Genomic DNA, 107,420 nt, shown 5'->3' with positions numbered 1-107,420 from the left:
TTTCTCGACTTCGCTCGAAACGAACGGGGCTTATGTGTAGATCTGGTCAGAACCAGAAACGCACGCCCATCACCAGACTCGTGGCTGATGCGCCTTCCCCCGCCGCGCGCGCATAACGGGCGGTATCGCCGAGCTTGCGTTCCCAGTGGACGCCGACATAGGGCGCAAATTCGCGGGCGAATTCGTAGCGCAGGCGCAGGCCCAGTTCGATGTCTGACACGCCAGAGCCAATGCCGAGTGATGGCACGTCCTGCGCGGCGATATTCATTTCGGCGGCGGGTTGCAGGATCAGACGCTGCGTGATGCGCTGGTCGTAGCTGCCCTCCAGCCGGAGGTGGGCGTCGCCCTTGGTGGACAGGAACGCCTGCGCGCCAACCTCGAACCAGTAAGGGGCGAGGCCTTCGATGCCCACGACCGCATAAGTGCGTTGCGGGCTTGGGCGGAAATCCTGCCGCACGCCTGCCTCGACATTGAACCAGGGGTTCAGCGCCCGGCTGTAGAGCGCCTGTAGTTCGGCGCTTTCCAATGCGCCGCCGACTTCGCCCTCGCCTTCCGTCTTGAACGCGAAACGATTGATGTCGCCGCCGAACCAGCCTTCGCCTTCCCAGGCGTAACCGTTCGCGCCCTTGTGCGCCCGATATTCGAGGCGGTCGAGCATGATCTGCGAGAAGCTCATGCCGCCGCTTTCCTTGATCATGGCGGCGCGGGCGCGGGCCATGGTCGCGGCGGGATAGAAGGCTTCGGCGGCATGATCGGTCGGGATTGGCGGGGCGGTGCCTTGTGGCACGCTGTCATCGGTCGCTGGCATGGTGTGACCGGCATGGGGGTCGGCGGACGCGGGCGGCGTCTGATGCGCGCTATGGTCTATCTGGCTATGGTCCATCTGGGCCAATGCGGGCGTAGCGGTGCTGGCCAACAACAGGGCCGCGATCAGGCGCGTCATGCCGCGTCCTCCCCGTGGCGGACGGTGACGACGCGCATCATCCCCGCGTGCATGTGCATCAGCATATGACAATGGAACGCCCAGTCGCCCAGCGCGTCGGCGGTCAGATCGAAACTGATCTTGCCGCCGGGCAACACGTTGACCGTATGCTTGCGCGGGTTGTGCGCCGCATCCTCCCCGGTCAGCAGCTGGAAGAAGTGGCCGTGGATATGGATGGGGTGTGGCATCATCGTGTCGTTGATGAGGGTGACGCGCACCCGTTCCATATGACGGAAGGCGATGGGGTCCGCGCCATCCGACAGCTTCACCCCGTCGAAGGACCACATATAGCGTTCCATATTGGCTGTCAGATGAATGTCGATCGACCGGGTTGGCGTGCGGGTGTCTTCATTGGGTTCGAGCGCGCGCAGGTCGGCATAGGTCAGCACGCGATGATCGACGTCCTCCAGCCCCGTGGGCCGGTCGGCGGTGCGATCGGCGGGCATGGAGGAGAGGGTCGCCACCCCCGGCCCCATCGGCACATTGGGCGCGACCGAAGGGTCGAGCATCTTCATGCTATGGCCGGACATGCTGTCATTGGCGGGTTGGGACAGGTCGATCACCCCCCCCTGCCCCATGTCCATGCCGGACATATCCATGCCCATATCCTTCATGGTCAGCAGCGGCCGGGCGCGCAGCGTCGGGATGGCCGCGACCATACCGATCTGCGGCGCGAGCGTCGCGCGGACCAGGCCGGAGCGGTCGATGGCTTCGGCGATCAGGGCATAGGCGGTGGCATCCGTCGGCTGGACGATCACGTCATAGGTTTCGGCGATGCCGATCTGGAATTCGTCGGTCTCGACCGGCTGGACATGCTGGCCATCGCACTGCACGACGGTCATCGCCAGGCCGGGCAGGCGCACGTTGAAGTTGGTCATGGCCGACGCATTGATGATGCGCAGCCGCACCCGCTCGCCCGGCGTGAACAGGCCAGTCCAGTTTTCCGCTATGCCATGGCCGTTGACGAGAAAACTGTAGGTGGAGCCGGTGACGTCCGAAATATCGGTGGGGTCCATCCGCATCTTGCCCCAGTCGATCCGGTCGTTGAGCGGCTGGTCCTTGCCCTTGAGCAATCCGGCGAGCGTCTGGCGCTGCATGTTATAATAGCCGCCCGATTGTTTCAGGCGCTTCAATTGCACATGGGGATGGACCGGCGACCAGTCGGACAGGACGATCACATGCTCGCGCGTCGCCTGCACCGGATCGGTCCCGGCGGGGTCGATGACGATCGGACCATAATGGCCCATCGCCTCCTGCATCCCCGAATGGCTGTGATACCAATAGGTGCCCGACTGGCGGATGGGGAATTCATAATGGAAGGTTTCGCCCGGTGCGATGCCGGGGAAGCTGATGCCCGGCACGCCGTCCATCTGGAAGGGGACGATCAGGCCGTGCCAGTGGATCGACGTATCTTCTTTCAGTTTGTTAGTGACGGACAGGCGGACATTCTGCCCTTCGCGCAGCCGGATCAGCGGCGCGGGGACGGTGCCGTTAATCGTGATAGCATGGGCGGAGCGGCCCCCGGTCGCGAAATGGCTGTCGGCGACGGTCAGCGCGATGGTATCGCCCGACAGGACGCCCGGCGCGGGATGCACGCCGTGGGTGCCGCTTTGCGCCCAGGCGGGAAAGGCGTTGGCGAAGCTGAGGGCAGCCGCGCCTTTGAACAGGGTGCGGCGGTCAAGAGTCAGGTTGGTCATGCCCCTTCATACGCGGGGCGCAGCGTCATCCCTCAAATATTCCGACAATTTTGCGCGCGCACGATAAAGGCGGGTTTCGATCGCTTTTTCGGTGAGACCCAGCGCGGCCGCAGTGTCCGCCTGGCTCATCGCCTCGATCGTGCGGAGCAGCAGCACATCTTTCAGCGCAACGGGCAGTGCGGCGATGGCAGCGTTGATGCGCACGAGTGCCGCCTGCGATTGCAGCGCCTGTTCCGGGTCTGGCGCAGCGTCGGCAATATCGCCCGCTTCGTCGATCGGGCGCGCAAAGGCGAAGAAACGCCGTACCGCACGGCGACGGCCCCAATCGCGGCATTTGTTGAGCGTGATCCGCGCGATCCAGCTGCGAAAGGGGCGCGCACCATCATAGCGGGCGAGTGCGGCGAAGGCGGCGACGAACACTTCCTGCGTGATGTCGAGCGCTTCGTCGCCATCGCCGACATGGGCGCGGGCCAGTCGCCACACCGCATCGCGATGCCGCCGCATCAGCGCGGCATAGGCGTCCTGATGCCCGGCCAGCGCGCGCGCAGCCAGCACCCTGTCGTCGGGTTCGGCTCCGTTCACCGGGGGGCGGGCTGGGTCAGTGCCTTGACGACGGCCGCGTCAAACTGGGCCGCCTGATCGGGACGCAGCACCGCGCGCATCGCGAAAATATGCTGGAGCGTCTCCTTTTGCAGCGCGCCCATGACATGATGGGTGCGGTCCACGGCCTGGGCCACTTGCGGGCCATAGCCATGTTCCGCCGCAATCGCCTGCGCCAGCCGCGCATTGTCGGCGCGCATTTCCGCCTCCAGCGCTTCGCGGCGAATGGCAAAGGCGGCTTCAAGCTGATGGATGCGCTGTTCCTGCGCGGCGTCGAGCGTCAGCTTTTCATGCAGCAGCGCATGGACTTCGCTTTCGACGCGGGGCGGCGGCGCGATCCAGACGCGCGCGACCAGCACCGCCGCCAGCGCCGCGGCGAAGGCGACCAGCGCAACGAGCAGATAGCGTTTCAGGCTCATTGGCCAAGAAGGCGGGATGGCGCATAGTCCGACATGCCGATCGGCGCAGCTTGCGCGGGCGCTGACGGCACGATGCTGCCCACCCAGCCGATACCCAGCGCCAGCAATCCGGCCAGCATCATACTGCGCCGCGCCATGCCCTGTTCCCGGCGGCGGGCAACGCCCTGCATCACCACGCCGTCCATCTGCTCCAGCCGGGCGTCGACCGGCATCGCCCGCATCTGCCCCAGCAACTGATCGAGATCACTCATCTGCACATACTCCATCCTCATCGCGGCATACGCGCGGTGCGGGCTTATCCCTCACCACAAGGCCCAAGAAAAAATCATGCACCTGTGATGAGGGGTCGAGCAAGTCCATGCGTAATATCCCCTAACCACCATCATGGAGAAGCCCCGATGTCCCGTTTCCTGACCGCCGCCATCGCCCTGTCGATCGCCATCCTGCCCGGTGCGGCGTTGGCGCATAGCAAACTGTTGTCGTCCAACCCCGCCGCCAATGCGACGGTGGCCAAGCCGACCAAGCTGACGCTGACTTTTTCCGAGACATTTCTGGGGCCGCTTTCCGGCGTCGATCTGGTCATGACCGGGATGCCGGGCATGAGCGACCATGCGCCGATGCCGATCAAGGGCTTCAAGACCGTGGTTGCACCCGATGGCAAGACGATGATCGTCACCCTGCCCCGCGCCCTGCCCGCCGGCAGCTACGACCTGAAATGGCATATTGTCGGCGCTGACCAGCACAAGATGGAAGGCGGTTACGCCTTCACCGTCAAGTAAGCCGTCATGGACGGGGGGATGCTGCTGCTGGCGCGCCTTGGCCTGATGGCCGACCTTGCCCTGCTCATGGGCCTGCCACTGTTCTGGTGGGCGATGGGCGTGGCGGGGCAGCGCGCGCTGCTGGTGGCGCTCGCACTGGGCGGCATGGCGCTGTCGGCGCTGTGGCTGATGGCGAGTGCGGCGAGCATGGCCGGCACCCCGTTGCTGCCGCCCGACTGGGCGACGGCAGAGATTTTGCTGACGATGACGCCGATCGGCCCGGTGCTGGCGGTGCGCGGCATAGCTTTGCTCGCCGCGCTGGCGCTGGCTGTGGCCGGACGGGATCGGTGGGTGCTGATCCCGGCCGCCATTGCTGCCGCGACGATCGCCTGGACCGGCCATGCGGGTGCGACCGAAAATGTCGCCGGGAGCGTTCACCGCGCCGCCGATGTCGCGCATATCTGGGCGGCCAGCGGGTGGATCGGCGCGCTGGCGGCGTTGCTGCACGCGGTGACGGTGCGCCGTCCGAATGTCGATCGAATCGCGGTGATGCTGGCGAAATTTTCGCTGCTGGGGACCGTGTTCGTCGCCACGCTGGTCGTGACCGGGCTGGTCAACAGCCTGATGATCGTCGGGATGGCCGATCTGCCGGCGATGACGGGCAGCCGCTATGGCTGGCTGCTGGGCGCGAAGATCGCCCTGTTCGGCGGGATGCTGGGGCTGGCGGCGCTCAACCGCTGGCGGCTGACCCCGGCGCTGGAGCGGGGCGAAAGCGCAATCGCCGCGCTGCGTCTCTCATTGATGCTGGAGACGGGCGCGGCGATAGGGGTTTTAATGCTGGTGGCCTGGCTGGGGACGCTCGATCCGATGGCCTGAGCCATCAGGCCGGGCGGTAGATGGCATACACCTTCTTGACGTGGACCTGGCTGTCCCAGCTGCACGATGCGCCCTGTTCGACCAGAAAGATGTCGCCCTTGCCGAACGTCCCTTCCGCGCCAGCGCCATCGACGAAGGTGACGCTGCCATCGAGCAGATACATCAGCTCATAATGACGATAGGCCATGGAGCGGCGATGATAGGGGGTGGAATCCCAGGTGCCGCAGACAAATTCGCCATCGGCAGAACGATAATCGGTGAAATTGCGGCAGGACGGGGTCGGGCCGACCAGCAGTTCAGCCAGCGGCGCGCCAGACGGTTCGAGCGCGGCATTGGTGTCGATCGGGATGATCGCGCCGTTGGCGGCGGACCCGCCGGTGCGGCGCACGAACAGGAGGCGCGCATCGGCGGTGCTGGTCCAGCTAAAGCTGGCGCCTTCGCACAGGACGACGCTGTCGCCTTCGTTCAGCGTACGCTCGTCAATCTGCACGCTGCCGGATTCGACGATGATGAATTCATCGGCGTGCATCGCCGCGACCGATCCGCTGCCCTGCGGCAAAGCGATCAGGCCAATCGACACCGGGCCTTCGGGCTGGGGCAATAGAGCGCGGGCGGACAGGAAGGCGTCGCCCTCCCCTGCCCCGACCGTCACCCCCGCCGCCCAGGCGCGCAGATCGACAAAGGAACGGGTGGCGGTCTGGGTGGTGGTCATGCTGGCTTCCCTCAAAAAATTTGGGGCAAGCTAGCGCGATGCGGGCGGCAGGTTGCACCAAGCGCGCAGCAGGGAAACGCGCCCGGTGCCGTTTGCGTCCGCCGGGACGTTCAAAGCTGCCGCAGGGCGCTGGCCGGACGGACCGATAGCAACGGGATCGACCCGGCCAGACCAATGCCCAGCGTCAGCAAAGCGCCACCGCCCAGCGTCGCCAGCACGACCAGCCAGTCGGGCGACCAGCTAAATTCGAAAATCTGGACGATAACGAACCAGGCCGCGCCGGACCCCAGCGCCAGCGCGACCAGCGCCAGCATGGTGGCGAGCAGGCCATATTCCAGCGCCTGTCCGCCCAGCAATTGCGCGCGGGTCGCGCCCAGCGTTTTCATGATCACGCTGTCATAGCTGCGCGCCTGTCGCGATGCGGCGATGGCACCGACCAGCACGGCGATGCCCGCCAGGATCGCGACCGAGGCAGCGGCGACAATCGCAGCGGACATTTGCGTCATGATCGCGCCAACCTGCGCGATCACTTCGCCAACCGCGATCACCGACACGCCGGGGAAGGCGGCGAGCAGATCGCGGGTGACGGCGCTGTCGTGGCGCGTGTCCATGGTGATGGTCGCGGCCAGGCTGTGCGGCGCGGCGGAGACGATGCCGGGGGAAAAGACCAGGATATAGTTGAAGCCCATCGTCTCCCAGTTGATCGTGCGCAGGGAGGCAATGCGCGCGGTGATTTCGCGCCCTAGCAGGCTGACGGTCAATGTGTCGCCGACACCGATATTGAGGATTTTCGCAGCCTCCGCGTCGAAGGAAACGAGCGGCGGCCCGGCATAATCGGCCGGCCACCACTGCCCCGCGACCAGTTCGCTGCCCTGCGGCAGGGTCGCGCTATAGGTGACGCCGCGCTCGCCGCGCAGGAACCATGCACCTTCGGGTGGCTCCTTCAGATCGGCGACGCGCTGATTGCCATAGGCGACGATCGTGCCGCGCAGGGCGGGAACAATATTGAACTGCGCGTCGGGGGCCTGTTTGCGCACGATGGTGCGGAAACGATCCGCTTGCTCCGAAGGGATATCCAGCACGAACTGGGCCGGGGCGGTCTTTGGCACGACATTGCGGATTTCGCTGTCGAGGCTGGTCTGGATGCCCGCCAGCGTCACGAACAGGGTGAGCGCCAGGCCAAGCGCGACAATCAGCGCGGCGGTCTGCGCGCCGGGGCGGTGTAGATTGGCCAGCGCCAGACGCAGCAAGGGCCGTCGCGGACGCGGCGCGCGCAGGGCGATCTGACGCACGCCCCAACCGATGCCGAGCAGGAGCAGCAGGACCGCCGCGGTCGCGCCGAGCACGGCGGCGGAGAAGAGCGGCTCGCGCGCGGTGCCGAGCGCCAGCGCTACCAGCAGCGCGCCCGCAGCCGCCATGGCGAAAATCGTGCGTCGGTCGATGCCGTGGCGCGGATCGACCACGCCGCGAAAGATGAGCGCGGCGGGCTGGGTCCGGGCGCGGGCCAGCGGCGGCAAGGTGAAGAGGAAGGCAATCAGCAGGCCATAGGCGGCGCTGGTGACGAGCGGCAAAGGATGCAGCCGGAAGCCGGGGCTGACCGGCAGGACATCGCCCGCCAGCGCAACGATGGCAGGCGGCAATAGCGCGCCAACCGCCAGTCCGCAGGCGATACCCAGCAGCGCAACGCAGCCAATCTGGAGCAGGTAGATGCGGGCAATGTCGCTGGACGTCGCGCCCAGCACCTTGAAGGTCGCGATGCCGGGGCGTTTCAAAGCGAGATAGGAGGCGACGCCATTGCTGACGCCGATCCCCGCGATCACCAGTGCGGCGAGGCCGATGAGCGAGAGAAACTGCCCCATGCGCACGATGAAGCGGCTGGCACCGGGAGCGGCCCGATCGCGATCCTTAAATTCCCAACCGGCCGACGGATATTGCTTTTCCAGATTCTCCCTCACCGCCTGTGCGTCCGCGCCATCGGGCAAGCGCAGGCGATATTTGCTGTCATAGAGGCTGCCGGGCTGGATCAGCCCGGTGCGGCGCAGTCCGTCGAGCGAGACGATCGCGACCGGGCCAAGGGTGAAGCCCTCGCCCAGCCGGTCTGGCTCGTCGGCAATGATCGCGGCAATGGTGAAGGTCGCGGTGCCATAGACCAGCCGGTCGCCGGGTTTGACGCTCAGCCGGTCGGCCAACGCAGGGCCGATCAGGATACGATCGGGCGCTAGTGGCGCGCGATAGGTTCCACCTTGCAGGGCGAGTGTGCCATAGAGCGGATAGGCATTATCCACGCCCTTGAGTTCGGTCAGCACGGCCGGTCCGTCGGCTCGTTCGCCCCGCGCCATGGCGCGCAGGCGGATGGTTTCGCTTAATGTGCCAAGGCGACGGAAGGCCGCCTTGTCCTCCCCCCCCGCTTCGCGCTGGGTCATGGCGATTTCGACGTCACCGCCCAGCAACCCCTGCCCGCGTTCGCTCAGTTCCTGCGTGATCGCCGACGTCAGGCTGCCAATCGCGGCCAGCGTCGCGACACCCAGGAACAGGCAGAGGAACAGCAGCCGCAATCCCCGGAAACGGCCAAGCAGATCGCGCCGGGCGATGCGCCAGCTTGTCGCCCAATCAAGCGCGCTCACGCCGCGCGGTCCGAAACGATCCGCCCGTCGCGCATTTCGACAATCCGGCCGCAGCGATCGGCCAGTGCCGGATCATGGGTGATGATGACCAAAGTTGCGCCCGCCGCCCGCTGCCGGTCGAACAGCAGGTCCATGATGGTGACGCCAGTCGTCGCGTCGAGATTGCCGGTCGGTTCGTCGGCGAACAATATGGTCGGTCGCGGCGCGACGGCGCGGGCGATGGCGACGCGCTGCTGTTCACCACCCGACAATTGGGCGGGATAATGGTCGAGCCGGTGGCCAAGTCCGACGGCGCGCAATTCGTCCGCCGCGCGGGCGAAGGCATCGGCTTCCCCCGCCAGTTCCAGCGGCACGGCAACATTCTCCAGCGCGGTCATGGTGGGGAGCAAATGGAAACTTTGCAGCACGATGCCGATGCGACCGCGCCGGGCGCGGGCCAGCGCATCCTCGTCCAGCGCGCCAAAATCGACCCCGCCAATATGCACGTCCCCGCCGCTGGCCCGCTCCAGCCCGCACAGCACCGCCATCAGCGAGCTTTTGCCCGAACCTGAAGCGCCCAATATGGCGATGCTTTCGCCGCGCAGCAGGGTGAGATCGACGCCCTTCAAAATCTCGACGGGCGCATCGCTTGTACCCAGCGAGAGGGTGACATTGTGCGCGCGGATCGCGATAGTGGCCGGATCGATGGGCATGTGCATGAAGAAGGAGCGCTCCTTGGCGGGCAGATTTTTGCAATATGGGGCGCTGGCGCTGTTTGTCCAACTGGCGTCGGGATGTTCGGACAAGGCCCCTCCCCCGCCCCCCGTTGCCAACAGTGCGCAAGCGACGCCAGCCGTCGCGCCGGCGGCCGATGCCAAGCTGGTCGTGGCGTTCGGCGACAGCCTCTATGCCGGTTATAATCTGGATCAGGGCAAGGGGCTGGCCCCAGTGCTGGAACAGGCTCTGGCCGAGCGTGGGGTGAAGGCGCAGGTGGTCAATGCCGGGGTGTCGGGCGATACCAGCGCCGCCGGGCTGGCGCGGCTTGCTTTCACGCTGGACGGGCTGGCGCGCAAGCCTGACCTGATGCTGGTCGGGCTAGGCGGCAACGACATGCTGCGCGGCTTAAGCCCGGAGGCGACGCAGAACAATCTGGATGCGATCCTGGCTGAACTCAAGAAGCGCGGCATCCCCGTGCTGCTGACGGGCATGTTGGCGTCGCCCAATATGGGGCCGGACTACGCCGCCGCCTTCAACCCGATCTTCCCGGCGCTGGCGAAGAAATATGACGCGACACTCTATCCCTTCATGCTGGACGGGGTGATCGGTAACCGGGCGCTGCAACTGCCCGATGGCATCCACCCCAATGACAAGGGGGTCATGGTAATCGTGGGCAAGCTGGCCCCGATGGTCGAGGAGGCATTGCGTGCCTGATATGATCCGCGTCGGACTGGTGGGCTATGGTCCGGCGGGCCGCATCTTCCATGCGCCGTTGCTGCGTGCGGTTCCAGCGATGGCGCTGACCAGCATCAGCACCAGCAAAGCCGATGAAGTCGCGGCGCTCGACCCCACCATCCGCTGTGCCGGGTCAGCGGCGGAGATTTTCGCCGATTCCGCGATTGATCTGGTGGTGATCGCGACGCCCAGCGCGACCCATGCACCGCTGGCTGCGCAGGCGCTGCGGGCGGGCAAGCATGTCGTCGTGGACAAGCCGTTCGCGCTGACGCTGGTCGAAGCGCAGGATCTGGCGGCGCTGGCGGCCCAATGTGGCAAACAGCTTGCGGTGTTCCACAACCGGCGGTTCGACAGCGATTTTCGCAGCGTCCGCGCGGCGATTGAGGAGGGCGTGGTCGGGCGCGTCACCCATTTCGAATCGCATTTCGACCGGTTCCGGCCGGAAATACGCGATCGCTGGCGCGAGGATGGGTCGCCGGGATCGGGCCTGTGGCTAGATCTGGGGCCGCATCTGGTGGATCAGGCGATGGCGCTGTTCGGACGGCCTGACGCGGTCAGCGCCGATTTTGCCGCACTGCGCGACGGCGCGGTATCGGACGACTGGGCGCATGTCGTGCTGCGCTACGCCCGAATGCGCGTCGTGCTGCACGCCAGCCTGACCGTGCCGGGGGCCGAGGCAGGGGGCAGCCCGCGCTTCATCGTCCATGGCACCGGTGGGACTTTGATCAAGCGGCGGCTCGATCCGCAGGAAACGCAACTGGTCGCAGGATTGCGACCGGGCGATAGCGGCTGGGGCGTCGATCCCGATCCGCTGGAAATCTATGATGGGCAGGGCAGGATGACGACGCGCCCGGCGCTGCTAGGGTGTCAGGAACGCTTTTACGCGCAGATTGCCGCCGCGATCCAGTCCGGCGGACCGCTACCCACGCCGGTGAAGGACGCGCTGGCCGTGCAGGCAGTCATCGAAACGGCGCAACGCTCCGCCAGCGAAGGCCGCTGCCTGCCGCTGCCTGGATAAAATCGCCCCCGCGCCAAACCGGTGCGAAGCTGGCCAAGGGCGCGGTATCGGTTTACGGACCAAGGCTGGATCAAGGAAAGGAATGGCGTGGCGACAGCCGATGACGATGCACCGCTGCACCGGCGGCATCTGGCCGCCAAGGCGACCGAGCAGTTGCGCGACATCATATTGGCGCAGCCGCCCCAGGCCCAGATTGGCGCGCTGCCCGACATCGCCAAATTATTGGGCGTGGGCATCGCCACGGTGCAGCAGGTCGCGCGCGTTCTGGAGCATGAAGGGCTGCTGGAAGTGCGCCGGGGTCCGGGTGGGGGCTATTTCGGCACAAGGCCCGATGTCGCCGCGCTCGAACGGTCGGTCGCGGCCTATTTGCGGGTGCGCGGATCGGATGCCTATGAAGCGCTGGAAATGATGACGCTGCTCGATTGCGAGCTGATGCCTGCCGCCGCCACATGCGATGACGCTGCGCTGCATGAGGCGCTGGCCACGCTGGCGAAGCGGGTGGAGCAATGCGCGGATGGCGGCGCGCGGCTGTTGTTCGAAGATGACCTGCACGATATCCTGTTCCGCATGGTCGACCGGCCGCTGATCGAGTTGCTCGCGCGCGTCAGTATGCGCTATTATCGCAGCGCGCCAATTGCGCCGATTTTCGACGGCGCAGAGGGGTTTGCGGCATGGCGGCAATGGCGCAGCGGCATCATCGACGCCATCGTCCGCCGCGATCCCGAACTCGCCCGGTTTGAGGCGGAACGTCACCGGCGCAGCCTGTTGCAACGGCTGCGCCAGGCGATGGTGGCGGGCTGATTCACGCCATCAGGGCTGATACCGGCTTGTTGGTTTCCATGCTGTCCGTGCCCCAAGTGTCGACCGGCACGCCCATCAACTGCTGCAACGTCAGGCCGACGCGGCTGACCGGTGTGCCTTCGCCGGTGATGTGCAGCCCGGTTTTCACCCGCCCGCCTGCCGACCCGGCGGTCATCATCGGGATATTGTCGATGGTGTGGAATTTGGCGAATTCGGTTTCGCTATGGGCAAAGACCAATGTGTTATCGAGCAGGGTCCGGTCCCCTTCCTGCACCGCGTCCAGCGCCTTGATGAAATAGGTCCAGGCTTCCATGCATTTATTGACGTAGAAGGTGACCTCCGGCTGATAGCCAAGGCGATTGTCCATCACCTCCTCATGGGTCAGCTGATGGTGGGTTATGGTGCTGCCAATGCGGGTCAGCGACGACGCGCCATTGTTGAAATTCATGTTGAACACCCGGACATTGTCGCACGCCAGCGCCATGACCAGCAGGTCGGTCATCACCTGATGATTGGCCATGACATTTTCGATTTCCGCATTGACCGGTCGGTCGGCGACGGATTGCGGCACAACACAGCTTTGCATCGGTTCGGGCTTGGTCAGCTGCACGTCGAGCTGCTTTTCCAGCTGGCGCACGGACGTGAAATATTGGTCGAGTTTCTGCCGATCCGCCGCGCCCAGCCGCGCGTTGAGCGCCTGCCGCTGGTCCGCGACGCCCGACAACACGCTGCGTCGGGCCAGCAGCGCTGGATCGGGTGTGAAGGTCGCGCTATTGGGATCGCGGAAATCCTGGCCAAAGATACGGGTATAGAGCGCGGCGGGGGAGACTTCCGCCGGGTTGAGATTGCCATTGCCGCGCCCCGACAGCGAATTGCGCGGGTCGCCCGTCGCCGACAGTTCGAGCGAACGGAAGCGGGTGCGGGTGCCGATGACGTCGCCAATCGCCACGTCGAAGGAGGGCGCGGGCAGTCCGCGGTCGGACGCGATCGCCATGCCGGTGCGGATGCCAATGCCGCCGCTGATATGCGGCAGGTTGGGCCTGCCATCCAGCGGCAGGCTGAAATCGCCAAGAATGTTGACCTTGTGCTTGAGCGGCGCAATCGCGGCCAGTTCTTCCTTCAGATCATAGTCCGCGCCGATCTTGTTGGGATACCAGCGGGGCGGATTGACCCCCAGACCCCAGAACCAGGTGCCAAAACGCACCGGCACCGGCGCGCCGGTCGCGGCCATCGCCGCGCCATTGCCGTCCAGAAATGCGTCAAGCAGCGGCAGGCCGACCGCGACCGCCATGCCATTGACCATGCCGCGCAACGCGGTGCGGCGGTTCAGGGTGAAGCTCATGGATGGACTCCCTTGCTTGTGGTCATAGCGATTTCGGGTGCAGCGAGCGGCGTAGCGGCGATGCGATAGGCCTGCGGCATGGTGGCGACGCGCAGGAACAGCGACGCGATGCGATAGCCATCCCTGGCAAAATCCTGCTCGATCCCGCCCGCCAGCGCGCCGTCATCCTCCGGCACGCGACCGGTGGCATATTGGAAGGCGCGGCCTGCGACACATTCGGTGGTGGACTTGCTCGCGGCGAGTGCCTTGCCCAGGCCGATATTGCCCTGGAACGCGACCCCCTCGAACAGGCCCGCCGTGTCGATCGGCGCACCATTTTCTTGGCGACGGAAGGCACCGATGCCATCGAATTTTTCGAGCGGCAGGCCCAGCGGATCGGTGATCCTGTGACAGGCGGCGCAGACCGGGTCGCTGTTATGGGCGGTCAGGCGCATCTTGGCGGTCGGCATGGCGGTGCTGGTCACGTCCTGCACCGCGGTGAAATTGACGTTGCCGGGCGGGTTGGGGACGGGTTGGCACAGCAGCAATTCACGGATCGCCCGGCCACGCAGGGTCGGCGAGCTGCGCCCCGAATGGGCGTAGAGCGCAAGGAACCCCGCCTGCCCCAACAGACCCGCGCGGTCATCACCCGGCGCGAACTCATACGGCACCCAGCCCTGCGTCGATGTGACCTTGGCCTGATAGAGCGGCCCCAGCGCGCGGTTGATGAAGGTGCGGCGGGTGGTGAACAGGTCGCGATAATCGCCCTTCTGCGTCACCAGCTGATCGACGATCATCCGCAGCATCTGTTCGGACAAAGCCGACGCGACATCGGGGTTGAAACGGGGATAGACGATCTGGTCCTTGGCCATTTCGTCGAACTTCTCGAACAACAGCATGTCGGCGAAGAAGGCGCGCACGCCATCCTCCAACCGGGGGGATCGGACCATCCGCCCGGCGATGGCCGCCAATTGCGCCGGGTCGGTCAGCTGGCCCTGCTCCGCCGCCTTCAGCAGCGCTTCATTGGGCGTCGTGTTCCACAGCAGGAAGCTCAGGCGAGACGCCCGCGCCAGATTGTCGAGCCGCAGGCCACCGGGGCTTTCGGGGTCGGGTTCCGCGCTTTCCACGACATAGAGGAAATGCGGCGACACCAGCATGGCGGCCAGAGCCAGTTCCAGCCCTTTATGGAAAGAACCACTCGATTGCGCCGCCTTGCCTGCCATCATGACATAGGCCGCGACCTCCTCCTGCGTCATGGGGCGGCGGAAGAGATAGCGGCCCACCGGCACCAGCACGCGCGCGGCGCAATCGTGATCGGGAGCCGCCGCGTCGCGCGGGGTGCAGGCCATGAACTGGGCGCGGCGGTCGGCATCGAATATTTGCGCGGCGATCGCGCGGGCCATGGCGTCGAATTGCTCAAGGCCCGCTGGCGAGATGGTGGAGGATGCCGCGCCGGTGGCGATCAGCTCATGCACCGGGCGGACGATCGGCTCGAACCGGCCCGCGACGCGAATGTCAGGGCCGAATATGTCGGCGATGCTGTTGCGATATTGCGCTTCGGTCAGGCGGCGCATCGCCACGATTTGACCCTGCGGCTCCTTGAGAGGGGCGAAGGAAGGCTCCGCCGATGCACTATGCGGAGCCTTCTCTGCCGAGCAGGCGGTCAGACCCAGCGCGACAATAAGGGGGAGCGCGCGAATCATTGTTGCGCCACCTTGGTCGCGGGCGGGGTATCGTTGACGAAGGCGGAAATGGCCACCGCCTCCATCGCGCTGGAAATGCGACGGCACTGGCCGGTCGCCGGATCGCGCTCGCCATCGGCCAGCTTCTTGAGCGCCGCATACATGGCAGCGCAGTCATAGCCCGCCGTCGTGGCCGCCCCTTCCCCGCCAATCGAGGCGCTGGCCATGATATCCCAGATTGGCTGGTAACCACCGACCAGTCCTTTCAGCGACCCGTCCGGCTGGAAGGCCAGGCGCAGCCGCGCCTTGGTCATGTCATATTCGGTGCGCTTGCCGCGAATGTCGCGTTCGGACCCCTGCCCCCAGGTCTGGCGCAGGCGGATATGGGCCGGATCGGTCATCAACACGCCGCCGACGATGCGGCCTTTCAGCACATTGCGATGCTGCGCATTGGCAACGACAGTGTAGCTGGCGTCAGGCATGAAATTCTGTTTGGAATCGACGACAGCGCGATCCTCGCTATTGGCGTAGATGATGGTCACGTCGGGATCGTCCTGCAAACTGTCCACGCCGGTCAGCAGAAGCACCTGAGTATGTTCACCACTGACCAGAAACTGGGTCAGCCCGCGCACAATGTCGCCGCCGGTGCCATCGACCCCGCGCCACGTCCGCACACAGCCCATGGCGCGCCATGTCTGGTTGTCCACCCCGGTCTGGCCCGTGGGGCTGGTGAAGGGTTCATGGCCGCAACCTTCCGCGTCCGCGCCGTCATCCAGATCCAGCCCCTGCGCGACCTTTCCCTGCACAATGCGCTGGGGCGGGCGATCGAACAACGCCGGGTGGGTGCAGATATTGGTCCCCTGCGGCCCGAAGGCGTATCCGGTCCATCGCTGGGTCAACTCCGCTTCGTTCGACTTTTCCAGCAGGCGCAGCCGTTCTGCGGGTGCCTGGGTCTGGAGATAATTCTCACGCAGCGTGGCGGCGAGGCCGTCCGGGCAGTCCTGGGCGCCCTGATGGATGGCGGGCGCAAAATGGGTGAAAACAAAGCCTAGCTCGCCATTGGCGGGCGGCGCGGGCAAGGTCTGCGCCTGCGCGATCGGGGCGAAGAAGCTTGCCGCGCATAGGGCTGCGATCCTGTAAACGATCATGACGCTCTCCTTCATCACGGGGTCAATGCCACACCGTCGGCGGGCACGGGCTGGCGCTGGTCGGCACGATAAACGGGCTTGCCGCGATAGACCCATTGCGCGGATTCGGCGGTCTGGCGGACGCTCCATTGCCCCACGCTCCGCCGCGCCATGCCGGTGGACAGCGGACGCCAGCCGCAGGGGTCGGCGCAGTCTGCGGATTTCGGACTGAACAGCCAGTTACCCTGCGAATCGGCCAGCACATAAGCGCCATCGGCCAACCGCGCGGTGACATCAGGCGGCGCGACCAGTTTGGGCGGCGGCGGCAGATATTTGAGGCTATTCCACAAATAGCCGTCCGCGCCGTCATGCTCGGTCGATCCGGGGCGGGCATCTTTTCGCGTGAACACCAGATGGACCTTCTTATAGACCCATTGCGGCCCGGCAGGTCCTTCCATCACCGTCCAGTCGGGGTTGTCCGACGCTGGTTTTGTCGCCGCCACTTCCTGACGCGGGCCACCAAAGGCGCGCGGGACAGGGGAGATCGGCGCGCCGCGTGGGGCCAACAATGGCTCCCATTGGATCAGGCAATCGCCGCTGCAATAAAGGGCGGGCTGTCCGGTGCGTGCCGTAGCCGCGCGCATATCCATGCCATAGAGGGTCAAGCCGCGCCGGTCGGTATAGACGCGCGCCTTGACCGAAATGCCGCGCGGAAAATGATCGGCTGCTGCGACCGGAATGTCGAGGTCAGCCGCCTGCGCCCAGAGCGGTGCGGGGGAGAAAGCCAGCAGGATGAGCGCGCGGCGCATCAGCGCTTATCCTCGACCCGGAAGCCGCGGTGGCAGGTCGCGCAACTGCCGCCCAGCGCCTTGGCCGCAACCCGCATTTTCGCCACGTCGCCGCTGCCTGCGACCCCGGCAAACGCATTGGCCTGTGCCACGAAGCCGTCCTGCGCCTTTTTGAAGGCGGGTGCCTGACTCCAGATTTCAGCCTTGGCCGCTGTCTTGACGCCGGGGCGCGGGCCGCTGCCCGCCGGGAACCAGCCGACATGCTGACGCGCATAATCGCGAATCTGGCGCGCGGAAATCTGCACCACATAAAGCTGCGGACTGCCCGATTTCAGTTCGTCATTGATATTCTTGAACGCCGCGCCGACTTCGCGGAAGCCCGCGATCCGGGTGGCGACGATATCGCCGGGCGCGGCGATCAGCGGCGATGTGAGCAGGGCCGCAAATCCGGCTGCGATCAGCAATATCCGCATGGTCTATCCTTTCTTGGGTTCAAAGCGCCGAGTCAGCAAACAGCAACCAGGCGAGTGCCGCCGACAGCGACAGCGCGACGAGCAATGCCAATGGTCCGGCCCGGCGCATCGTGATTGGGGCCTTGGCGGCGGTGCTGCCTGTCACCATCGGTCCGATCAGGTTTCGCCTTCGCACCACGAGGTAGAACAGGACCGCCAGCACATGCAGCACGATCAGCGCTTGCAGCAGGGTGAAGCAGATCCCGTGGATGGCGGAGGCCAACCGCCCCTGATCGAAGTCGACAAGGTTGGAAAGCGGCCCGGACTCAATGCCGTCTATATCGACCGCAAACAGACCGCTCACCACCTGCGTACCCAATATCGCCAGCATCGCGACCACGCTCCAGCCGCCCAGCGGATTATGGCCGACACTGGCGGGTGCCTGTCTATCGGCCAGATAAGCGCGGATGGCCCGCGGGCCTTTCAGGAAATAGGCAAAACGCGCCGTGTCGGAGCCGACTAGGCCCCACATCAGGCGGAAGGCGATGAGGAATAGCACCGCCTGACCCGACAGCCGATGCCAGTCCATGAGGTAGTTTTCCGCGCTCCACCAGGAAAAGCCGATCAGCACGACCAGCGCCCAATGGAACAGGCGGACGGGCAAGTCCCAGACGAACTGGCGGGTCGCGTGCGTCATCGCGATCAGCCCTTCTTCGCCCAGCTGTCACATACGCCATTGGCAGGGACAATGCCGCCGCTCAGCAATGCACATGGCCCGCAATCAGCACCCTTGCCGGTGAAGAAGGCGCAGGTCGCGCAATGTTTGGCGGGATCAGGCGCGGGGGATTTGAAGCCGAGCGACTTGCGCATACTCTTCTGCGCAGCAGAGAGAGTGGCAGGATCGGCACAGGACGCCGCATGGGCCTGAGCGGCGATCGCCAACGGCGCAATTGCGACCAGCCCCAACATGGTCCGGCGTGTCAGCATCCCATCGCTATCCGGCATAACCCTGTCTCCTGCATCGGGCCGGTCGAGCGGCCTCTATCCGCAAGGCTTTAGCAGATGGGGTTCCAACTAATTTGTCTGCGTTGACACAGAGGAGCGAAAAGGCGGGCGTCACTGTCCCTGCGATGGCTGTCACGCCACAATTGAATCGCCACCGGAAAAGACCGACAAGAGGAGCCAAGAGAGGAAAGCCGCCATGTCGGACGCCGAAGCCCCCGCCCGCCCACGGCTGCTGATCGTCGATGATGATCCGGCGCTACGCACGCTGATCCGCGATTTCCTGATGGCGCAGGGCTATGATGTGGATGAGGCGGAGGATGGGCGCTCCATGCGCACGGCGCTGGCGCGACAGGCCGCTGATATCATCATCCTCGACGTGATGATGCCGGGAGAGGACGGGCTGTCGCTGGCCCGCACCCTGTCCGTCACAGCCGACATTGGCATCATCATGGTGTCGGCGCTGGGGACGGAAACGGATCGGATCATAGGCCTTGAGGGCGGCGCCGACGATTATCTGCCCAAGCCCGTGTCGCCGCGCGAACTGCTTGCCCGCATCCGCGCGCTGGAACGGCGTCGGCGGCCGGTTGCGGGCGGGACCGCCGACGCGACCGCCCATTACCAGTTTGACGGCTGGCGGCTGGACCCGGTGCGCCGGGTCTTGCGCGATCCGGGCGGGATCATCATCGGCCTGTCGGAGGGGGAATTTGGCCTGCTGCTGACCTTCATCGAAAAGCCGCAGCAAATATTGAACCGCGACCAGCTGCTGGAACTGGCACGCGGCGAAGATAGTGATGCCTTCGACCGCGCGATCGACACGCAGGTCAGCCGGTTGCGGCGAAAACTGGGCACCCGCGCCCATGGCGAAATCATCCGCACGATACGCAGTGAAGGCTATATTTTCCTGCCGATGGTCACACGCGCATGATGATGCGTCTGCGCCAATGGGCCAACTCGATCCACGCCCATATGCTGGCAATGGCATTTGGCGTCATCGCCACGTTGACGCTGTTCAGCCTGTCGATTCTGTTCCTGATCCACCCATCCGAAAAAACGCCCGTATCTATTTATGAAATTTCCCGCCTGATGCGCGACCAGCCGATTTTGCGCGACGCGCCCGTGCTGCACATTCGCACGCAGGCAAGCGCTCCCCGCGCGATGACCGACCCCGGCGAAAGACTGCTCGCCAGGATGTTAGCGGATAGGCTGCGGCTCCCGCCCGCCAATGTCCGGCTATATCTAAACCATGGCGATCAGAAACGATATGACCAGTTCAGCCGCGAAATCGCACTTTACGGACGCGATGGACAGGTCGATCCGTTCATCGTCGGCACCTTCACCGCTGCGGCCCGGCAGCCATCGGGCCAATGGCGCGTCGTGACGCGGGAAGCGCGCGCGCCCGGCACGATCTGGAACCTGACCGGGCAGGATACGCTGTTGTTCGGGCTGCTCTTCATCATCCCACTCAGCATGTGGTTCAGCGCGCGGCTGACCCGACCGATCCGCAGCTTCGCCGCGGCGGCCGAGCGGCTGGGGGCCGGCAATGAGGCAGCGCCGGTCCCGGTGGAGGGACCGACCGAAATCCGCATGGCCGCCCGATCGATCAACGATATGCAGGCGCGCATCGCGCGGTTCGTGCAGGAGCGGACATCGGTGGTCGGCGCGATCGCCCATGACTTGCGGACACCCCTGTCCCGCCTTCACTTCCACCTTGCCGCAGCGCCAGACCCGATCCGCACCGCCGCGCAGGAGGAAATTCGTCAGATGGAACAGCTGATCAGTACCACGCTGGACTTTGTCGACAATGAAAGCCGCCCCCGCGTGATGGAGTCGCTCGACCTTGGCCTGCTGGTCGAGGGGCTGGTCGATGATTTTGCCGATATGGGCAAGCCGGTCACCATCGCCGAAGTCGCGCCCATCACCATCCAGGGCGACATGATCCTGCTGCGGCGGCTGTTCACCAACCTGATCGACAATGCCGTCAAATATGGCGACGCCGCCCACGTCACGGTGCGAACGCAAGGCATGATGGCAGTGGTCGAGGTGGCCGATAATGGCCCCGGCATGAGCCAGGACCATCTGGCCCGCGCATTCGAACCGTTTTTCCGCGGCGAACCCTCCCGCAACCGGCGCACCGGCGGGGTGGGCCTCGGCCTCTCGATCGTCCAGTCGGCAGCGCAGGCGCATGGTGGCCATGTCATACTGGCAAGCCAGGCCAACGGCGGCCTGCGCGCCAGCGTCTATTTGCCGCTACCGGGTTAAGCGGGCTTTTTCGGCAACTCCACTGCGCCCTTGGCCGTTGCCAGCGTCACCCCGGTCTGGTTCATCAACCGGCATTCCACCTGTACCATGTGGCGGCCTTCCTCATCGACAAACTTGTCGAGGATAGTCCCGGTCGTCACCGTGATGTCGCCTGTCAGCGCCGGGCCGCGATAATTGCAGGCGGAATGGCGGACCATGCCCCATTCGCCCGCCCAGCCCGCAAAATAGTCCGTGATCCACGCCCCCATCGACGCGCCATAGCCATAGCCGCGCGGCATCCCGATGAAGCGCGCCCAGCGCGGGAACAGATGCCCGCGTGACGGGCCGATATAGGCACCGTCAGTGAATTCAGGATTGATCGCCTCCATAACCGGGTCATTTTCATGCCCCGCCATTTCCTTGACGAAGCCCAGCGCTTCCATGTCGAGGTCGGTGCGGCGATGGGTGCCACCCCATTGGGTGAACATATAGGCGCGCCATTCGGTGGTGAAGGACACGATCGAATGGGGACCGATCACCCGCTGCGGCAAGGCCGCGCCAACAACGACATCATCCCACCAGCGCCGGTCATGGCCCAGATCGTGCAGCATCTGGATCCATTCCATCTTGCGCGCTTCCAGCGTTCCCAGATCATAGTCGGTCCAGACCGGATCGTCAAAGCCATCGGTGGGCGCGTTATCCTTGCCCGCCGCCTGATTGTAGCGGATCGTGGTGGAGCGCTGCTTGGCGATCAGGTCGCCGTCATGATTATAGTAGAAATTGTCGCCGCGCTGGAAACAGGTCGGCCCGGCGAATTTGGTATCCTTGACCGTATAGTCGAACGGGATGCGCTCATTCCAGATACGGTCTCCCCCCTTCATGCGCGGACCGTAGAACCACCATTCGTCGCCACCGAACAGCAAATGGCTATTGGGGATGCTGCCGACGCAGGCGGGCGCCGAACCATGGGCGCAATCCATGGTGACGGCGAAACTTTGCGGCGCGACCAGTCCGCCCCAGCGGCTTTGCGCAGCATAGCCTGCATCATAGACGCCAGCAACTGGATTGCTGGCGGGCGCTATCTCGACCGGATGGAACGGCGCGATGGCGCTTGGAAGATCGCGCTGCGTACCAATGTCATAGAATGGTCGGGGCTGGTCCCTACCCTCCCCCTGCCTTTTGCCGACTGGCCCGGCATCGACGCCAATGGCGTGTCGACCCGCGACAGAAGCGATCCGTCCTATCAACGCCCGCTGGTCAATCATCGGCCCGCCCATATTCCCGCAATGGAGCATGATTAGGCCCGAAACACAGCGTGTTATCACGTCGCATCCGACGTGGTATCAGAATCGTTCCAGCGTGTTTTCGGGTTGAATCGAACGTGGGATCGGTTTTGCCTGCCCCTGCCCGACTCATGGAAATGGGCGGAGAAAAGAACCGCAGACCAAGCCCTAACCCTGCTAATCCCAGAATAAATCTCTAAGTCAATGGTTAGGCGCGGCAAAACAGAAGGGCAAGGTTAGCCATCCATCGCAACCACAGCATCAGGATTGAGGTTCATGGGCTATCAAGAGGCTCGGAACCCATCCGCTGCGGGCCAACATTGAGGTTATGGTTTGGCAATATCGCAATGCAACAAGTCGGTATTATCGACGACTCTCCTCCTAGGTTTGACTTTCAGGGTAAAATAGGCGCATTAAACGCCAACCAATTTACTGCCCATGATTCGGCGATGCGAGGCCCCATGTCGTTTACAGTCAACACACTGCGTAACGTCACCACAGCCTGCCAGCAAATGCGCGATCATATCAAGACGATCGTGTTCCGGCCGGACAATCACAAGACGCTGGACATCACTTTTGGCCCGACTGTCGCCGCCGAGCTGATCGGTCGCACCCCCGAAGCGCTGGCCAAGGCGGAAGCCAAAGGTCGCCTGCCCCAGCCCAAACAGCTCCCCAATGGCCGCCGCTATTACACGCTGGAGGATCTTACCCAGATTCGCACCGCGCTGGGCATACAGGTGGGCAAGCAGCCAGACGAGGATGCGGTCGTGCTGGCGGTGCAGAATTTCAAGGGCGGGGTCGGCAAAAGCACGATCACCAAGCATCTGGCCGACTATCTCGCCCTCCATGGGTACAGCGTGCTGGTGATTGATTGCGACCCTCAGGCCTCCACCACCACCATGTTCGATATTCAGCCCGAAACGCTGATCGATGACGAACAGACGCTGGGCGCGTTCCTCTCGCCCCGCAGCACCTTCAGCGATTTTTCGCAAACGATCCGCGACACGCCTTGGCCCACGATCAAGATCGTACCATCGAGCCTGGGCCTGCAAGACGCGGAATGGGATTTGACCGCAACCCTACGCGAAGGCGGACAGGCCGTGCGTGAAGGCTTGCAGGCGCTGCGTATCGGCATTGCCAGCGTGACCAAGGATTTCGACGTCATCCTGCTCGACCCGCCGCCAGCCATGGGCTTTCTGGGTCTCAACGTCATGGCCGCGGCAACCGGACTGCTGATCCCGGTGCCTGCGCGCCAGCTCGATTATCTCTCGACCATCCATTTCATGGACACGATTGCCGACAATATCGAGATACTCGAAGAAAATGGCACGCCGGTGGATTACGGCTTCATTCGCGTGGTCTGTTCCGCCTTCTCGCCCAGCAAGCCGGGTGAGAATGATATGTGGCGGATTATGCAGGCAACCTATGCCGGGCTGCTGCTGGGGCAACCGATCCTGGCGTCGGAGGAAATCAAGAACGCGACCCAGGCGTTCCGCTCCATCTATGAATCCAAACCGTCCGCCTCGCACCAGACCTATACGCGCTGCCGCGACAATCTCGATGCGGTCTTTGCCGAGGTCGAGCAGCAGATCCGCCAGCAATGGCCATCGACCAGCCTGACCGCTGACGCCAGCGTGGGGGTCGCGGCATGAGCCGCCGGTCCCTGATTAGCGAAGCGCTAGCCGCCTCGCTCAACGATCCTGCCCCCGCGCCCGTCGTCGCAAGCGATACCAACCCCGCGACCCCGCGACCCAATTTCACCAACAAGCGGCTCGAAGCCTTTGGCGAGGCGGCGCGGATCGTCAAGCGCCCGACGATCCGGTTGAAGCCGTCTGAATGTTCGATCTGGTCGGGCAATGCGCGCGACTATTCGCTGCTGGATGAACATCGTCTGCGCAGCCTGATCGATTCCATCCTGGCCGAAGGCGGCAATCGCATCCCTGCCGTGGTGCGCCGCACGCCGCAGGGCGAACTGCCCTATGAACTGGTCACAGGCACGCGGCGGCACTGGGCGATCGCCTGGCTCAACGCCAATCATTATCCCGACATCGAACTGATCGCGATCATCGAGGATCTGGACGATGAAGCGGCCTTCCGTCTGGCCGACATCGAAAATCGCGAACGGGAGGATATTTCCGATCTCGAACGCGGTGCCAATTACAAGGCAGCGGTCGATCGCTTTTATGGCGGCGTACAGTTGCGCATGGCCGAGCGGCTCAAAATCTCCAAGTCGCAGCTGTCGCGCTATATTGCGCTCACGGAAATCCCGCCCTTGCTGGTCAGCGCCTTTCACTCGCCGATGGACCTTCAGGCCAAATATGCCGAAAAGCTCCTGCCCTTGCTGCGCGATCCAACGGCGCGCGGTAAGCTGGAGGCAGCAGCCGATCAGATCGCGTCGGAACAGAGTTTTCGCCGCTCAGGCGACGAACAGCCCATAGCAGGATCGGAGGTGCTGGCACGCCTGCTCAAGGCGGTGACCGTTAAGGGCCGTGTGCAGAAGGCGACGATCGCAGCTGCGGACGGCGCAACCGTCGGGCAGGTCGACAAGGACCAGCAAAAGCTTTTGACGCTGACGCTGACGCCGTCCGATCTGTCGACCGACGCCATCTTGGAGGCGCTGCGTCCGGTGATCGAACAGGCGAAGATCATGCGTTCGCGGCGGCGCTGAGGCCAAGGGATGAAAAGCTGAAAGATCGTCTTTTACCGTTATATTTCAAAATGTTATGGCTATTTTCCCTCTGGAGGGAACACAGGACGGGACCGATAGGGTGGAGATTGAGGGCGAACTCAAGACGGCGCTGAAAGAGCGCAAGGTCCAGTTCGAAATGTTCTTCACCCTACCTGATTTCAGCGATATTTCGCTGCGTGATTATCAGGAGACGATGCAGCGGCCCTTCTTCAGCCTGTCGAAGCGCAAACGCATAAAGCCCATCGATTATACCAGTCCCGACAAGTCGGTGAGCGTCCATGTCTCACCCAATCCTGCCTATGGCATGGCGACGATCTGGGACGCGGACATCATGATCTACCTCGCCTCCCATCTCAACGAATTGCGCGAACGCGGGGCCAATGATCTGTCGCCTGTGATCCGGCTCCAACCTGGCGACCTGCTCAAACGCATCTGCTGGGGGACGAGCGGCCGCGCCTATGAGCGGCTGGTCAACGCGCTGGACCGGCTTCAGGCAACGACAATCAAGACCAATATCCGCGCCAGTGCCAAGAGCCGCGAGACAACTTTCTCCTGGATCGACAGCTATACCCATCTGGTCGATGAACGCACCCAGCGGTCGCTGGGTATGGAAATCACTTTATCCAAATGGTTTTTTGACGGGGTGATGGACAAGCGCAACGTGCTATCAATTTCACCGCTCTATTTCGAGATTACCAGCGGTCTTGGCAAATGGCTCTACCGCGCCTCGCGCAAACATGCCGGTGGCAATGGCGCGGAAGGCTTCACGATCGGTTTCGAGACGCTGCACCAGAAGAGCGGCAGCGAGAGCCTCTATCCCGTTTTCAAACGCAAGCTCCTTGATCTCGCCCGCGTCAATGACCTCCCCGATATCAGTCTGGAAGTGATTGACGGCGACGGCCCGCGGCCCAAGATGAAGATGGTGATGCGACGGCATCTGACCGAGCGGGCCAGAGGCCGGCGGCAGGCCGCCCTCCCCTCCCCTGCCCCATCGTCGGGTGATGGGGATGATCGGGATATGGTTGATCCGCGTCTTGCGCTGGACATGATTTCCAGCCTGACTAAGGGAATGCGGATCAGCGCAAATGACGCGCCGCGACGTGTGATCGGAACGTCGTCTGCGCGCCGATCCGACCCGGCTGCCCGGACAACTGCCAGTCGGATGATCGACGCTGAAATCTATGGCGCCATTCGTGCCGACTTTCCTGGTTGGGATTATGACGAGTTGCTGCGCCGCTTCGATGCGTTCCTTGGTGCCAATCCGTCTGAATTGCCACGCAACTATTCCAAGCGCTTCTACGGCTTCGTCAAGGAACATCACAGGCGCAACAAGTATCGCCTGTGAACGGCGGATGATGTTGATGCAGACTTGTCCTGATCCCGATAAGCGACGTGTTTTCAGAATCACGCGCCAGAGCGGTCATCGATCCCTCATCCCTGATTGACTGCGCCGCGTCATCATGCGCCCTGCTCCATAAAACGACGCATAAGCGCGTGTTTGACCACGGCGCCATGCTGGTCATTGAACCCTGGCCCTGATGAACCTCGTTCGATGCCGATGATTCTGAAAACACGTTGATCGACGATTTGCTCGTGGTGCCAAGATCAATTGCGGGTTCAACCCTCCGCTCCTGGTCGTTCCCCGGACAAGCGGACACATGATATTTGCCGGCGTTTCGACACCGAGGGTTTTAAACTGGCCGTTCAACGTGCTTTCGGAATCACGTTCGTCTCACCAGATACAATTGGTCATGACATGCAGTGACATCGACCAAATAACGAGAACAAAAGGCGAAATGGCCAAATATGGCCCGCAGGGCCGTTCTGAGAGTGTTTGACGCCGTAGCATATATGGCGTCGTCCAACCCTTGGATTGGCGCTCACAGAGCTTCTGGCGAGGCCGAATTTTCCGGATAATCGGACCAAAAATCGCTGGAGAAGTCATGCTGACGTCGATTGGAGGCCAGGCCAGTCATGCTGACAGGCAGAGCGTAGCTACGGTAACTCGCTTGGCCTGATTGTTCGATCAACAACCCTTCCGTTTCGGCAATGCTCAGCAACTTGATCGCGCCCGCTGACGTGAGGCCCAGCGCCTTGGCTACGCTGCTGCTGGAAATGCGCGGATGCGCCATTGCCAGGCGCAGGACATCCTTAAGTCGCCCTGGTCGCCGACGGCGCTCGATATGCAGTGCCGCTCGTGCGGCATAGGCCCGCAGTCGCATTTCCAGATCAAGATGCATATGGGCAGCGGCGCTGATCGCGTCCAGCCAGATCCAGTCCATCTGTTCGTCGCCTGCGCGCTTCCACGCCGTGCCGCTGCTATCCAGCCCAAGCGCGATCAGGCCACCGGTCGATCCGGCCCATCGTCCTGGTCCCCAACGATCGCCGATCAAAAGACTCGCGGTGAGGTCTCCTTGCCCAATCGGCGCGTGACGTTGCCAAATCCGCGCCATCCGCCCGCTGTGCAACAGGGGAGGGGAGGGGGGGAGAAAGCTGACATCCCGCCGCCAGGCGGCGATGGCCGGAAGCATGTCGTTTGGATTGCGCACCCACGACGAAGCCGATGCAGGACCAGCATTTGCCGAGGGGAGCATGCCGAGCCAGCGCAGCAATCCCATGTCGTCGTTAAGGAGTGTATTGAGCGTGATCGGCCTACCGATCGCGTGCTGCCAATGGCTAAGATCGAACGGCGATGTGGAGACCGTGCCGCGACCGTCGATCGCAAAATCCAGATCATCGATCGGGCTGTTGTCGATCCGCGCGAGCGCTTGGCGTTCGGCGATGGACGTGCGAATTCGCCAGGGATGGCGGACGGGACTGAGCCGGCGGCGCTCCTCCAGCCGTTCCAGCGCTCCTTGCGCCTGGCCATAGGCCTGGATCAGCCTGTTCAACTGGTCTGGTGATGTCTGGACGGCAGCAACCACATTCATATTTATTGTCCAATAAATATAATAATAACAAATAGCTATGAACATATATTAAACGATAATCTGCTTATAGCAAGTCGACTCGTACATATCCATCGCCGGGTCGATCCTTCAACTGAAAGCAAGCCTCTGCGTTGACGCACGGTGCCGCACTGACCACATGAACGTGCCCGTATTGTCGCCCGCTGCCTCTGGAACCGGTCCGATAGGAAAGTCCGAAACCATGACCATCACCCTTGCCGATCCATCGCTGCTCCGCGACCAATGCCTGATCGATGGCGCCTGGACCGGGGTGCCAACCATCCTCGTGACCGACCCGGCGACTGGCGCGACCATCGCTTCCATCCCCGATCTGGGCGTGAGTGAAACCCACGCCGCCATCGCCGCGGCGGATGCGGCGCTCCCGGCATGGCGCGCGAAAACGGCGGCGGAGCGCGCCCGCATCCTGCGTCGGTGGTTCGACCTGCTGATCGCGCATCAGGATGACCTGGCCATGATCCTGACCCGCGAACAGGGCAAGGCACTGGCCGAGGCCAAAGGCGAGATCGCCTATGCGGCCAGCTTCGTCGAATGGTTCGCGGAAGAGGCCAAGCGCGTCTATGGTGAAATCATCCCGTCCCATCGTGCCGACAGCCGCATCGTCGTCATCAAGCAGCCCGTCGGCGTCGTCGCCGCGATCACCCCCTGGAACTTCCCGGCGGCGATGATCACGCGCAAGGCAGCCCCGGCGCTTGCGGCGGGCTGCACCATGGTGCTGAAACCTGCGACCCAAACCCCGCTGACTGCGCTTGCGCTGGCCGTGCTGGCGGAGCGGGCAGGGGTGCCGGCCGGCGTGTTCAATGTCGTTACGGGATCGTCACGAGTGATCGGCGGCGAACTGACCGCCAACCCGCTGATACGCAAATTGAGCTTCACCGGATCGACCGAGGTTGGCCGCACATTGATGGCCCAATGCGCGCCGACGATGAAGAAATTGTCGATGGAACTGGGCGGCAACGCGCCCTTCATCGTCTTTGCCGACGCCGATCTCGATGCCGCAGTCGAAGGCACGATCGCGTCCAAATATCGCAACAGTGGCCAGACCTGCGTATGCGTCAACCGCATCTTCGTACAGCGCGATGTCGCCGCGGCGTTCGAGCAGAAGCTGGCCGCGGCCGTCGCAAAGCTCAAGGTTGGCCCTGGCACCGAAGCGGGCGTCACCCAGGGACCGCTGATCGACGACAAGGCGGTCGAGAAGGTCGAGGAGCATGTCGCCGATGCCCTCGCCAAGGGCGCCCGACTGGTCAGCGGCGGTCGTCGCCATCCGCTGGGCCACAGCTTCTACGAACCCACGATCATTGCAGGCTGCACCCCCGCCATGGCGCTGGCGAGCGAAGAAACCTTCGGCCCGCTCGCCGCGCTCTTCACCTTCGATACGGAGGAAGAGGTGGTCGCGATGGCCAATGACACAGAGGTCGGGCTGGCGGGCTATTTCTACACGCGCGATCTGGCGCGCGCCTGGCGGGTAGGGGAGGCGCTGGAAGTCGGCATGGTCGGCATCAACACCGGGCTGATCTCGACCGAGGTCGCGCCCTTCGGCGGCATCAAGCAATCCGGCATGGGCCGGGAAGGATCGCGCCATGGTATCGAGGATTATGTCGAGATCAAATATATGTGCATGGCGGGCATCTAATCGGGATCACAGAAGGGCAGAGCGATGGCAGGGATAGTGGCGGTTACGGGCGCAGCGGGCGCATTGGGACGCAAGGCGGTCGAGATATTGAGCGCTGCCGGGTGGAGCGTGGTCGGTATCGATCTGGGCGATGTAGCCCCCGATGGTGTCGCGCTGTCGCTGGGCGGCGTGGATCTGACCGATGAGGCGGCGGTGACGGCAGCGGCAGCGCGGATCGAAAGCGAGCTTGGGCGGCTCGACGGGCTGGTCAATATCGCGGGCGGCTTTGTCTGGGAAACCGTGGCGGATGGCAGCATCGCGACATGGGACCGGCTCTACGCCATGAATGTTCGCACCGCCCTGATCGCCAGCCGCGCACTTTTGCCACTGCTGCGCGCCAGTCAGGGGGCGATCGTCAACATCGGCGCGGCGGCATCGGTGAAGGCCGGGGCGGGGATGGGCGCCTATGCCGCATCCAAATCCGGCGTTGCGCGCCTGACCGAGGCGCTGGCCGAGGAACTGAAGGAGGAAGGCGTCCGCGTCAACGCGATCCTGCCGAGTATCCTGGACACACCCGCCAACCGCGCCGACATGCCCGACGCCGATTTCACGAAATGGGTGTCACCGGCACAGCTTGCGGGAGTGGTGGCCTTCCTGCTGTCCGCAGACGCTATGCCGATCACCGGCGCGCTGATCCCGGTAACGGCGCGGGTGTAGCGCTCACCCCGCCTGCCGATCGACAAAGGCAAACACCGCGTCGTTGAACGCATCATTGGCGTCCCCCGCGACCATATGGTGGGCGCCGTCGATATGGACATAGTCGGCGTGCGGCACCATTTCCATGAAGGCGCGCGCGCCTTCTTCGGTGACAATGCGGCTGCGCCCGCCGCGGATCAGCAATGTGGGGATAGTCAAACCCATTGCGGCGCTTTCCAGCACGGTCGGACCCTCGGCCTGTGGCGTCACATCCGCGCCCATGGTCATGAACGCCGGGTCCCAATGCCAGTACCAGCGATTGCCCCGCTGGCGCAGATTCTTCGCCAGCCCCTTGCTGCTGCGCGGCTTGTCGCGATGGGGGAGATAGGCGGACACGGCGTCCGCGGCCTCCTCGATCGAGGCGAAGCCGTCCGCACCTGCGCTCATGAACGCGATCACCTCGTTCGCGCCCTCCATGTCGACATGGGCGGTAATATCGACCAGCACCAGCGCGCGCAGTGCAGTCGGGTCCGCCGCCGCCACCATCATCCCGACAATGCCCCCCAGCGACGCGCCGACCACCACCGGCGATCGCTCCAACTGCGTCAGCACAGCGCGCAAGTCGTCAGCAAACAGGTCGAGATCATAGCGTCCGTCCGGCGACCAATCGCTGTCGCCATGGCCGCGCAAATCCAGGCTGATCGCGCGAAAGCCGTGCCGCGAGGCCTCCACCAGCGCCTTGCCCCAGCTTTGCCGCGTCTGCCCGCTGCCATGCAGGAACAATAAAGGTTGCCCGTCCACCGGGCCAGTTGCATCGGCAGCCAGGTCCAGGCCTGCGCCGCGCAGGGTCAGTCGTTCGATCGCGCTCATGGGCGCACCCTTACGCTTTTATCGCCGCGCGGAAATCCTCATTCTTCAGGAATAGCGATGTATTGTCCGCCCCTAAATGGGTCCATTTCAGGTTCAACCCGCCATCGACAAGGATGGTCTGCCCGGTGATATAGCTCGACAGGTCGGACAGCAGGAAAGCGATGGCCCCGGCCTGCTCCTCCGGCTGGGCGCGGCGGCCCATGGCGATCGCGGCCTGATCGCGGGCCACATCCTCGTCAATATAGGCCCCCGATCCCGGCGTGATCGTGGTGCCTGGGGCCACCGTGTTGACACGGATATTGTCGAGCGCCAATTCGGTCGCCAGCGTGCGCGTCGCCGCGACGATCGCCGCCTTCGCCGTGCCATAGGCGATATGATAGGGCGCGCTGTTCAGCCCGCTGATCGACGACACGCCAACGATCGCGCCCGGATTGCCCTGAGAGCGCAACTCCCGCGCGACCGCCTGGCTCATGAAGAACATTGTCTCCAGATTCTGCTCGAACAGCGCGCGCCAGTCCGCGCGCGTCACCCGTTCCGCCCGCATCCAGGTCTGCGGCGCGGCCCCGCCTGCGACATTGGCCAGACCATAGAGGGTGCCGGGCGCGGCCAACGCCGCCTCCATCACTTTCGCTACACCCTCGTCCGTGCCGACATCGGCGATCACCGGTACAATCGCCAACCCTTCCGCAATCAGCGGCGCGATATGCGCGTCGAACTTGGCCTGCGTCCGTCCGGCGGCGATCACGGTCGCGCCCGCCTGCGCCAGCATCTTGGTCGTCGCGGTGCCGATGCCGCCGCCTGCCGCGCCGGTGACAATGATCGTGCGCCCCTCAAAACTCATCAGCGGCTGCGCCATGCTCTGTCCTCTCATTCTCTTGTCGTCGCGGTTCTAGCGCGAGGCGAGGCGGGCGAAACAGGGGCGGCGAGAAAAGATCGCCACCGCGCTAACCGGGCGCTCTGCGTTGCAAATGAACAGTAGTGTTGATTAACTCCCCGCAACGATAGAATCCATGGAGCGGATATGAGTTGCAAGCCCACGCGGACGCCAGCGCCCGATACATTCGATATCCCAGCGCTGCGCGAAAAATATCGCGAGGAGCGCGACAAGCGGCTGCGCGGCGACGGGCAGGGGCAATATCAACCCACGACCGACGACACGACCCACAGCTATGACGAGGACCCCCATCAGCCGGTCGTTCCGCGCGATCCGATTGTCGAGGAACTGGACGTGCTGGTGCTGGGCGCGGGCTTTGCCGGCGTGCTGGCGGGCTATCATCTGACCAAACAGGGCGTCACCAATTTCCGCAATATCGACCATGCCGGCGACTTTGGCGGCGTTTGGTACTGGAACCGCTACCCCGGCATCCAGTGCGACAATGATGCCTATTGCTATCTGCCGCTGCTGGAAGAAACCGGCTTCATGCCGTCCAGGAAATTTGCCGACGGCGCGGAGATACAGGGCTATATCAAGCAGATCGCGCAGACATTCGGCTTTCACGACCGCGCGCTGTTCCATACCCTCATCACATCGCTGAAATGGGATGAGGGTATCCAGCGCTGGCGCGTCGCAACCAGCCGGAGCGACGAGTTTCGCGCCCGCTTCGTCATCATGGGCTGCGGCGTCCTCAACATGCCCAAGCTGCCGGGTATCGAGGGAATCAACCAGTATAAGGGCAAGATTTTCCACACCGCCCGCTGGGACTATGGCTATACTGGTGGCAGTTACGAAAGCCCGGTGCTGGACAAGCTGGGCGACAAGCGCGTCGCTATCCTTGGCACCGGTGCCACCGCGATCCAGGCGGTGCCGCATCTCGCCCGCTACGCCCAGCAGCTCTACGTCATTCAGCGCACACCATCGACCGTGGACGAGCGGCCCAATCCGCCGACCGACCCCGACTGGGCGGAATCGCTGCAACCGGGCTGGCAGGCGGAACGACAGGCCAATTTCCACCGCGCCGCGATGGAATTTTTCATGCCCGGCGAACAGGATCTGATCTGCGACATCTGGACCGAAATCGCGCGCAATCTCCATGCCGAGCTGGAAGCCGAAGGCTGGCCGCAACTCTCGCCTGAAGAATTTATGGCCCGGCGCGAAGTGGTGGATTATCGCGTCATGGAACGGCTGCGCGCGCGGGTTGATGAAATGGTCAAGGACGAGGCGACCGCCGCCTCGCTCAAGCCCTGGTATCGATTCCTGTGCAAGCGTCCGCTGTCCAGCAACGATTTTTACGCCGCCTTCAACCAGCCCAATGTGAAGCTGATCGACGTCGCGGATTCGCGCGGGCTGGAACGGATGACGGAAAAGGGCTTCGTGTCGAACGGCGTCGAATATGAAGTCGACGCGATGATCTTCGCCAGCGGTTTTGAAGTCACCAGCGACCTAAAGCGGCGCTGGGGCATCGACGTGGTGGAGGGCCGGGGCGGCCTGTCCATCTATGATCATTGGGCAAACGGTCCGCTGACCCTGCACGGCACCATGACCCATGGTTTCCCCAACCAGTTCTTCATCGGCTATATTCAGGGCGGCCTCAATGCCAGCGTCACCGAACAGTTCGGACGGCAGGCGCAGCATATCGCCCACATCATCCACGCAACGATGGAAAAGGGGGCAACCTCGGTCGAAACCACCAGGCAAGCGCAGGATGCCTATGTCCAGCATTTCCACGAGGTGGAATATGACACCTCCGCCTTCCAGATCGAATGTACCCCCAGCTATTTCACCAATGAAGGCCAGGTGAAAGCCCCCTGGGCGCTGTTCCGCAGCTATGGGCCGGGCTGGGCCGCGTTCCAGACCTTGCTGGAGGAGTGGCGCGCGAAGGGCGATCTGGCGGGCATGGAATTGCGGTCATGATCGCCGGGGGGATGATGTCGCTGCGCGGCCCGCTTTCGCTTGGGACAAGCCTGTCTGTCGCGATATTCCGACGCGCGGGATCAGGATGCGGGAGGATGGCATGAATAGCCCGACCAACATCGATGTGGACGATCTGACCAAGCCACTCACCTATCCGACCGAGGCGTTCCTGTCGAAGGACTATGCCGCAGCGGAGAAGGAATTGCTGTGGCCCAAGGTCTGGCAGATGGCCTGCCGGGTCGAAGAGCTGCCCAATGTTGGCGACTGGCTGACTTATAATATCTGCGACGATTCGATCATCATCGTGCGCACCGCGCCCGACCGGCTGAAGGCCTATTTCAACGTCTGCCCGCATCGCGGCCGCCAGCTGGTCAATACGCCCGACACCGTCCATTCGGTGCGCGGCAACGGACGCAGGAATTTCATCTGCGGCTTCCACGGCTGGACCTTCGATATCGAAGGCAACAATAGCTATATTCTCGATCCGCAGGACTGGCAGGGCGCATTGACGCCCGACTGCACCCATTTGTCGGAGGTTAAGCTCGACACATGGGGTGGCTGGGTCTGGGTCCATATGGATATGGATGCGCAGCCGCTTGACGAATTTCTGGGCGATGCCGGGCGCATATTGTCGCATTTCGAACTGGACAAGATGCGCTACAAATGGCGCAAATGGGTGGTCTATCCGGCCAACTGGAAGACCGCGCTCGAAGCGTTCATGGAACCCTATCATGTCGCTGGCACCCACAGCCAGTTGCTCGCCTATGGCGATTATTACGCCTATAGCGCCGCCTATGGCCTGCACGGCGTCAGCGGCTTCGACCAGCGCGACCCGGCCTTCAGCATGAGCCAGAGCAGCAGCGTAACCCGCGCGGGCAAGGGCGACGATCCGCGCCGCTCGACTTACGAACTGATCCGCGAAAATTACGAAACGCTCAACTATGCAGCGTCGACCGAGACGCTGGTCAATGCGGCCAGCCGTCTGGTGGACGAACTGCCCGACGGCACGCCGCCTGCCGACGTCATTGCCCATTGGCTGAAATCGGCCAAGGCCGACGATGCCGCGCGCGGTGTCATCTGGCCGGAAATTCCGCCGGAGATCATGTCGGAAGCGGGCCTTGCCTGGAACGTCTTTCCCAATATGTCGGTGTTGCACGGGATCACCTTCGCGCTTTGCTATCGCACGCGGCCCTATGGCGATGATCCCAATATGTGCATTTTCGAATCCTACGCGATCGAGCGTTTCCCCGAAGGGCAAGAACCGCAGACGGAGTGGGACAATGCGCCCGCGACCGCCGAAGGCTGGGGCGCTGTCCTGGCGCAGGATTTTTCCAACATGGAATGGGTGCAGAAGGGGATGAAGTCGCGCGGCTTCCGCGGGCCGCTGCCCAATCCGCATCAGGAACGCAAAATCACCAATTTTCACCGCAACCTAGCCGCGTACATGGGTACGGGCGCACCGAGGCACCTGAAATGAGCTATGACGATCCCAAGCCCGCCGCTGCCGCTGTGACCGCATCGGGCAAACCGGGCACCCCGGTTTACAAGCGCGTCCTCGACCTGTTCGAAGCCGAAGGCATCAATACGCTGTTCGGTATTCCCGACCCGAATTTCGTCCATATGTTCCTGGAAGCGGAACGGCGCGGCTGGACCGTGGTGGCCCCCCACCATGAAGCTGCCGCCGGTTTCATGGCCGAAGCGGCATCGCGCATCACCGGCAAGCCTGCCGTTGCCATCGGCACGCTGGGGCCGGGCATCGCCAATATGGCGCCCGCCATCCAGTGCGCGCTGGTCGAACATTCGCCGGTCATCTTCCTGTCGGGCCAGCGTGCCCGCGTCACCGAACAGCGCGTCCGCCGTGGCCGCATCCAGTTCGTCAAGCAAATGCCGCTGTTCGAAAATTCGGTCAAATATGCCGCATCGATCGAATATGCCGACCAGACTGACGAGGTGATCCGCGAAGGCATCCGCAAGGCGATGGGCGGCACGCCCGGCCCGGTCTATATCGAATATCCCAGCCACATCATCCTGGAAGAGCTGGACCTGCCCGCGCCGCTGGTGCCGGAGCGTTACCGTCTGGTCAATCAGGGGGCGGACATCGACCGGGTGAAGGAAGCCGCTGACCTGATCCGTGCGGCGAAGAACCCGATCCTGCTTGTCGGCCATGGCGTCCACACCTCGCGCTCCGGCGCGGCGGTCAAGGAGCTGGCGGACCTTATGAACTGCCCCGTCATCCAGACGTCGGGCGGCACCAGCTACATCAAGGGGCTGGAAGATCGCACCTTCCAGTACGTATTCTCCAAGGCGTCGATCGAAGCGGTGACCGAGTCCGACCTCGTGCTGGCGCTCGGCACCGAACTGGGCGAGCCGGTCCATTTCGGCAAATGGCGCTACTGGATGAAGAATGAAGCGATCCGTAAATGGATCTATGTCGAACAGGATGCCTCGGCGATCGGCGTCAACCGTCCGATCGATGTGCCGCTGGTCGGCGATCTGCGCGGCGTCGTGCCGCAACTGGTTGCAGCATTGAAGGACACGCCGCGCGCACCCGCCCCGATGCTGGAAGCCTTCATGCGCGACGGGCAGGCCGAACTGGACGAACTGGCGGCGGAATCGCTGACCAAGAGCGATGGCAGCAGCGACGTCGCCATCCACCCGGCGCGTCTGGCGGTGGAAGCGACCCAGGCCTTCCCCAAGGACGGCATCCTGATCCGCGATGGCGGCGCGGGCGTGGTGTTCCAGTGGACCTATTCGCAGTGCAAGCCCAACGATGTGATCTGGAACCAGAATTTCGGCCATATCGGCACCGGCATCCCCTATGCCACCGGCGCGATGCTGGCGGATCGGGCCGCCACCGGCATCAGCCGTCCCGGCATGTTGCTGACGTCCGACAGCAGCTTCATGTTCCACATCGCCGAACTGGAAGTCGCCGCGCGCACCAAGCTGCCGTTGGTCTGCGTCATCGGTGTCGACAATCAATGGGGTCTGGAAGTGGGCGTGTACAAGCGGACCTTTGGCCCTGGCACCGAAGAAACCGGCACCCACTGGAGCAAGGACGTCCGTTTCGACAAGATCGGTGAAGGCTTTGGCTGCCACGGCGAATATGTGACCCGCGCGGAGGACATCAAACCCGCGATCGAACGGGCCTATGCCAGCGGCAAGGTGGGCGTGGTCCATGTCGTGATCGACCCCAAGGCGAATTCGGAAGAAATGCCCAAATATGCCGAATTCCGCACCTGGTACGCCGAAGGCACGCAGTAAGTCGGAAAAATTCCTCCCCCATCGGGGGAGGAGGACCGCTGGCGTAGCCAGTGGTGGAGGGGTGTCACCCTCACGATAGCATGACACCTCTCCGTCAGGCCTTCGGCCTGCCACCTCCCCTTTAAGGGGAGGAATGACGATGTCAGGAGAGACTCATGCGCGACCATCTGCAATTTTACATTGACGGCCAGTGGGTCGATCCGGTCGAATCCCAGACCACCGAGGTCATCAACCCGGCGACCGAGCAGGTTGCAGGCCACATCGCGCTGGGTTCGACAGCGGACGTGGACAAGGCCGTCGCGGCCGCGCGCCGTGCCTTCCCCGCCTGGTCGGAAACGACGCGGGAACAGCGGCTTGACCTGCTCCGCGCGATCCAGGCCGAATATCAGCGCCGCCTACCTGATCTGGGCGCAGCGATCCGGGAGGAAATGGGCGCGCCATCGGGCCTGGCCAACGGTTTCCATGTCGGCCTTGGCGCAGGCCATCTCCAGACCGCGATCGAACTGCTGGAAAATTTCGCGTTCGAGGAACTGCGCGGCGCGACCATGATCCGCCGCGAACCGATCGGCGTCTGCGCCCTTATCACCCCGTGGAACTGGCCGATGAACCAGACCTGCGTGAAGGTCTTTCCTGCGCTCGCCACCGGCTGCACCATGATCCTGAAACCGCCGCAGCTCGCGCCTTTCTCCGCGCAGATATTGGCCGAAATCATCGACGCGGCGGGTGTCCCCGCTGGCGTGTTCAACATGATCCAGGGGCAGGGCAGCGTCATCGGCACCGCGCTTTCGACCCATGAAGATGTCGATATGATCAGCTTCACCGGCTCCGAACCGGTCGGTGTGCAGATCCAGAAGGACGCTGCCACCACGGTCAAGCGCGTCGGTCTCGAACTGGGCGGCAAAAGCGCGTTTATCGTGCTGGATGACACCGCACTGGTCGAAAACGTCACTGGCGCAACCGCGGGCATGATGGGCAATAGCGGCCAGACCTGCAGCGCCGGATCGCGCCTGCTCATCCCCGCATCCCGCCTCGACGAAGCACTCGCAGCTGCCAGGGCGGCGGCGGATGCCGTCACCGTCGGCGATCCGGCAGGCGATGTCGCCATGGGTCCGGTCGTGTCCAAGGCGCAGTACAACATCATTCAGGACTATATCGCCAAGGGCGTGACCGAAGGCGCGACCCTGATCGCGGGTGGCGCCGGTCGCCCTGACGGCATCGACAAGGGCTGGTTCGTCCGCCCGACTGTGTTCCTTGGCACCAACGACATGGTCATTGCCCGCGAAGAGATTTTCGGCCCGGTGCTGGTCATCATCCCCTATGACGACATCGACGATGCGGTCGCCATCGCCAATGACAGCCCCTTTGGCTTGGCCGGCTATGTAAACGGCCTCGACACGGACATGGTCCACGCCGTCGCCCGCCGCCTGCGCACGGGTTGGGTCAGCATGAATGGCGGCTTCGATTTCCACGCGCCCTTTGGCGGCTACAAGCGCAGCGGCAACGGGCGCGAATGGGGCGAATTTGGCTTCCACGAATATCTCGAAGTCAAATCCATGCTGGGTTACGCCTGACATGAATGGCCGGATCGCGCCTAGCGGCATGAAGGCGGGGGAGGGGTGGAGCCTTGAACGGCTCACCCCGCCCAGCCGCCTCTATGGCGCGAACGGCCTCGCCACCGGGGCGGACGGCCGCCTCTATGTCGCGCAGGTCGGCGGCAGTCAGATCAGCGCTATCGACGTGGATAGCGGCGCGATTTCCACCATCAGCCCGATGGGCGGCGCGATCGTCGCGCCCGACGATCTGGTGTTCGATGAGGCGGGCAATCTCTACCTGACCGAAATCACCGAAGGCCGGGTGTCGATGCTGACGCCGGGCGGGCAGGCGCGCGTCGTCCAGGGCGACATGCCGGTCGCCAACCCGATCACCTGGCATCAGGGCCGGTTGATCGCGGGCGAATGTCGCATGGGCGCGCGGATCATGGAATTGCCGCTCGACGGCGGCGCACCGCGCCTCATCCTCGACAATGTGCCGATGGCCAACGCCTTTCAGGTCGGCCCGGACGGCAAGCTTTATTTCCCCGTCATGGGCGCGAATGAAATCTGGCGCGTGGACCTCAACGGTGGCGCGCCCGAAATCGTCGCGGGCGATCTGGGCGTGCCGGACTCGGTCAAGTTCGACAGCAAGGGCCGGATCGTCACCACCCAGGTCGCCAGCGGCCAGGTGCTGCGCATCGACCCGGTCAGCGGCACGCGGGAAGTGCTGGCCGATCTTGGTCCCGGTCTCGACAATGTCAGCTTCATTGGCGACCGCATCTTCGTGTCCAGCATCCCCGGCGAGATCACCGAATTGCTCGGCGACGGCAAGGTCCGCTCCGTCGTCCCGCGCGCACTGCAATGGCCGCTGGGTCTGGCGGTGGACGGGGAGGGGACGATCTTCGTCGCTGATGGCACGTTCGGCTACACGCTGCGCCCCGGCGGCGCGCCGACACTGGCGGGCATGATCTTCCATCCCGGCTGCCCTGGCTATTTGCGCGGCGTGGCACCCGGCGCGCAGCAGGGCGAATGGATCGTCACCACCGGCACCGGCAGCCTGGCGCGCTATCGACCGGGGGAGGGGGCCAGCGACTTTATCAGCCATGGCCATGACCGGCTGATGGGCGTCGCGGTCAATGCCAGCGGCGCAATCGTCTTTGCCGAACAGGGCAGGGGACAGGTGCATGTCGCTGAAAATGGCGCGGTGCGCGCAATCGCCAGCGGCCTCGACCAGCCGATGGGCGTCGCGGTGGATGGCGACACCGCCTATGTCGCCGAAGCGGGCAAGGGGCGCATCGTCAGGCTGCAACAGGGCCGGGCCGTGGAGACAGTCGCCGAAGGACTGGGCCACCCCGAAGGCATCACGATCAGCAACGGCACGCTTTATGTCGTCGATACCCAGAGCAAATCGCTGATCGCGCTCGATCCCGCCAGCGGCGCGCAGCGCGTCATCGCCACCAACCTGCCGGTCGGCGCCCCTGTCGGCATCACCCCTAAATATCTCGGACCGATCGGCGACATGGCCGGCCCGATGATCAATTTCTGCGGCCTCACCGCCGGGCCGGACGGCACCCTCTATCTGTCGGGCGACGCCGAAGGCAGCGTGCTGGCGCTACGCCCCGCCACGTAAACCTCCGTTCGTTTCGAGCCCTTCGACTGCCCGCCTGCGGCAGGCGCTCAGGATAAACTACGTCGAGAAACCTGCGCGCGGTGCTTCTCGACGACGCTCGAAGCGAACGGATTTTGTGCTAAGCGCCGCCGCCCAACTGTCCCGACAGCGTACCCGCCGCCTCCACCAGCGCCGCCTGCAACGCGCCAAGCTCCCGCCCCAGCGCCGCGCCTATGCCGATCGCGACCAGCGCGTGGACGGGCTGTCCCGCGCCTTTCCACACCGGCGCGGACACTACGGTTGCGCCTGCAATATATTGCCCCTCATCGACTGCAAAGCCCTGCGCGCGGGTCCGGCGCAACTGGTCCATCCAGTCGTCAAAGGCCGGCGGATCGTCCCATCGCAACTGGTCGAACCGCGTCTTCAATTCCTCAACCGGATAATCGCCGAACGCCGCTATGCACCGCCCGGTCGCACTGATCAGCGCCGGGAAGCGGCTGCCGACCTGTGTGCTGAGCTGAAACCCGCTGCCCGACTGCGCCATGGCGACGACGATCATATGATCCAGCCCCACCGCCTGCACCCCCAACATGGTCAGGCCGAAACGCCCCGCCAGCCGGTCCAGATGCGGCTGTGCCAAATCGTTGAACAGGTCGCGCCGCAGCCAGTGCCGCGCCAGCGTCAGCACGCCTGCCTCCAGCGCATAGCGTTTTGTGTCGGGATCGAACGACACCAGCTCCTCCTCCGCCAAGGCCCGCAGCACATAGAGGCAGGTGCTGGGGACCAGCCCCAATTCCTTCGCGATCGCCTGCACGCCCAACGGTCGGTCGCTCTTGCCCAGTAGGCGCAAGATCGCGGCGGCGCGGGTGATGGCGGGTGCCTTGCTGTCCTTCACCGCTCTGGCGACCTTTCGGACGGGGGAGGGGGTGGGGAGGGAAACCGGGTCGGCCATGGTACATATCTCCATCGCCCCAGCGATGGACGATCATTCAATATATAGAACGTTGTTCATGATTTACAGCAACTGAGTCGTCATGACATTCCGGTGCCATCATGGCGAAAGCGGCTTTCCTGTCATTCGCTATAGTGAACGGACCGAAATGATGGCGAAGCTGACCGACTATACCCGCTATGCCGATGCGCAGGCCCATGCGACCTCCAGTGCGCCGTGGGAGCTGTTCGACGGCAATCGCGAAGAAATGAACATCGCGCATGAATGCATCACCCGCCATGCCGATGGATCGGGCCGTCCTGCGGTGCGGATCGCGCACGCTGATGGCTGCGATGAAATATTGAGCTTCGACACGATTTCGGCCGGCGCGGCGCGCTTTGCCCATTGGCTCGATGCAGAGGGCGTTCAACCTGGCGAACGCATTGCCTTCATGCTGGAACCATCCTTGCCCTTCTATGTCTGCCTGTTCGGGGCGATGCAGACCGGTGCGATCTCGGTGCCGCTCTTCACCCTGTTCGGTCCCGACGCGCTCCGCCTGCGTGTCGATGACTGCAAGCCGACGATCCTGATCACCAACAGCGAAAAGGCGGACCTCGCCCGCAGCATGAACGGCCCGCGCGTCGTCGTCGCCGACGATGGCCTGCTGGATGAGATCGAGAAATATCCCGCGACCTACACGCCAAAAACCAGGGCGAATGACCTGGCCGTGTTCCAGTACACGTCCGGCACCACCCGCGAATTGCCCGAAGCGGTCAAGCACAGCCACCGCGCGCTGGTGACGCTGATGTTCGCCGCGCTCTACGGCACGGGCGTCCGTCGGGGCGACGAATTTTTCTGCCCCTCCTCGCCCGCCTGGGGTCATGGATTGTGGCACGGTACGCTGGCCCCGCTGGGCATGGGCGTGACGACCGGCACCTTTGCGGGCCGGTTCGATCCGGTGCGGCTGATGAAGGCGCTGGACGATTATGGCATCACCAATATGTCGGCCGCCGCGACCCACTATCGCATGATGAAGAATAGCGGCAAGGCAGGCGACTACAGCTTCCATTTCAAGAAGCTGTCCTACACCGGCGAACCGATCGACCCGGCAACGCTCGACTTTATCGACACCTATTTCAAGGTTCCCGCCTGCTCCATGTATGGCACGACCGAAATCGGCGTGGTGCTGGTCAATTATCCGGGCGCCGACGATTTCACCGTCAAGCCCGGTTCATTGGGCAAGGCGGTGCCGGGCCAGAAGTTGCAGGTGCAGCGCCCCGACGGCACCCCATCCGACCCCGGCGAAATCGGCGAACTGATGCTGTGGCGGCGCGACAAGTGGGAAACCACCAAGGACCGCGCAAAGATCGACGCCGACGGCTATTTCTACCATTGCGGCCGCGCCGACGATGTCATCATCTCGGCGGGCTGGACGATGAGCGCGGTCGAGATTGAAAACACCCTGCTCAAGCATCCGACCGTGCTGGAATGTGCCGTTATCGGTGTGCCCGATCCGCAGCGGGGGCAGGTGGTCAAGGCGTTCGTCATCGCCAATGTCGATGGCAGCGACGCGCTGGTGAAGGAGCTCCAGACCTTCACCCGCGAAAAACTCGCCCAGCATGAATTTCCCCGCGTGATCGAATTCGTGACCGAACTGCCCAAGACCCCGGCGGGCAAGGTCCACCGCAAAATCCTTCGAGATCGTGAGGCTGCAAAAGCAGCCGAACTCGTCAACTGAACCCTAGGAGAAGAAACATGGCAACTTTGGCGGAAGCCCCCACCAATAAATTCCCCAAGATCACCGAGGAAGGCCTCGACGATCTGCGCAAGCGCATTGGCGTCAAGATCGAGAATACTGTCGAGCCGTGGAATTATGAAGCGACCCGCGACGCGATCCGTCATTATGCCCATGGCATTGGCGACGATAACCCGCTGTGGTGCGACCCGGCCTACGCCGAAAAGACCAAATATGGCTCGCTCGTCGCGCTGCCCAGCTTCCTGTTCACCACCAGCCGCATCATTTCGGGCTATTGCGGTGGCCTGTCGGGCGTCCACGCCATGTGGGCGGGGGCCGACTGGACCTGGCACAAGCCGGTGCTGCGTAACGATACGATCCGCACCGAAGCCTATCTCAAGGATCTGGTCGAACATCAGACCAAATTTGCCGGTCGCTCGTTCCAGCAGATCTACCATGTCGACTTCTTCAACCAGTCGGGCGACAAGGTGGCCGAAGGCGACAGCTGGGTATTCCGCACCGACCGCGACGAAGCCCGCGAACGCGGCACGAAATATACCGAAGCCCGTGGCCGCGTGGAGCAATATACCGAGGAAGAACTGGCCGAATTCACCCGCCTGTATCAGGAAGAGGAAATTCGCGGTTCCGTTCCCCGTTATTGGGAAGATGTGAAGGTTGGTGACGAACTGCCGCGCATGATGAAGGGACCGATGACGGTCACCGGCTTCATCTGCTATGCCCAAGGGTGGGGCGGCCTCTACATCCGCGCCAACAAGCTGGCCAACCAGATGCAGCAGGCGCACCCCGGTCTGGGCATCCGCAATCGCTTCAACGTGCCAGACTGCCCTGAGCGGGTTCACTGGGACGAAGCCTTCGCGCTCGAAGTCGGCGCGCCGGGGGCTTATGACTATGGTCCAGAACGTTGCAGCTGGCTGACCCACCACATCACCAACTGGATCGGTGACGACGGCTTCCTGACGCGCAGCAAGTGCCAGATCCGCCGCCACAATCCCGATGGCGACGCGATCTACATCGACGGCAGCGTGATCCGCAAGTTTGAGGAAAACGGCAAGAAGTTCGTCGAGATCCAGCAGCAGGCAACCACCCATCGCGGCGAAGTCTCGGCCTTCGGCACCTCGATCGCCGAATTGCCCAGCAAGCCAGCCTGATCCCCTAGGGGTAGGGGAGGAAAGGGTCGTCGCCGCAGCGATATGCGGCGGCGGCCCTTTTGCGTTGCGCCCGTGCCGCTAGGATCGGGCCAAAGTGAGTGAGAGGATCGCAGGATGGACGAAATGCGCTTTGACGGTCGGGTGGCCGCGATCACCGGGGCGGGCCGGGGGCTGGGCCGCGCCTATGCGCTGCTGCTGGCGGCGCGCGGCGCAAAGATCATCGTCAACGATCCGGGCGTGTCGATGCAGGGGGAGGGGCGCGATGCCGGTCCCGCCCAGGCACTGGTCGACGAAATCCGCGCGGCCGGGGGCGATGCCATCGCCTCGACCGACAGCGTGGCGACGCCAGAGGGGGGGCAAGCAATCATCGACGCCGCCATTCACCATTATGGCCGGATCGACATTCTCATCCACAATGCCGGGATCGTCCGGCGCGGGTCGCTCAATGAGTTAAGCCATGCCGATTTCGAGACGGTGCTGGACGTCCATATGCGCGGCGCGTTCCATGTCGTGCGCGCCGCCTTCCCGCACATGACCGCCGCCAATTATGGCCGCATCGTCCTGACTGGCTCCATCAACGGCCTTTATGGCAATGCGGGCGTGGTCAATTATTCGATGGCCAAGGCCGCGATGACCGGCCTGTCCAATGTCGCCGCGATCGAGGGGGCGGCGCACAATATCAAAAGCAACATCATCCTGCCCGGCGCGGTCACCCGCATGGCCGATGGCCTCGACACCAGCGCCTATCCGCCGATGGACCCGGACTTGGTTGCACCCACGGTCGGCTATCTGGCGCATGAGGACTGCGCGGTATCGGGCGAAATGCTGATCGCCATGGCGGGCAGAGTGGCGCGCGCGTACACGATGGAGAGCAAGGGCGTTTTCCGCCCCGACTGGACCATCGAACAGGTCGCGGACAATCTCGACACTATCCGCGCCACCGACGGAGCGCTGCATTTCCCGCCCGTGCCGGACGGCCATATGGACCATCTGCGCTACTGTTTCGCGATGGCGCGGGCGGGCTGACGCTCATCCTCCCCTTGCAGGGGAGGTGGCTGGCCGCAGGCCAGACGGAGGGGTGTCACCCTCTCGATAGCATGACACCCCTCCGTCAGGGCTGCGCCCTGCCACCTCCCCCGCTGGGGGAGGATTTTAGCGGCACCTAATCCCGAACCGCTCCGTATAATCCCGGAAATGCGCATGGATGCCCGCGCGGTCCAGCCCGTAATCAGCCAGATCATAGCTATGCTTGCCATGCTTGCCCTGCGGATTGGCGTCCAGCATCGCCTGCATCGCGGCTTGCGCCTCCGCCGTCAGCTCGGTGTCGAACCGCGCATAAAGTCGCTTCATCTCGCCGATCGGATCGCGCAGCTGCGCGTCATATGGGATGTCGTGGATCGAAGCCGCACCATGCGTCTCCCGATAGGCCATCATCCGCTCAATCATCAGGTCGAAGGTGCGCAGCTGTGATTTGCCCACCTCGACCGGATCGACATCGTCGCTGAACATCTTGCGCACCTGATAGACCAGGCTGCACGCCGACGCGACGACATCGGCGGGATCGCGATGGGTCATCACCAGTTGCGCATCGGGATAGATAGTCGTCAGGTCATTCAGGAACAGCGGATGCCAAGGATTTTTGAGCGTCCACTGCCCGCCCTCATTCTCCTGCAACAGCTGGAACAGCCGCTTCTGATAGCGGAAGGCGGGCAGGTAACTCGTGGAAAACAGCCACTTCTGATAACTTGGAATATGCAGAACCGAGTCATAATATTGCGCGCAAAAGGACGGCGACATCGAGAATTGGCACTCGGTCGGGCTGTCGGCATCCTCATGATGCATCGCCGAAATGTGCGGCGCATATTTAAGCATCATGTCGAGCCGTGCCTGTTCCGCAACATAGCGCGGATCGCTGCTCAGCGCCCCCTTGGCCGCAGGCGGCACGCTGTTAAACGCTTCCCAGCGCAGGAAGCAGCGCCGCGCCGGATCAGCGTTTAGCAAATTGATGGTCAGCGTCGTGCCGGTGCGCGGCAGGCCGAATACAAACAGCGGCTTTTCGACCGGCGCGTCCAGCAGTGCGGGATTCTTGGCCAGATAATCCTCGACCTGCAATCGGTTCGCCAGCGTTGCGGTAATTTGTTGCCCCCAGCGCCCCTGCGCGGCCTCGGTCAGCCTGGCTTCCCGATTGATCGCGTCAGTGAGGACATGCAGCCCCTCCAATATCGCGTCATCGCCCAGATCGGTCAGCCCCGTCTGCGCGCGCGCCGCGGCAATCAGCGCGTCAGCGTCCAGCCCTGCGGTGGTGGTGGTCATATACTCTCTCCTTGTTTCAGGCTGGCGAGGCGCTTGTCCGTCTCGGCGATTTCCGCCTTCAGCCACATGGTTTCCGACAGGTTCGTGCTGCCACTCGCGGCCAGCAATTGGTCCAGCGCGGCCTTGCGCACGGTCAGGCCCGCTTCATGGTCAGGTGCAACGTCCAGCGCGATGTCGATCAGATGCAGCGCCTCCAGCGGTCGCCCTGCCGCCGCATGAACATGGGCGCGGCCTACGATTGCGCCCGCGCCACCTGCCAGTTCGACCAGATCGCCATGCACCGCCGATCGTGGCACGCCATAAAGAGCGGTGGTGCCATCGGCATAATGGAACCAGCCGCCATTTTCCTCCCAAATGGCGCGCACGACCCAGCTGGTCTTGCCATGAAATTCGCCGATCTTGAGGTCGGCGGGCAGGGCAATCTCGCGCATCAGATCCTGCACCGTCCGGCCCGCATTCATCCCCGCGATCGTCTCGCGCTCCAGATAGCTGACCGCCGCGTGCATCGTGTCCAGGTCCGCGCGGATCGTCTCGGCCCCCCGGATCGGATCGCCATGGCCGGTAATCACCACTTCCGCACCCAACGCCCGCACCTGCTCGACCGACCGCAGATAGGCGCGCACCAGCCGGGGCTTGTCGCCGCGCATCGTCACCAGGTTGGGCATCGCGCGCCACACCGGGCCGAACAGATTGCCGGTAAAGACGGTCTTTTCGCCCGGCATCCACACGAATACCGAATCCAGGCTTTCGCCGCCCGTCGTCTTGACCACCTCGAACCGGCGACCGCCCTGTTCGAACGCCAGCGTGGTGGCGACCTCCACATCCGGCACGATCACCGGCGGCTTGGGCGGCGGCCCGTCGCGCCGGGTCATAGACGCCCACAACTTGCCAGACCGGCGACCGAGGAACGGCGCCAGCCGGTCGAAATAATCCTCCGTCTCGCCAAAGCCCGCTCCGACAACGACCTGCGTGCCGTCCTCCTTCTGGTCGGGTAGCGCACCATAATGGTCGGCATGGGCCTGCGTCACGATGATGCGCCGCAATGGCCCGGTGCGATGCGCGGCAAACAGCTCCTTATTGCGCGCGCCATTGCCCAGAAAGCCGGTGTTGACGAGCAGGTCGCCATCGCCCGTCGTCACCAGATAGGCATTGGAAATATCCTTCACCATGAAGATGCCATCGCCGATCCGCTCAGCGTCGGTCTGGCCCTGACCCGCCATCACCAGCGCGCCCAGAGGCGTCTGTTGCTTCTCGCTCATGCCCTCGTGCTTTCAAATTCGATCATCACCTTGGCCGATTGCGGCCGCGCGGCGATGTCCAGCCCTTCGATCACCCGGTCGAACGGCAATGTGTGGCTGATCAGCGCGGCGATCTTGTCCTTCAAACGCGGCATCGCGGCGATCACGTCGGGCATTTCGGTCGGGTAACCGACCGCCGTGGTGATCGTCATTTCCGTGGTCAGCATCGGCCCGGCGGGCAGTTCGATGGGTTTCAGGTACGCCGCAGTGATGACATGGCGCGCATGGGTCTTGGCCAGCGTCACCACGTCGTGCAGGATCGATGGCGCACCCGCCGCATCGATATAGGCATCGGTCTGGGACTTCTCCCGCCCGAACACCATGACCGTGCCGTGGATCGCCTTGATCCGCGCGATCGCATCCTCGCTGGCCGGATTGATCGTCGTCGCCCCCAGCGCCCGCGCCCGCTCCAGCCTTTCCTCCGCCAGGTCCAGCGCGATCACGTCGCATCCCCGGTCCACCGCCCATAGAATCATGCCAAGGCCGATCGGCCCGCAGCCGAATATCACAACCTTGTCGCCCGCCTTGGCCAGCGCCCGGTTGACCCCGTGCATTGCAACCGACAGCGGCTCGCACATTGCCGCGACATCATAGGGTATGCCGTCGGGAATGGGCAGCAGACTGTCGCCCAGCCGCGCGTCGCGGACCAGCAATTCCTCGGTAAAGGCACCCTCCGGCCCGCCGCTGCCGATATAGCTGGGCGTCATCATCGGGTTGATGATGACACTCTGCCCCACCGACACGCCGGTCACTTCATCGCCCACGAACATCAGTTCGCCAGCACCCTCATGGCCCAGTGCGGTCCGTTTGCCGGGCGTCGGGATGCCGCCATTCTTGATGTAACTGAGGTCACTGCCGCAAATGCCGCAGGCCTTCATCTTGACGACCACATCCTTCGGCCCGGCTTCGGGTCGTTCATAGGGGTCCAGTCGCACGTCATTGACGTCATGGATGGTCAGCAGGCGCATGGCGGCGGTTCCGATCAAAAGGCGTAGGGGGGATAGATCAGGCTGCCGCCGTCGATCACGATCGTATCGCCGCTGTGGAAGCGCGATGCGTCGGAGCAGAGATAGGCACCGATCCCCTCGAAATCCTCTTGTCGGCCGGGGCGGTGGATCGGCGTCTTGGCGGAAAAATGCGCGTCCACAGCGGCCATGCGCGCCTTCATCTCCTCGGTCATGCCCTGATCGCCGCCGATGCCGGTTTTGACATAGCCGGGCGCGATGCTGTTCGCGCGGATTGCATATTTGCCCAGTTCTGCCGCCATGCCGCGCACCGCTGCGCCCATGCCACCCTTGGACGCGGCATAATTGTTGATGCCCGGCATCCCGTGGAACATCGACAGGCTGCCGCAATAGACCAGGCTCCCGCCCGGCTCACCGGCCTCTGCCCGTGCGACCATGGCCTTCGCCCCTTCGCGCAGGGTGAAGAAAGCGCCGTGCAGGTTTACTGCCATCAGGTCATGCCATTCCGCCGAATCCAGCGTCAGCACTGACCGGCTGCGGGACGCGCGGCCCGAATTGGCGAATACGCAATCGACCCGCCCGAAATCGGCGAGCAACTGCGCATAGCCCGCAATGATCGCCTCTTCGGACGCCACATCGACCTGATAGGTTTCCACATGGGCAGCGCCCGCTGCCAGCAGGTCCGCTTTTGCCGCCTCATTCTTCTCCGCATTGCGCGCCCAGATCGCGATCTTGCCGCCCATCTTGGCGACCCCGCGTGCAAAGCCCAAACCAATGCCGCCATTGCCGCCCGTCACCAGCGTCACTTTATCCGAACAGTCGAAAAGACCCGCCACTTGTCGCTCTCCTATGAACTATCGCCGCCCCTTGGCGGTCCTGTGCTGGCGGTGATTGTTGGCCAGCGCGGGCTGCCCCGCAATTGACCTGACTATAGATATCGGGCCATAATCCCCTGATAGAGCCAAGACCAAATCGGGAGAGGGGAGGGCGATGCCGCGAAACGAAACTTACGCCCAATCCATGTTCGAGGCGGAACTGATCGTCCCATCGGCGCAGGTGCGGATCATGCGGCTGCGTCTGGAACAGCCGACCGACCGGCTGTTCCGCCGCACCGACCATTATTGGCTCGACCTGTGCCTGACCCCCCGCCCGGAAAAGGCGCGCGGCTGCTATCGGGAGCGATGGGGACCGCATCGCTACGAACCGCTGGGCGAAATCTTCCTCGTACCGCCGGGAGAAGCGATCCATATCCGCAGCGAATCGGGCGGGCGGCAGGCGTCGGTCGTGTGCGAGGTTCCGGCCGCCGCCATCGACCGCTGGCTGGACGATGGCGGCATCGAATGGACCGACCGGCGGCTGGCGGCGGGCCTCGACATCGCCCATCCGCATATGCGCGCCTGCCTGTTCCGTTTAGCCGAAGAAGTGCGTCATCCCGGCGCTGGCAGCACGGTCCTGACCGAACTCATCGCCCAGCAACTGGCGATCGAGGTCGCGCGCTATTGTCAGGCGATTGCCGAGGGACCGATCAGCGGGGGTCTTGCCTCATGGCGTCTGCGCCGGATCGACGAACGGCTGCACCAGCCCGGCCCGCCCCCCGCGCTGGAGGAACTGGCGACCCTGTGCAATATGTCCCCGCGCCAGCTCACCCGCGGGTTTCGCGCTTCGCGCGGCCATTCGATCGGCGACCATATCGCCCAGACCCGCATCGACATGGCCAAGCGCCATCTGGCCACCAGCGAAAGCATCAAGGAAATCGCCTTTGCACTGGGATTTGCCTCCCCCTCCAGCTTCGCCTTTGCCTTCCGCCGCGCGACCGGCTCCACCCCGCGCCAATTCCGCCAGCGCCAGCTCCGACCTGTGGCCTGATAACGATATTATGTCTGGATAACGACATAAACCGGTCTTGGAAAAACCGCGTAACATTGTCCAACTCACTGTCAGGATAATCAAAATAACAGATCAGGGGAGGGCAGGACGATGATCGTCGGACGCCATTATCAAAACGCCTATGTGACCCGAAACGTCGACAAGGCAGTCGCGGAATTCAAGCAACGCGCCGACATCCGCACCCTTTTGGAAACGCAAGTCTCGGTCAATCTGTGGACCCCGCAGGGCGAACGCGTCGGCGTCCAGAAACTCGCCTTCGTCTGGGTCGGCGACATGCAATTTGAACTGATCCAGCCGATCGAAGGCGATGTCCTGTCGCTCTATCGCGACGCGCTGCCCGCCGATGACAGCCTGACATTCCATCATGTCTGCCAGCTGGTGGACGACTGGGACGCCTTCCTGGCGCGGGTTGATCAGCAACCCTTTCCCGTCGTCCTGAAAGGCGGCACGCCGGGGATACTGGAATTTCTCTATCTCGATACCCGGCCATGGCTTGGCCATTATACCGAATATGTATGGATGGTCCCGGATCGCTGGGCCGCAATGGGAGGACGACCCGCATGATCACCCTGGCCCGCTTCGGCACAAGCGACCTTGATCGCGCCAAAAGCTTCTATGACGAACTGGCCGCGCTATTGGGCGCGGTCCGCGCCTTCGACCGGCCCGACGTCGTGGCCTATAAGGCGGCCGACGGCGGCATGTTGCTGATCGGCAAGCCCTTTGCTGGCGAAGCATCGCCCGGCAACGGTAACCAGATCGGTATTCAGGCCGACAGCCGCGCGCTGGTCGATGCCGTCCACGCCAAAGCGATTGACCTTGGCGGGCAGTGCGAAGGCAAGCCCGGCATCCGGGGCGATGATCCCAACGGCTTCTACGGCGCTTACTTCCGCGACCTGGATGGCAACAAGCTGGTCATCTTCCGCTTCGGCCCTCCCAACTAGGCACTAGAAAACGCGCCACAAATCGCGTCAGAATCGCGTCGGCGATATATAAACACCCCTGTTCATTAGCGACTCCGCAAGCCGACATTATCGGGCATAACAACCCTCACAAAAGCACAATGACGATCGCGCCCAGCCGGACAGCATGATTCGGCGCGGCGCCCATTTGGGGAGGACATTTCTATGAAGCGCATGACAGCCTATTATCTGATGGGCGCCGGCATGGCGGCCCTGACGCTGCCGATGCAGGCGATGGCGCAGGAGGCACCGCAGGACTCCTCGTTCGACGCGCCCACGATCATCGTCCAGGCCCGCCGCCGCGAAGAAGATGTGCAGGACGTGCCGGCCGTCATCAACGCTGTCACCGCGCAGTCGATCGCCAACCTCAACTTCCGTGAATTCACCGAAGTCAAATCGCTTGCGCCGGGTCTGGAACTGACCACCAACGCGAATGGCATCGGCGGCAATGCCCGCCTGCGCGGCGTCAATTTCGATGTGAACGCCAGCGGCAACAACGGCACGGTCGAATTCTATTATAACGACGCGCCGATTTCGGCTGGCGTCGTCCTCCAGCAGATGTACGACATCGGCCAGATCGAAGTGCAGCGCGGGCCGCAGGGGACGCTGCGCGGGCGCGCTTCGCCATCGGGTTCGATCACCATCAGCACGCGCAAGCCCGACCTCAACCAGTTTGGTGGCTTTGCCGACTGGACCGGCAACGATATCGGCACGCTGAATTTCAAGGGCGGCCTGAACGTTCCGATCATCGAAGGCATCGCGGCGATCCGCGTGTCGGGCGTATGGGACGAAAATGAAGCGGACCGCGTCCGCCCGCTCGTTCGCACCGCCGGTGCGCCCGACCCCCATTCGCGCACCAAAAGCTATCGCGTTATCGGCGCGATCGAACCGGCCGACTGGATCAAGCTGGAAGGCACCTATCAATATATGGACCGGGATGCCCGGACCTATGACCAGGCGATTTCCTTCAGTGAAGTCAATCCGGCGGCACCTGTCAGCCCCGTGCTGCTGACGGCCAAGGATCGCCTGTCGATCCAGGAAACACCGCGCATCGTCAACCAGACGTTCGACATCTACAACTGGCGCGCTGAATTGGCGCAGTGGGGTCAGCGGCTGATCTATCAGGGCCAGCACAGTAAGCAGCAATTCTATTCGACCGACAATTCGGACGATGCCAATGTCTTTATCGGCCGCGATATCAATCAGATCACCCAGAGCGTCGCCAAGGGCACGTCGCACGAAATCCGGCTTCAGAATGAGGAGCGGGTGTTCGGTATGTTCGACTATGTAGTCGGCTTCTTCGACAGCAAGCTCAAATCACCGACAGCGCTGAGCCAGCTGACGGTCGTGCGGTTTCCCCCTGTCAGTCCGTTCAACGGCGGCATCGCATCGATCGTGACGACCAATGTTGCCCGTGGCAATCGGACGCATGAACAGTCCTTCTTCGGCAACCTGACCGCCCATCTGGGCGAAAAGACCGAATTGTCGGGTGGTCTGCGCCAGATCAAATATGACTCGCTCAGCCAGTTGGCGGTCAATGGCAACACCATCGCCAACGACACGCAGGATCTCAAGAAGCTGATCTACAGCGCGTCGGTGAAGCATAATTTCTCGCCCGATTTCCTGGTTTATGCCGCAACGGGCAGCTCGATGCGGCCGGGTCTGAACGTGGTGGGTGACTTCAATATCGTGAAATCGGCGCTGGAAAACAGCTTCCTCAATCTGCCGCCCGAAACGTCCAAATCCTATGAACTGGGTTTCAAGAGCACATTGATGGGTGGCCGTGCCCGGTTCAACGTGTCGGCCTATCACCAGACCTACAAGAATTTCCCGTTCCGCGTCCCCAATAATGGCGTCTATTATGTCAACACCGTGGCCGTCCGTAACGCCACAGGCGCGGTTACGGGGACGGCGCAGCAGGTTGCTGCCTTCAACTTCGTCGGCGCCGTACCGGTGGAAGTGAATGGTATCGAAAGCGAATTGAGTTTCGATGTCTCCCGCGGGTTCAATGTCGGGGTGAGCGCCAGCTACTCGATCGGCAAGATCAAGGGCGGCAACATCCCCTGCAACGACCTGAACGGCGATGGCATACCTGATGCGTCGAGCGCGGCACCAACACTGGCGCAACTGCAGGCCGCCGTCGGCGCGAACAATCTGGCGTCCTGCAACGTGTCGCAGCGTGCGTCGTTCATGCCGCCGGTCACGGTGACGTTGCAGAGCGAATATCAAACCGCGCTTTCGGGCAAGGTGGACGGCTTTGTTCGCGGCCTGGTCAACTATAATGGCAAGTCACAGGGTGATCCGGGCAATAGTTTCGATCAGGTCGGTGCCTATGCGCTCGCCAACCTCTATGCCGGTATCCGCTCGCCCGATGGCGGCTGGGAAATCGCTCTGTTCGCCAAGAACCTGTTTGATACAACCAAAGTTCTGTCGCGGACCGCGCAGCTCTTTACCAGCTATCAGCAGATTACCGGCTTCACCGCCACCGGTGCGACGACGGCGGCAACCACCGTCAACAGCCCCTATACCGGTGGTACGGTCACACCGCCGCGCGAATTCGGCGTCAACGTGCGCTTCGCGTTCGGCTCGCGTTGATCGCGGAACGGTCGATTTAGGGCTTTGGGATCGGCCGGGCAGCCCATTGGGTTGTCCGGCCGATTGCTTTCATGGCCTTGAAAAATTGGTGTCGTTCTTCGCTGGAGCGATGATCGGCCTGGTATCCGCCACAGACACGCCTGGTTGCTTGACTCTCTCAGGTACGCAGGCAGGGATTAGGGGGCGACAAAAAGATGGTGACGACGTGCCCTCGCCTGATGGACAACATGGACGTTGATTTATGCTGTTACATCGGTGGCGTCCCCGCCCGGTACATTCTGTGCCGGACCGGGGAGCCTGAAGGACAATTGAGGCACAACCCATGACGGACATTCGCAAAAGACGCTCTCGTGACCCCGCGGCAACGCGGGAAGCGATACTGGAGGCGGCGCAGGCGCTGCTGGCCAAACATGGTCCTGAGGGCATCAGCCTGGCGGAAGTGGCAACCCTCGCCGGGGTCAACCGCGGCACCGCCTATCAGCATTTTGAAACGCGCGACAAGCTGATCGCCGCCACCGCCGACGGCGTATCCGACAGCATGTTTCGCGCGGTGTTCGGCGATCCTGAAACGATCGGCGAGCGGCGGGTCGAGCAGGTTGATATTGCCGACACGACCGATCGGCTGGCCATTTTCGCGATGGACAATCCTGAACTCTGCCGCATCTGGCTGCTGCAATTACTGGCCTCGCCGGATCCGATGGCTGATCCCTTCTGGCGCGAATATGAAGGGTCGCTGCAACGCTTCGCCGACACTGAGCTGGCGCAGCCTGGGATCGATGTCGAAGTGCTGTCGGTCATGATGCTGGCTGGCTCTTTCCTATGGCCGGTATGGGCGCGCTCTCACGCGCGCGACGATGACGAGCGCCGCCATCTGGCGCGCCGCATGGCGCAGGAGGCGCTGCGCCTGTGCATGTACGGATCACTGCGCGCCGAATCTTTCCCCGAAGTTGCCGAACGCCTCCGTCAGGGCGTGGCTACGACCGCTTCCTCACCTTCCCTTTCCAAAAAGGACTAATCCATGTTTTCAGCCATTGTGATCGACAAGAGCGACGACAAGCAGAGCGTCTCGCTCAGCCAAATGGACGAAGCGCAGCTGCCCGAAGGCGATGTGACCATCGACGTCGATTATTCGACCCTCAATTACAAGGATGGCCTGGCCATCACCGGCAAGTCGCCGGTCGTCCGCAAATTCCCGATGGTGCCTGGCATCGACCTGGTCGGCACCGTGCGGACATCCGACCATGCCGACTGGAAGCCGGGCGACAAGGTGGTCCTTAATGGCTGGGGCGTGGGTGAAGGCCATTGGGGTGGTCTGGCCCAGGTCGCGCGGCTTAAGGGCGACTGGCTGGTGCTGCTGCCCGCCGCCTTCACTGGCGCGCAGGCCATGGCGATCGGCACGGCCGGCTATACCGCAGCGCTCTGTGTCGAGGCGCTGGTCAAGGCGGGCGTCACTCCCGACCAGGGCGAAATCCTGGTGACCGGCGCAACTGGCGGCGTGGGCAGCGTCGCGGTCGCCCTGCTGAGCAAGGCGGGGTACACAGTCATCGGATCGACCGGCAAGGCGTCGGAGGCAGACTATCTGACCCAGCTGGGCGCGGCGGGCGTCATCGATCGCGCTGAACTCTCCGAAAAAGGCAAGCCGCTGCAGAAGGAACGCTGGGCCGGTGTCGTCGACTCGGTCGGCAGCTTCACGCTCGCCAATGCCTGCGCCCAGACCCGCTATGGCGGCGCGGTTGCGGCCTGCGGTCTGGCCCAGGGCGCGGACTTCCCCGTCACCGTCATGCCCTTCATCCTGCGCGGCGTGCGCTTGCTCGGCATCGACAGCGTGATGGCGCCCAAGCCACCGCGTCTCGCTGCCTGGGAACGGCTGGCCCGCGATCTCGATCCCGCGCTGCTGGGCGTCATCGCCCATGAAATCCCCCTGTCGGAAGCGCCTGCCGCCGCCGCCGACCTGATCGACGGCAAGGTGCGCGGGCGCATCATCGTCAATGTGAACCGCTAAGCGACAAAGCGAGACCGCATCATGACCGCCCAGCCGCTTTCGATCGTCGCCGGTCCCCCGCTCAGTGAGGAGCCGGGGCTGGGGACGCTGACATTGAGCGGCTGGTTGCGCGAAGTCACGGCCCGTTCCGGCTCCGCCGAAGCTTTGGTGATGCACGAAGGGGACAGCGTCACCCGCTGGACCTATGATGATTTGTGGGCGCGCGCGAACCAAGTCGCCCGCGCGCTCATCGCCTGTGGCGTGGGGAAAGGCACCCGCGTCGGCATGCTGATGACAAATCGTCCAGAATTTCTCTCGGCGGTGTTCGGCGTCGCGCTGGCGGGCGGCGTTGCCGCGACCTTCAGCACTTTTTCCACGCCCGCCGAACTGGACCATCTGCTCGCATCGTCGGCCTGCCACGTCCTGCTGATGGAGCGCAAAGTCCTCAAGAAGGATTTTGCAGCGATCCTGACCGATCTGGAACCGGCCATCGCGACGGCCAGCCCCGGCGCGCTGGCTGCCCCGCATTTCCCCTTCCTGCGTCACATCGCCTGCGTCGGCGGCGGTGATGGCATGATCGAGCCTTGGGACGATTTCCTGTCGCGCGGCAACGCTGTCGACCAGGCGCTGGTCGATGCGACCGCCGCCACTGTGACCCCCGCCGATCCCGGAGTCCTGTTCTTCTCGTCCGGCTCCACCGCCAAGCCCAAGGGCATCCTGTCGATGCATCGCGGCGTCACGCTGCAACTGTGGCGCTGGAAACGTTTTCTCGCCGCGAAGGAGGATGCCCGCGCATGGTCGGCCAATGGCTTCTTCTGGTCGGGCAATTTCGCCATGGCCATTGGTGGTGCGCTGTCATCGGGCGGCAGCCTGATCCTGCAAGCCACCTTCCAGCCTGAAGAGGCGCTGACCCTGATGGAGCGGGAGCGGGCGACAATGGCCTTCGCCTGGCCGCATCAATGGACCCAATTGGAGGCGGCGGCCAACTGGAACGATGTCGATCTGTCGTCGCTCTATTATGTGAATCCCACCAATCCGCTTGGTCGCCATCCGACCGTCAGCACTGATTGGCACGAGCCGATGAGCGCCTATGGCAATACCGAAACCTTCACGATCAGCACCATCTTCGATTCCGGCACGCCGGCAGAACGGATCGCCGACACCCATGGCGCGCCGCTGCCCGGCAATATTTTCAAGATCCTCGATCCGCTGACCGGCCAGGTCGTGCCGCTTGGCGAGCGCGGCGAAATCGCGGTAAAGGGACCGACCTTGATGCTGGGCTATATCGGCGTGCCGCTGGACGAAAGCGTCGATGCCGACGGCTTCTTCCACACCGGCGATGGCGGCTGGTTTGACGCTGAGGGTCGCCTTCATTGGGAAGGCCGCCTCAACGACATCATCAAGACCGGCGGCGCGAATGTCTCCCCGATCGAGATCGATACCGTCATCAAAAGCTGCCCCGGCGTGAAGGTCACCCAGACCGTGGGTGTGCCGCACGAAACGCTGGGCGAACTGGTCGTCACCTGCATCGTCCCCCATCTCGACGCGCCACTGGATGAGGAGGCGATCCGCAGCTTCGCCAAGGCGCAACTGGCCAGCTACAAGGTGCCGCGCCGCGTGCTGTTCTTCAACGAGGACGACCTGTCGCTGACCGGCAGCGCCAAGATCAAGACGGCGGACCTGAAAGCGCTGGTCATCAAACAACTGGCCGCCGAAGCCGCCTGATGAGCGATCAGGCGGATCAGGCGCTGGCGATCGCCAATCTGAAGGCCCGCTATTGCGCCGCGGCCGACCTGTCGGCCAGCGACCCGGATCAGGCGCGCCGGCTGCTTGCCGATATATTCGCGGACAATTTCGTCGGCGACTATGGTGCTGGCCTGCTCCATGGCGGACAGGCGATCACCGATTTCCTCTGCACCGCGATCAGCGCGAACAGCGAATGGATGATCCATATGCTCCATTCGCCCCGCATCGAAATAGACGGCGACAGCGCGACGGGCGACTGGACCGTGCTGGGCCATATGAAGCGGCGCGCTACCGGCGCGATCGACAGCGTCGTGGGCCGCTATAGTGACATTTTCCGCCTGACCCCAACGGGCTGGCGGATCGAGCGGGTGACCTTCACCCGCCTGCAATAATCAAAAAGGACAAGAGGATCATGGCCAATCGCTTCAGCGGCAAGACCGTGCTGGTCACCGGCTCCGCAGGCGGGCTGGGCCGCGCCCATGCGCTGGCGTTCGCGGGGGAAGGCGCACATCTGATCCTCGCCGACATCAACGAAGCGGGGCTGGCGGAAAGCCAGGCGCTGGTCGAGGGGCTGGGCAGCAGTGCCTCGGTCCACCGTGTCGACATGGGGCAGGAAGCCGACATTTGCGCCTTTGCCACCACGGTGCTGGCCGCGCATGACCGGCTCGACGTTCTCATCAACAATGCAGGCCTGCACGCGGGTGAAATTGCGCGGGGCTTCTTCGGCCTGGGCATGGCGAAATGGCAGCATTTTTTTGCGGTCAACACGTTCGGCCCGATGCTGCTGGCCGAAGCGCTGCGCCCCGCGCTGGCGAATGCAAAGGGCGTCATCATCAACAAATGCTCGATGGCCAGCTATAATCCCGCGACCGCCTATGGCATCACCAAAGCGTCGCTCAATGTTTTTACCCACGCCATGGCGCAGCAATTTGGCGCTGACGAGATACGCTGTGTAGGCATCGCGCCGGGCCTGATGGAAACCGAGGCTGCCTTGCAAGGGGTCGACCCTGCCAATTGGGAGCGGCTGAAAGCCATGCAGTCGGTCAAGCGGCAGGGGACGGCCCAAGACATCTCCAACCTCGCCCTGTTCCTCGCCTCCGACGAAGGCAGTTTCGTCAATAATCAGGTCATCCTGTGCGACGGCGGCAACCAGATGCGCGGCTTTCGTTTCTGATGGCATTGCCCCGGCGATCAATCGCGACGGCCTCTGGCGCCTGGCATCCGTCCATGCTGGATTGGCGCAAAGGCCATAGGCGGCAGAGGATTGACGAATGAACCTGCATACCACCATCCACCTGCATAATGTCGCCGCCGGGCGAGAGGCCGACTATGCGGCCTGGTTCGACGGCCCGCATCGCGATGACCTGACCCGGCTGCGCGGTTTCCGCAGCGCGGATCGCTACGAAGTCACGCCGCAGCAGATCATGCCCGACATTCCGCAGCCCTGGCGATTCCTGAGCGTCTATGAACATGGCACGGCGACCCCGGAAATAGACCTGCCCGCGCTTGCCCCCTTGCTGGCGCAGGCGCGCGACGCCGGGCTGATCGACGATAGCGACCAAAGCGAGCGCATTCACAGCTACGCCATGTATGCCGACTGGGCGTTCAGTCCCAACCATCGTCCCGACCATCCCTTCTCCGGGGTCAGCATCATTCTGGCCAATTTCGTCGCCGGGCGCGAAGCGGAATATCATCACTGGTATGACAATGTGCATTCCCCCGAAGTCACTCGCGTGCCCGGCAAGGTCGGCATGAAGCGCGGCCGCCTGTCGCCGGTGCAGCTGGAACCCCGGCGCTATTGCCCCGGCAGCGACCTGGTATTGTGCGCGCAGCAGACCGATGATCTGCTCTTCACGGTCAAGGATTTCAGTGCCCGCGCCCGCGGCGTCAGCCCCAGCGGCGTTGCCTTCGCGCCGCGCTCGGCCTCCGGTTCTGTCGCGCGCACCGTCCATTATTTTGCCAAGGCCAGCGGCACGACATTCTGGCCCGGCGGCATCGCCTATGATGGCGACCTGTCCGTCTATCCGACCGACTTTGCGCGCCCGGCGGGCTAGCGCCAAGCAGCTATCGCGCGCGCGATGGCCAGCCCCCTTGCCGCGCGCGCGCCGGTGCGGGAAGGAATGAAGCGACAATCAGGACAAGCGGAGCAGGATATGGCCAAGACGATCGTGATCACAGGAGCCGGCGATGGCCTTGGCCGCGCACTCGCTCGCCGCTTTGCGCGCGATGGCGAAACCGTCATCCTGCTTGGCCGGACCCTGTCGAAGGTCGAAGCGGTCGCGGCGGAACTGGGCGCACCGCATCTCGCCCTGCAATGCGATGTCGGCGACCCGGAATCGGTGCGCACCGCATTTGCCGCAATTGCTGCGCAGCATGAACGCATCGACGTCCTCATAAACAACGCCGCCGTCTATGAACCCTTCACCCTGGCAGAGGCGCGCGACGATCAGATCGCCATGTCGCTGATGACCAACGTTGCCGGACCAATCCATTGCGCCCGCGAGGCACTGCCGCTGCTGCGCGGCGGTGGGCATATCATCAATGTCAGCAGCGAATCCGTCGCGCTCAAAATGCCGATGCTGTGGATGTATGCCGGGGGCAAGGCGGCGCTGGAACTCGTGTCCGCCATGTGGTCGCGCGAACTGGATGCAGAGGGCATTCGCGTCACCACCGTGCAGGCGGGCATGATGATGGATGAAACCAAGACCGGCAGCAGTTGGCCGGTCGACGTGTCGATGCGCTTTGGCCAGGAAAATGCCAAGGTCGGCATCAACCTGCGCGAACGTGGCATCAGCCATTATAACAGCGTGACGGACGCTTTCCGCGCCATCCTCGACATGCCCGCCGACCTGCACATGGGCATCGTCGCCCTCAACGCGCGCAAGCGCTGATCTCCCCTTTTCCCAAGCCTTTCGACAGGAACACGCCATGGCCACTCTTCCCGACGCCAAACTCTTCATCGACGGCGCGCTGCGCGACGCACAGGGCGGCACCACCTTCGACGTCATCAGCCCCTGGACCGGCGAGCCGGTCGGCAAGGCCGCCGATGCGTCGGCCGCCGATGTCGATGAAGCGATCGCCGCTGCCCGGCGCGCCTTCGACACGACCGACTGGTCCACCAATGTCGCCATGCGCGTCGAACTGGTGACGAAGCTGCGCGCGCTATTCGAGGAAAATCGCGAACGGCTGTCGGACCTGGCCCGTAATGAGGCAGGCGCAGCGATCGGCGCGGTCGGGCGCGCGCATGTCGATATGGCGCTCGATGGCTGGGACGATTATCTGCGCCTCTTCCCGCAATTGAAGTGGGACAAGGATTATGGCGGACGTACCGGCTATGGCTTTGAAACCCAGCGGCAGGCGGTATACGAACCGGTCGGCGTCGTCGGCGCGATCACGCCGTGGAACGTGCCACTCTATGTGAATGTGGGCAAGGTCGTTGCGGCCTTGCTGGCGGGCTGCACCGTGATCCTGAAACCCGCGCCCAATACGCCGGGCATGGGCGCGATCTTCGGCGAACTGGCGCTCGAAGCAGGCTTCCCCGCTGGCGTCCTCAATGTCATCTTCGGCAGTGACGCGGCACTTGCGGGCGAAATGCTGGTGACTGACCCCCGCGTCGATCTCATTTCCTTCACCGGCTCCACCGGCGTCGGCAAGCGGATCATGGAACAGGGTGCCGCAACCCTGAAGCGCGTATTTCTGGAGCTTGGCGGCAAGTCGGCCAAGATCGTACTGGAGGACAGCGTCAATTTCGCCATGGACGTCGCCCAGTCGATGCTCGTGTTTCATGCCGGACAGGGCTGCGCCGTCCATTCGCGCCTGCTAGTGCCGCGCAGTCGCTATGAGGAAGCCAAGGCGGTCCTCAAACATGCCTATGCCAGCTTCGGCGACAATTGGGGCGACTATGATAATCCCGCCCACATCATGGGTCCGGTCGTGTCGAAGCGGCAGATGGAGCGGGTGCTGTCCTATGTCGACATCGGCGTTGCCGAAGGCGCGACTTTGCTGGCGGGCGGCAAGGCGCGGCCCGACAAAGGCACTGGCTATTTCATCGAACCGACATGCTTTGCCGATGTGACCAACGACATGCGCATCGCCCAGGAAGAGATTTTCGGCCCCGTTCTGGTCGTCATCCCGTTCGATGATGATGACGACGCCGTGCGCATCGCCAATGAAAGCGCCTATGGTCTGTGCGGGGGTGTCTTTTCCGCCGATCTGGATCGCGCCAAGGCGCTGGCCAGGCGGATACGCACCGGGTCGGTCAGTGTGAATGGCGGCATGTGCATCGCGGGGGACTTGCCTTTTGGCGGCTACAAGGCCAGTGGCATCGGTCGCGAATGGGGTCTGGAAGGAATCGAGGAATTTCTCGAAACCAAACTGATCGCATGGCGTGCCTGACGGACAAGTAAAGGACCGGATTTTGAGCGGCAAGGCGGACGCGACGGCGGAGCAGGGGACGGCCAAGTCATCCCGCGCGCGCGCATCCACCGCGACCAAGGCGCTCAGTCATAATCTCAATGGCCAGCGGCTGGGACGCAAGGGGCGCGACACGCGCGACCGGATCCTGGCCGCAACCAACGAATTGCTGGCCGGTCCCCCCGATGTAGAGATTTCGCTGAGCGCAGTCGCGCGCCAGGCATCGCTCGGCATGACCTCGCTCTATAATTATTTCAACGACCTCACAGAATTGCTGCTCGCAGTGCTGGAACCGGTGATGGCGACAGCGGAAGATGAATATGTCGGCCTGCTGCGCATCCGCTGGGACGACGGGGATCTGGGTGAGCGGACATTGGCGTTCGTCACCGCCTATCATGGCTTCTGGGTCAAACATTCGCGCCTGCTCCATTTGCGTAACCGCATGGCTGACGCGCAGAATGAGCGCATGATGATGCATCGTGTCCGCGCGGCCCAGCCGGTCATGCGGCTGATGGTCGAACAGATGGACGGGAAACTGGCCCAGCCGCAATCGCCGGTATTCAGCATGGCGACCGCGCTGATGACGGGGCTGGAACGTATCGTCACGGTGACGACGGACGTTGCCCTGCAAAATACGTTGCACGCGCCCAATCCATTGGGCCGCACCCATTTGCTGCGTGCCGAAGCGCGACTGCTGGAACTGGGTATTCGCGATTACCGGACGCTCGCCGCGTCGTCCTAATCCTACTTGCCGCCAACACCCTTCAGATAGCGCTCCATCCCTTCCAGATAGGCCGGGTTCAGCATCAGCGCGCTATTGGCCATCCGCTCGACATGGCGGCCCATGGACGGCCCGACTTCCGCCGCCAGCTCGATCGCGATCTTGGCCGCGCCCATCTGTTCGGCATTCTGCTTGGTCAGGTGACGGCAGAAATTCAGTGCTGCCTCGTCAAACCCCTCATCGGGCAGCACATCATGCACCAGCCCCATGATGAGTGCGCGATCCGCGTCAGCGCGCTGGTTGCCCATGATCAGCCAGCGCGCCCAATGCGGGCCGCAAATGCGCGTCAGGCGGCTGACGCCGTTGGACGCTGGCAACACGCCGAACAATCCTTCGGGAAAGGAGAACGCCGCGCTCTTGGCCGCCAGTCGGAAATCGCACGACAGCGCCATTTCCAGCCCGCCACCCACACAGGTCGCATGAATGGCGCTGACGATCGGCTTTTCGATATGCTCCATCTCGTCATAGATGCGCTGCATCCCGTTGAGATTGAGCCGGTGGTTCTCGCGAATGCCGGACGGCGTGCGCGGATAGGCGGGGGCGTCCCCGCTTTTCAGGTCCGCGCCCGAACAGAAATAGCGCCCGGTCGCCCGAATCAGCATGACCTGCAAATCGGGCGTATCGCGAAACCGCAACAGCGCCTGCTCGAACAGCGCCATCGTCTGCGCCGACAGCGCATTGAGCTTGTCGGGCCGGTTCAGCGTCACGATCAGGATGCCGTCCTGATCCTCGCTCAACAGATGCGGGGTGTCGCTCATATCATCATCCTCAGGCGCGGGTGCGCGGCAGGCCTAGCGCACGCTCGGCGATCATGGAACGATGGACCTCGCTTGTCCCGCCATAAATGGTCGCGCCCTGGGCATGGCGGTAGAACATATTGATCTCCGCCGCCGCGCCCTTGCGCTTGGACAGAGACAGCGGCGCCGTCAGGTCCAGCAGGTCGCGGGCATCGCTCTGGAATTTTTCGGAGCTGAACATCTTGGCCATCGGCCCATAGGCCAGGTTCGGCTTCTTCTCCATGCTCGCCCAATTGGCGCGGAAGGCTATCAGTTCCGACACCCAAAGATTGGCGGTAGTGCGGGCCAGCCGTGCCTGCGCGCCTTCATCTTCGATCAGCGGCCTGCCCTTGTGGCGTATCTCCCGGCACAATGTTTCGGTCGCGTGCAGCATGGCGCGCTGATATTTGGCAAAGCCGCCGCCATGCTCCAGTTCAAGGCTCGCGCTCATCGTGCGCACGCCACCATCAATCTCGCCCAGCCGCCAGCTGTCGGGTATCTTCACCCCGTCATAGAAGGTGATGTTGGTGCGCTCGTCCTGAAATGTGTAAACCGGCTGGATCGTCACGCCATCGGCCTTCAACGGCACGATGAACATGGTCAGCCCTTTATGCTTGGCGACTTCCGTATTCGTCCGGCATAGCATCAGCACATAGGTGGACAGGTTCGCCCCGCTGGTGAACATCTTGGTGCCGTCGATCCGCCAGCTGCCGTCCGGCTCCTGCGTGGCGCGGCATTGCGCCGCGAACACGTCGGATCCGGATCCCGGCTCGGAATAGCCCAGCGAACAGATCACCTCGCCGCGCATGATTTCCGGCAGGACCGCCGCTTTCAGTTCCTCGCTGCCGAACCGGTGGATGATCAGCGCCACCATCTGCGTCACACCCGCGGCAGGGTTGTTATAGCCCTGCACCTCGAACGCATCCATCGCGGCGGTCTTTTCATAGGCGGACAGGCCGCGTCCGCCCACATCCTTGGGCAGGCCCAGATAGAGGAGATTCTGCTCTGCCAACTTGCGGTTGAGCTCGGGGTTATAGCCCTCCCAGCTATAGTGGAATGTCTCGCGCATGTCCGGCGTGACGTTCGCTGCGAAAAACGCCTCAATCTCTTGTGTGATCGCCCGCGCATCCTCGCCCAGATCGAAGTCGACCGGTATCGCGCCAGCGTCAGGCAGGGCGGCGGCTTCTCTGCCATAAAGGCGTCGACCGGCCTCGGCGATCAAGGCGTGCGGATCGCCCAGCACCAGCGGCCATGCCTTGGCCCGCAGGTTGAACAGGAAAATATCATATTCGGTGGTCAGGCCATAGCCGCCGAACGTGTGCAGCGCCTGAGCCACCGCCCGGCCTGCCGCATCGCTGTTCCACCATGCCGCGATGCTGATTGCAGCGCCCGCTTGCGGCGCACCATCGGCCAGATCGCGGATCGCCTTCCACACCAGAAATTTGCCGCCATCGACATCGCAGAGCAGATCGGCGAGCGGATGGGAAATCCCCTGGAACTGGCCGATATACTGGTCGAACTGCTTGCGCTCGCAGGCATAGGCTGCCGCCAGTTTCAACGCTTCGCGTCCGATCCCGGCGAGGCCAGCGGCGATCAGCAGCTTCCATTCCTCGACCCCGGCGGCAAAGGTTGCCAGAGCTTGTGCACCCGATGCCAGCGTCACGCGCGGGTGCGCCAGCAGGTCGATCTGCGCTATCGGTGTGGAGGCCAGATTATCCTCCGCGATCCGCCCCTTATCGGGCACACTGATCAGGACGATCTCCTCGCCCATGCGCCCGATCACGGCCTGCGCCACCTGTCCGCCGCCGATCCACTGGACCGGTTCGACCGCCACATCGTGGAACGCCAGGCTGGCAACCGCCTCGCCGCTGACGACTTGGCCCAGCAGCGTCGCGCCGGCATCGCCGCCCAGTTGTGCGAGCAGGCGCGCGCTCACCAAAGTCTCGGCCAACGGCCCCGACGCCAGCGTCCGGCCCGCTTCCTCCATCAGGATTGCGGCATCGAACAGGCCAAGGCCCAGCCCGCCCCCTTCCTCCGGCACCCGGATCGACAGCGCCCCCAGCTCGGCAAGCCCCGACCACAGCGCAGGGTCGAACCCCGACGGCGCGGCCTCGCGCACGCGGGCCATGCTGCTATGTTCATCCAGAAAACGCGCGAACGTGTCGCGCATCATCTCCTGGTCGTCGGTCAGGTCGAAATTCATGGGGCTAGGGCTCCAGGGGGTTATTGCGCGGGCGCGGAACGGCGCATCATGACGCTCAGGTCCACCTGTCCGGTGGCGACCCCGCCCATGAAGCCGCCATCGACCGGGAACACCACGCCATTGACGATGCTGGCCAGATCACTGTTGATCAGCACCAGTCCGGCGGCCTGCTCCTGTGGCGTGGAATAGCGGCCCATCGGTTCAGCCGCCGCGGCGATGACATCCTTGCCCGACGTCGCCTCGAACGCGGCCATCATCGGCGTCTGGGTGGGGGAGGGCAGGGTGCAATTGATACGGATGCCCTGCTTGATCAGGTGCGCGCCCATAAACTGGGTCCAAACGATCACATTCTCCTTGGAGAAGCTGTAGCCCTCCTTGACCGTATCCATATTGGCGTCGCACCAGGCGACTGCTTCGTCAAAGCCCTTGGTCGTCACAAATTCCATATTGGTCGGAATCCGGCGGCTCCAGCCAAGCCCGCCGGTAGACGCGATGCTGGCTATCGCTCCGCCCGGTCCCATCAGCGGCAGCACCTGCTGCGTCAGATGGCGCAGGCCGATGAAATTGACCTTCATCACGTCCATCGCCGGGAAGGATTGCGGCAGGCCCGCGCAGTTGAACAGCGCGTCGACCTTGCCGCCAATGCCCGCCACCGCGGCATCAATGGAGGCGCGATCGCGCAGGTCGACATTTTGGAAGGAGGCCAGCGGCAATGCGCTGTCCTTAAAATCCAGCCCATGCACTTCCGCGCCCAACTCCAGCAACAGCTTGGCCGTCGCCTCCCCCATGCCGGAAAAGCAGCCGCTCACGATGACGCGCTTGCCCCGATAGCCCAATAGGTCACTCATTTTCGGCTCTCCACTATCTGTTGTCAGGCTTTGGCTGCGGGCGGCCAACTGATGCTGCCATCATCTTCCTCGACGAAGATGATCCGTTCCGGGCAGGCGCGCGCGCCATTTTTCGCGGCGCGCTCCTCGCCCTCCGGCACGTCGAAACCTTCGGTGTCGATGTAGCCATCGTCATCGAGCGGATAGAGGGTTTCCGACACTGCGGCGCAGCGGGCATTGCCCACGCAACCGGCCTTTTCGATACGAATTTTCATGGGGTCTCTCCCGCAAAGCTTGCTGTCCTTAGAAAGGAGAAAGATGTGTCGATCAACATGGCCATCCGCTCAATCGCCGCCACGATACGGCGGCGGCACTGCGGGCGCGTCTATCGTCGGTGCGGTATCGTGGGTCGATGCACGACCGACATTTGCCTTTGGCGGCGCTGCGCGCGACACCGGTTGTAACAAGATGCAGGATTGCCGGAGATTCACATGGTCCACGCCGCCCTAAGCCCCGCCGCCCCCAAGCCCGCCCATGTGCCGGACGCGCTGGTCTATGATTTCGACATCCATGCCGATCCGGGCCTGCTGGCCGATCCGCACGCCCGCATGCTCGACCTTCTGCACAGCGCGCCGCCGGTATTCTGGACCCCGCGCAACGGCGGCGGCTGGGTCGCGCTGACCCATGCGGCCAATCACGAAGCCTCCCGCGATACCGAAACCTATTCCAGCGAGTTCGTGCCGCAGGACAAGATGAAGGCGCTGCTTGCATCCTTGCCGCCCGGCGCGCCGCACATTCCCCAGCCGATTCCGATCACGCTCGATCCGCCCGAACACACCAAATATCGCCAGCCGCTGCAAAAGGTGTTTTCGCCCAAGACGATCGCGGCGCTGCGTGACAGCATCCGTGAGCTGGCCGCTGACCTGATTGAGGAGATGAAACCGGCGGGCCGCTGCGAATATATGGCTGCTGTCGCCGAACCGCTGCCGGTGCAGGTGTTCCTCAAGATGCTCGGTCTGCCGCTCGACAGGCTGCCTGAATATCGCGCCATCGTGAAGGAGCATATGGAGGCGATCGACAGCGACCGCGAAGGCTCCATGCGCCGCCTGCAAAAAATCGCGGCGGCCATGCGCGATACCGTGCTGGACCGCCGCGACAATCCGCGCGACGACATCCTCTCGATGCTGTGGAAGCTGGAAATCGACGGCCAGCCGACCACGCTGGCCGACATGGAAAATTACGGCGTGCTGCTGTTCATCGCTGGCCTCGACACGGTGATGAACGGCATGGGGCTGGCCATGCGTGGCCTGGCCACCGACCTGCCGCTGCAACGCAAGCTGCGCGAAAATCCAAAGCTGATCGCCGAAGCCGCCGAAGAAATGCTGCGCCGCTACACCTTCACCGTGCCGATGCGGATCATCAAGAAGGAAGCGCAGCTGGCCGGTGCGACATTGATGCCCGGCGAAACGCTCAAACTCTTCCTGCCCGCCGCCGATCTGGATGCAAAGGAATTTCCGCAGCCCGACGACTATGATCTCGACCGCGAAAATAACGTCCATATCGCCTTCGGCGTCGGCCCGCATCGCTGCCTTGGGTCGCACCTTGCCCGCGTGGAATTGCAGGTTCTCTATGAAGAAATGCTGGCACGGATGCCCGAATTCCGGCTCGACCCCGATCATCCTACGGTATTCCATGGCGGTCATGTCATCGGCATTGAAAGCCTGCATCTGGTCTGGGACGTCTGACCCATGGCATGGCAACGCTCCCGTCCGCGCCTCGACCGGGAAAACAGCGCCTTCTGGACCGGGGGCGCGGACGGGAAACTGCACATCACCCGCTGCGGCGATTGCGGGCAATATACCCATCCGCCGCGCGAGATGTGCCGCCATTGCCAGTCGGAAAATGTCGCCCCCCATGCCGTGGCGGGGACCGGCACGATCGACACCTACACCGTCAATCATCAGGCCTGGGCCAAGGATATGGACGTCCCCTTCGTCATCGCACGGGTGAAGCTGGACGATGCGCCGGGCGTTTACCTCACCACCAATATCGTCGGCAGTCCGGTCGATGCGGTGGATATGGATGATAAGGTGCGGGTGCTGTTCGAGGAGCAGGACGGCATCTGGTTCCCCTTGTTTGAAAAGGTCGCCTGACTATGGCGCAACCCGAAGCCCATATTACCGGCATCGGCATGTCCGACGTCGGCGTCCGCCTGACCCGTTCGCCCTTGTTGTTGACAGTCGATGCGGTGCGCGAAGCCATTGCCGACGCGGGCCTCCCTCTTGACCAGATTGACGGCGTTGCCACCTATCCCGGCAAAATGCCGAGTTTCCTTGGCTTCTCCCCTGTCAGTTCCGACGATCTGATCGAGGTGTTGGGGCTCAAGACTCGCTGGCATATCGGCGCCGCGGAATCGACCGCGCAATTGGGCGCGATCATCGAAGCCGCCAATGCCGTGAAAGCGGGGCTGGCCCGCCATGTCATCTGCTTCCGCACCGTCTACGAAGCCGCCGCCTTGGCCCGCCCGGAAGAATTCCCGCCGATGGAACGGCGTAAGGATGTGTCGGGCAACTCCCAATGGGTGTCGCCTTTCGGCGCTTTCTCGGCCGCGAACTGGACCGCGCAATTCGCGATGCGCCACATGAAACGCTACGGCCTGACCCGCGAACAATTGGCGCAGGTCGCGCTCAACGACCATGCCAATGCCGCGATCAACCCGCGCGCGCTGGTGAAGAAGCCGCTGAGCATGGACGATTATATGTCCGCCCGGATGATCAGCACGCCCTTCTGCCTCTATGATTGCGACCGTTTCACCGATGCTTCCACCGTAGTGATCGTGTCTGCGGGTGATGCGCTGGGGGATGTGACGGCCACCCCTATCCGCATCGCCGCCAGCGCGGGATCGGTCGAACGTTATAGCTGGGATCAGGCCGAATGGGCGGGTGCCTATCCCACCGGACGCGACCTGTGGCGCAACACCGATTATACGGTAAAGGACGTCGATACCGTCCAGCTTTATGACGGTTTCGCGTTCCAGCCGATCACCTGGCTTGAAGGGCTGGGCTTTTGCGACGTGGGGGAGGGCGGCCAGTTCCTGGAAGGCGGCACCCGCATTGCCCGCGACGGCGCGCTGCCGATGAATACCGGCGGCGGTCAGCTGGGCTGGGGCCGCCTCCACGGCTTTGGCTTTGCTTATGAAGCGGTCGTCCAGTTGCGTGGGGCAGGCGGCGCGCGCCAGATCGGCGGCGATCCCCGCGTCGCCATCGCCACGTCGGGCGGCGGACCCATGGCGGCGGCGCTACTGCTGGCTAAGGACTGACCGCAATGGACAGCGCCACGCTCGACACGCTGCCCGGCTTCCGCCGTCGCCTGCGGGTCACCCCGTCGCCGGGACAGGTGATCGCCGCGCTGGAGGATGACTATCACTGCATGGCGGTAACGCTGCGCCATGACGGTATGAACGTCACGGGCATCGAATCGGACATGGAGCGCGTGCCCTGGACCACTTGCCCCGGCGCGCCTGCTGTGCTGGCGGCAACCTTCACCGGCGTTGCGCTGGCCGCCGTGCCAGCGCGCGGCGAGAAGAAGGCGAATTGCACCCATCTCCACGACCTGACCGTGCTGGCCGCTGCCCATGCCGGTGAAACCGATGCCATCCTGTATGAGATTGTGACGTGCGACCCCGTCGACGGGCTCGCCATCGCCGAAATTCGCTGCGATGGCGTGTCGCTGCTACAGGTCGCCCACCGCAATCATCTGATGGAAGCGCCCGCTGACATTGTGGGCCTGTCGATCCTGAAATTGCGCGACTGGATCGAAAGTCTTGACGATCCTCACCGCGAAGCCGCCAAATTGCTGCAATGGGGCGCGATCCTGGCCAATGGCCGCCTGATCCCGATGGAACGGCAATCCACCGCCAGCCGGGTGCCGCCCAACTGCTTCACCTTCCAGCCCGACAATGCGGCAAAGGCGATCCGCGTCGGCAAGGTGATAGACTTCACCGCGGCGCCATTGACCCCGCTCGACCATTTCGACGGGGCCAGTTTCGCGTCCCGCTAGCTGTCGAAGCGCGCTGGACGGGACAGGCGGAATGGCAGGCCGGGTGAGGCTATCCGCGATTCCGTCCCATCGTCATGGATCAGCGAAACACGGCCCACGCCGGGCGACGAGACGACCGCGACCACGCTGTCCACCCACTGGTGCAGCATCGCGCGGGCATGGGCCAGTTCGTCGCCCTGCGTCGATGCCGCGCCCTCGGCCTCCAGTTCGCGTTCCAGTTGCAACACCCGCTCGGTTGCCTGCTTGATCGTGTCACTCTTGTCGGTCATGCGCGCCTCTTTCCGTCCCGCCAGATTGGGCTGCATTTCCGCCATTGCAAGGCACCGCCCACATATCGCCCCGGCGAGTTGACCATTGGTCCCTGAACGCCAATTCAGGGGGCATCCCATTGGCCATCTTGAGGACATCATGGCACAGCTGAGCAACGCCCCGGCGCCTACCCCGGACCAGCTGGTAGACATCTACCGGCGCATGATCCGTATCGAGCGCAACGACGACGCCATTCGCAAGACCATCCGTCTGGGACGGCTGGTAATGCCCTATTATTCGGCGCGTGGGCAGGAAGTGATCCCCGCCACCCTGTCATCGCTGATGACCGACGATGACAAGATCTGCACCATCTATCGCGGCATCCACGACATGGTGGCGAAAGACATGCCGTTGCGTCCGCTCTGGGCGGAAATTGCCGGGCGGGTCGATGGCACCTGCAAGGGCAAGGGCGGGCCGATGCACCTCACCCACCCCGAAAGCGGCGTCATGGTCACGACAGGCATTGTCGGCTCCTCCATGCCAATCGCCAACGGCCTGGCCTGGGCGGCGAAGCTGGATGGCAGCAAGCGCGTTACCATCGCCTATTTCGGCGATGGCGCGTCCAATATCGGTGCCTTCCATGAATCGCTCAATCTGGCGTCGGTGTGGAAGCTGCCGGTGATTTTCGTGTGCCAGAATAATGGCTTTGCCGAACATACGCGCTATGAAAATGGCACCTCGGTCGACTTCATCGCCAAGCGCGCGATCGGCTACGGGATGCCGGGCCACACCGTGGACGGCAATGACCCGCTGGCGATGTTCGCTGCCGCGCATGAAGCCATCACCCGCGCCCGTGAAGGCGAAGGGCCGACCCTGCTGGAGTGCAAGACCTTCCGCTTCCACGGCCATGTGCTGGGCGACGACGACAAATATATGACCAAGGAAGAGAAAGCGGCGGCGATCGCCAAGGACCCGCTGCCCGCCTACAAGGCCTGGCTGGTCGAACAGGGCCACGCGACCGAGGAGTCGCTGGCCGCGATGCAGGCCACCATCGAAGCCGAGATTGAGGAGGCACAGGAATTCGGTCTCGCCAGCCCCTTGCCATCGGTGGACGAACTCCGCCGCGATGTTTTTGCGCAGGAGATCCCGGCATGAGCGCGAAGAAGATGAACAGCCTCCAGGCCGTCAACGCGGCGTTGCATCAGGCGATGGCTGAAGATGACAAGGTGATCGTGCTGGGTGAGGATATCGCCGATCGCGAAGGCGGCGGCGTCACCGGCGCGACCGCTGGCCTGTCGACCAAATTCGGTGATGATCGCGTGAAATCGACCCCGATTTCGGAACAGGCGATCATCGGCGCGGCCATCGGCGCGGCGCTGGCCGGTTACAAGCCGGTCGCCGAAATCATGCTCATGAACTTCACCGCTGTCGCCATGGACATGATCTTCAACCATGCTGCCAAGTTGCGCTTCATGTCGGGCGGGCAAAGCACCGTGCCGATCACTATCCGCACCCTCACTGGCGCTGGCTGGCAGACGGCAGGCCAACATGCCGATCATCTGGAAGGCTGGTTCGCCCATACCGCAGGGATCAAGGTGGTCGCGCCCTCCAACCCGGTGGATTATAAGGGGCTTCTCCTGTCCTGCATCCAGGACCCGGACCCCTGCATCTTCATCGAATCCGCAGGCTCCCTGTTCATCCCGGCCGAAGTCCCCGACGATCTCGCCCCCATCCCCTTGGGCAAGGCGCGGGTGGTGCAGGAAGGCAGTGACGTCACCATCATCTCCTGGTCATCGCAGGTCATTCGCTGCCAGCAGGCGCTGGCGCCGCTGGCAGAAGCGGGCATTTCGGTCGAACTGATCGACCTGCGCACCGTATCACCCTGGGACAAGGAAGCGGTGCTGGCCTCGGTCGCCAAGACGGGCCGCGCGGTCATCGCCCATGAAGCGGTGCGCCATTTCGGCCCCGGCGGCGAAATCGCCTCCACCATCAGCGAGGAGCTGTTCGGCCAGTTGAAGGCCCCGGTCCGCCGCCTTGGCGCGCCTTACTCGCCCGTGCCTTTCGCCAAGGTGCTGGAGGACGCCTATATCGTCTCGCCCGATCAGGTGGTCGAAACGGTCAAGGCACTGATGGCATAAGTGATTGGCTGTCCCGCCCGATGGGCGGGACAGCCTTCGCTCACCCCAGCGTCTGCCGGAACAGCGCCAAAGTCCGCGCCCAGGCCAGATCCGCCGCCGCCTTGTCGAAACGCGGCGTGGTATCATTGTTGAAGCCATGCTCCGCGCCATCATAGATATAGGCTTTGTAGCGCGTCCCGGCCTGCTTCAGCGCCGCCTCATAATCGGGCCAGGCCGCATTGGTCCGCGCGTCATTGCCGCCATAATGGATCAGCAACTGCGCCTTGATCTTCGGAACGTCGGCCAGCGTCGGCGGACTGCCATAGAAGGGCACCGCAGCGCGCAGATCGGGCAGGCGGGTCGCCAGCAGATTGGCAATCCACCCGCCAAAGCAGAAACCCACCGCGCCGATCTTGCCATTGCTCCCGGCCATCGTCCGCGCATAGGTCGCCGCCGCAACAAAATCCTCGCCAATCTTGGCCCGGTCCAGCGTCGCAAAGGCGGTCCGCGCCTTGTCCTCATCGCCCGGATAGCCGCCGATCGTCGTCAGCGCGTCGGGCGCGACCGCCATATAGCCATCTACCGCCAGCCGCCTGGTTATATCCTCGATATGCGGATTAAGCCCGCGATTTTCATGCGCGACGATCACGACCGGTAGCTTTGCGGCCTTCTTGGCCGCAGGCCGCGCGACATAGGCGCGCACCGTTCCGTTGCCCGCGGGTGAGGCTATATCGACATGGCTGATGACAATCCGCTTGTCGTCGGGCTTGATCACTTGCCCCAGTGCAAAATCCGGGCTGAGCGCCGCCAGCATTGTGGTTGCCGCCGCTGCGCTGCCGACATGGACGGCGCATTGGGTCACAAAGCCGCGCCGGTCGATCGCGCCGTGCACATAGGCATCGAACAAATCCAGCACCGCGCGCGGATAGGCGGCAGCTCCCTTCCTGTCAGCATCTTGCGTCATGTCGCTGTCCTTCCATCCTGCCCGCTACAGCCGGTTTATTGCCGCCTTTCGCAACCAAGCCAAGAAAAACTCATAGCCCCAGACCGCAAAGCCTCGCTATGGGGAGCCGACCCCACAGACACAGGATATTGCCCCCGATATGAGCGCCCCGCTGTCGCCCCGCACCATCGGTCCCTTCACGGTCAAGGCCATCGGCCTTGGCTGTATGAATCTAAGCCACGCCTATCTGCCCCGGCCCGCGCCAGAACAGGCCGAACGACTGCTGCGCCACGCACTCGACGTCGGGGTCGACTTCTTCGATACTGCCGCCCTCTATGGCTTTGGCGCCAATGAGGAACTATTGGGTCGCACGCTGATGCACCGGCGCGACGACTTTACTCTCGCCAGCAAGTGCGTGCTGGGCGGCAAGGATGGGCAGCGCGGGCTGGACGGGTCGCCTGCCGCCATCACCGCCACGCTGGAGGCTTCGCTCCAGCGCCTGAATGTCGATCATATCGACCTTTATTATCTCCACCGGCTCGACCCCCACGTCCCGATCGAGGATTCGGTCGGCGCGCTCGCGCGTGCGGTCGAAGCGGGCAAGATCGGCGCGATCGGCCTGTCGGAAATGTCCGCCGACACGCTGCGCCGCGCCCATGCGGTTCACCCGATCGCGGCGATGCAGACCGAATATTCGCCCTGGAGCCGCAATGCCGAAGTCGCGGTGCTGGACGCCTGCGGTGAACTGGGTGTCGGCTTTGTCGCCTTCTCGCCGGTCGCGCGCGGCGTGCTGGCGGGCGGGGTGGGACCGGACGGGGTGCAGCCGGACGACGTTCGCGCCTCCATGCCGCGTTTCCACGCCCCCCATCTGGCGCATAACCTTCAACTTGCTGCCGCCTTCGGCCAAATCGCGGCGGACGCAGGCTGCACCATGGCGCAACTGTCGCTTGGCTGGGTGCTGTCGCGTCGCCCTTATGTCGTTGCCATCCCTGGCACCACCAGCATCGCCCATCTGGACGAGGATATGGCGACGCTGACGATCGACCTGTCCGCCGATACGCTGGCGGCGGTCGATGCGCTGTTCAGCTTCGGCGCCGTGTCAGGGCCGCGCTATTCCCGCGCCGCTCAGGCGCAGATCGACACAGAAACCTGGGAAGGCGAACCGCTTGAGTAAGTGATCAGGCGTCGAGCGCCCGTCGCCCCGCTGCCTCTTCCCACTGGTCGCCATCCCCGCCCAGCACCGCATTCAGCGTCGCGCGTTTCAGGAACAGGTGGCAGGGATGCTCCATGGTCAGGCCAATGCCGCCATGCAGCTGGATCGCCTCCTCGGCGATCAACCGATAGACGCTGGCGGTATGGGCCTTCATAGTTCCCATTATCACCGCGTCCGTCGCCTCATCACCCGCCCGCGCCCAGAATAGCGCCTCGGCCGCAACCAGCGCGGTTTTCATGTCGGCGACGCGATGCTTCAATGCCTGAAACAACGCCAAAGGCCGGTCGAACTGCCGTCGCGTCTCCAGATAGTCGATCGTCATCGCCAGCGCCGCCTCGGCCCCGCCCAGACAATCGCCCGCCAGCGCCAGGCTGCGCAGCGCCGACAGCCGATCGGCCAGCGCCGTTGCGGCATCCCCCTGCGCCAGCACGACACCAACAGCATCGCCCGCATCGACATCGAACAGTCGCCGCGTCTTGTCCCAGGTCGCCCGCGCCGTCAGCGCAAGCCCCTCGACCGGCAGAAGCGATATGCGCCCCGCCTCGACCCGCAACACATGGCTCGCCCGGTCCGCGTCCGGCACCGCGCGCAGCCCCTCGGCCAGCGATGCCGACATGATCTCGCCCGCCATCGCCCGGCCCAGCAACTCAACCTGCCCGCCTGCCGCGCTCAGCGCCTCGATCACCAGCATCTGCGCGATTGCCGGACCCGCCACCAATGTCCGCCCCAGCGCTTGGTGGATCACCCCCACCGCCTCGCACCCCAGGCCCAGCCCGCCCTGCTCCTCAGGCACGGCCATGATCAGCCATCCCATCTCCGCGATCAGGTTCCAGCTATGCGCCGCATTGGGGGTCAGGTTGCCGTCAAACGCCTTAGCGGCGGCGTCCTGCAATTCGGCTTTGCTCATGCTCATGCCGCGCCCTCCTTCACGACCCAGTTTTTGGGTTCACGCGGCATCCCCAGCAGCCGTTCGGCGATGATATTGCGCTGCACCTCGTCACTGCCGCCCGCGATCGTCCAGGCATAGCTGTTCATGAAATCGGCCATCCAGTTGCCCGTCTCCATGCCTCCGCCAAAGGTAATCGGGGCATGATATTGCGCCTCCAGTCCGTCGATCTGCAGCCCCAGCGATGTGAATTCCCGCAGCGTGCGGGAATAGGCGAGCTTGACGATGGATGCGTCGCCGACCCGTTCCTCGCCCGCGATACGATTGGCCAGAAACTGGTCGGCTACCGCGCAGGTCGCATCGACCTTGCTCGCCAGTCGCCCGAAATCGCGCAGCACGCCCGCATCCTCGCTACGCCCGTTCGCGCGAATGAGGTCACCGATCCGCCACAACGCCCCGCGCATCCGCGCGCTCAGCTCCAGCAGCGTCAGCCCGCGCTCGGACGACAGGGTCGACTGCGCCACAGCCCAGCCTTGGCCTTCCTCGCCCAGCCGGTTGGCGACCGGAATCTCGACATTGTCGAGGAAGATTTCGGCAAATTCCTCGTCGCCATGAATCTGGTGGATCGGCCGCGCGGTGACGCCCGGCGATTTCAGGTCCAGCAGCAAATAGGTCAGCCCGGCCTGCTTCACGCCCTCGCTGCTCGTGCGCACCAGCAACAGGCATTGACCGGCAAATTGCCCCATGGTCGACCAGAGCTTCTGGCCATTGACGACATAGACGTCGCCCTTGCGCTCCGCCCGCGTGCGCAGCGCCGCCAGGTCCGACCCCGCGCCCGGCTCGGAAAAGCCCTGACACCAGATTTCGCCTTCCAATATGCGGGGAATATAGCGTTGCTGCTGTTCCTCGCTGCCCCATTCGAACAGGGTGGAGGCAGCGTGATAGGTGGACATGAAGGACAAGAGCAGGCGCGGCGTGTCGGCCCGCGCAAACTCCTCATAGATCACCTTCTGCTCGGCCAGCGACCGCCCGCCGCCCGGCCAGTTTTCCGGCCAGTGCGGCACCGCATAGCCCCGCTTGGCCAGCGTCGCGAACCAGCTGCGTTGCAAGTCCAGAAAGGCCGCCTCGCTCGTGCTGCGCGCGCGCCAGTTTTTGGGCGCATGAATGGCAAGCCAGTCGCGCACCTCCTGCCGCAAGCTGTCCAGTGCGTCGCTCAAAGTCCCGTGCCTCCAGTCATTATGGATCAGCTAGGCAGCACTTCGACCGTCTCGCGCAAGGGGCGCATCTGCAATATCCCCAAGGCGATACGCTACAGCGCCACCTCGATCATCCCATCCACCACCCGCACGGCATAGGTCGTGATCGGGTCGCGCGCTGGCCCGGTCAGCGCTTCGCCGGTCTCCAGATCGAACCGCGCGCCATGGGCGGGGCAGGCAATCCAGCCCAGCCGCATCCGCCCGCACGCCAGCGGTTCCTGCGCATGCGAACAGAGATTGTCGAGCGCATGGACGCGCCCCTCAAAATGGCAGAGCATGATCGCGCGCGCGCCTGCCTCGACAGCTACGGTCTTGCCGTCCGGCACATCGTCCAGCGGCAGCAGGGGGGTGAAGCGGGCATCGTCCATATCCATGCCCTCCATTTTTACCGCCGCGCCGCGCTTGTCCAAGCCCGCCTGCGCCATATCACCGGGGCGTTCTCTTGGGGCTACGGCTGTTCTCGCCCGGCTGCATCACTTAATCACCATGATATGGACTTTGTATGGACAGAACAGGAAACCGCCTTCCGCGCCCGGCTGCGCGCATTGCTCGCCGATACGCTGCCGGACGACTGGGAGCGTTTCTCGCAGCATGGCCCGGCCTCGCCTGCGCTCACCAAATATGCCGAAACCTTCTGCGGCACGCTGGCGGAACAAGGCCTGCTGATCCCCCACTGGCCGGAAGCGCTGGGTGGGCAGGGGCTAGACCCGTGGCACCAGACGGTCCTCGCCGAAGAAATGTGGATCGCGGGCGAACCGCGCGGCGGCCAATATATGAACGTCAACTGGATCGGCCCGACGCTGATCCGCTACGGCTCCCCCGACCAGCAGGCGCGCTACCTGCCCCCGATCGCGGAAGGCCGCGCGCTCTGGTGCCAGGGTTTTTCCGAACCCGGCTCCGGCTCCGACCTTGCCTCGCTGCGTACCCGCGCAGAGCGAGACGGTGACACATATCGCGTCAATGGCCAGAAAATCTGGACCAGCTATGCGGGCCTCGCCGACACCTGTTTTCTCGTCTGCCGCACCAGTGACGATCGCAAGCGCGGCATCTCCATCCTGCTCGTGCCGATGGACACGCCCGGCATCACCGTCCGCCAAATCCCCTCGCTGATCGGCGAAGGCGACATTCACGAAGTGTTTTTCGATGATGTCACCGTACCCGTCACCGCGCGCCTGGGCGACGAAGGACAGGCATGGGACATCATCGGCTATTCGCTGACCAATGAACGGCTCGGCATCCCGCGCTATGCGTTGGCCCGCGCCGCGCTCGACCGTGCCGTTGCCGTGCTGAAAGCGCAAGGCGAGTTTGACGGTGAAGCGGTCCGTATCGAAGCCGCCCACGCCGCCGCCCTCACCGAAGCCGCCCGCATGGCCAGCTATGCCATTGTCGACCGCCGCGCCAAGGGGGAAGCGATCGGCGCGGAATCCAGCTCCGCGCGTTTCGCCACCGTCATGGCGGAACGACGCGTGTGCGAATTTATCGTCGAATATCTGCCCGAAGCATTGGCCGACGCCCACCCCTATCTCAAGATGCACCACCAGCGCGGCATCGTTGCGGGCATCGCGGCAGGCGCAGCAGAAATCCAGCTCAACATCATCGCCACCGATGTCCTCAAATTGCCACGGGAGCCGCGTTGATGGACCTGTCCCTCACCGACGATCAGGTCGCGATCCTCGACGCGATCGACACGCTGACCCGCCCTTATGCGGGTGCCTCGTTGCACGAAGCAGGCTTCGCTTTGCCGGACGCGCAGCTTGACCGTGATCTTGCCGAAGGCGGCTTCCTCGACATTGGTTTCGATCCCGATCTGGGCGCAGTCTCGGCCGCGCTGGTGGTCGAACGCCTCGCCCGCCTGCCCCAAACGGTCGAAGCCGCCGCCAGCGCGCTGATCCGCCCGCTGCTCGGCGATGATCTGCCTCGCCCGCTCTGTCTTGTGGAGGAAGGCCGTTTGAGCCGCCCCATCCGCTTCCTGCGCGAAGGGGCCACCGTACTGCTCGTCGGCCCGTCCGGCGTCTCGACCTTCACCGCCACCGCCGCGCAGGTCCGTGCCGAAGCGCAAGCCCTCTACGGCTACCCCATGGCCACGCTGCTCGATGTGCCAACCGACCGCACCCCGCACGCCGTCCCCGCCAGCGAAGTCCTGACCCGCTGGCGCATCGCCCTCGCCGCCGAAGCTGCCGGCCTGCTCGCCGCCGCGCTCGACAGCACGGTCGCCCATGTGACCGACCGCCAGCAATTCGGCCGCCCGCTCGCTACCTTCCAGGCGCTACGCCACCGCCTCGCCGAAGCACAGGTCCGCGCCAACGGCGTGCGCTGGCTGGCGCTGAAAGCCGCAGCCACGCTCGACCCCGGCGACGCCGCGCTTGCCGCGCTCCACGCGCAGGAATCGGCCCGCGCCACCGTCTATGATTTCCACCAATTTTTCGGCGCGATGGGCGTGACGCTGGAGCATCCGCTCCACCTGTGGACCTATCGCCTCAAGGCGCTCATCGGCGACCTGCGCGGACGCGGCGGGCAGGCACTGGCCGCCGCGTCCGTGCTCTGGCCTTAAAACCCCAGGTCCAAAATCGGCCCGTCGAAATTCCCGGCCAGCTTCTGTGTCGCTGCGCTCAATTTCTCCGGCTCCACGCCCTTCAGATAGCCGTCGATGATCCGCTGATAGTTGGAAATCAGCCCCTCAATATCCTTCGACAGCCGCATGAAATCGAATCCCTTGGCGTGCAGTCCCTTCTGCTGGAGCGGGATATTGCTGTAATCCTGGCGCGGGATCATCGGGAACTGATCGCTGTCATGGGGCAGCATCACGGCCTCCATCACCGGCGGCGGCTCCTGTCCTTCGGGGAAATGCGTCAACGACCATAGCTCGAACAGGCAGCTTTCGGGTCCCAGCGGCCGGATGCGATAGGCCGCCATGCTCGACAGGAAAGGCAACAGGAAATAATTGGGGAAGATATATTCCACCGCCTTCACCGGCGTATTGACCGCAATGTGATTAAGGTCGGGCGCCGGTTCGCCCCGCGCCAGCCCCGCCTGCGTCACGCAATGGTTGAGCGTGCCGAACCATTGCATGATCGCCTGACCCGGATCGTCGGGCAGTTCCACGTCGATCAGCGTGCGCGCCACCGCGACATCCTTGGCATGGCACATGCCCGCCATACCATCGCTCAGCAATTGCAGATGATCGACCTGATCAACGATATTGTCGCGCATCGACCGGTTGGGATTGATCGGCACGCCGATCCCGCCCGTGTCCATGCCATACATCATATTATAGAGGATCGGCACCTTCTGCTGCAATTGCGGGTGGGTGCGCATGACATGATAGCCCTCCATGAAGGCTTCCATCGCGATCTTCCAGTTGGCGGGCAGCACTGTGGCGAAGCACCATTCGGCGCGCATCGAGTCGGCATGATAGGCGTCCAGCCCCGCTGCCAGCGGACCCAGCTGCTGCCGGAATCCCGGTGCATCATCATCGAAATTGATGAACACGCAGCCCATCTCGATTTCCGACCGGCACGGCCGCAGCGCCAGATCGCCCTCATCCAGCTGCCCCTCGCTGAACATATGGCGCCCATAGACGAAGGTGTTTTTCCCCTCGATATTCCAGCGCCAGCCATGGAAGGGGCAGATGAAGCCCTTGCCCTTGCAATTGCCGTGGCTCCCCTCGGTCAGCGGCACGCCGCGATGGCGGCAGGCATTGTGAAAGGCGCGAATCCCGTCCTTGGTCCGCACGATGATGACTGATTGGCCGAGGTTGCTATATTCGATCCAGTCGCCAATCTCCGGCACCTGCTCGACGCGGCAGGCCATCTGCCACACATGGGGCCACAACTCCTCGCACTCACGCTGGTAAAAGCCCTCATCATAATAGCGCGGCGTGGGGATGCGTTCGGGATCGGTAATCTCGAACGGAACCGATGTCGTCGCTGCCATAACCTCTGCCATATCACCCTGTCCGCTATTAGCTTTGAGGGCGAAGGGTAAAGGCTGGGAAGGGGCGTTCAAGACGGATTGGCCGCTAGCCCCGCATCATCGCCGTGGCGGTGGAAATGTCTCGTCCTATAAGGGAGGCCTGCCGACCGCCGCCCTGATCGCATCCCCATGCGCGCCTATCCCCGGCGCACCGCCTGCGACCTTCCCCGGCGTCGCTGAAAACCAGGTCGGCACCCCCGGAAAGCGCACCGCGCCACGCTCCGTCTCGACCGTCTCGAAAAAGCCGATGGCGTTCAAATGTTCATTCTCGAACAGCTCGTCAGTCGTCCGCAAAGGCGCCGCCGGAATATGCAAGGATTCCAGCAAATCCAGCCATTCCTGCGTCGTCCGCTGCGCAAATGTCCCGCCCAGCAACCCATAGACCCGGTCGATCTGCTTGGCGCGCTTGGGCAGACTGTCAAATTCCTCGCTCGCCCATTCCGGCTGCACCGCGCCCATAAAGGCATTCCAATGCTTGTCATTATAGACGAGCGCGGCGATATGCCCGTCCTTGGTCGCATAGGGTTTGCGGTTGCGCGCCACCACGCGGTGATAATGGGCCGGTCCCATCGGCGGATCGAACAGCATCCCGCTGGCATGTTCGGTCAGCATGAAGGACGCCATCGTCTCGAACATGCCGACTTCCACCTCCTGCCCCTCGCCGGTGCGCTCGCGGTGGAACAGCGCCATCATCGTGGCGTAGAGGCCGGTCAGCCCCGCCACCTTGTCGGCGATGATCGTCGCCATGAAGTCAGGCTTGCCGGTCATCAATCCCTGCAAATGCGGGATGCCGCATTCCGCCTGAATCGTATCGTCATAGGCGGGCTTGTCGCAGTCCGGCCCACGGCGGCTGTAACCATAGCAATTGGTATAGACGATGTCGGGCCTGATCGCCTTGACGGCCGCATAATCGAACCCCAGCCGGGCGATCGCCTTGCCTCGCATCGAATGGATGAAGATGTCGGCGGTCGCGATCAGCGCGCGCAGCACTTGCCTGTCCGCCTCCTGGGACAGGTCCAGCACGATGCTGCGCTTGCCGCGATTGACGTTGGTGAACACCCCGCCCAGGTCCGGCGCGTTGCCGATGTTGATGAACCGGGTCTGGTCGCCCCCCGGCTGCTCCACCTTGATGACGTCCGCGCCCATATCGGCCATGATCTGCGTCGCATAGGGACCAAAGACCATCGCGGTCAGATCGACCACCCGCACCCCCGTCAGCGGCCCGCCATGTGCCTTCGGCTCGCCCATTTCACTCTCCTGTTTCATGCCATCGGGCTAAAACAAGGTGCGGGCCGACGCCATGGGCAACCACTTCGCCCCACCGATATGTCAAATGCTGAACACCCGTTCGATTGTGCGTTCGGCCCGCCACTGATAGCCCGAACATAGGAAAACAGGCGCTGCAACGGCGCGGCAAGCAGGGCCAGAAACGTGGATTTTGCCTTTACCGACGACCAGCAGAATATTCGCGATGCCGTGCTGGCCCAATGCAGCGCGTTCAGCGACGAATATTGGCTGGCGCGTGATCATGACGCCCAGTTCCCCGTCGATTTCTACCGGGCGATGGCGCAGGCAGGCTGGCTGGGCGTCGCCATGCCGGAATCGGTCGGCGGCGCTGGCCTTGGCATCACCGAAGCGGCGATCATGATGCAGGCGGTGGCTGAGGCTGGCGGCGGCATGACCGCCGCGTCCACCATCCACGGCCCGGTGTTCAGCCTGGAGCCGATTGACCTGTTCGGCACGGAGGAACAGAAGCAGCGGATGATCCCGCCGATCCTGTCGGGCGAAGAGAAGATGTGCTTTGCCGTCACCGAACCCAATACGGGGCTGGATACGACCAAGCTCAAGACCCGCGCCGTGCGGGAGGCTGGCGGCTACCGCGTCAATGGCGAAAAGATCTGGATCACCAACGCCCATGTCGCTGACAAGATGCTGCTGCTCGCCCGCACCACCCCGATCGACGAGGTGGAGAACAAGACCCATGGCCTGTCGCTTTTCTTCACCAGGCTTGACCGCACGAAGATCGAACATCGCTTGATCCCGAAAATGGGCCGCCACGCGGTCGGCTCCAACATGCTGTTCATCAACGATCTTTTCATCCCGCAAGAGGACCGCATCGGCGAAGAGGGCCAAGGCTTCCGCATCATCCTCAAAGGGCTGAACCCCGAACGCATATTGCTGGGCGCCGAAGCGATCGGCATCGGCCGCAACGCGATCCAGCGCGCGGCGCGCTATGCCCGCGAACGCATCGTGTTCGACCGACCGATCGGCATGAATCAGGGAATCCAGCATCCCCTTGCCAAATGCTGGGCGCAGCTGGAGGCCGCCAACCTGATGGTGATGCAGGCCGCGACCAAATTCGACAGGCAAGAGGATTGCGGCGTCGAGGCCAATGCGGGCAAATATCTCGCTGCCGAATTCGCGTTCGAAGCCTGCCATACCGCCATGCTGACGCTGGGCGGCATGGGCTATGCGCAGGAATATCATGTCGAACGGCTGCTGCGCGAAGTGCTGATTCCGCGCACCGCGCCGGTCAGCCCGCATATGATCCTTAACTTTCTCGCCGAAAAAGTGTTGGACTTGCCCAAATCCTACTGACCGGAGAGACGATCATGTCCACCCCCGCCAACCTTTCGATCAAGATGCGCTCCTGGCTGTTTGCGCCGGGAGACAGCGACAAGAAGATGGCTAAGGCTGCCGACAGCGCCGCCGACATTGCACTCTTCGATCTGGAAGATGCCGTTGCGACCGAAAACAAGGTGCTTGCGCGCCAAATGGTTCACGATTTTCTCGCCAGCCGCACGCAAGGCCGCGAACGGCTCTGGGTGCGGATCAATCCGCTCGATGGTCCTTACACGCTGCTCGATCTTGCCGCGATCATGCCCGCCCGGCCCGGCGGCATCATGCTGCCCAAAGTCTATGGCCGGCAGGATGTCGATCGGCTCGACCATTATCTCTCCGCACTCGAAGTCGCCAACGGCATCGAGCAAGGCTCCACCCCGCTGATCGTGCTGGTCACTGAAACCGCCGAGGCCATGTTTCACACCGGCAGCTACAAGGGCGCGCCGCGCGTCGTCGCTTTGACCTGGGGCGCGGAGGATCTGGCCGACTCGATCGGTGCCAGTAACAATCGCAATCCCGATGGCAGCTATGGCTTCACCTATGAACTGGCGCGCTCCATGTGCCTGCTCGGCGCTGCCACGGCAGGCGTGACCGCGATCGAAACGATCCAGGGCGATTTCCGCGATCTCGATGGCCTCAAGGCCCGCGCCGAAAAGGTCCGTCGCGACGGCTATCGCGGCATGTTGGCGATCCACCCGGCGCAGGTTGACGTCATCAACGCCGCCTTCACCCCTACCGCCGACGAAATTGCGCAGGCGCAGGAAATCGTTGATATATTTGCCAAAAATCCGGGCGTCGGGGCAATTGGCTATAAGGGCGGGATGCTCGACCGCCCCTATCTCAGCCGTGCTGAACAACTGCTCAAACAGGCCGGCGTTACATGACCACATATGTCCAGCTCGGTGTCGACTTAAGGCCCGGCGACCATATCGTCCTGGGCCAGGCCTGCGGCGAACCCACCACTTTGGTGGAGGCGCTGATCGAACAGGGCCGGGATATTTCCGGCCTGTCCGCTTTCATCGCCACCAGTTTCTCCGGCCTCTTCACCCCCGCCACCGCCGACAGTTTCGCCCTCTCCAGCATGGGCGCGATCGGTGCATTGCGGTCGATGACCAAGGCAGGCAAGCTCCAGGTCATCCCCGTCCATGTCAGCCAGGTCGGCCCGCTCATCACCGCCGGGATCATCCCCTGCGACGTCGCGATGATTCAGCTCAGCCCCGCCGACGAACATGGCAATCATAGCTGCGGCCTGATTAGCGATTATGTCCGTGCCGCCGTGGACAAGGCGCGGGTCGTCATCGCCGAAATCAATGAAGCGGTCCCCTTCACACCGGGCGAAACCATCCCGTCCTCAGCCATTGACGTCGCGATTCCCGTCAACCGCCCCCCGGTCGAAGTCGCCCCCGCTGCCATCGGCCCGACCGACGAAGCCATCGCCCGCCATTGCGCCGCTTATATCGGCGACGGCGCCGTCATCCAGACCGGGGTAGGGGCGGTCCCTGACACCATCCTGCGCCTGCTCCACGACCGCCGAGATCTGGGCGTCCATTCGGGCATGTTGGGGGATGGCCTGGTCGATCTGGTGGAGGCAGGCGTCATCACCAATGCCCGCAAGGAAGTCGATCCCGGCATCTCGATCAACGGCGCATTGATCGGCACGAGGCGGCTCTATGACTGGGCGCATCGCAACCCGGCGATCCGCATGTGCGCCACCAGCTACACCCATGACGCGGCGGTGCTGGGCCGCCTCTCGCGCCTCGTCACCATCAACAGCGCGCTGGAAGTGGACCTGACCGGACAGGTCAATGCCGAACAATCGGGCGCGGCCTATCTGGGCGGGACCGGCGGCCAGGTCGATTTCGTCCGTGCAGGCAGCCGGTCGCCCGGCGGTCGCTCGATCATCGCCCTGTCCGCCTCGGCCAAGGGCGGCACGCTCAGCAAGATCGTCGCCCAACTGTCCGGCCCGGTCACCACGGCCCGCACCGACGTGGACGTCATCGTCACCGAATATGGTGCAGCGGAACTCAAGGGGCAGAACCTCGCCGAACGCACCCGCCGCCTGATCGCCATCGCCCATCCCGACTTCCGCGAGGAACTGGACCGGGCGGCCCACATCATCGCGCAAAGGGGATTTTGATCATGACCGACGCCGTCCTCTTCGACGCCCGCGCCGATGGCATCGCTATCCTGACGATCAACCGCCCCGACCAGCGCAACTGCCTCAGCCATGAAGTGCGTGAAGGCTTGCGCGAAGCTTGGGCGCGGTTCGAAGCCGACCTTGCACTGCGCGTCGCCATCCTGACCGGTTCGGGCGACAAGGCCTTCTGCGCGGGCGGTGATCTCAAGGAAATGGTCGAAACCGGCATGACCGTCCCGCCGCGCGCGATGTTTCCGCTGCCTTACGACACGATCGAACTGACCAAGCCCACGATCGCCGCCGTCAACGGCGTGGCGTTCGCGGGCGGGTGGATGATCGCGCAGGCCTGCGATCTCTGCGTCGCCAGCACGAGCGCGCGCTTTGCCATTACCGAGGTAAAGGTCGGTCGCTCCTCCCCCTGGGCTGCGCCGCTCATCCATATGATCCCGCAGCGGATCATGATGGAAATCATCCTGACCGGCAAACCGATCACTGCCCAGCGCGCTTATGAGATCGGTCTCGTCAACCGTCTGGCTGAACCCGAAGCGCTGCTGGACGCGACAATCGCTCTGGCCACCGAGATACTCGACGGCGCGCCTTTGTCGGTGAAGGCGGGGCGCGACACGGTGATGCTGGCCACCGAAATGGGCCGCGGCGCCGCGCTCCAGGCGGCCCGTGCGGCCACCGAATACACCTATATGAGCGACGACGCGCAAGAAGGCCCGCGCGCCTTTGCCGAAAAGCGCCAGCCCAACTGGCAGGGCCGATAGATGACAAGCGAGGATGCCATGACAGATTTGACAGAGCCGGTCACCGTTCCGGTCGAAGCCTATGTGTCGCTCGACTATGCTCGCGCCGAACAGGACCGCCTCTGGCGCAAGGTCTGGCTACAGGCCGCCCGGCTGGAGGACATCCCCAATGTCGGCGATTTCGTCACCTATGACATCCTCGAAGACTCGGTCATCGTCATGCGCACCGCTCCGGACGAGCTGCGCGCTTTCCACAATGTCTGTCCCCATCGCGGCCGCCGCCTGATCGACACGCCGCCCGGCGCCCGCAATGCGCGTGGCAACCGTATGAGCATCATCTGCGGCTTCCACGGCTGGACCTTCGACAGACAGGGACAATGCAGTTTCGTCAACCATCAGGACGACTGGCAGGGCAAGCTGACGGCGGAGCGCACGGCGCTCGGCAAGGTGCGGGTCGATACATGGGGCGGCTGGGCTTGGATCACGCTCAATCCCGATGCGGAATCACTCGCCGACTATCTGGGCGTCGTGCCGGAGATGCTTGACCCGTTCGGCCTCCAGAATATGCGCTATCGCTGGCGCAAGTGGATCATTTTCGACTGCAACTGGAAGGTCGCGCTGGAAGCGTTCAGCGAAACTTATCATGTCCAGACTACCCACCCCGAATTCAACGCCTTCGGCGAATTTCGCGGCTGGGCGCGCCAGCATGGCCTGCACAGCAATATCGGCTATGACGCGCCCAAAAATATGGACGAAAACCAGGCCAAGCTGCGCATCGGCTCAGGCGAAGACCCGCGCCTGTCCACAGCGGAAATGCAGCTCTTCACCTGGGAAAATGCCAACACCAATACGACGATGACGCTGGTGAACGCCGCCACGCGCCTGAAGGACGAACTGCCCGAAGGCACGCCCGCGCCGCAGGTGTTGCAACACTGGCTCGCCACAGCCCGTGCTGACGACGAAAAGCGCGGCATATTCTGGCCGGTGGTCGAACCCGCCCATACCGCCAAAAGCGGCACTGCCTGGCAGATATTCCCCAATTTTCAGATCGGCCATGCGGTCAACAACATGCTCTGCTATTGCGCCCGCCCCTATCAGGGCGACCCCGACAAATGCATTTTTGAAGCAGCGGTTTATGAACTCTTCCCGCAAGGCGAAGCGCCCGCGACCGAGTGGGAATATACCCCGCCCGAAGCCTGGCCCCCGGTTTTGCAACAGGATTTCACCAACATGGCGGCGGTTCAGCAGGGCATGAAAAATATCGGCTTTCGCGGCACCCAGCCCAACCCCTATATGGAACGATCTGTCGCCAGCCTGCACCAGAATCTGGCGCGCTATATGGGGACGGGCGCGCCGAGGCTGATCGATTGACCTGCTTGTCCCGTCCTCGATATTCATTATATTGAGGACAGGGAGAATGCGCCATGTCCAAACCGATGACGCTCAACGTGCGGGTAAGCGGCGCGCTCAGCGACTTCGTAGCCGCCAATGTCAGTGACGCCGGAGCCTATGACAATGTCAGCGAATATGTCCGCGACCTGATCCGCCGCGACAAGGAGCGAGTGGAAGCCGATCATTTCGCCCGATTGAAAGCCGAACTGACGCGCGCCTTTGCCGCACCGGATTCAAGCTATCAGACGTTGGATGCCGAAACGGTCATCGCCCGCAACCGTCGTTCCTGAAACCGATGGCTACATTCCGGGTACAGGAAGCGGCGGGTCGTCGGCTGGACGAAATCTATATCTACGCCCACGACACCTGGGGCGAAGCGCAGGCTGGACATTATATCCGCGCGCTGTTCACCCAATTTGAAGCGATCACCGCGCGCGGCGTGCCTTGGCGATTAATTCCGACCGAATTCGGCGTAGACGGCTATTGTTGCCGGTTCGAGCATCACTATATCCAATGGCGGATTTTGCCGGACGGCACGGTCGGGATCGTCACGATCCTCCACGAACGGACGCACCAGATGGATCGCTTCCGCGCCGATCTTCCCTGACACGGGGCCAAACAAGAAAGCCCGCTACCGTTCACGGTAGCGGGCCTCCCTATCATCCAAACTATCTCCGCCTATTCAAACGGCTCTTCGCCCTGCAACTTGGTGCGGTGCATCATGCGGTTGCAGGTTGGGTCATACGCCTCGGCGCGGTGCATAGTGCCGGTATTGTCCCAGATCACCAGATCGCCGACGCTCCAGTCGTGGCTGTAGCTGAATTCTTCCTGCGTCGCCCATTCGCGCAGGCCTACGAGGATTTCCGCGCTCCGCATTGGGGTTACGTCCAATACCCGATGTGCGGTGCAGCCCAGAACCAGTGACTTGCGGCCGGACTTGTGGTTCCACACCAATGGCAGCTCATTCTCGCCGATCCGCTGCATCCCCTGGATTTTGGCCAGGCTGGGTTCGGGTTCATAGTAAAAGACCGTCGCCCAGACCGAATGGATCACACGCAGTTTTTCATATTCCGCCTTCTGCTCGTCGCTCAGCGCATCATAGGCAGCATAGGTATTACAGAAGCCGGTATTGCCGCCCCAGGTCGCTTTGACCTTGCACGACAGCAGTGACGCCAGGATCGGCGTGTCGTTCATCGTGCCGTCGATATGCCAGTAGAGCGACCCCTTGAGATATTCGGCGCTTTGCGGGTTTTCCTTCACGTCCAGCGTGATCTTGTGGATCTTGTGGTTCGTGCCGTCCTGCATTTCCGGCGCGAACGTACCCAGCGTCTTGGTAAAGGCGATCTGCTCATCGTCGTTAAAGTCGATCTTGGGAAACACCAGCACGCCGCGCTGTTCCAGCAATTCGCGAATCTGTGGACCCAGATCGCCCGCCAGCAACTCTTCCTTGCTGTTCAGGATGCGGCTGCCGATCTTCGGCTTAATCTCTTCATGCGCAAAGCGCGTGATCGCGGTGGTTGCCATGGTCCGACTCTCCTCAGTCTAGCCTGTACGTTGAACACTTGTTCAGCACTGCGGGCGCAAAAAGTCAACACCTCTCATTTTTTAGGCCAGCAGATCGTCCAGCCACTGTTCAACCGCCCGCCGCGCGTCGGCGTGGCCGGCTGCAACACCCAGTCCCCCTTCCATCACGAGCGCACGCCCCGCGCTGGCCAGCAGCAAGCTCAGGCCCGCCGCACTGACGCCGCGCTGCGCCAGCCGGTCGCCCAGCAGGCGTTCGAAGCATTCGGTCTGGCGCGCGCGCATCGCTTCGCTGTGGCGGGCGATTTCGGCACGGATCGCCTTGCGATGATTGGCCAGCGCGACAAATTCCATCGCCAGCGCGGTGCGGCTGGTGTCGGAAAAAAAGCGCCATAGCGACCGAACCGGATCGTCGCTGGCCAACGCCTGCTCGATCATCGCGTCGCTCTGTGCCGCGCCGCGGCGGAACACCGCCAGCAGCAGATCATCGGTGGTCGGGAAATAATAATGGACCAGCGATGGCGGCAGTTCGGCGCGCAGCGCAACGCGTCGGGAACTGGCAGCGGCATAGCCTTCATCGCGGATCACCTGTTCGGCGGCTTCGACAATGCGGGCGCGGGTTTCGGAGCTTTCCGCCCCGATGCGACGTTTCTGGACCATGGGCCGACCATAGGTATCGCTGGCGGGCGCGCAAGGGCGCGCAACGGATGGCCTATTAGCCACCCGGACGGTCACCGGGCGAAATCCTGGACGGATATGCCGCTCATCGCCGTCCAGCCCGCATCATTGTTGAACACGCCCCCGGTCGCAAAGCTGGCCTCGTCGCTCGCCAGGAACAGCGCCATCATCGCCATTTCCTCTGGCTGCGCCATGCGCCCCAGCACGCCCATCCGGTCCATCAGCACGGTGGAAGTGGGCAGACCAGCTTTCTCCATTTCCTGTCGCTGGTGCTTGGCCATCGGTGTCTCGGTCGCACCGGGACATAGCGCATTGACGCGGATATTGTGGCGACCCAGTTCGACAGCCGCGACCTTGGTAATCGCGACCGCACCAGCCTTGGACGCGCAATAGCCTGCGGTGCCAGCGACGATCGATGCGGCAATGGAGGCCGTGTTAACGATCGAGCCGCCGCCTGCCGCGATCATGCGCGGGGCGACATGCTTGATCATCAGCCAGACGGCCTTCAGGTTGACGTCGATGCATTTGTCGAACGCCGCCTCGTCGATGGTCAGGATCGACTGCTTATTCTCTGTATCGACACCCGCATTGTTGAACAGAATCGTGGGCAGGCCCAGTTCCGCCTCGGTGCGGGCGATGATGCGCAAGATGTCGGCTGTCTTGCTGACATCGGCACCGATGGCGATCGCCTCACCCCCTTGCGCCCGGATGGCGTCCACCACGGGCGCGACCTTGGCCTCATCCAAATCGACCGCAGCGACCTTCGCGCCCTCGCGCGCGAATAGCAAAGCCGCTGCTTCCCCCATGCCGCCCGCCGCGCCAGTGATGATCGCGATCTTGCCCGCCAGCCGCATGGATTTGGTCCCTTCGACCCTTTCTTAATGCGACCCCATATAGCGGCCGCCATTGGTGCTGATCGTCTGGCCGGTGATGTAGCTGGCTTCCTCCGACGCCAGATAGGCGCAGGCGGCGGCAATATCCTCCGGCTTGCCGATGCGCTTCATTGGCAGCGTCTGGGCGAAGGCATCAACATCGATCGGCGCGGCGCGCAGCATCGGCGTATCGACAAATCCAGGCGGCACCATGTTGAATGTCACGCCGCTGGCGGCAAATTCCAGCGCCAGCGCCTTGGTCATGCCCATCAGCCCACCCTTGGACGAGACATAATGGCCCTGTGCGAAGGACCCTGACTGGACCGAGGAGGAGGTGATGTTGATCACCCTGCCCCACCCGGCTGCCAGCATGTCGGGCAGCACTTCCTTTGTCAGAAGATAAGGGCCGCGCAGGTTGATATGGATGACCTTGTCGAACAGATCATCGTCAATATCCATGAACGGGGTAAAGGGGGCGATCCCGGCATTGTTGACGAGAATCGCGACCGGACCCAGCCTTGCGCGGGTTTCTTCCGCTGCGGCGTGGATCGCTGCCTTGTCGGAGCAATCGACACCAATGGCGATGGCGGTGCCGCCCGCTGTCTCGACCAGGCGGGCAGTTTCGGCTGCCCCTTCGGCGTTAATGTCCCAGATCGCGATCTTCGCGGTATCTTCTGCCAGCCGGATGGCGATAGCGCGGCCAATTCCCGACCCGGCGCCCGTCACGATTGCTACCTTGCCATTGAGAGAGCGTGTCATCGCCAAATCCTTCCTGTCGTTCGGTCCCTCTGGACCGGACCTGTGTTTGAACGGGTGATCAACTTGGGGCTTCCGACTGTCAAGCAAAGCCGGGCTTAGATCGCGGGAGCGAAGCGGGCGCGGGACTTAATGGCAGGCGAACAGGGCTGAACGCAGCTGTCACGTCGCGCCGCGAGAACAGCCAGCGTCCGGCTTCCTTGCGATAATTATCGACGTAACGGACGCTTTGAACGTCGTGCGCCAGCCCGCCCTTGCCGTCGGGAACCAAGTGCCAGGCGATGGCATAGACTTCGCCGGTTGCCCGGTCGCCGTCGACACTGATCAGGTGATTGCAGATATTGTGGCTGCCGATGTGCATGTGTGGCAGCGACATTTCCAGAAAGGCAAAATATCCCTCCACCGCACCGCTATAATAGGCACCATGATTGTCGACGGCATCGTCGGTGTAGAGTATGCGCAGCAGGCCCATATCCTTGCGATCAATTCCCCGCGCATAGAGGTGCGCCAGTTCTCGGATCTCGTCCTTCGCAACCAGTTGCGCCAATGCCTGCCTCTCCTGCTATGTCGGGCAAGGCTAGTCGCAATCAGGCCGGATCGGCACCCCGCATGGCCGTCAATTGTCGATAACGGGGTGGCGATCGGGCTGATTGACAATCGCTGTTGGGTCGGCAGTGTGGCTGCGATAGTGTTTGATAGACAAGCGGCGTGAAGCAGCCGGGGGAGGCAAGGGCATGGACGCGTTGATCGTCGCTACGCAATCAGGTTTGGTTCGGGGAACAAAAGCCGATGGCGCACGGCGCTGGCTGGGTATCCCCTACGCTGATGCCGCCCGGTTCGCCGCGCCGGCGCCTGCCGCCTCCTGGGTCGACGTCCGAGACGCAAGCGTTGCGGGGCCACAATGTCCGCAAATGTTTGGTAACAACGCCAAACGCGCGCGGTTCGCTGAACCCGATTTTGCCGAACAATGCCTGACCCTCAACATCTACGCCCCGGACGATTTGGGCGATGGTGAATGTCTGCCTGTTTATGTGTGGATTCATGGCGGTGCCTTTGTCGGTGGCAGCGGCAATGGTTATGATGGCTCCCTCCTCGCACGCGATGGGCGGATTATCGTCGTCACCATCAACTATCGTTTGGGTATACTGGGGTTCGTCAACTTCGGTGTTACAATGGAAACATCGGATATTCCGTCTAATCTGGGCCTCCGTGACCAGATTGCCGCCTTGACCTGGGTGCAGGCGAATATCGCGGCTTTTGGCGGTGATCCTGACCGGGTGACCATTGGTGGCCAGTCGGCAGGCTCCATGTCGGTATCGCTGTTGATGCATATGCCATCAGCGCGGCCGTTATTCCAGCAGGCGATCATGCAGAGTGGTGCGGTCAGCCTGATCCATAGTAAGGCACGGAGTGCGGCGATCGGGCGGCAATACAAGGCTGTGCTGGGCGATGATGCCCGGAGCCTTGCAACGTTGCAGGCGGTAGAATTGCGCCGCTTGTTCGAGGCGCAGGCGGTGGTAGGTGCGGCGAACCCCCGCACTATTGCTGCCGCTCCATGGCTGGACGATGATCTGTTGCCGGGAACGATGGAGGCGGTGCGGCAGTCGCAGACAGCGCCCGTGCCGTTGCTGGCAGGAGCAACGCGCGATGAGATACGGTTTTTTGAACTTCTGCCTGGCGATATATTGCCGACCCGATGGCCTGAGTTGGAGGCGCTGCTGCACGAACAATTGGGGACAGAGCAGGCGCAGGCCATATTGGCAACCTATCCGCGGACCAAGGCCGGACGTCGGGCGCTGGCCAGCGACCTTACCTTCGTCATGTCGACCCGTCATTTCGCCGATCGCCATGCCGCGCACAGCCCGACCTGGTTCTATCGCTTCGATTATGCTCATCCGGTTGCCGGGGCGACCCATGGGCTGGACCTGACACTGACCTGGCCGATGCGGGGATTACGCGCGGCGCTGGCGCGGGGCGGGCGGATGACCGGACGCCGCGCGGCGCTGGGGCAGCGGATGACGCGGCATATCGCGCATTTCGTGCACCATGGTCGGCCCGAAGCCGCATGGCCTGCTTATGACGAGAGCCAAGGGCAGGTTATGGTATTCAACCTGGCCGACCGGATCGAAGCCCGACCGGAGGTCGATCGCTGGCGGGCGTGGGATGGGCAGGATGTCGGGGTCGGCCTGTCCGCCTGACCCCGACCCAGGTCAGGCGCTGACCTCGTCGGGCCAGTAGAGGCGCATCGGATTGTCGATCAGCAGCTTACGTTGCAGATCGGCACTGGGCGCGATGCGCGGGATCATGTCGACCAGATGGCCATCATCGGGGATGGCGTCCTGCATATTGGGGTGCGGCCAGTCTGTACCCCACAGCACCCGGTCCTGATAGTCGGCGACCAGCGGCGCGACGGCGTCGGCAAAGCTGTTCCATGGGTCGCCATTCGGGTCGAGGCGGTCGGGGCAGGTCGCCTTGAACCAGATGTCGTCGCGGCTGTCGAGGAAGGCGCGAAATGCCTTCATGTCCGCGCCGTCCGGTCCCTGGGTCACATCGGGGCGGCCCATATGGTCGATGACCAGCGGCACGGGGATGGCGTCCATGAAGGGGCGCAATTCGTCAAGAATATCAGCCTCGAAATAGATGACGACATGCCAGCCCGCGGGCAGGCGCTTGGCCACCTCCAGAAACTTGTCCTTTGGCGCATCGTCGACCAGGCGCTTGAGGAAATTGAAGCGGATGCCACGCATCCCGCCTTCATGGAGGGCGACAAGGTCTACGTCGGAAATCGCCGGATCGACTACGGCGACGCCGCGTGCCTTGCCGTTGGATTTGGCGATGGCGTCCAGCGTCGCGCTATTGTCCGTGCCGTGGCAGCTGGCCTGGACGATGACGTTGCGGGCAAAGCCCAGATGGTCGCGCAGGGCAAACAGCATGTCCGGCCCGGCATCTTCCGGCAGATATTTCGCCTTCGCGCTGAAGGGGAAGTCGGCCATCGGTCCGAACACATGGCAATGGGCGTCAATTGCGCCCGGCGGCGGGGTGTAAAGTGGCTTGGATGGGTTGCCGTGCCATGAAACGATCCGGGTCATATCCTAAAACTCCGTTCGCCCTGAGCCTGTCGAAGGGCTGTTCTTTCTTGAAGAAAAATGCAGGGCTTCGACAGGCTCAGCCCGAACGGGTTAAGAAAAGACGGTGCCATCCATCAGCTTGCGGGCGGTGCGCAGCATGGCGGCGCTGGCGACATTGCCGCTTTCGTCCAGTTCCATGACGCAGGTGGTTTCGCCGGTCGGATGTTCGACCGACAGCGTCTTGCGATTGCCGGGGGGGATATTGGCGACTTGCGCCGCGGGCGACCCTTCGATCAGGCAGGCGGTGGCGACGCTGACCGCGCCCAGCACGCCGATCGAGGCATGGGCGCGGTGAGGGATGAAGCTGCGCACGGTGACGGCGCCGCCGTCGCGGGGCGGGGCGACCAGCATCATCTTGGGTACTGACTTTTCGCTGACATCACCCAGGTTCATGCGTTCGCCGACGGCGAGTCGGATGGCCTCGATCCGGGCCTTCAGCGCGCTGTCCTTGTCCAGCGTGTCGCGATCCTCATAGCCGGTGATGCCGACATCGGCAGCCTTCATGACGACACAGGGCATCCCATTGTCGATCATGGTGACCGGCACGCCTTCCACCATATCGAAAGCATTGCCGGTCGGGAGCAGCGCGCCGCAGGACGAACCGGCGGTGTCCCGAAATTCCAGCGGAATGGGCGCGGCGCTGCCGGGGACACCGTCAATTTTGGCGTCGCCGTCATAGCGCACAATGCCGCCGGGGGTCTGGACCGTGGCGATGGCGATCTGGCCGGTATTTTCCATGAAGATGGATACCCGCGTCTCGCCATCCTGTGCGGCGATCAGGCCGCGCTCGATCGCGAAGGGACCGATGCCAGCCAGGATATTGCCGCAATTCTGCGCGTCGCTGACGATCGCCTGATCCACGAACACTTGCAGGAAGAGATAGTCGATATCGACGCCGTCGCGCTGCGATTTCCTGACGACTGCGACCTTGCTGGTCAGCGGGTCGGCACCGCCCATGCCGTCGATCTGGCGCGGGTCGGGCGACCCCATGGCGCGCAGGAGGAAGGCATCGCGGGCGATGGTGTCGGCGGGCAGGTCGTCGGCCAGGAAATAGCCACCCTTTGACGTGCCACCGCGCATCCACATGACGCGGGCGGAGTTGATCACGGTCATAACTATACTCCGCTCGGGCTGAGCTTGTCGAAGCCCAGCCCTTCTTCCAAAGAAGAACAGCCCTTCGACAGGCTCAGGGCGAACGGGTTATGAGGCTCGCGCCACTCACACATATTTCAGGCCCATCTCTTCGAGGCGCGGGCGCATATTGTAGATGTCGAGGCCGAGTTCACCTGCGGCGAGGCGGACACGCTTGGCTTCTTCGGCGGCTTCGCGGGCCTGGGCCTTTTCCAGCACCGACACGGCGTCGGCGCGGGGGACGATGCAGACGCCGTCATCGTCGGCGATGACAACGTCGCCCGCATTAACCAGCGCATTGGCGCAGACGATGGGGACGTTGACCGATCCCAGCGTCCCCTTGATCGTACCCTGGGCGTGGACCGCCTTTGACCAGACCGGGAAGTTCATCTGCTTGAGGTCGCGCAAATCGCGCACGCCCGCGTCGATGATGAGGCCGCGGCAGCCACGGGCCTGGGCGGAGGTGGCGAGCAGGTCGCCGAAATAGCCGTCGGTGCAGGGGCTGGTGGGAGCGAGGACGAGGATGTCGCCTTCCTTCAATTGTTCGATCGCGACATGGACCATCCAGTTGTCCCCCGGAGGGGCGGAGATGGTGACGGCGCTGCCCGCGATCCGGGCGCCGGGATAGATGGGTCGCATATGGGGGGCGAGCAGGCCGGTGCGGCCTTGGGCTTCATGGACGGTGGCGACGCCGCATTGAGCGAGACCGTCAATGACGGAAATCTCCGCCCGTTCGATATTCTGGACGACGATGCCGGACATGGCGCTGTTCCTTCTCCTAAAGCCGACAGTGACATGGACATATGTAACGCAATGCTCAAATCGGTTCTGGCGCGGACACATAAAATTTTGCTAATTGTCAAAAATGGAAGCTGATCAGTTCAATATCCGGCACTTGGCCGCGCTGGTCGCGGTGGTTGATCAGGGCAGCGTCAGCCTGGCGGCGCGGGCGGTGAATTTGACCCAACCGGCGGTGACGCAGGGCATCGCCAAGCTGGAGGCGCAACTGGGCGCGGCGCTGTTCGAGCGGCGACCGGGCGGGATGGCACCGACCGACGTGGCACTGCGGTTCAAGCCGCGGGTCGAGGTCGCGTTGCGGCTGATCGGCAGCAGCCGGGTGACGGCAGCGCAAATCCGCGCCTTTGTCGCACTGGCGCGGGCGGGCAGCTACGCGGCGGCGGCGGCGCTGGTCGGGGTGGCGGAGCCGTCGCTGCACCGGGCGGTGGGCGATCTGGGGCTGGCGCTTGGGGTGCGGCTGGCTGAGCGGCGGGGTAGGGGGTTGATGCTGACGCGCGCGGGCGTGGCGCTGGCGCGGCGGTTGCGGCTGGCGCTGGCGGAACTGCGACAGGGGCTGGAGGAGATTGCCGAACTGCGGGGGCAGGAAAGCGGGCGGATATTGGTAGGCGCTATGCCGCTCAGCCGGGCGCGACTGCTGCCGCTGGCGATCACCCGATTCCGCCGCGATTTTCCGCAGGTCGACATATCCGTGGTGGAAGGTTCGCACGCTGAACTGGTGGGGCCGCTGCGCGATGGCGAGATCGACATGATGGTCGGTGCCTTGCGCGATGCGACAATCGGGCAGGATCTCGTCCAGTTGCCCCTGTTCGAGGACCGACCGACCATTTTTGCGCGGGCGGGCCACCCGCTGGAGCGGGGCTGGGATGGCGATGATCTGCGGCGCTTGCCCTGGATATTGCCGCCCGAAGGGACGCCGCTGCGCCAATTGTGGCGGGCTATGTTCGCGGCGCTGGGGGGTGACTTGCCTGCGGTGCCGATCGAATGCGGATCGGTCATGACTGTGCGGCAATTGCTGGTGAGCGGCGACTATCTGACCTTGTTGTCGGTCGATCAGTTACGGGTCGAACTGGACAGTGGGATGCTGGCGGATATCGGCCCGGCGCCGGGCGAGATCAGCCGCACCATTGGCCTCACCAGCCGGGCCGATTGGCGACCGACGCGGCTGCAACAGCAGTTCATGGTGGCGATCGAGCGGGCTGTAGTAGAGATGAATTCGTAAAATCTTATAGTAAGGCCCCGGATATGATTGGCGACTGCGGCTTCAATCCGGCATCCCATTCGCATGGAGCAGGAAGTCGGTCTCATCGGGTTTGGCGAAGCGGGGTCCACCTTTGCATTGGCAGGGGACTGGGCGGCAGCCGCCCATGTCTATGATGCCAAGACGGAATGCGTGACCACGCGCGATGCGATGCTGGCCGCCTATGCGCAGGCGGGTGTGCTGCCTGCGCGCTTCATGGAAGACGCGCTGGACGGGGTGGAACTGATCCTGTCGCTGGTGACGGCGGATCAGGCGCTTGTCGTGGCAGAGGCGGCGGCAGCGTTGATCGCGCCGGGAGCGATCTTCTGCGACATGAACAGTGTCGCGCCGCAGACCAAGCAGGCGGCGGCGCGGGCGATCGAGGCGGCGGGCGCGCATTATGTCGATGTCGCTGTCATGGCCCCGGTCGATCCGGCGCGGTTGAACGTGCCGTTGCTGTTGAGCGGTGACAAGGCGCAAGTTGCAGAGGTGCGGTTGCAGGCATTGGGCTTTGCCAAGACGCGCGTTGTTGGCGCGGATGTGGGGCGCGCGTCGTCCATCAAGATGATCCGGTCGGTCATGGTCAAGGGGATAGAGGCGCTGACCGCCGAATGTGTGTTGGCGGCGGATGCGGCCGATGTGCTGGACGAGGTTCTGGCGTCGCTCGATGCGAGCGAGAAGGCGAGGCCCTGGGACGCGCGGGCGGACTATAATCTGGACCGGATGCTGGTGCATGGCCTGCGCCGTGCGGCCGAGATGGAGGAAGTGGTCAAGACGCTGGAAGGCCTTGGCACCGGTGCGGCGATGACGCGCGGGACGGTCGAGCGGCAGCGGGCGATCGGCGCGTTGGGGGTGACGGCGGTGCCGGAGGGGTTGGGGGCGAAGATTGGGGTTTCTTCACCTCGTCATCCCCGCGAAGGCGGGGATCCAACTCCGGTCCTGGCGATGGCTGAAGCGGTGGGAGATGGATTGCCTTCGGCGCACTATCGTGTCCCGCCTGCGCGGGAATGACGGGGGTTGCGGGACAGGTTTTGGGCGGCTCGTTGCAAGGCTGTTGGGGCTAGATGGGTTCCCGCCTTCGCGGGGACGACGGTGAGTTGGTGGAGATGAGAGCGGATGAGCCTGATTATTGATTGCCATGGCCATTATACGGTGTTGCCCAAGGGGCACGACGCGTGGCGCGAAGAACAGAAGGCCGCCTTCAAGGCCGGGACGCCGTGCCCGCCCTATCCTGAGATTAGCGACGCTGAAATTCGCGAGACGATCGAGGCGAACCAGTTGCGGCTGATCAAGGAGCGCGGCGCGGATCTGACGATCTTTTCCCCCCGCGCGTCGGCGATGGCCCCGCATGTCGGCGATGAGGCGATGGCCAAGGAATGGGCGATCCGCTGCAACGATCTGATCGCGCGGGTCGTGGCGATGTTCCCCGAAACCTTCGTTGGCGTGTGCATGTTGCCCCAGTCGCCCAAGGCCGACATGAGCAATTCGATCGCGGAGCTGGAGCGCTGCGTCACGCAAATGGGCTTTATCGGCTGCAATCTCAATCCCGATCCGGGCGGCGGGCATTTCACCCATCCGCCGCTGACCGATCGCTACTGGTATCCCTTTTACGAGAAGATGGTCGAGCTGGACGTCCCGGCAATGATCCATGTGTCGGGCAGCTGCAACCCGGCGATGCACGCGACCGGCGGATATTATATCGCGGCCGACACGATCGCCTTCATGCAGCTGCTGGAGGGCGATCTGTTCAAGGATTTCCCGACGCTGCGCTTCATCATCCCGCATGGCGGCGGCGCGGTACCCTATCATTGGGGACGTTACCGGGGTCTGGCCGACATGCTAAAAAAGCCCGACCTGGCGACCCATTTGATGAACAATATCTATTTCGACACCTGCGTCTATCACCAGCCGGGCATCGACCTGCTGGCCGACGTGATCGACAACAAGAATATCTTGTTCGGGTCGGAAATGGTCGGCGCGGTGCGCGGGATCGATCCCACCACCGGGCAATATTTCGACGACACCAAACGCTATGTCGATGCGCTGGATGTTAGCGATGCCGAGCGCGCCGCCATTTTCGAGGGCAATGCCCGCCGCGTCTTTCCCCGGCTGGATGCGCAATTGAAGGAGAGGGGACTATGATTACAGAAGATCCCAAGCATCAGGATATTCACGAATATCTCGCCGAGATGGAGGATATTCCCGGCACCCGCGTGTTTACCGCCAAGCGGGCGCGGCAGGGCTATCATATGAACCAGTTTGCGATGAGCCTGATGAAGGACGAGAATCGCGCCAAGTTCAAGGCTGACGAACGCGCCTATATGGACGAATGGCCGCTGACTGAGGACATGAAGCAGGCGTTGCTGGCGCGCGATTATAATCGCTGTCTGGATCTGGGCGGCAATGTCTATTTTTTGGCGAAGTTGTTTTCGACCGATGGCATTCCGTTCGCTGAAGCGGTCAGCACCATGACCGACATGGAATTTCCGCAATATCGCGAGATGATGATGAATGGTGGCCGCTCGCCCGAAGGCCTGCGGTCGATCAGGGCCAATGCGGCTGCGGCCAAGAAAGAGGATCGCTGATATGGCGCGGATTACTGCTGGCGTGGCGTCGAGCCATGTGCCGCTGCTGGGTGTGGCGTCGGATTTCGACAAGGATCGCGACGAATATTTCGGCCCGATCTTTGCAGGGTATGACTGGACGCGCGAATGGGAGAAGGCGGAAAAGCCGGACGTCATCATCCTGGTCTATAACGACCATGCGTCCGCCTTTGACATGAAGATTATCCCGACCTTCGCGATCGGCTGTGGCGAGCGTTACAAGTCGGCGGACGAGGGCTGGGGGCCGCGCGCCGTGCCGGACGTGGAGGGGCATCCTGACCTCGCCTGGCATATCGCGCAGAGCCTGGTGCTGGACGAGTTCGACATGACCATCATCAACGAGATGGATGTCGACCATGGCCTGACCGTGCCGCTTTCCATGATGTTCGGCAAGCCTGACGCCTGGCCATGCAAGGTCGTGCCGCTGGCGGTCAATGTCGTCACCTATCCGCCGCCGTCGGGCAATCGCTGCTGGGCGCTGGGCGAGGCGGTGCGCAAGGCGGTCGAAAGCTTCCCTGAGGATCTGAACGTGCAGGTGTGGGGCACGGGCGGCATGAGCCATCAGTTGCAGGGGCCGCGCGCGGGCCTGATCAACAAGGAATGGGATAACCGTTTCCTGGACGGTCTGGTCGGTGACAGCGACCATCTGCGCCGGATTCCGCATATCGAATATCTGCGCGAGACCGGCAGCGAAGGCATCGAGATGGTGATGTGGCTGGTGATGCGCGGCGCGCTGGGGAAGAAAACCCGTGCGCTGCACCGCCATTATCATGTGCCCTGCTCCAACACCGCGATCGGCCATATGGTGCTGCGCCCGGATAATGGCGAAGGGCTGGACATGACCGGTAGCGACACGGTGAGCGCTATCGCGGCGGAGTAGACCCCCTTCAAGATGGGCGCAGGCTCGCTTCGCTCGCACCCACCCCTTCCCCCTCCCTTAAAAGGGAGGGGCTTATTATGGAGTAGTTTTCCATGCGTATTGCCCTGGCTGGTGCGGGCGCCTTTGGCGAAAAGCATCTGGATGGCCTGAAGAATATCGATGGCGTGAGCGTGACGTCGCTGGTTGGGCGGCGGCTGGATGCGACGCAGGCGATTGCCGACAAATATGGCATTGGCCATGCAACCACCGAGCTGGCAGACACGCTGGCGCGCGATGATGTTGATGCGGTAATTCTCTGTACGCCGACGCAGATGCATGCGGCGCAAGCCATTGCCTGCATGAATGCTGGCAAGCACTGCCAAGTCGAAATTCCGCTGGCCGACAGCTGGGCGGATGCGCAGGCGGTGCTGGCCAAGCAACAGGAAACCGGCCTCACCTGCATGGTCGGGCATACGCGGCGGTTCAACCCCAGCCATCAATATGTCCATAATCTGATCACGGCGGGTGATCTGAACATTCAACAGATGGATGTGCAGACCTATTTCTTCCGCCGCAAGAATATCAATGCCAAGGGGGAAGCACGGTCGTGGACCGACCATCTGCTGTGGCACCATGCCGCGCATACGGTTGACCTGTTCGCCTATCAGGCAGGCAAGATCGTGTCGGCGCACGCGATGCAGGGACCGATCCACCCGGAACTTGGCATTGCGATGGACATGGCGATCCAGCTGAAAAGCGAGAGCGGGGCGATCTGCACCCTGTCGCTGTCGTTCAACAATGACGGGCCGCTCGGCACCTTCTTCCGCTATATCGGCGACACCGGCACCTATATTGCGCGCTACGACGACCTGGTAAATGGCAAGGAAGAGCCGATCGACGTCAGCAAGGTGGCCGTGTCGATGAACGGCATCGAGTTGCAGGACCGCGAGTTCATCAGCGCGATCCGCGAAGGCCGCGAGCCCAATTCGAGTGTCGCCAAAGTGTTCGATTGCTATCGCGTGCTGGGCGAGCTGGAGCAGCAGCTGGCGTAATGGAGATCCCTTCGGGGTCGCAAGGAAGGGTGCGGCGGAAACATCCGCTGCGCCCTTTTTGCGTCAGGCGGTGACGAAGGGGTGCGCCAGCCGCAGATCGTCGAGCAGGGTTTCGAGCCTGGCGACATCGGCAAAGGCACCGGTCGGTGTCACCGACCAGTTGCAATGGGGATGGGTGGCGCGACTGTAGAGGCGGATCGGGCCGATCAGCTTGCGCCAATGATGTTTGCTCTTGCCATGGTCGCGCAGCAATTTCGCCACGAGCAGATCGGTCAGCTTATCCACGGTCATCGCCTGTGCATAGGGCCGGGCGGGCGCAGGTTCAACCGTCTCTGGCAGCGCGCCAGACACGGGGTGGCTGGCCGATATGGCGGGCGAAGAAGCGCGAGAAATAGGCCGGGTCCTCAAAGCCTGTGGCATAGGCGATCTCTGCCACCGACATTTGCGAATAAAGCAGCAGGCGGCGCGCCTCCAGCAGGGCGCGGTCGTCGAGCATCTGGGCGGGGGATGTATTGGCAACGCGGGCGCAGGCCTGACGCAGGGCGGTGAGGCTGACGCCCAATGCGCGGGCATGGTCCGACACTGGTTCGCGCTGGCGAAAGCGCTGCTCGATCCGTTCGCGCAAGCGGGCGACGAGCGTCGCTTGGCGCGGGGTGCCGGGCAGTACTTGTTGCGTGAGGGCCGCGTGGCGCAGCGCCAGCACCATGAGCGCGAGCAGCGCGGATTCGATCGCAGCGCGCTGGCCGGGGCCGGACCAGCCCAGTTCCTGCGCCATGCGCGCGATCGCGGCTTCGGCGGCGTCGCCCTCCGCCTGTGGCAGCATCACGGCATGGGGGTGGGCAAAGAGCGGGGCGAGATCGGCGTCGCGGGCGACCAAGTGGCGCAGATAGGCCGCGGCGATGGTGGTGACATGGCCGCTGGATTCGCGGTGCCAGGTGAAGCCATGGACGATCCCGGCCGGGACCAGCAGCAGACAGGGCGCCTCGAACCGGAACTCGCTCGCTTCGGCCTGCATCGCGCCGCCGCCCTGCGCTATCAGGATGATATGGTTGAGGTCGCGATGGACATGGCGGTTGATCGTCCATTCGCTGGGGCGGGATCGGTCGTCCAGGCTTTCGACATGGACGAACCCTTCCGCTACGCTTCGCTGCGGTTCGCCATAAAGGTAGAAGCTGGGGACGGGGGCGATCGTCATGGGCGGCGTCAGCCGGGGCGGGCGCGCAACGGGATCAGCAGCGCTGCACCGACCAACGATCCAAGCGCCATGGCGAAGGCGACCCAGGGTAGGCTGACGTCGAGGCTGAAGAGGAAGCCTGCCAATATCGGTCCCAGCGCCGCGCCGCCACGTCCGACGCCGATGACGATACCGGTCCCACCGGCGCGCACGGCGGTCGGGAATGACTGGGCGACCAGCGCGTAGAGACCGACAACCGCGCCGTTGGTGCAGAAACCGGCGGCGGCGGCAATCAGGCTGAGGCCCGCCAGCGTCGTCTGTTCCTGACCGAATAATGTGACCAGACAGGTGGAGGCGACCATGGCGATGATGACCAGCGGCCGGATCGCGATCCGCCAGCTGAGCGCGCTCAAGAGCAGCGCGCCCAGCAGGCCGCCGACATTGGCCCAGACCAGCACCCCGCCTGCGGCCGAGGGGGCATAGCCCATGTCCACCACGATCTTTGGCACCCATTTCAGGATGAAATAGAAGGTCATGATGTGGCAGAAATAGCCAAGCGTCAGTAGGATGGTGGTGCGGGCCAGGCCCGGCGCGAATAGCGCGGCGAAGGAGGGTTTGAGCGCTTTGCTGTCAACCGGCGGCAGGGCGTCGATCGGGGGCTGGCCGAGGCGGCCTAGCGCATTATTGACCCGCACCAGCGCGTTGTCGGGCCGCTTTTGCAGCAGGAAGCCGATCGATTCAGGTAGCAGGAACCAGATGAAGGGCAGGAACAGGGCGGTGGCGACGCCGCCCAACAGGAAGATGTCGCGCCAGTCGCCCGCGACCAGCAGATGAGAGGCGACCGACCCGCCAAGGATCGCGCCCGCCGGATAGCCAGCCGCCATGATCGCGACCCCCAGACTGCGGGCGCGGGCATTGGCCAGTTCGGCGACCATGGCATTGGTGCAGGCGAGCATCCCGCCAATGCCAAGGCCGGTGACCAGACGAATGACCGAGAGCGAGACGACGTCCCATGCCTGCGTCGCGGCGCCCATGCCTGTCGCCATAACGATGAGGCAGAAGAGGATGGTGGGGCGGCGGCCGATCCGGTCGGCGACATTGCCGAGCAGGACGGAGCCGACCGCCATGCCAATCAGTTCCATCGAGAGGACGAGGCCAAGAGCGGCGCGATCAACGCCCCATTCCTTCGCGATGCCGGGCGAGGCGAAGCTGATCGCCAGCACATCGAACCCGTCCAGTGCATTGAGCAGGACGCACAATATGATCGCGATGATTTGAAGCCGCCCCATGGGCGCTTCATCCAGTCGCCGCCGGACGTCCGTTGCCTGCTCTCCCATCCTCAATCCTTTTGTTTTCAGCCGACCGCGAAAATGTCGAGCCGTACATGGTCTCTATAGCGCGCAGCGGTGCAGAGAAAGACCGTGCGGCCGAGCCAGGCGTGCGGGCCATCGCTCGCCACGTCGCAGCGCGGTGTGGTGCGGAAATAATAGAGCGCGGGATCGACCACTTCGCCCGCCGAGATCCGCGCCAGCACCGGGGCAGGGCCGTGGCGATAGCCAGGATTGACGATCGACAGGATTGTGCCGTCGCTGGCCTCTATCGAATAGCGGGCGAGAATGTCCGCAGTCCCGTCCGAGCGAATGGACTGCCAGTCCGCGCCGCCGGGCAGGATTTTGCCGGTCAGGCGCGGGCCATCCACGCTGCCGCCGGTAATGGGGATGACCCGCTTGCGCACCCCATCGACGGTGCCCAGTTCCTGCGGCGCGCCGATCAGCACGCGCAACCGCATGGCAAGGGTGAGCGGCGGGGTCGCCAGCGCATCGGAGGGAGCGGCCATGGCGGGAGCGGCAGCGCCGGCGAGGGCGAGGCCCGGCATCGCCTTGAGCAGGCTGCGGCGGGGCAGGGGATCGGTCATGTCTCTCCTCTCGCGTCTCTGTCGGATCGTCCATTATGGGTTCTTGCGCTATTTCATGCGATAATCCGCCATACCGGTCAAGTTTGCGCTGCATTCGCTCAAAGAAGCTGCTGAATCGTCCAACTATATGGTTGGTCCGCCCCTGTGATGACGACCTGCAAAAGGCCATGATCGGCGCAAATCTGGTTCGGCAGGAGAGGCTTATCATGAAAACGCAGGTTGCGATTATCGGCGCTGGGCCAGCCGGGCTGTTGCTCGGCCATTTGCTGCGGGCCGAGGGGATTGAGACGGTCATCGTCGAGCGCGCTGCGCCCGATTATGTGCTGGGCCGCATCAGGGCGGGCGTGCTGGAACGGACGACGACCGATCTGATGGACCAGCTGGGCCTGGGCGCGCGGATGCACGCCGAAGGCCTGCCGCATGACGGCTTTCATCTGGCCGATGGCGAGCGGTTGATCCGCATCGACGTCGCCGCGCTGACTGGCAAGCAGGTGATGGTCTATGGCCAGACCGAAATCACCCGCGACCTGATGGAGGCGGCGCCCGAACGTGGGCTGGAGATCATCTATGAGGCTGGCGACGTCACGCTGCATGATGTCGACAGCGATGCGCCCTATCTGACCTATAGCAAGGATGGCACGACCCACCGGATCGATGCGCAATTCCTGTGCGGTTGCGATGGTTTCCATGGCCCCTCGCGCAAGGCGATCCCAGCATCGGTGGCAACCGCCTATGAGAAAGTCTATCCGTTCGGCTGGCTGGGCATATTGGCCGACGTGCCGCCCTGCAATCACGAGCTGATCTACGCCAATCACGAACGCGGCTTTGCGCTGGCGTCGATGCGGTCGGAAACGCGCAGCCGCTATTATGTGCAGGTGGCGCTGGACGAGAAGGTCGAGGATTGGTCCGACGACCGGCTGTGGGACGAGCTGGCGATCCGGCTGGGGCCGGAGGCCGCGGCGCAGATGGTGCGCGGCCCGGCTTTGGAAAAGTCGATTGCGCCGCTGCGTTCCTTCGTGTTCGAGCCTATGCGGCACGGGCGGCTGATGCTGGCGGGTGACAGCGCGCATATCGTGCCGCCAACCGGGGCGAAGGGGCTGAACCTGGCGGCATCGGACGTGCATTATCTGTCGCAGGCGCTGATCGGCTATTTCCGGCGCGGGGATTGTGACGGGGTGGCAGGCTGTTCCGCCAAGGCGCTGGCGCGTGTGTGGAAGGCGGAACGTTTTTCCTGGCAGCTCACCCGGTTGATGCACCGCTTTCCCGACAGCGATGCGTTCGACCGGCGGATGCAGGTCGCCGATCTGGACTATATTGCTTCGTCGGTGGCGGCGCAGACGACGATCGCGGAAAATTATGTGGGCCTGCCACTATAGGGGCAGGGTTCGCTGCTTCAGTCAGGATCGGGCGACGAGAATGGCGTGGGCAGGCTGGAAAGCCGCCTGCGCCATTCTCCGTTTCAGCCGGTGGAAATTCCGATGTTTGAGGGGGTTTGGCGTCATTTTCGTGAACATTCTCAACAAAAAATCGTTCCGCAGGCATTTTTCCTGTTGACCGAATCTCTGGCCTTACCTAGAGGGCTGTTCACCGGACGGGGCGCTGCCTAATGGGAGCGTTCGGTA

General features: G+C 63.5%; 105 protein-coding genes and 1 pseudogene. 59 read left to right on the top strand and 47 right to left on the bottom strand.

Annotation, left to right across the window (positions count from 1 at the left end; genetic code table 11):
• Window positions 1-46: 46 nt before the first annotated feature.
• Genes ACODSR_RS14385 through ACODSR_RS14365 form a run of 5 tightly spaced genes read right to left on the bottom strand, consistent with a single transcriptional unit; the run spans window position 47 to window position 3,949 of the window.
• Window positions 47-943, bottom strand: coding sequence for a copper resistance protein B (locus ACODSR_RS14385; protein WP_489077354.1), 897 nt, complete (start codon window positions 941-943; stop codon window positions 47-49).
• Window positions 940-2,679, bottom strand: coding sequence for a copper resistance system multicopper oxidase (locus tag ACODSR_RS14380; protein ID WP_489077353.1), 1,740 nt, complete (start codon window positions 2,677-2,679; stop codon window positions 940-942). Before ACODSR_RS14380 ends, ACODSR_RS14385 begins: the two co-directional genes overlap by 4 nt.
• Before the next feature lie 6 nt (window positions 2,680-2,685).
• The gene (locus ACODSR_RS14375; protein ID WP_489077352.1) at window positions 2,686-3,261 is read right to left on the bottom strand and encodes an RNA polymerase sigma factor; all 576 of its coding nucleotides are present in this window, start codon (window positions 3,259-3,261) and stop codon (window positions 2,686-2,688) included.
• Window positions 3,258-3,698 (bottom strand): periplasmic heavy metal sensor, encoded by a 441-nt coding sequence (locus tag ACODSR_RS14370; RefSeq protein ID WP_489077351.1) that lies wholly within the window; start codon window positions 3,696-3,698, stop codon window positions 3,258-3,260. Before ACODSR_RS14370 ends, ACODSR_RS14375 begins: the two co-directional genes overlap by 4 nt.
• Complete coding sequence (locus ACODSR_RS14365; RefSeq protein WP_489077350.1) at window positions 3,695-3,949, bottom strand: hypothetical protein; 255 nt, start codon at window positions 3,947-3,949, stop codon at window positions 3,695-3,697. The genes ACODSR_RS14370 and ACODSR_RS14365 overlap by 4 nt, the downstream gene beginning before the upstream one ends.
• A gap of 147 nt (window positions 3,950-4,096) precedes the next feature.
• Here ACODSR_RS14365 and copC point away from each other — a divergent pair, with 147 nt between their 5' ends.
• Together copC and copD are read left to right on the top strand one after the other, a co-directional pair.
• The gene (copC, locus tag ACODSR_RS14360; RefSeq protein ID WP_489077349.1) at window positions 4,097-4,477 is read left to right on the top strand and encodes a copper homeostasis periplasmic binding protein CopC; all 381 of its coding nucleotides are present in this window, start codon (window positions 4,097-4,099) and stop codon (window positions 4,475-4,477) included.
• 6 nt (window positions 4,478-4,483) lie between these two features.
• Window positions 4,484-5,332, top strand: a complete 849-nt coding sequence (copD, locus tag ACODSR_RS14355) for a copper homeostasis membrane protein CopD (protein ID WP_489077348.1) — start codon at window positions 4,484-4,486, stop codon at window positions 5,330-5,332.
• A 4-nt stretch (window positions 5,333-5,336) separates the two neighbouring features.
• On the opposite strand, the gene ACODSR_RS14350 is transcribed toward copD, so the two are convergent.
• From ACODSR_RS14350 to ACODSR_RS14340, 3 genes are all read right to left on the bottom strand, one after another.
• Window positions 5,337-6,044, bottom strand: a complete 708-nt coding sequence (locus ACODSR_RS14350; RefSeq protein WP_489077347.1) for a cupin domain-containing protein — start codon at window positions 6,042-6,044, stop codon at window positions 5,337-5,339.
• Window positions 6,045-6,154: 110 nt separating this feature from the next.
• Window positions 6,155-8,668 carry an ABC transporter permease gene (locus tag ACODSR_RS14345; protein WP_489077346.1) on the bottom strand — a complete coding sequence of 838 codons (2,514 nt, stop codon included), beginning with the start codon at window positions 8,666-8,668 and terminating at the stop codon, window positions 6,155-6,157.
• The gene (locus ACODSR_RS14340) at window positions 8,665-9,366 is read right to left on the bottom strand and encodes an ABC transporter ATP-binding protein (protein WP_489077345.1); all 702 of its coding nucleotides are present in this window, start codon (window positions 9,364-9,366) and stop codon (window positions 8,665-8,667) included. Before ACODSR_RS14340 ends, ACODSR_RS14345 begins: the two co-directional genes overlap by 4 nt.
• Between ACODSR_RS14340 and ACODSR_RS14335 the strand changes: the two genes are divergently transcribed.
• The 3 genes from ACODSR_RS14335 (at window position 9,365) to ACODSR_RS14325 (ending at window position 11,918) form a co-directional block, all read left to right on the top strand.
• Window positions 9,365-10,078 carry an arylesterase gene (locus ACODSR_RS14335; RefSeq protein WP_489077344.1) on the top strand — a complete coding sequence of 238 codons (714 nt, stop codon included), beginning with the start codon at window positions 9,365-9,367 and terminating at the stop codon, window positions 10,076-10,078. The two genes, ACODSR_RS14340 and ACODSR_RS14335, sit on opposite strands and share 2 nt — an antisense overlap.
• A 1-nt stretch (window position 10,079) precedes the next feature.
• Complete coding sequence (locus ACODSR_RS14330) at window positions 10,080-11,117, top strand: oxidoreductase (protein WP_489077359.1); 1,038 nt, start codon at window positions 10,080-10,082, stop codon at window positions 11,115-11,117.
• Window positions 11,118-11,204: 87 nt separating this feature from the next.
• Window positions 11,205-11,918, top strand: a complete 714-nt coding sequence (locus ACODSR_RS14325) for a FadR/GntR family transcriptional regulator (protein ID WP_489077343.1) — start codon at window positions 11,205-11,207, stop codon at window positions 11,916-11,918.
• Window position 11,919: 1 nt separating this feature from the next.
• Here the strand turns inward: ACODSR_RS14325 and ACODSR_RS14320 are convergent, their stop codons facing one another.
• Genes ACODSR_RS14320 through ACODSR_RS14290 form a run of 7 tightly spaced genes read right to left on the bottom strand, consistent with a single transcriptional unit; the run spans window position 11,920 to window position 18,293 of the window.
• Window positions 11,920-13,260: a DUF1552 domain-containing protein gene (locus ACODSR_RS14320; protein ID WP_489077342.1), complete on the bottom strand. Its 1,341-nt coding sequence runs from the start codon at window positions 13,258-13,260 to the stop codon at window positions 11,920-11,922.
• Window positions 13,257-14,942 (bottom strand): DUF1592 domain-containing protein, encoded by a 1,686-nt coding sequence (locus ACODSR_RS14315; RefSeq protein ID WP_489077341.1) that lies wholly within the window; start codon window positions 14,940-14,942, stop codon window positions 13,257-13,259. Before ACODSR_RS14315 ends, ACODSR_RS14320 begins: the two co-directional genes overlap by 4 nt.
• Window positions 14,939-16,069 carry a hypothetical protein gene (locus ACODSR_RS14310; RefSeq protein ID WP_489077340.1) on the bottom strand — a complete coding sequence of 377 codons (1,131 nt, stop codon included), beginning with the start codon at window positions 16,067-16,069 and terminating at the stop codon, window positions 14,939-14,941. The genes ACODSR_RS14315 and ACODSR_RS14310 overlap by 4 nt, the downstream gene beginning before the upstream one ends.
• Before the next feature lie 14 nt (window positions 16,070-16,083).
• On the bottom strand, window positions 16,084-16,857 hold the full coding sequence (locus ACODSR_RS14305; protein WP_489077339.1) for a hypothetical protein: 774 nt from the start codon (window positions 16,855-16,857) through the stop codon (window positions 16,084-16,086).
• Window positions 16,857-17,309: a c-type cytochrome gene (locus tag ACODSR_RS14300; RefSeq protein ID WP_489077338.1), complete on the bottom strand. Its 453-nt coding sequence runs from the start codon at window positions 17,307-17,309 to the stop codon at window positions 16,857-16,859. The genes ACODSR_RS14305 and ACODSR_RS14300 overlap by 1 nt, the downstream gene beginning before the upstream one ends.
• A 19-nt stretch (window positions 17,310-17,328) precedes the next feature.
• Entirely contained in the window at window positions 17,329-17,985 is a 657-nt protein-coding gene (locus tag ACODSR_RS14295) for a cytochrome b/b6 domain-containing protein (RefSeq protein ID WP_489077337.1), read from the bottom strand.
• Between the two features lie 5 nt (window positions 17,986-17,990).
• Window positions 17,991-18,293: a high-potential iron-sulfur protein gene (locus tag ACODSR_RS14290; protein WP_489077336.1), complete on the bottom strand. Its 303-nt coding sequence runs from the start codon at window positions 18,291-18,293 to the stop codon at window positions 17,991-17,993.
• Window positions 18,294-18,489: 196 nt separating this feature from the next.
• On the opposite strand from ACODSR_RS14290, the gene ACODSR_RS14285 reads away from it, so the two are divergent.
• Together ACODSR_RS14285 and ACODSR_RS14280 are read left to right on the top strand one after the other, a co-directional pair.
• The gene (locus ACODSR_RS14285) at window positions 18,490-19,218 is read left to right on the top strand and encodes a response regulator (protein ID WP_489077335.1); all 729 of its coding nucleotides are present in this window, start codon (window positions 18,490-18,492) and stop codon (window positions 19,216-19,218) included.
• The gene (locus ACODSR_RS14280) at window positions 19,215-20,552 is read left to right on the top strand and encodes a sensor histidine kinase (protein WP_489077334.1); all 1,338 of its coding nucleotides are present in this window, start codon (window positions 19,215-19,217) and stop codon (window positions 20,550-20,552) included. Before ACODSR_RS14285 ends, ACODSR_RS14280 begins: the two co-directional genes overlap by 4 nt.
• Here the strand turns inward: ACODSR_RS14280 and ACODSR_RS14275 are convergent.
• A pseudogene (locus ACODSR_RS14275) lies at window positions 20,549-21,580 on the bottom strand (FAS1-like dehydratase domain-containing protein); the annotation flags it as partial. The gene ACODSR_RS14280 and the pseudogene ACODSR_RS14275 overlap by 4 nt on opposite strands.
• Here ACODSR_RS14275 and ACODSR_RS14270 point away from each other — a divergent pair.
• The 4 genes from ACODSR_RS14270 to ACODSR_RS14255 all read left to right on the top strand — a co-directional run bounded on the left by ACODSR_RS14270 (window position 21,497) and on the right by ACODSR_RS14255 (window position 25,848).
• A complete protein-coding gene (locus ACODSR_RS14270) occupies window positions 21,497-21,832 on the top strand; it encodes a hypothetical protein (RefSeq protein WP_489077360.1) in 336 nt (111 codons plus the stop codon). The pseudogene ACODSR_RS14275 and the gene ACODSR_RS14270 overlap by 84 nt on opposite strands.
• A 443-nt stretch (window positions 21,833-22,275) precedes the next feature.
• A complete protein-coding gene (locus ACODSR_RS14265; RefSeq protein ID WP_119746810.1) occupies window positions 22,276-23,466 on the top strand; it encodes an AAA family ATPase in 1,191 nt (396 codons plus the stop codon).
• Complete coding sequence (locus ACODSR_RS14260; protein WP_489077333.1) at window positions 23,463-24,482, top strand: ParB/RepB/Spo0J family partition protein; 1,020 nt, start codon at window positions 23,463-23,465, stop codon at window positions 24,480-24,482. Before ACODSR_RS14265 ends, ACODSR_RS14260 begins: the two co-directional genes overlap by 4 nt.
• A gap of 55 nt (window positions 24,483-24,537) precedes the next feature.
• Window positions 24,538-25,848, top strand: coding sequence for a replication initiator protein A (locus tag ACODSR_RS14255; protein WP_489077332.1), 1,311 nt, complete (start codon window positions 24,538-24,540; stop codon window positions 25,846-25,848).
• A gap of 535 nt (window positions 25,849-26,383) precedes the next feature.
• On the opposite strand, the gene ACODSR_RS14250 is transcribed toward ACODSR_RS14255, so the two are convergent.
• Window positions 26,384-27,433 (bottom strand): hypothetical protein, encoded by a 1,050-nt coding sequence (locus tag ACODSR_RS14250; protein WP_489077331.1) that lies wholly within the window; start codon window positions 27,431-27,433, stop codon window positions 26,384-26,386.
• Between the two features lie 220 nt (window positions 27,434-27,653).
• On the opposite strand from ACODSR_RS14250, the gene ACODSR_RS14245 reads away from it, so the two are divergent.
• The gene (locus ACODSR_RS14245) at window positions 27,654-29,102 is read left to right on the top strand and encodes an NAD-dependent succinate-semialdehyde dehydrogenase (protein WP_489077330.1); all 1,449 of its coding nucleotides are present in this window, start codon (window positions 27,654-27,656) and stop codon (window positions 29,100-29,102) included.
• Window positions 29,103-29,126: 24 nt separating this feature from the next.
• The gene (locus tag ACODSR_RS14240) at window positions 29,127-29,798 is read left to right on the top strand and encodes an SDR family NAD(P)-dependent oxidoreductase (RefSeq protein ID WP_489077329.1); all 672 of its coding nucleotides are present in this window, start codon (window positions 29,127-29,129) and stop codon (window positions 29,796-29,798) included.
• A gap of 3 nt (window positions 29,799-29,801) precedes the next feature.
• Here the strand turns inward: ACODSR_RS14240 and ACODSR_RS14235 are convergent, their stop codons facing one another.
• Both ACODSR_RS14235 and ACODSR_RS14230 read right to left on the bottom strand, forming a co-directional pair.
• Window positions 29,802-30,647, bottom strand: coding sequence for an alpha/beta fold hydrolase (locus ACODSR_RS14235; protein ID WP_489077328.1), 846 nt, complete (start codon window positions 30,645-30,647; stop codon window positions 29,802-29,804).
• A 10-nt stretch (window positions 30,648-30,657) separates the two neighbouring features.
• Window positions 30,658-31,503 carry an SDR family NAD(P)-dependent oxidoreductase gene (locus tag ACODSR_RS14230; protein ID WP_489077327.1) on the bottom strand — a complete coding sequence of 282 codons (846 nt, stop codon included), beginning with the start codon at window positions 31,501-31,503 and terminating at the stop codon, window positions 30,658-30,660.
• A 165-nt stretch (window positions 31,504-31,668) separates the two neighbouring features.
• Between ACODSR_RS14230 and ACODSR_RS14225 the strand changes: the two genes are divergently transcribed.
• The 5 genes from ACODSR_RS14225 to ACODSR_RS14205 all read left to right on the top strand — a co-directional run bounded on the left by ACODSR_RS14225 (window position 31,669) and on the right by ACODSR_RS14205 (window position 39,921).
• Entirely contained in the window at window positions 31,669-33,498 is a 1,830-nt protein-coding gene (locus ACODSR_RS14225; protein ID WP_489077326.1) for a flavin-containing monooxygenase, read from the top strand.
• Between the two features lie 100 nt (window positions 33,499-33,598).
• Window positions 33,599-34,975 carry an aromatic ring-hydroxylating oxygenase subunit alpha gene (locus ACODSR_RS14220; protein WP_489077325.1) on the top strand — a complete coding sequence of 459 codons (1,377 nt, stop codon included), beginning with the start codon at window positions 33,599-33,601 and terminating at the stop codon, window positions 34,973-34,975.
• Complete coding sequence (locus ACODSR_RS14215; RefSeq protein WP_489077324.1) at window positions 34,972-36,759, top strand: thiamine pyrophosphate-binding protein; 1,788 nt, start codon at window positions 34,972-34,974, stop codon at window positions 36,757-36,759. The genes ACODSR_RS14220 and ACODSR_RS14215 overlap by 4 nt, the downstream gene beginning before the upstream one ends.
• 155 nt (window positions 36,760-36,914) lie before the next feature.
• Entirely contained in the window at window positions 36,915-38,330 is a 1,416-nt protein-coding gene (locus ACODSR_RS14210) for an aldehyde dehydrogenase family protein (RefSeq protein ID WP_489077323.1), read from the top strand.
• Between the two features lies 1 nt (window position 38,331).
• Entirely contained in the window at window positions 38,332-39,921 is a 1,590-nt protein-coding gene (locus ACODSR_RS14205; RefSeq protein ID WP_489077322.1) for an SMP-30/gluconolactonase/LRE family protein, read from the top strand.
• A 118-nt stretch (window positions 39,922-40,039) separates the two neighbouring features.
• Here ACODSR_RS14205 and ACODSR_RS14200 read toward each other — a convergent pair whose 3' ends face one another.
• The gene (locus ACODSR_RS14200; RefSeq protein ID WP_489077321.1) at window positions 40,040-40,852 is read right to left on the bottom strand and encodes an IclR family transcriptional regulator; all 813 of its coding nucleotides are present in this window, start codon (window positions 40,850-40,852) and stop codon (window positions 40,040-40,042) included.
• Window positions 40,853-41,000: 148 nt separating this feature from the next.
• On the opposite strand from ACODSR_RS14200, the gene ACODSR_RS14195 reads away from it, so the two are divergent.
• The 3 genes from ACODSR_RS14195 to ACODSR_RS14185 all read left to right on the top strand — a co-directional run bounded on the left by ACODSR_RS14195 (window position 41,001) and on the right by ACODSR_RS14185 (window position 44,761).
• On the top strand, window positions 41,001-42,569 hold the full coding sequence (locus ACODSR_RS14195; protein WP_489077358.1) for an acetate--CoA ligase: 1,569 nt from the start codon (window positions 41,001-41,003) through the stop codon (window positions 42,567-42,569).
• 17 nt (window positions 42,570-42,586) lie between these two features.
• Window positions 42,587-43,735: an FAS1-like dehydratase domain-containing protein gene (locus tag ACODSR_RS14190; RefSeq protein ID WP_489077320.1), complete on the top strand. Its 1,149-nt coding sequence runs from the start codon at window positions 42,587-42,589 to the stop codon at window positions 43,733-43,735.
• 114 nt (window positions 43,736-43,849) lie between these two features.
• On the top strand, window positions 43,850-44,761 hold the full coding sequence (locus ACODSR_RS14185; protein WP_489077319.1) for an SDR family NAD(P)-dependent oxidoreductase: 912 nt from the start codon (window positions 43,850-43,852) through the stop codon (window positions 44,759-44,761).
• Window positions 44,762-44,887: 126 nt separating this feature from the next.
• On the opposite strand, the gene ACODSR_RS14180 is transcribed toward ACODSR_RS14185, so the two are convergent.
• Genes ACODSR_RS14180 through ACODSR_RS14165 form a run of 4 tightly spaced genes read right to left on the bottom strand, consistent with a single transcriptional unit; the run spans window position 44,888 to window position 49,147 of the window.
• A complete protein-coding gene (locus ACODSR_RS14180; protein ID WP_489077318.1) occupies window positions 44,888-46,048 on the bottom strand; it encodes a sulfotransferase family protein in 1,161 nt (386 codons plus the stop codon).
• Complete coding sequence (locus ACODSR_RS14175; protein ID WP_489077317.1) at window positions 46,045-47,307, bottom strand: MBL fold metallo-hydrolase; 1,263 nt, start codon at window positions 47,305-47,307, stop codon at window positions 46,045-46,047. The genes ACODSR_RS14180 and ACODSR_RS14175 overlap by 4 nt, the downstream gene beginning before the upstream one ends.
• Complete coding sequence (locus ACODSR_RS14170) at window positions 47,304-48,314, bottom strand: zinc-dependent alcohol dehydrogenase (RefSeq protein ID WP_489077316.1); 1,011 nt, start codon at window positions 48,312-48,314, stop codon at window positions 47,304-47,306. Before ACODSR_RS14170 ends, ACODSR_RS14175 begins: the two co-directional genes overlap by 4 nt.
• A gap of 14 nt (window positions 48,315-48,328) precedes the next feature.
• Window positions 48,329-49,147 (bottom strand): SDR family NAD(P)-dependent oxidoreductase, encoded by an 819-nt coding sequence (locus tag ACODSR_RS14165; RefSeq protein ID WP_489077315.1) that lies wholly within the window; start codon window positions 49,145-49,147, stop codon window positions 48,329-48,331.
• 154 nt (window positions 49,148-49,301) lie between these two features.
• Between ACODSR_RS14165 and ACODSR_RS14160 the strand changes: the two genes are divergently transcribed.
• From ACODSR_RS14160 to ACODSR_RS14100, 13 genes are all read left to right on the top strand, one after another.
• A complete protein-coding gene (locus ACODSR_RS14160) occupies window positions 49,302-50,177 on the top strand; it encodes a helix-turn-helix transcriptional regulator (protein WP_489077314.1) in 876 nt (291 codons plus the stop codon).
• A 111-nt stretch (window positions 50,178-50,288) separates the two neighbouring features.
• Complete coding sequence (locus ACODSR_RS14155) at window positions 50,289-50,762, top strand: VOC family protein (protein WP_489077313.1); 474 nt, start codon at window positions 50,289-50,291, stop codon at window positions 50,760-50,762.
• Window positions 50,759-51,139 carry a VOC family protein gene (locus tag ACODSR_RS14150; RefSeq protein WP_489077312.1) on the top strand — a complete coding sequence of 127 codons (381 nt, stop codon included), beginning with the start codon at window positions 50,759-50,761 and terminating at the stop codon, window positions 51,137-51,139. The genes ACODSR_RS14155 and ACODSR_RS14150 overlap by 4 nt, the downstream gene beginning before the upstream one ends.
• A gap of 183 nt (window positions 51,140-51,322) precedes the next feature.
• Complete coding sequence (locus ACODSR_RS14145) at window positions 51,323-53,752, top strand: TonB-dependent receptor (RefSeq protein WP_489077311.1); 2,430 nt, start codon at window positions 51,323-51,325, stop codon at window positions 53,750-53,752.
• A 322-nt stretch (window positions 53,753-54,074) separates the two neighbouring features.
• Complete coding sequence (locus ACODSR_RS14140) at window positions 54,075-54,767, top strand: TetR/AcrR family transcriptional regulator (protein WP_489077310.1); 693 nt, start codon at window positions 54,075-54,077, stop codon at window positions 54,765-54,767.
• A gap of 3 nt (window positions 54,768-54,770) precedes the next feature.
• On the top strand, window positions 54,771-55,754 hold the full coding sequence (acuI, locus tag ACODSR_RS14135) for an acrylyl-CoA reductase (NADPH) (protein ID WP_489077309.1): 984 nt from the start codon (window positions 54,771-54,773) through the stop codon (window positions 55,752-55,754).
• Window positions 55,755-55,775: 21 nt separating this feature from the next.
• The gene (locus tag ACODSR_RS14130; RefSeq protein ID WP_489077308.1) at window positions 55,776-57,458 is read left to right on the top strand and encodes a class I adenylate-forming enzyme family protein; all 1,683 of its coding nucleotides are present in this window, start codon (window positions 55,776-55,778) and stop codon (window positions 57,456-57,458) included.
• The gene (locus ACODSR_RS14125; protein WP_489077307.1) at window positions 57,458-57,871 is read left to right on the top strand and encodes a nuclear transport factor 2 family protein; all 414 of its coding nucleotides are present in this window, start codon (window positions 57,458-57,460) and stop codon (window positions 57,869-57,871) included. The genes ACODSR_RS14130 and ACODSR_RS14125 overlap by 1 nt, the downstream gene beginning before the upstream one ends.
• A 20-nt stretch (window positions 57,872-57,891) precedes the next feature.
• Window positions 57,892-58,653: an SDR family NAD(P)-dependent oxidoreductase gene (locus ACODSR_RS14120; RefSeq protein WP_489077306.1), complete on the top strand. Its 762-nt coding sequence runs from the start codon at window positions 57,892-57,894 to the stop codon at window positions 58,651-58,653.
• A gap of 97 nt (window positions 58,654-58,750) precedes the next feature.
• Window positions 58,751-59,533 carry a hypothetical protein gene (locus tag ACODSR_RS14115; protein ID WP_489077305.1) on the top strand — a complete coding sequence of 261 codons (783 nt, stop codon included), beginning with the start codon at window positions 58,751-58,753 and terminating at the stop codon, window positions 59,531-59,533.
• A gap of 99 nt (window positions 59,534-59,632) precedes the next feature.
• Window positions 59,633-60,370, top strand: a complete 738-nt coding sequence (locus ACODSR_RS14110; RefSeq protein WP_489077304.1) for an SDR family oxidoreductase — start codon at window positions 59,633-59,635, stop codon at window positions 60,368-60,370.
• 37 nt (window positions 60,371-60,407) lie between these two features.
• Window positions 60,408-61,874 (top strand): aldehyde dehydrogenase family protein, encoded by a 1,467-nt coding sequence (locus tag ACODSR_RS14105; RefSeq protein WP_489077303.1) that lies wholly within the window; start codon window positions 60,408-60,410, stop codon window positions 61,872-61,874.
• Window positions 61,875-61,896: 22 nt separating this feature from the next.
• Window positions 61,897-62,634, top strand: coding sequence for a TetR/AcrR family transcriptional regulator (locus ACODSR_RS14100; RefSeq protein WP_489077357.1), 738 nt, complete (start codon window positions 61,897-61,899; stop codon window positions 62,632-62,634).
• A gap of 2 nt (window positions 62,635-62,636) precedes the next feature.
• Here the strand turns inward: ACODSR_RS14100 and ACODSR_RS14095 are convergent, their stop codons facing one another.
• Genes ACODSR_RS14095 through ACODSR_RS14080 form a run of 4 tightly spaced genes read right to left on the bottom strand, consistent with a single transcriptional unit; the run spans window position 62,637 to window position 66,754 of the window.
• Window positions 62,637-63,431 (bottom strand): enoyl-CoA hydratase/isomerase family protein, encoded by a 795-nt coding sequence (locus ACODSR_RS14095; protein WP_489077302.1) that lies wholly within the window; start codon window positions 63,429-63,431, stop codon window positions 62,637-62,639.
• A 10-nt stretch (window positions 63,432-63,441) separates the two neighbouring features.
• On the bottom strand, window positions 63,442-65,652 hold the full coding sequence (locus ACODSR_RS14090) for an acyl-CoA dehydrogenase family protein (RefSeq protein ID WP_489077301.1): 2,211 nt from the start codon (window positions 65,650-65,652) through the stop codon (window positions 63,442-63,444).
• Window positions 65,653-65,672: 20 nt separating this feature from the next.
• A complete protein-coding gene (locus tag ACODSR_RS14085; protein WP_489077300.1) occupies window positions 65,673-66,500 on the bottom strand; it encodes a coniferyl-alcohol dehydrogenase in 828 nt (275 codons plus the stop codon).
• 23 nt (window positions 66,501-66,523) lie between these two features.
• Window positions 66,524-66,754: a ferredoxin gene (locus tag ACODSR_RS14080; protein WP_489077299.1), complete on the bottom strand. Its 231-nt coding sequence runs from the start codon at window positions 66,752-66,754 to the stop codon at window positions 66,524-66,526.
• A 216-nt stretch (window positions 66,755-66,970) separates the two neighbouring features.
• Between ACODSR_RS14080 and ACODSR_RS14075 the strand changes: the two genes are divergently transcribed.
• From ACODSR_RS14075 to ACODSR_RS14060, 4 genes are read left to right on the top strand one after another with little or no spacing between them, the layout of a single operon-like run.
• Window positions 66,971-68,224 (top strand): cytochrome P450, encoded by a 1,254-nt coding sequence (locus ACODSR_RS14075; RefSeq protein ID WP_489077298.1) that lies wholly within the window; start codon window positions 66,971-66,973, stop codon window positions 68,222-68,224.
• A gap of 3 nt (window positions 68,225-68,227) precedes the next feature.
• The gene (locus tag ACODSR_RS14070) at window positions 68,228-68,632 is read left to right on the top strand and encodes a Zn-ribbon domain-containing OB-fold protein (RefSeq protein ID WP_489077297.1); all 405 of its coding nucleotides are present in this window, start codon (window positions 68,228-68,230) and stop codon (window positions 68,630-68,632) included.
• Window positions 68,629-69,798, top strand: coding sequence for a thiolase family protein (locus ACODSR_RS14065; RefSeq protein ID WP_489077356.1), 1,170 nt, complete (start codon window positions 68,629-68,631; stop codon window positions 69,796-69,798). The genes ACODSR_RS14070 and ACODSR_RS14065 overlap by 4 nt, the downstream gene beginning before the upstream one ends.
• A 5-nt stretch (window positions 69,799-69,803) precedes the next feature.
• The gene (locus ACODSR_RS14060; protein ID WP_489077296.1) at window positions 69,804-70,538 is read left to right on the top strand and encodes a DUF2889 domain-containing protein; all 735 of its coding nucleotides are present in this window, start codon (window positions 69,804-69,806) and stop codon (window positions 70,536-70,538) included.
• Here the strand turns inward: ACODSR_RS14060 and ACODSR_RS14055 are convergent.
• Complete coding sequence (locus ACODSR_RS14055; protein WP_489077295.1) at window positions 70,535-70,807, bottom strand: hypothetical protein; 273 nt, start codon at window positions 70,805-70,807, stop codon at window positions 70,535-70,537. The genes ACODSR_RS14060 and ACODSR_RS14055 overlap by 4 nt on opposite strands.
• 139 nt (window positions 70,808-70,946) lie before the next feature.
• Here ACODSR_RS14055 and ACODSR_RS14050 point away from each other — a divergent pair, with 139 nt between their 5' ends.
• Together ACODSR_RS14050 and ACODSR_RS14045 are read left to right on the top strand one after the other, a co-directional pair.
• Window positions 70,947-71,942, top strand: coding sequence for a thiamine pyrophosphate-dependent dehydrogenase E1 component subunit alpha (locus tag ACODSR_RS14050; RefSeq protein ID WP_489077294.1), 996 nt, complete (start codon window positions 70,947-70,949; stop codon window positions 71,940-71,942).
• Window positions 71,939-72,925, top strand: a complete 987-nt coding sequence (locus ACODSR_RS14045) for an alpha-ketoacid dehydrogenase subunit beta (RefSeq protein ID WP_489077293.1) — start codon at window positions 71,939-71,941, stop codon at window positions 72,923-72,925. The genes ACODSR_RS14050 and ACODSR_RS14045 overlap by 4 nt, the downstream gene beginning before the upstream one ends.
• A 40-nt stretch (window positions 72,926-72,965) precedes the next feature.
• Here ACODSR_RS14045 and ACODSR_RS14040 read toward each other — a convergent pair whose 3' ends face one another.
• The gene (locus ACODSR_RS14040; protein ID WP_489077292.1) at window positions 72,966-73,868 is read right to left on the bottom strand and encodes a dienelactone hydrolase family protein; all 903 of its coding nucleotides are present in this window, start codon (window positions 73,866-73,868) and stop codon (window positions 72,966-72,968) included.
• A 139-nt stretch (window positions 73,869-74,007) separates the two neighbouring features.
• On the opposite strand from ACODSR_RS14040, the gene ACODSR_RS14035 reads away from it, so the two are divergent.
• Window positions 74,008-75,021, top strand: coding sequence for an aldo/keto reductase (locus ACODSR_RS14035; protein ID WP_489077291.1), 1,014 nt, complete (start codon window positions 74,008-74,010; stop codon window positions 75,019-75,021).
• 4 nt (window positions 75,022-75,025) lie between these two features.
• Here ACODSR_RS14035 and ACODSR_RS14030 read toward each other — a convergent pair whose 3' ends face one another.
• From ACODSR_RS14030 to ACODSR_RS14020, 3 genes are all read right to left on the bottom strand, one after another.
• Window positions 75,026-75,973 carry an acyl-CoA dehydrogenase family protein gene (locus ACODSR_RS14030; protein WP_489077290.1) on the bottom strand — a complete coding sequence of 316 codons (948 nt, stop codon included), beginning with the start codon at window positions 75,971-75,973 and terminating at the stop codon, window positions 75,026-75,028.
• Window positions 75,970-77,163, bottom strand: coding sequence for an acyl-CoA dehydrogenase family protein (locus tag ACODSR_RS14025; RefSeq protein ID WP_489077289.1), 1,194 nt, complete (start codon window positions 77,161-77,163; stop codon window positions 75,970-75,972). The genes ACODSR_RS14030 and ACODSR_RS14025 overlap by 4 nt, the downstream gene beginning before the upstream one ends.
• Window positions 77,164-77,255: 92 nt before the next feature.
• A complete protein-coding gene (locus ACODSR_RS14020; RefSeq protein WP_489077355.1) occupies window positions 77,256-77,570 on the bottom strand; it encodes a Rieske (2Fe-2S) protein in 315 nt (104 codons plus the stop codon).
• Window positions 77,571-77,693: 123 nt separating this feature from the next.
• Here ACODSR_RS14020 and ACODSR_RS14015 point away from each other — a divergent pair, with 123 nt between their 5' ends.
• Both ACODSR_RS14015 and ACODSR_RS14010 read left to right on the top strand, forming a co-directional pair.
• Window positions 77,694-78,839: an acyl-CoA dehydrogenase family protein gene (locus ACODSR_RS14015; RefSeq protein WP_489077288.1), complete on the top strand. Its 1,146-nt coding sequence runs from the start codon at window positions 77,694-77,696 to the stop codon at window positions 78,837-78,839.
• Window positions 78,839-79,753, top strand: a complete 915-nt coding sequence (locus ACODSR_RS14010; RefSeq protein WP_489077287.1) for an acyl-CoA dehydrogenase family protein — start codon at window positions 78,839-78,841, stop codon at window positions 79,751-79,753. The genes ACODSR_RS14015 and ACODSR_RS14010 overlap by 1 nt, the downstream gene beginning before the upstream one ends.
• Here the strand turns inward: ACODSR_RS14010 and ACODSR_RS14005 are convergent.
• Complete coding sequence (locus ACODSR_RS14005; protein ID WP_489077286.1) at window positions 79,750-81,147, bottom strand: aromatic ring-hydroxylating oxygenase subunit alpha; 1,398 nt, start codon at window positions 81,145-81,147, stop codon at window positions 79,750-79,752. The two genes, ACODSR_RS14010 and ACODSR_RS14005, sit on opposite strands and share 4 nt — an antisense overlap.
• A gap of 114 nt (window positions 81,148-81,261) precedes the next feature.
• Window positions 81,262-82,422, bottom strand: coding sequence for a CaiB/BaiF CoA transferase family protein (locus tag ACODSR_RS14000; RefSeq protein ID WP_489077285.1), 1,161 nt, complete (start codon window positions 82,420-82,422; stop codon window positions 81,262-81,264).
• A 183-nt stretch (window positions 82,423-82,605) separates the two neighbouring features.
• Here ACODSR_RS14000 and ACODSR_RS13995 point away from each other — a divergent pair, with 183 nt between their 5' ends.
• Genes ACODSR_RS13995 through ACODSR_RS13965 form a run of 7 tightly spaced genes read left to right on the top strand, consistent with a single transcriptional unit; the run spans window position 82,606 to window position 88,681 of the window.
• Complete coding sequence (locus ACODSR_RS13995) at window positions 82,606-83,772, top strand: acyl-CoA dehydrogenase family protein (RefSeq protein WP_489077284.1); 1,167 nt, start codon at window positions 82,606-82,608, stop codon at window positions 83,770-83,772.
• A gap of 14 nt (window positions 83,773-83,786) precedes the next feature.
• A complete protein-coding gene (locus tag ACODSR_RS13990; protein WP_489077283.1) occupies window positions 83,787-84,680 on the top strand; it encodes an HpcH/HpaI aldolase/citrate lyase family protein in 894 nt (297 codons plus the stop codon).
• Window positions 84,677-85,933, top strand: coding sequence for an acetyl-CoA hydrolase/transferase family protein (locus tag ACODSR_RS13985; RefSeq protein ID WP_489077282.1), 1,257 nt, complete (start codon window positions 84,677-84,679; stop codon window positions 85,931-85,933). The genes ACODSR_RS13990 and ACODSR_RS13985 overlap by 4 nt, the downstream gene beginning before the upstream one ends.
• Before the next feature lie 2 nt (window positions 85,934-85,935).
• Complete coding sequence (locus ACODSR_RS13980) at window positions 85,936-86,703, top strand: enoyl-CoA hydratase/isomerase family protein (protein WP_489077281.1); 768 nt, start codon at window positions 85,936-85,938, stop codon at window positions 86,701-86,703.
• A gap of 18 nt (window positions 86,704-86,721) precedes the next feature.
• Window positions 86,722-88,053 carry an aromatic ring-hydroxylating oxygenase subunit alpha gene (locus ACODSR_RS13975; protein ID WP_489077280.1) on the top strand — a complete coding sequence of 444 codons (1,332 nt, stop codon included), beginning with the start codon at window positions 86,722-86,724 and terminating at the stop codon, window positions 88,051-88,053.
• Between the two features lie 53 nt (window positions 88,054-88,106).
• Window positions 88,107-88,364: a ribbon-helix-helix domain-containing protein gene (locus ACODSR_RS13970; protein WP_489077279.1), complete on the top strand. Its 258-nt coding sequence runs from the start codon at window positions 88,107-88,109 to the stop codon at window positions 88,362-88,364.
• Between the two features lie 5 nt (window positions 88,365-88,369).
• A complete protein-coding gene (locus ACODSR_RS13965) occupies window positions 88,370-88,681 on the top strand; it encodes a type II toxin-antitoxin system RelE/ParE family toxin (protein WP_489077278.1) in 312 nt (103 codons plus the stop codon).
• Window positions 88,682-88,752: 71 nt separating this feature from the next.
• On the opposite strand, the gene ACODSR_RS13960 is transcribed toward ACODSR_RS13965, so the two are convergent.
• The 5 genes from ACODSR_RS13960 to ACODSR_RS13940 form a co-directional block, all read right to left on the bottom strand.
• Window positions 88,753-89,598 (bottom strand): TauD/TfdA dioxygenase family protein, encoded by an 846-nt coding sequence (locus ACODSR_RS13960; RefSeq protein ID WP_489077277.1) that lies wholly within the window; start codon window positions 89,596-89,598, stop codon window positions 88,753-88,755.
• An 81-nt stretch (window positions 89,599-89,679) separates the two neighbouring features.
• Complete coding sequence (locus tag ACODSR_RS13955; protein ID WP_489077276.1) at window positions 89,680-90,255, bottom strand: TetR/AcrR family transcriptional regulator; 576 nt, start codon at window positions 90,253-90,255, stop codon at window positions 89,680-89,682.
• 71 nt (window positions 90,256-90,326) lie between these two features.
• Complete coding sequence (locus ACODSR_RS13950; RefSeq protein ID WP_489077275.1) at window positions 90,327-91,127, bottom strand: SDR family NAD(P)-dependent oxidoreductase; 801 nt, start codon at window positions 91,125-91,127, stop codon at window positions 90,327-90,329.
• Window positions 91,128-91,151: 24 nt separating this feature from the next.
• On the bottom strand, window positions 91,152-91,904 hold the full coding sequence (locus ACODSR_RS13945; protein WP_489077274.1) for an SDR family NAD(P)-dependent oxidoreductase: 753 nt from the start codon (window positions 91,902-91,904) through the stop codon (window positions 91,152-91,154).
• Window positions 91,905-91,983: 79 nt separating this feature from the next.
• Window positions 91,984-92,448, bottom strand: coding sequence for a nuclear transport factor 2 family protein (locus tag ACODSR_RS13940; protein ID WP_489077273.1), 465 nt, complete (start codon window positions 92,446-92,448; stop codon window positions 91,984-91,986).
• 187 nt (window positions 92,449-92,635) lie between these two features.
• Between ACODSR_RS13940 and ACODSR_RS13935 the strand changes: the two genes are divergently transcribed.
• Window positions 92,636-94,099 carry a carboxylesterase/lipase family protein gene (locus ACODSR_RS13935; RefSeq protein WP_489077272.1) on the top strand — a complete coding sequence of 488 codons (1,464 nt, stop codon included), beginning with the start codon at window positions 92,636-92,638 and terminating at the stop codon, window positions 94,097-94,099.
• Between the two features lie 12 nt (window positions 94,100-94,111).
• Here ACODSR_RS13935 and ACODSR_RS13930 read toward each other — a convergent pair whose 3' ends face one another.
• The 3 genes from ACODSR_RS13930 to ligK all read right to left on the bottom strand — a co-directional run bounded on the left by ACODSR_RS13930 (window position 94,112) and on the right by ligK (window position 96,922).
• Entirely contained in the window at window positions 94,112-94,990 is an 879-nt protein-coding gene (locus ACODSR_RS13930) for an amidohydrolase family protein (protein ID WP_489077271.1), read from the bottom strand.
• A gap of 90 nt (window positions 94,991-95,080) precedes the next feature.
• Complete coding sequence (locus ACODSR_RS13925; RefSeq protein WP_489077270.1) at window positions 95,081-96,142, bottom strand: 4-oxalomesaconate tautomerase; 1,062 nt, start codon at window positions 96,140-96,142, stop codon at window positions 95,081-95,083.
• Between the two features lie 105 nt (window positions 96,143-96,247).
• Entirely contained in the window at window positions 96,248-96,922 is a 675-nt protein-coding gene (gene ligK / locus ACODSR_RS13920) for a 4-carboxy-4-hydroxy-2-oxoadipate aldolase/oxaloacetate decarboxylase (RefSeq protein WP_489077269.1), read from the bottom strand.
• 103 nt (window positions 96,923-97,025) lie between these two features.
• Here ligK and ACODSR_RS13915 point away from each other — a divergent pair, with 103 nt between their 5' ends.
• The 6 genes from ACODSR_RS13915 to ACODSR_RS13890 all read left to right on the top strand — a co-directional run bounded on the left by ACODSR_RS13915 (window position 97,026) and on the right by ACODSR_RS13890 (window position 102,709).
• Complete coding sequence (locus ACODSR_RS13915; RefSeq protein WP_489077268.1) at window positions 97,026-98,177, top strand: LysR family transcriptional regulator; 1,152 nt, start codon at window positions 97,026-97,028, stop codon at window positions 98,175-98,177.
• A 63-nt stretch (window positions 98,178-98,240) separates the two neighbouring features.
• On the top strand, window positions 98,241-99,206 hold the full coding sequence (locus tag ACODSR_RS13910; RefSeq protein ID WP_489077267.1) for an NAD(P)-dependent oxidoreductase: 966 nt from the start codon (window positions 98,241-98,243) through the stop codon (window positions 99,204-99,206).
• A gap of 105 nt (window positions 99,207-99,311) precedes the next feature.
• A complete protein-coding gene (locus ACODSR_RS13905; RefSeq protein WP_489077266.1) occupies window positions 99,312-100,337 on the top strand; it encodes an amidohydrolase family protein in 1,026 nt (341 codons plus the stop codon).
• Window positions 100,334-100,780 carry a protocatechuate 4,5-dioxygenase subunit alpha gene (ligA, locus tag ACODSR_RS13900; protein ID WP_489077265.1) on the top strand — a complete coding sequence of 149 codons (447 nt, stop codon included), beginning with the start codon at window positions 100,334-100,336 and terminating at the stop codon, window positions 100,778-100,780. The genes ACODSR_RS13905 and ligA overlap by 4 nt, the downstream gene beginning before the upstream one ends.
• A 1-nt stretch (window position 100,781) precedes the next feature.
• Entirely contained in the window at window positions 100,782-101,678 is an 897-nt protein-coding gene (locus ACODSR_RS13895) for a class III extradiol dioxygenase subunit beta (protein ID WP_489077263.1), read from the top strand.
• Window positions 101,679-101,770: 92 nt separating this feature from the next.
• Window positions 101,771-102,709, top strand: a complete 939-nt coding sequence (locus tag ACODSR_RS13890; protein ID WP_489077261.1) for a Gfo/Idh/MocA family oxidoreductase — start codon at window positions 101,771-101,773, stop codon at window positions 102,707-102,709.
• 63 nt (window positions 102,710-102,772) lie between these two features.
• Here ACODSR_RS13890 and ACODSR_RS13885 read toward each other — a convergent pair whose 3' ends face one another.
• From ACODSR_RS13885 to ACODSR_RS13870, 4 genes are read right to left on the bottom strand one after another with little or no spacing between them, the layout of a single operon-like run.
• The gene (locus tag ACODSR_RS13885) at window positions 102,773-103,000 is read right to left on the bottom strand and encodes a hypothetical protein (protein WP_119746773.1); all 228 of its coding nucleotides are present in this window, start codon (window positions 102,998-103,000) and stop codon (window positions 102,773-102,775) included.
• Between the two features lie 31 nt (window positions 103,001-103,031).
• The gene (locus ACODSR_RS13880; RefSeq protein WP_489077259.1) at window positions 103,032-103,904 is read right to left on the bottom strand and encodes a helix-turn-helix domain-containing protein; all 873 of its coding nucleotides are present in this window, start codon (window positions 103,902-103,904) and stop codon (window positions 103,032-103,034) included.
• Window positions 103,905-103,912: 8 nt separating this feature from the next.
• Window positions 103,913-105,220, bottom strand: a complete 1,308-nt coding sequence (locus ACODSR_RS13875) for an MFS transporter (RefSeq protein ID WP_489077257.1) — start codon at window positions 105,218-105,220, stop codon at window positions 103,913-103,915.
• A 17-nt stretch (window positions 105,221-105,237) separates the two neighbouring features.
• Window positions 105,238-105,798 (bottom strand): DUF3237 domain-containing protein, encoded by a 561-nt coding sequence (locus ACODSR_RS13870; protein WP_489077255.1) that lies wholly within the window; start codon window positions 105,796-105,798, stop codon window positions 105,238-105,240.
• 206 nt (window positions 105,799-106,004) lie between these two features.
• On the opposite strand from ACODSR_RS13870, the gene pobA reads away from it, so the two are divergent.
• Together pobA and ACODSR_RS13860 are read left to right on the top strand one after the other, a co-directional pair.
• Window positions 106,005-107,174, top strand: a complete 1,170-nt coding sequence (gene pobA, locus ACODSR_RS13865) for a 4-hydroxybenzoate 3-monooxygenase (protein WP_489077253.1) — start codon at window positions 106,005-106,007, stop codon at window positions 107,172-107,174.
• Between the two features lie 45 nt (window positions 107,175-107,219).
• Complete coding sequence (locus ACODSR_RS13860; protein WP_489077251.1) at window positions 107,220-107,405, top strand: hypothetical protein; 186 nt, start codon at window positions 107,220-107,222, stop codon at window positions 107,403-107,405.
• Window positions 107,406-107,420: the final 15 nt, after the last annotated feature.

It is taken from the genome of Sphingobium sp. FG125, assembly GCF_057809795.1.
Note: the sequence above shows the minus strand (reverse complement) of the source record. Positions and strands in the feature narration are given on the sequence as shown.

Bases quoted from the DNA above. Each gene is read 5' to 3' on its own strand.
- ACODSR_RS14385 (WP_489077354.1), bottom strand. From the start codon at position 943: ATGACGCGCCTGATCGCGGCCCTGTTGTTGGCCAGCACCGCTACGCCC.
- ACODSR_RS14380 (WP_489077353.1), bottom strand. From the start codon at position 2,679: ATGACCAACCTGACTCTTGACCGCCGCACCCTGTTCAAAGGCGCGGCT.
- ACODSR_RS14370 (WP_489077351.1), bottom strand. From the start codon at position 3,698: ATGAGCCTGAAACGCTATCTGCTCGTTGCGCTGGTCGCCTTCGCCGCG.
- ACODSR_RS14365 (WP_489077350.1), bottom strand. From the start codon at position 3,949: ATGAGTGATCTCGATCAGTTGCTGGGGCAGATGCGGGCGATGCCGGTC.
- copC (WP_489077349.1), top strand. From the start codon at position 4,097: ATGTCCCGTTTCCTGACCGCCGCCATCGCCCTGTCGATCGCCATCCTG.
- copD (WP_489077348.1), top strand. From the start codon at position 4,484: ATGGACGGGGGGATGCTGCTGCTGGCGCGCCTTGGCCTGATGGCCGAC.
- ACODSR_RS14350 (WP_489077347.1), bottom strand. From the start codon at position 6,044: ATGACCACCACCCAGACCGCCACCCGTTCCTTTGTCGATCTGCGCGCC.
- ACODSR_RS14335 (WP_489077344.1), top strand. From the start codon at position 9,365: ATGAAGAAGGAGCGCTCCTTGGCGGGCAGATTTTTGCAATATGGGGCG.
- ACODSR_RS14340 (WP_489077345.1), bottom strand. From the start codon at position 9,366: ATGCACATGCCCATCGATCCGGCCACTATCGCGATCCGCGCGCACAAT.
- ACODSR_RS14330 (WP_489077359.1), top strand. From the start codon at position 10,080: ATGATCCGCGTCGGACTGGTGGGCTATGGTCCGGCGGGCCGCATCTTC.
- ACODSR_RS14320 (WP_489077342.1), bottom strand. From the start codon at position 13,260: ATGAGCTTCACCCTGAACCGCCGCACCGCGTTGCGCGGCATGGTCAAT.
- ACODSR_RS14315 (WP_489077341.1), bottom strand. From the start codon at position 14,942: ATGATTCGCGCGCTCCCCCTTATTGTCGCGCTGGGTCTGACCGCCTGC.
- ACODSR_RS14310 (WP_489077340.1), bottom strand. From the start codon at position 16,069: ATGATCGTTTACAGGATCGCAGCCCTATGCGCGGCAAGCTTCTTCGCC.
- ACODSR_RS14305 (WP_489077339.1), bottom strand. From the start codon at position 16,857: ATGCGCCGCGCGCTCATCCTGCTGGCTTTCTCCCCCGCACCGCTCTGG.
- ACODSR_RS14300 (WP_489077338.1), bottom strand. From the start codon at position 17,309: ATGCGGATATTGCTGATCGCAGCCGGATTTGCGGCCCTGCTCACATCG.
- ACODSR_RS14295 (WP_489077337.1), bottom strand. From the start codon at position 17,985: ATGACGCACGCGACCCGCCAGTTCGTCTGGGACTTGCCCGTCCGCCTG.
- ACODSR_RS14290 (WP_489077336.1), bottom strand. From the start codon at position 18,293: ATGCCGGATAGCGATGGGATGCTGACACGCCGGACCATGTTGGGGCTG.
- ACODSR_RS14285 (WP_489077335.1), top strand. From the start codon at position 18,490: ATGTCGGACGCCGAAGCCCCCGCCCGCCCACGGCTGCTGATCGTCGAT.
- ACODSR_RS14280 (WP_489077334.1), top strand. From the start codon at position 19,215: ATGATGATGCGTCTGCGCCAATGGGCCAACTCGATCCACGCCCATATG.
- ACODSR_RS14270 (WP_489077360.1), top strand. From the start codon at position 21,497: ATGGGCGCAATCCATGGTGACGGCGAAACTTTGCGGCGCGACCAGTCC.
- ACODSR_RS14265 (WP_119746810.1), top strand. From the start codon at position 22,276: ATGTCGTTTACAGTCAACACACTGCGTAACGTCACCACAGCCTGCCAG.
- ACODSR_RS14260 (WP_489077333.1), top strand. From the start codon at position 23,463: ATGAGCCGCCGGTCCCTGATTAGCGAAGCGCTAGCCGCCTCGCTCAAC.
- ACODSR_RS14255 (WP_489077332.1), top strand. From the start codon at position 24,538: ATGGCTATTTTCCCTCTGGAGGGAACACAGGACGGGACCGATAGGGTG.
- ACODSR_RS14250 (WP_489077331.1), bottom strand. From the start codon at position 27,433: ATGAATGTGGTTGCTGCCGTCCAGACATCACCAGACCAGTTGAACAGG.
- ACODSR_RS14245 (WP_489077330.1), top strand. From the start codon at position 27,654: ATGACCATCACCCTTGCCGATCCATCGCTGCTCCGCGACCAATGCCTG.
- ACODSR_RS14240 (WP_489077329.1), top strand. From the start codon at position 29,127: ATGGCAGGGATAGTGGCGGTTACGGGCGCAGCGGGCGCATTGGGACGC.
- ACODSR_RS14235 (WP_489077328.1), bottom strand. From the start codon at position 30,647: ATGAGCGCGATCGAACGACTGACCCTGCGCGGCGCAGGCCTGGACCTG.
- ACODSR_RS14230 (WP_489077327.1), bottom strand. From the start codon at position 31,503: ATGGCGCAGCCGCTGATGAGTTTTGAGGGGCGCACGATCATTGTCACC.
- ACODSR_RS14225 (WP_489077326.1), top strand. From the start codon at position 31,669: ATGAGTTGCAAGCCCACGCGGACGCCAGCGCCCGATACATTCGATATC.
- ACODSR_RS14220 (WP_489077325.1), top strand. From the start codon at position 33,599: ATGAATAGCCCGACCAACATCGATGTGGACGATCTGACCAAGCCACTC.
- ACODSR_RS14215 (WP_489077324.1), top strand. From the start codon at position 34,972: ATGAGCTATGACGATCCCAAGCCCGCCGCTGCCGCTGTGACCGCATCG.
- ACODSR_RS14210 (WP_489077323.1), top strand. From the start codon at position 36,915: ATGCGCGACCATCTGCAATTTTACATTGACGGCCAGTGGGTCGATCCG.
- ACODSR_RS14205 (WP_489077322.1), top strand. From the start codon at position 38,332: ATGAATGGCCGGATCGCGCCTAGCGGCATGAAGGCGGGGGAGGGGTGG.
- ACODSR_RS14200 (WP_489077321.1), bottom strand. From the start codon at position 40,852: ATGGCCGACCCGGTTTCCCTCCCCACCCCCTCCCCCGTCCGAAAGGTC.
- ACODSR_RS14195 (WP_489077358.1), top strand. From the start codon at position 41,001: ATGATGGCGAAGCTGACCGACTATACCCGCTATGCCGATGCGCAGGCC.
- ACODSR_RS14190 (WP_489077320.1), top strand. From the start codon at position 42,587: ATGGCAACTTTGGCGGAAGCCCCCACCAATAAATTCCCCAAGATCACC.
- ACODSR_RS14185 (WP_489077319.1), top strand. From the start codon at position 43,850: ATGGACGAAATGCGCTTTGACGGTCGGGTGGCCGCGATCACCGGGGCG.
- ACODSR_RS14180 (WP_489077318.1), bottom strand. From the start codon at position 46,048: ATGACCACCACCACCGCAGGGCTGGACGCTGACGCGCTGATTGCCGCG.
- ACODSR_RS14175 (WP_489077317.1), bottom strand. From the start codon at position 47,307: ATGAGCGAGAAGCAACAGACGCCTCTGGGCGCGCTGGTGATGGCGGGT.
- ACODSR_RS14170 (WP_489077316.1), bottom strand. From the start codon at position 48,314: ATGCGCCTGCTGACCATCCATGACGTCAATGACGTGCGACTGGACCCC.
- ACODSR_RS14160 (WP_489077314.1), top strand. From the start codon at position 49,302: ATGCCGCGAAACGAAACTTACGCCCAATCCATGTTCGAGGCGGAACTG.
- ACODSR_RS14155 (WP_489077313.1), top strand. From the start codon at position 50,289: ATGATCGTCGGACGCCATTATCAAAACGCCTATGTGACCCGAAACGTC.
- ACODSR_RS14150 (WP_489077312.1), top strand. From the start codon at position 50,759: ATGATCACCCTGGCCCGCTTCGGCACAAGCGACCTTGATCGCGCCAAA.
- ACODSR_RS14145 (WP_489077311.1), top strand. From the start codon at position 51,323: ATGAAGCGCATGACAGCCTATTATCTGATGGGCGCCGGCATGGCGGCC.
- ACODSR_RS14140 (WP_489077310.1), top strand. From the start codon at position 54,075: ATGACGGACATTCGCAAAAGACGCTCTCGTGACCCCGCGGCAACGCGG.
- acuI (WP_489077309.1), top strand. From the start codon at position 54,771: ATGTTTTCAGCCATTGTGATCGACAAGAGCGACGACAAGCAGAGCGTC.
- ACODSR_RS14130 (WP_489077308.1), top strand. From the start codon at position 55,776: ATGACCGCCCAGCCGCTTTCGATCGTCGCCGGTCCCCCGCTCAGTGAG.
- ACODSR_RS14125 (WP_489077307.1), top strand. From the start codon at position 57,458: ATGAGCGATCAGGCGGATCAGGCGCTGGCGATCGCCAATCTGAAGGCC.
- ACODSR_RS14120 (WP_489077306.1), top strand. From the start codon at position 57,892: ATGGCCAATCGCTTCAGCGGCAAGACCGTGCTGGTCACCGGCTCCGCA.
- ACODSR_RS14115 (WP_489077305.1), top strand. From the start codon at position 58,751: ATGAACCTGCATACCACCATCCACCTGCATAATGTCGCCGCCGGGCGA.
- ACODSR_RS14110 (WP_489077304.1), top strand. From the start codon at position 59,633: ATGGCCAAGACGATCGTGATCACAGGAGCCGGCGATGGCCTTGGCCGC.
- ACODSR_RS14105 (WP_489077303.1), top strand. From the start codon at position 60,408: ATGGCCACTCTTCCCGACGCCAAACTCTTCATCGACGGCGCGCTGCGC.
- ACODSR_RS14095 (WP_489077302.1), bottom strand. From the start codon at position 63,431: ATGAGCGACACCCCGCATCTGTTGAGCGAGGATCAGGACGGCATCCTG.
- ACODSR_RS14090 (WP_489077301.1), bottom strand. From the start codon at position 65,652: ATGAATTTCGACCTGACCGACGACCAGGAGATGATGCGCGACACGTTC.
- ACODSR_RS14085 (WP_489077300.1), bottom strand. From the start codon at position 66,500: ATGAGTGACCTATTGGGCTATCGGGGCAAGCGCGTCATCGTGAGCGGC.
- ACODSR_RS14080 (WP_489077299.1), bottom strand. From the start codon at position 66,754: ATGAAAATTCGTATCGAAAAGGCCGGTTGCGTGGGCAATGCCCGCTGC.
- ACODSR_RS14075 (WP_489077298.1), top strand. From the start codon at position 66,971: ATGGTCCACGCCGCCCTAAGCCCCGCCGCCCCCAAGCCCGCCCATGTG.
- ACODSR_RS14070 (WP_489077297.1), top strand. From the start codon at position 68,228: ATGGCATGGCAACGCTCCCGTCCGCGCCTCGACCGGGAAAACAGCGCC.
- ACODSR_RS14060 (WP_489077296.1), top strand. From the start codon at position 69,804: ATGGACAGCGCCACGCTCGACACGCTGCCCGGCTTCCGCCGTCGCCTG.
- ACODSR_RS14055 (WP_489077295.1), bottom strand. From the start codon at position 70,807: ATGACCGACAAGAGTGACACGATCAAGCAGGCAACCGAGCGGGTGTTG.
- ACODSR_RS14050 (WP_489077294.1), top strand. From the start codon at position 70,947: ATGGCACAGCTGAGCAACGCCCCGGCGCCTACCCCGGACCAGCTGGTA.
- ACODSR_RS14045 (WP_489077293.1), top strand. From the start codon at position 71,939: ATGAGCGCGAAGAAGATGAACAGCCTCCAGGCCGTCAACGCGGCGTTG.
- ACODSR_RS14040 (WP_489077292.1), bottom strand. From the start codon at position 73,868: ATGACGCAAGATGCTGACAGGAAGGGAGCTGCCGCCTATCCGCGCGCG.
- ACODSR_RS14035 (WP_489077291.1), top strand. From the start codon at position 74,008: ATGAGCGCCCCGCTGTCGCCCCGCACCATCGGTCCCTTCACGGTCAAG.
- ACODSR_RS14030 (WP_489077290.1), bottom strand. From the start codon at position 75,973: ATGAGCATGAGCAAAGCCGAATTGCAGGACGCCGCCGCTAAGGCGTTT.
- ACODSR_RS14020 (WP_489077355.1), bottom strand. From the start codon at position 77,570: ATGGACGATGCCCGCTTCACCCCCCTGCTGCCGCTGGACGATGTGCCG.
- ACODSR_RS14015 (WP_489077288.1), top strand. From the start codon at position 77,694: ATGGACTTTGTATGGACAGAACAGGAAACCGCCTTCCGCGCCCGGCTG.
- ACODSR_RS14010 (WP_489077287.1), top strand. From the start codon at position 78,839: ATGGACCTGTCCCTCACCGACGATCAGGTCGCGATCCTCGACGCGATC.
- ACODSR_RS14005 (WP_489077286.1), bottom strand. From the start codon at position 81,147: ATGGCAGAGGTTATGGCAGCGACGACATCGGTTCCGTTCGAGATTACC.
- ACODSR_RS14000 (WP_489077285.1), bottom strand. From the start codon at position 82,422: ATGGGCGAGCCGAAGGCACATGGCGGGCCGCTGACGGGGGTGCGGGTG.
- ACODSR_RS13990 (WP_489077283.1), top strand. From the start codon at position 83,787: ATGTCCACCCCCGCCAACCTTTCGATCAAGATGCGCTCCTGGCTGTTT.
- ACODSR_RS13985 (WP_489077282.1), top strand. From the start codon at position 84,677: ATGACCACATATGTCCAGCTCGGTGTCGACTTAAGGCCCGGCGACCAT.
- ACODSR_RS13980 (WP_489077281.1), top strand. From the start codon at position 85,936: ATGACCGACGCCGTCCTCTTCGACGCCCGCGCCGATGGCATCGCTATC.
- ACODSR_RS13975 (WP_489077280.1), top strand. From the start codon at position 86,722: ATGACAGATTTGACAGAGCCGGTCACCGTTCCGGTCGAAGCCTATGTG.
- ACODSR_RS13970 (WP_489077279.1), top strand. From the start codon at position 88,107: ATGTCCAAACCGATGACGCTCAACGTGCGGGTAAGCGGCGCGCTCAGC.
- ACODSR_RS13965 (WP_489077278.1), top strand. From the start codon at position 88,370: ATGGCTACATTCCGGGTACAGGAAGCGGCGGGTCGTCGGCTGGACGAA.
- ACODSR_RS13960 (WP_489077277.1), bottom strand. From the start codon at position 89,598: ATGGCAACCACCGCGATCACGCGCTTTGCGCATGAAGAGATTAAGCCG.
- ACODSR_RS13955 (WP_489077276.1), bottom strand. From the start codon at position 90,255: ATGGTCCAGAAACGTCGCATCGGGGCGGAAAGCTCCGAAACCCGCGCC.
- ACODSR_RS13950 (WP_489077275.1), bottom strand. From the start codon at position 91,127: ATGCGGCTGGCGGGCAAGATCGCGATCATCACTGGCGCGGCGGGCGGC.
- ACODSR_RS13945 (WP_489077274.1), bottom strand. From the start codon at position 91,904: ATGACACGCTCTCTCAATGGCAAGGTAGCAATCGTGACGGGCGCCGGG.
- ACODSR_RS13935 (WP_489077272.1), top strand. From the start codon at position 92,636: ATGGACGCGTTGATCGTCGCTACGCAATCAGGTTTGGTTCGGGGAACA.
- ACODSR_RS13930 (WP_489077271.1), bottom strand. From the start codon at position 94,990: ATGACCCGGATCGTTTCATGGCACGGCAACCCATCCAAGCCACTTTAC.
- ACODSR_RS13925 (WP_489077270.1), bottom strand. From the start codon at position 96,142: ATGACCGTGATCAACTCCGCCCGCGTCATGTGGATGCGCGGTGGCACG.
- ligK (WP_489077269.1), bottom strand. From the start codon at position 96,922: ATGTCCGGCATCGTCGTCCAGAATATCGAACGGGCGGAGATTTCCGTC.
- ACODSR_RS13915 (WP_489077268.1), top strand. From the start codon at position 97,026: ATGGAAGCTGATCAGTTCAATATCCGGCACTTGGCCGCGCTGGTCGCG.
- ACODSR_RS13910 (WP_489077267.1), top strand. From the start codon at position 98,241: ATGGAGCAGGAAGTCGGTCTCATCGGGTTTGGCGAAGCGGGGTCCACC.
- ACODSR_RS13905 (WP_489077266.1), top strand. From the start codon at position 99,312: ATGAGCCTGATTATTGATTGCCATGGCCATTATACGGTGTTGCCCAAG.
- ligA (WP_489077265.1), top strand. From the start codon at position 100,334: ATGATTACAGAAGATCCCAAGCATCAGGATATTCACGAATATCTCGCC.
- ACODSR_RS13895 (WP_489077263.1), top strand. From the start codon at position 100,782: ATGGCGCGGATTACTGCTGGCGTGGCGTCGAGCCATGTGCCGCTGCTG.
- ACODSR_RS13890 (WP_489077261.1), top strand. From the start codon at position 101,771: ATGCGTATTGCCCTGGCTGGTGCGGGCGCCTTTGGCGAAAAGCATCTG.
- ACODSR_RS13885 (WP_119746773.1), bottom strand. From the start codon at position 103,000: ATGACCGTGGATAAGCTGACCGATCTGCTCGTGGCGAAATTGCTGCGC.
- ACODSR_RS13880 (WP_489077259.1), bottom strand. From the start codon at position 103,904: ATGACGATCGCCCCCGTCCCCAGCTTCTACCTTTATGGCGAACCGCAG.
- ACODSR_RS13875 (WP_489077257.1), bottom strand. From the start codon at position 105,220: ATGGGAGAGCAGGCAACGGACGTCCGGCGGCGACTGGATGAAGCGCCC.
- ACODSR_RS13870 (WP_489077255.1), bottom strand. From the start codon at position 105,798: ATGACCGATCCCCTGCCCCGCCGCAGCCTGCTCAAGGCGATGCCGGGC.
- pobA (WP_489077253.1), top strand. From the start codon at position 106,005: ATGAAAACGCAGGTTGCGATTATCGGCGCTGGGCCAGCCGGGCTGTTG.